Source organism: Sphingopyxis sp. (genome assembly GCF_050725655.1).
GTDB lineage: Bacteria > Pseudomonadota > Alphaproteobacteria > Sphingomonadales > Sphingomonadaceae > Sphingopyxis.
Genome location: NZ_JBOHHT010000053.1, coordinates 1 through 112,768 on the forward strand (window position 1 = coordinate 1; position 112,768 = coordinate 112,768).

Here is a 112,768-nt window from a genome sequence, read left to right on the forward strand (position 1 = left end):
GTTGATGAAGGCGTGGGCGTTCTTCGGATGCGGCGCGCCCTTCGGGATGCACAGATTGTCCGAATTGAGCTGGCTGCCTTCCTTGGGCACGACGAAGTCGATGTCGGCATCCTCGACCATCGCCTGCGCGATGTCGCCATTATATTCGAGCACGACATCGACATCGCCCTTGAGCAGCAAATCCTGCCCGTCATCCTCGTGGAATTTCTTCACATTGGGCTTTTGCTTGATCATCATCTTTTCGATCGTCGCAATGTCTGCGGGGGTGAGCGCATTGACCGATTTGCCCAGATATTTGCCATAGAGGCGGAACATGTCGCCGGCCTCCGACAGCCAGGCGATGCGGCCCGCATATTCGGGGCTGTCGAACAGCACTTTCCAGCTGTCGGGCGTCGCCGACACTTTCGACTTACGATAGCCGATGCCGAGCGCGAGCCATGTGTAAGGCATCGAAAATTTGCGCTGCAGGTCATATTCGACGTTGATGTAGGCGGGGTCGATATTCTTCTTGTTCGGGAGCAGCGCATGGTCGAGCGGCAGCAGCATGCCGGCCTTGGTCATCCGCTCGACAAAGTCGTTCGACGGTACGATCACGTCGTAACCGGGATTGCCGGCCTTGAACTTGGCGAAAAGCACGTCGTTGCTGTCGAACAGGTCCATCGTGACGTCGACGCCTGTCGCTTCCTTGAAATTATCGAGCGTATTCTCGCCGATATAGGTGTCCCAGTTGTAGAAGTTGAGCTTGGCTTCCTCGCCGTTCGAGAGCTTCTTGCCGCCCTCCTTGCTGCACGCCGCGAGGCCCCCGAAGCTGATCCCGATCGCCGCGACTCCCATCGCCTGCAGCAGCGAACGGCGCCCTCGGGTTTGCTTGATCAGTTCAATCGGATCCATGTGCAGCCTCCCTGTTTGTGACGCCAAGCTGACTCAATAAAGTCGGCTTGGAAAGAGGTTTTTTTGCGCTGCACCAAGATTCTTTGAAACTTTCATGCGTTGCGCAGATACCAATCATAATCGAGTGTCGGGACGACGCCGAAATAGCGGTCCTGCTCAACGCGCTTAACGACGCTGAACATGTCGACGAAACGGGTCCCCAGATAGTCGCGCATCAGCTTCGACGCGTGGAATCGATCGACCGCGGCGAACCAGTTCGACGGCGGCTTGTCGTCGCCGCTGTTGTCGCGGTCATAGCCGTTGCCGACCACCGCGGAGCCGGGATCGGTCTTGTTCGTCATGCCATGATGCATCCCTGCGAGGACGGCTGCCACGGCGAGATAGGGGTTCGCGTCGGCGCCGCACGCGCGGTGCTCGACATGGCGGCTCGGTGGCGGACCGGCAGGGATGCGAAACGATACGGTGCGATTGTTGACGCCCCAGGTCGGCGCGACGGGGGCATAGCTGTTCGCCTTGAAGCGCCGATAGCTGTTCGCATGCGGCGCAAAGAGCGCGAAGGCGTCGCCGACGCTGCCGATCATCCCGCCGATCGCGTGGCGGAGGGCGGGAGTTCCTTCGGGATCGTCGCTCGCGAAAATGTTGGTGTCGCTGCCGTCGTTGACCGAGACGTGGATGTGCATGCCACTGCCCGCCTGATCGGCAAAGGGCTTGGCCATGAAAGTCGCCTCAAGGCCCTGTTGCTGCGCGATCGCCTTGACGAGGCGCTTGTACATGATCGCATCGTCGCAGGCGCGCAGTGCGTCGGGCTTGTGGCGCAGAGTCAGCTCGAACTGGCCGGGCGCGAATTCGGAGATCGCGCTTTCGAGCGGCAGGCCCTGCACGTCGGTCGCGGCGTAGAGCGCGTCGAAAAAGGGACGGAAGTCGTCGAGTTCGCGCAGGCCATAAACCTCGACATTGCGCGGCGTATCACGGCTGTAGTCGGGGCGCGCGGGGCGCACGCGCCCGTCGCGCGCCCGGCGCGGATCGACGAGATAGAATTCGAGCTCGACCGCGAGCACGGGGGTCAGCCCGTCGGCGGTGAAATGGTCGATCACGCCGCCAAGCACGTGGCGCGGATCGAGGTCGTGCGGTGTGCCGTCGAGCTCGTAGAAATCGACGAGAAACTGTGCGGCATGGTCGCCGCCCCAAGGCGTGCGGACGAGGGTGCCGGGGATCGGCTTCATCGAGCGGTCGGCGTCTCCATCCTCCCAGACGAGGCCCGTTTCGACGGTATCCTGCCCGGTGATGTCGACCACGGTGATCGATCCGGGGAACATGCGCCCGCTTTCGTAAACGGCCATTACCTCATGCTGGCGCAGCCGCTTGCCGCGCGGTACGCCGCCGAAGTCGGTGTAGATCATCTCGATCGAATCGACGTCGGGGTTCGCCTTGAAAAAGGCTTCGGCCTCCGACCGGCCCGCGATCACGCCCGATGATTTCGACATGCAAATAACTCCTCGATCAACCGAGACGGTCGCGCAGCGCATACCAGAGCAACCCCAGCGTAGCGAGGGGGCGCCTGATCCATTTTCCGCCCGGAAAAGGGCGGTTCGGCAGATTTGCGAGCACATCGAAGCGTTCGGCGGTGACCGCCATCGCCTCGGCGATCAGTTCGCCCGCGAGCGTCGTTACCAGCGCACCGTGGCCTGAAAAGCCGTGCGCGTAGAAGATGTTCCCGCGCCGTCCGATATGCGGCAGCCGGTTCATCGTCACCGCGACCGCGCCGCCCCAGCCATAGTCGATCTTCGCGTCGGCGATCTGCGGGAACACCTCCGCCATGAAAGGCCGGACGAAGGCGGCGATGTCGCGCGGCGGGGTCTGCGAATAGCGCTCGCCACCGCCGAAGATCAGGCGCTTGTCGGCCGACAGACGGAAATAGTTGAGCACGAAGCGGCTGTCGGCGACCGCAGCATCGCTCGGCAGCAGATCGTCGGCATTCGACAGCGGCGCGGTCGCGATATTATAGTTCATGATCGGCACCGTGTAGCGGCCGAGGTCGGGTTCGACCTGACCGATCCAGCTGTCGGTCGCATCGATGACATAGTGCGCGGCGATATGCGCGCGGTCGGTCATCACACCGAGGCCATCGGGCGTGTCGGCGATTTCGTAGGCGCGATGATCCTCCCGGATGCAGACGCCCGCGGCCTCGGCGGCGCACGCGAGGCCGATCGCATAGTTCAGCGGGTGGAAATGCCCGCCCTGCGGATCGTGGATGCCCCCGTGATAGAGCGGGCTGGCGATATGGGCGCCCATGTCGCGCTTTGCGACGACGTCGCTCTGATACCCAAAGCGCGTCGCCAGAAACTCGGCCTCGCGTTTCATCGCTTCGAAGTCTTTGGGCGTCCACGCCGCCTCGAGATGCCCGGTCTTCAGGTCGCAATCGATGCCATGTTTTTCGATGCGCGCCTTTACCGGGTTCGCGCGCCAGCACAGGTCGAACAGAGCATCGGCGCGGTCGCGGCCGAACGCTGTTTCCAGTTCGGATGCCGACCAGCGCAGGCCGGGGATTAGCTGTCCACCGTTGCGGCCCGACGCGCCGAAACCGACATGCTCGCGCTCGATCAGGATTACCGAAAAGCCGCGCTCGGCGCAGGCGAGAGCAGCGGAAAGTCCGGTGAAGCCGCCTCCGATAACTGCGACATCGAACGAAAGCTCTTCGCCCATTTCATATGTCGAACGCCACCGATGCGCGGTCGCGGCGTAGTAGCTGTTGGCGAGCGGATCGGTCATGGCCGGCGCGCCGGTCAGACCCGCATCAACAGATGTTCGCGCTCCCAGCTCGACACCACCGACTGGTAGTTGAACAGCTCATAATCCTTCACCGCGAAGAAGATTTCGAAGAAATCGTCGCCGAGCAGGTTGCGGACCTTTTTGCACGAGCTGAACCGGTCGAGCGCCGCCTCGAGCGTGCGCGGCAGGGTGCGCGCGCGGTTATAGGCGCTGCCGGTGATCGGCTTGGCCGGCACCATGCGGTCGATGACGCCGATGTAGCCGCAGATCAGCGAGGCCGCGATCGCGAGATAAGGGTTGCTGTCGGCGCCCGGCAGACGGTTTTCGACGCGGCGGTTGTTCTTGTCCGAGATCGGAACGCGGAAGCCGCACGACCGGTTATCCTCGCCCCACTGGACGTTGATCGGCGCCGCGCTGTCGGGGCGCATGCGGCGAAAACTGTTCACATTGGGTGCCCACAGCGGCGATATTTGCGGCATGTAGCGCACCAGTCCGGCGATATAGCTGCGGAACATCGCGCTATCGCGGCCATTGGCGGTCGAAAACAGATTCTTGCCGGTGACCGCGTCCACCACCGACTGGTGGATATGCATCGCGCTGCCGGGCTGGCCCGCCATCGGGTTCGCCATGAAGGTCGCATAGACATCATGCTGCTTGGCGACGCTGCGCACCGCGCGTTTGAAGAGGAACACTTCGTCGGCGAGCCGCAGCGGGTCGCCGTGCATGAAATTGACCTCGAGCTGCGCGGCGCCCATTTCGTGGATCATCGTGTCGATATCGAGCCCCATCAGCTCGCAATCGTCATAGATATGATCGATGATATCCTCATATTCGTTCATCGCCTCCAGCCCGTAAGGCTGGCTCGCGGTTTCGCTGCGCCCCGACTGGCCGGTCGGCGGGACCAGCGGGAAATCGGGGTCGACATTCTGCGATACGAGATAGAATTCGACCTCGGGCGCGATGATCGGTTTCCAGCCCTTCTCGGCGTAGAGGCCGAGCACCTTTTTCAGGATCGTGCGCGGGGCGATGTCGACCTCACTCCCGTCGCGGTTGAGGACGTCGGCGATGACGAAGGCGGTCGGCGATTTAAATCCCGGCGCGACGCAAATCGTGCTGGGGTCCGCGATCAGGATCTTGTCGGGGTCCTTGTCCCAGATATCGTCGATATCCTCGGGATAATGGCCGTCGATCGTGCAGATGAAGACGCTGCCCGGAATGCGCAGCGACCTGTCCTTCACCGACGAGAGAAACTTCTTGGCCGGCAGCACCTTGCCGCGCTGGACCCCATTGATGTCGGGGACGATACATTCGACTTCGTCGATTTTATGGTCGCTGATCCATTGTTCCAGATTGACTGACATGCGCCCCCGATTGGGCCGAGGAGTCGGCCCGTTGTGGAAAGAACAGCCTATCGCAAGGTTGAGCGAAGCGCCAGAGGGGGCCGTTATTCGGCCATTTTCGGCATGAATTTATGCCCGATTCTTCGATTGCGCGAAAACCGGGGTCGCCCATCCTTGCATCGCGGACTTGACCCGGCGTCCGCCTCTTCGTCAAGAAGGAGCAGATGCGGATCCCGTCCTGCACGACCATGGACATTCTATCCGCCCGGCAAGGAGACGATGGTGATGAGGGGTGAAAACGACCAGCTGGCCTCCTTCTGGATGCCCTTTACCGCCAATCGATCGTACAAGGCGCATCCGCGGCAGCTCGTGTCGGCGAACGGCATGTATTACCAGTCGGGCGACGGGCGGCAGGTTCTCGACGGCACGTCGGGCCTCTGGTGCAGCAATGCGGGGCATTGTCGTCCCGAAATCACCGAAGCGATCGCGAAGGCGGCGGCGACACTCGATTTCGCACCCACGTTTCAGCTCGGCCATCCGCTGCCGTTCGAGCTCGCGCAGCGCTTGGCGGCGCTGATGCCTGACGGTCTCGACCGGATATTCTTTACCAACAGCGGCTCGGAGTCGGTTGATACCGCGCTGAAAATCGCGCTCAACATCCAGCGTGCCAAGGGCCAGGGAACGCGTACGCGGCTGATCGGGCGCGAACGTGGCTATCATGGCACGGGCTTCGGTGGAATCAGCGTCGGCGGCCTTGTGAACAACCGCCGCGCGTTCGGTGGCGGGCTGCCCGGCGTAGACCATATTCGCCACACACACGACATCGAACGCAACGCTTTCACGCGGGGTTTTCCGCAGTATGGCGCCGAACTGGCCGACGACCTTCAGCGTCTCGTCGACCTCCATGGCGCGGACACCATCGCGGCGGTGATCGTCGAACCGATGGCGGGCTCGACCGGGGTGCTCGTCCCGCCGGTCGGCTATCTTCAGTGCCTCCGCGAAATCTGCGACAGGCACGGTATCATCTTGATTTTCGATGAGGTTATCACGGCGTTCGGCCGCGTCGGCGGCGCGACCGCGGCGGGAGAATGGGGCGTCACGCCCGACATCATCACCATGGCGAAGGGCCTGACCAACGCGGCGGTGCCGATGGGCGCCGTTGCGGTGAAGCGCGAACTCCACGATGCGGTGATCGACAGCGTGCCGGGCGGCATCGAGCTGTTCCACGGCTACACCTATTCGGGACATCCGCTCGCAAGCGCCGCAGGTCTTGCGACGCTCGATCTCTATGCGCGCGATGGCCTGTTCGACCGCGCAAATGAACTCGGTAGCTATTGGGACGACGCGGCGCACAGCCTGCAAGGTGCGCGCCATGTCATCGACATTCGCACGGTCGGCCTTGTCGCGGGCATCGAACTCGAGCCGCGTGCGGGCGCGCCGACCGCGCGCGCGATGGAACTGTTCCACGCCTGCTTCGATAATGGCCTGCTCGTGCGCGCTACGGGCGACATCATTGCGCTGTCGCCGCCGTTGATCGTCGAAAAGGCGCAGGTCGACGAAATGTTCGGGAAGATTGGAGAATTGCTGAGCCGCACCGACTGACGGGAAGGCCCGTCAGTCGGCGGCGGCGTTGGCTTCCGCTTTGGCTGCTGCTGCAGCGACCTGCCGCGCGCGCGTGGCTTCGGTCTGGATCAGGCGCTCGGCCATCGTACGCCACGCCTGTTCGGCGCGCAGATTGCGGTCGCGGACCTGCGACAGCGAGCTTTCCGCCGCGTCGGCCGCGCATTTGTCCGCCTGGATCAGGTAGAAATCGCTGGTGTTCGACATGGCGGAAATCCTTGGTGTAGAGGTTGTTGAGGGTCGGAACCGGAAAAGTCAGTCGACCATTTGGGCAATCAGGCGGCGAAGTTCGCGCCGCGTCAGCGTCGGCGATCGCCGGGCTGGCTTGTCGGCCCGCGCATCGATCGCGGAATAGGGCCGAAGGAGGGAAGGAAATGCATTCAGATTAAAGTTCATAATATCCTGTGGTTTTGTTCTGTTTTCGGTTGGTGGACGTCAGCGCCGGTTGCCCTTGCGGGGGCCGCCGCCGGCGGGACCTGCGCCGCGGTCGCGATAGACGATGCGGCCTTTGGTCAGGTCATAGGGCGTCATTTCGACGCGTACGGCGTCGCCCACGACCGACCGGATGCGAAAACGTCGCATCCGGCCTGCCGTGTAAGCGATGATCCGATGATCATTTTCCAGAACGACGCCGAAGCGCCCGTCGGGAAGGATTTCATCGATCTGGCCGTCGAGGGTCAGTAGTTCCTCTTTGGCCAAAAGATCAGGCCGACTGGATGTTGACGGCGGCGACTTTGCCGCGCTGGTCGGTTTCCAGATCATAGGAAACGCGCTGATCCTTGTTCAGCGTCGTCATCCCGGCGCGTTCGAGGGCGGTGATGTGGACGAAATTATCGCCCGAACCGTCTTCGTTCGCGATGAAGCCATAACCTTTTTCGGTGTTGAAGAATTTTACGGTGCCGATCGGCATGGGGTCGTTCCTTTCACGGAAGCGGAGTTACCAACGGCCATATGCCGGTGGCGCCAGGTAGCGTGAGGATGGAAGTGTCCGCCAGTCAGGCAAAAAAATCCGTCGTAAGCGACGATAGCTTGTCGAAGATGGGCCTTGAGCTATGAAAAGTCAAGGATAGGCTCGGATTCGCGCACTGTCATGGTGGCGCGAGCAGAGGAAAAGTCACCGAAACGCGCGTGCCTTTGCCGACTTCGCTGTCGATGTCTAGCTGTCCCTGATGGCGCTCGCTGATGTGCTTGACGATGGCGAGGCCGAGGCCGGTGCCGCCGACCGAGCGGCTGCGCGCTTCGTCGACACGATAGAAACGTTCGGTCAGGCGCGGCAGGTGATCGGGCGCGATTCCGTCGCCCTCGTCGCTGACCGACAGCCGCACGCGGCGGCCTTCGCGCGCTAGTTCGACCGCCACCGGTGTTCCCGCGTGGCCGTATTTCATCGCGTTCGAAATGATATTGTGCGCGAGTTGTCCGAGCTGCGCCTCGTCGCCCAGCACCGGTTGCGCGGCGTCGCCCAGCCGGGCGACGATGTCTTTGGTGCGCGCCTGTTCGCTATCGCGCAGTTGCACAATCGTTGTCCTGACGATGACGGCAAGATCGACAGGCGTCGTCGGGCGGCGAAAGCGGTCGGCCTCGACCCGCGAAATCGACAGAAGGTCGATGACGAGTTGCTGCATCCGCCGCGCTTCGCGATCGATGATCGAAAGGAAGCGATTGCGCGTCGGCGCGTCGGCCTCGCCGTTCATTTCCTGGAGCGTTTCGACATAGCCGAGGATCGCGGCGAGCGGCGTGCGCAGTTCGTGGCTGGCGTTGGCCACAAAGTCGGATCGCATGCGGTCCGCGGCATCGATCGCCGACCGGTCGGACAGGAAGATGATATATTCGCTGCCCGACAGGGCGGCGATGCGCATCGTCCAGCGCTGGCCGGGGCGCGGAAAATCGATCAGATTGACCGTTTCGAGCCGTTCTTGTCCGTCGATCCGCGACAGCCAGTCGGTCGCCGCAGGATGGCGGATCGCGGTGCGGACGTCGGCGCCAACGATATGCCGGCCAAGCAGCCGGATCGCGGCGTCGTTGGCGATGGTGACGATATTGTCGGCGGTGCCGATCAAGGGTTCCTTTTCCTGATCGACCCAATGGGCAAAATCGGGATGCCGGAGCAAGGAGACGGGCAGGGCGGCCGCGGGCTCGGCTCCGGCGCCCCGCGTGTCGGGCAAGGCGACGGGAAGCGCGCCGTAAACGGTGGCGGCGGCGAGGAAGCCCGCGAGCACCATGATGGCGATCGACAGCGGATCGCCCCCGGCCAGCGTGGCGAAAATCGCCGCGATGGCGACCAGCGTCAAAGCGATGACCAGGCTGGAAAGGCGATCGAACATCGCCGCTGCGCCTCGCACGAAGAGGTGATGATGCGCAAGGATGTTTACGGCAATTAACGCCCGGACCGTGAATGTCCCAAAGCGGGAAGGGCAAGGCGGCGACCCGTCTTTTGCTTTTCCTTGGCGCTTCATTGGGTTATGCGCGCGATATGGAAAACAGCGACATTCCCGCCGAAAACTCCGTGGAAACGGAGGAAACCATCCCGTCGCGGCGCAAGATGCTGGCGCTTGGCGCCGTCGGCGTGTCCGCCGCGCTGACGATCCGCCCCGCGTTTGCGCAGACCGCGGTGTCAGTGATGAATTGCCAGATTCCCGTCCCCGGGCCGACGGCCGCCGGCAAATATATCGATACCGCAGGCAAGCTGGTCCCGCCGGGCACCAAGGGCGCATTTCCGGGCTCGGTCCGCCCGTTCACGGGCGAAGAAGTGAAGCGGGCGTTTCGTGGGCAGACGCTGCCCGGCACCACCTACAATCAATCGCAGGCGTATCTTCAATATATCCGGCGCTTGCAGGCGGGGCAGAGCGGCTTTACCTGTTTCGCATCGATCACGATGACGCGCTGATTTTCGCTCCTTTGAGGCGATGTCGGTTCAGCCGCATCGTCAGCCAAAGGAGTTCCCGTGAAACTAGCTTCGCTCAAACAGGGCCGCGACGGACGCTTGGTCGTCGTTTCGGACGACCTTGCCTGGTACGCCGACGCCAGCCAGATCGTCCCGACGATGCAGGCGGCGCTCGACAATTGGGCCTATGCCGCGCCCCGCCTCGCGGCGCTGGCCGAGGATCTCAACCATGACGCGATCCCGAAGGAGCGTTTTCATGAGCATGATGCGGCGTCGCCGTTGCCGCGCGCCTATCAGTGGGCCGACGGCAGCGCGTATGTGAACCATGTCGCGCTGGTGCGGCAGGCGCGGGGTGCCGACATGCCCGACAGCTTCTGGCACGATCCGCTGATGTACCAAGGGGGCAGCGACGCCTTCCTGGGGCCGCGCGATCCGATCCCGCTCGGCGATCCCGCCTGGGGCTGCGATATGGAGGCCGAAGTGGTCGTCGTGACGGGCGACGTGCCCAAGGGTATCGATGCCGCCGCAGCGCGCGAAACGATCCTGCTCGTCGGCCTGACCAACGATGTGTCGCTGCGCGGCCTGATCCCGGCGGAACTCGCCAAAGGCTTCGGCTTTTTCCAGTCGAAACCGTCGAGCGCGATGTCGCCCGTGTTCGTGACGCCCGATGCGCTCGGCGATCGCTGGAAGGACGGCAAGTTGCACGGCACATTGTCCGTCGATCTGAACGACCAGCCGCTGGGGCGTGCCGACGCCGGCGTTGACATGACGTTCGATTTCGGCGCGCTGATCGCCCATGCGGCAAAGACGCGCGACCTGGGCGCCGGCACGATCATCGGGTCGGGCACGGTGTCGAACCGCGATGCCGATGGCGGGCCGGGCAGGCCGATCACCGCCGGCGGTCTTGGCTATAGCTGCCTCGCCGAAGTGCGCACGGTCGAAACGATCCAGCAGGGCGAGCCGAGGACGCCGTTCATGCAAAAGGGCGACACGGTTCGTATCTGGATGGACGACGAGCGGCATCACAGCATCTTCGGCGCGATCGAACAGAGCGTAGGCTGACAGCAAGAGAGGGCGGAATTGCTTCCGCCCTCTCTTGCTTTCGTGCCGGTTTTGCCGGGCTATTTGGCGCCCAGGCTGCCGCCCGACATGGCGTCGCTCAGCGAGCAGGCCGCTGGGCCAAGAATGACGATGAACAGCACCGGCAGAATGAACAGAATGAGCGGCACCGTCATGATCGCGGGCAGGCGCGCGGCTTTTTCCTCCGCGCGCATCATGCGCTCGTTGCGGAATTCGGCGGACAGAACACGGAGCGCGCTGGCGAGCGGGGTGCCGTATTTTTCGGTCTGGATCATGGTCGTGACCACGCCCTTCACCGATTCCAGATTCACACGATAGGCGAAGTTTTCGAACGCCTGACGGCGTTCGGTCAGAAAGCCGAGCTCGATCGACGTCAGCGCGAATTCTTCGCCGAGTTCGGGATAAGCCCGGCCCAATTCCTTAGAGACGCGCGAAAAGGCGGAGTCGACCGTCAAACCGGCTTCAGCGCAGATCACGAGCAGATCGAGCGCGTCGGGCAGACCTTTGCGGATCGCGTCGGTACGCTTCTGCCGCATGTTGTCCACAAAGAGATCGGGCGCCTTATAGCCGAGCAGCAACGCGCCCATCGTGTAGGCCGAGCGCTTGAAGGAGGTCAGGTCGGGCCACATGTCGACCCAATAGATCAGGAAAAGGGCAAGGCCGCCGAACAGGATCGGCAGAACCATGCGGCCGAAAATGACCGCCACGGCCAGATCCTTCGACCGGATGCCGGCCTGCGCCAGCTTTTGCTGAACCTCCTTGATCTGTCCTTCCTGCAGCACCTGAAGCCGGCCGAGGAAGGTCCGCATCCTGTCGGCGGTCTGGTTCTTGCGGACCAGCCGGGCGCGGCGTTTCGCGGTCGACGCCGTGATGCCCGCCTTCAACTGCTCGCGGCGATCGTTCAGCGCCTTGACGCGCTTGGTCATCGGATTGCGAACGGTCAGCGCGCTGTAGATGGCGAGCAGCACGGCGAACACGCCGACCGCCGCCAACAGGGTGCCTACCCATACGACGTCGATGCCGAGTATCTTCGGGCCACTTTGGGCGCCGGTAAAGGCCGAAGAGAGAAGGAGGCTGCTGTTCACTGGTTCCGCCCCTTCAGATTTCGAAGCTGATCATTTTGGCCATGATGCCGGCGCCGATACTCATCCAGACAAGGCCCCCCAGCCCCGCGATGATGAGCCGCTCTTCATAGAAGAAACCTTCCAGATAGCTGGGGTTCACCGACCAGACGACGCCGAACACAAAGAAGGGCAAGGCGCCGACGATATAGGCAGAAGCTTTCGCCTCGGACGACATCGCGCGGATTTTGAGCTTCATTTGCGCGCGCTTGCGCAGAACGTCCGACAGATTGGCAAGCGTTTCCGCCAGGTTGCCGCCCGTTTCGCGCTGGATCTGGATCGTGATGCAAAAGAACTGGAATTCGGGCGTGCCGAGCATGTCGGCAGTTTCCTGCAGCGCGGCTTCCATCGTGTTGCCGATGCGGATGCGTTCGATGACGCCCTTGAATTCCTCGCCGACCGGTCCCGGCAACTCCTGGCTCACGATCTGGAATGTTTCGGTCACCGGAAGGCCCGATTTCAGGCCGCGAACGAGCAGATCGATCGCGTCGGGAAAGCGGGCGTTGAATGCCGTGACACGCCTTTTGATCGTCATGCCGACGACCAGATATGGCAAGCCAAGCCCAAGGAGCAATCCGACCAAGCCGGCCATCAGAAATGGCGCGCGCAGGATGAGCATGCCGCCGGTCGCGACGACGAACACAATCATCGACGCGAACATATATTGCGTAAGTGTCCAGTTCTTGCCGGTCCGGCGGATGCGTTTTTGCAACTCGTCCCGGCGCGGCAGCAAAGCAGTCAGCGACGAGTCCTTGCGGCCCGACTGGATCGTCTTGCGCATCTGCGCCGCCACCACCGCTTCGGTCGAGGCCGCGTGGCGGTCTTTGACCATCGCCAACCGCCGCGTCTTTGCCTTGGCAGCCGACGGCCCGCCAAGCAGGATCACGAGGATGGCAAAGGCCAGGAAGGCCCCCGCGATGATAAGGATGACTGGCAGATTCATGGTCAGCTGATGTCCGCTTCTATCGCTCGAGGTGGTGACGGCCCGTCAGGCGCGCCGTCACGCCGCCTGTTTCACGCCCTTTTTCGTCAGACCGAGCTTGCCGAGCAGCGAGCCGCCCGATTTGCTCTTTGCGGCGACAATCTGCGCTTCCTCGGCTTCGACGTCGGCGCCGTCGAGGATGAGGCGCATCAGGTTGCTCCACACCTGCGCCGACTTGGTGCCCTTGCAGGTTTCCGCATAGGATTTGCCGAGCTTTGCCGATTGGGCAACGAGCTTCGGGTCGAACGGGATGACGACGTCGATCGGTCGTTCGATCGACGATTCGAATTCCTTGCGCGACAGCTCGCCGATGGCGTTCTGGAACTTGTTCGCGACGAGCACGACGCGCGCGCCCGGGATATTCTGTTTGAACCAGGACAGAAGGCGGATCGTGTCGCGCGCCGCGGCGAGCGTAACATCGCTGACGAGCAGGATCGTACCGGCTTCCGACACGAGGTGCGGGAAGGGGATCAACACTTGGCGCGGGATGTCGACGATTGTCATCTCGAAAGCGGAGCGCAGCTCTTCTTCGAGCTGGAAAAAGGCCGACCCGTCGGTCATCACCGGCTGATGGATCGGCGCTTCGGCCGACAGCAGGCTCAGCTTGTCCGACGCGCGTACCATGGCGCGCTCAATGAACAGCCCGTCGATACGGCTGGGGTTGTCGATCGCGTCGATCAGGCCGCGGCCCGGTTCGAGGTCGAGCGTCAGCGCACCCGTGCCGAAATGGACGTCGAGATCGAGCAGTGCCGTCTGACGGCCCGCCTGTTCGCTGATCGCCCAGGCGAGCGAGGTCGCGACCAGCGACGCACCGACACCGCCGCGCACACCGACGACGCCCATCATGTGGTGCGGCTTGTCGTCGTGCATATCGGCATGTTTCGGGGCCGACAGCATGGCTTGCGCCATGGTGAGCGATTCGCGGACCTGTTCGAGCGACAGCGGTTTCAGCAGATAATCCTGGATGCCGCTGGACAGCAGATCGCGGTACAGGCGAACGTCGTTCACCTGGCCGGCGGCGATCACCACCGTACCGGGTTCGCAGACTTCGGCGAGCGCGTTGATATCGTTGATCGGATCGCCCGATTCCGACATGTCGACGAACAGGATGTTCGGGCTGGCGGAGACCGAAAGCGACTGCACCGCATTGCGCAGGCCACCCTTGTTGCATTTTTCGATCGGCCAGCCCATGTCGTTGGCCGCGGCGCGGATCAGCTCCAGCGTATCGTCGTCGCAGACGAAGGCATTGAATGGATCACGCACGCCTGCTGATTTGAAAGGAGCGTTCACTTGCCGCCTCCGCTGGTAGGTGCCTTGGTCAATTCGCCTGCACCGGTTTGGGGTTTGGTACGATAGGTCTGGATCGCGCGCGTCGCCGCCGTCGGATCGCTGCCCGTGTTGCTGGCGCCTTTGATCAGATCGTTCGGATCGGCGACCATCGAGGCGAGATTGCTGTTCGTCGCGCAGCCATAGTTGGACGATGTCGCGTTGGTCGGATTAATCGACGACTTGCTGTCCCAGTTGGGGCAGCCGGGCACCGAGGCCGAAGCGCGCGTGACGATAACGCGCACATGCCCCTCGGGCACCGCGCCCGTTGTCACCGGAACATCGTTGCTGAGCAGCAAACCGCGGCGTTCGACCATCGAACGGACGGTCGCCTGCGCCGAACTCGCACCATAAGGCGACGAGTCCTCGATCGCGACGCGATCGCCGTAACGGACGCCCATCGCGTCGAGCCAGCCTTGCAGGCGGCCTTGTTCGCTGGGGGGCAGTTCGCCGTTCGCCGCCGCGACATCGAATTGATAGATGGCGTTGCGCACGACGGGCTGGTGCACCGATTCCAAGCTGTGGTTGCTATGCGCGGCGCCTGTGCAGCCGGCGAGCGTCGTCGCCAGAGTCAGGACCGTCCAAGTTGCGATTTTCTTCATCACTTTGCTCCTGAAATCCAGCGCGTCATTTGATGCCGAAGCCGGGCGACGCATCGCCCGTGCCCCGCGGACGGTCGGCGTCGCCGACACTGGTGTCGAGCCGCGGTTTGGGACGATCGCCGCCGGTCACGCCATTGCTCGTCTGATTGAGCAACAACCGCTGCAAGTCGTTCGGATCCTGATAGGCATCGGTCGGGAGCTTGATGTCGTTCGCCGACACCGGCTGGACCAGATAGGGCGTCACGACGATAACCAGTTCGGTTTCACCGCGGCGGAAGCTGTCCGATTTGAACAACATGCCGAGCACGGGCACATCGCCGAGACCCGGAATCTTGTCGATCGCCCCGATCGAACGATTGTTCATTAGACCCGCGATCATGAAGCTTTCGCCCGAACCGAGCTCGACCGTCGTTTCGGCGCGGCGAATCGTCAGCGCCGGAACCTGAAAGCCTTGCATCTCGATCGCGCCTTCGGTCGACAGTTCCGACACTTCGGGGCGAACGCGCAGGCTGATCCGGCCGTTGGACAACACCGTTGGCGTATAGGCCAGGCTGACGCCATATTTCCGATACTCGATTGTCGTACCGGCAAAGTTGCCGGGGATCGGGATCGGGAATTCGCCACCGGCGAGGAAATCAGCGGTTTCGCCCGAGATCGCGGTCAGGTTGGGCTGCGCCAGTGTCGCGACCATGCCCGACCGTTCGCCGATATCGAGCGAAGCGAGCAGGTCGAGGCCGAACAGGCGACCGGCGCCCGCAATGCTCCGCGTACCCGGCGGCGTGGTGATCTGATACGAGGTGCCGAGGAACGGAGAATTGATCGGCTGGCCTGTCACAGGATCGTACGGACGCGGCACCGGGCTACCGGGGAACACCGCGGTCGGCGCAGGGATAGAGGTAATCGTGCCGGGATTCCGGCCGCCGAAGACGCCGGCCAGGAAACCGCCTGTCGTGTCGCGCGTCAGTACGTTGCCGCTGATTTCCTTGACCAGCGAACGGTTCACTTCAGCGATGCGAACCTGCAGATTGACCTGCAGCGGCGTGGCCGTGCGCAGGCGCGACAGCACCTTTGTGTCCTCGCCGACAAATGCCTGCACCAGCCGTTCGGCTTCGGCAGCATCGTCCGGGGACTGGACCGTCCCGGTGAGCAGCACAAAGCCGTTCATCGGGTTGGCCGAGATGCTGGCTTCCGGCATTGCGAGCGACAACATCTGGTCGATCGTCTCGATATTGTTGCCGACGCGGGCGACGGTCGAGAAGACGACACGGCCGCTGGCGTCGGTGGCATAGATGCTGGTTTCGCCCGGCTTCTTGCCAAAGATATAGAGCTGGCGGCCCGAACGCACCTGGACGTCGGCGACCTCGTCATTGGCGACAAAGACGTCGGACATCGAGGCTGGAAGGCTGACCAGGCGGCCGCGGCCCACCGACAGCTCGATGCTGCTGCTGGCATTCTGGACGGCCTGGGCGATGGCGGGCGCCGAAGGTGCCGCTGCCAGCGTGGCTGCCACCAGGCCGATGGCCAAGGTGCGTGCCAGAGCCGCCGCCTTGAATTTGGCTGTGCTGTTCATCTTACTTACCCCCAACCGGAACTTCGGTCATCTTGTCGCCGCGGGTCACGCGCACGACCGGGCCGGTCGGAACGGACACCGAGCGCCCCCCATAAGACGGCGTCGAGCCGCTGTTATTCGCTGCTGCGGCCTGCGGCGCCCGCGGGGCCGTCACGCGGCCGCGCACCGGGATCCAGAAGCGCGATACGTCGCCGCCGGTGGTCGCCGACGAGCGGCTGGCGGTCGGACGCGCGGCGGCTTCGGCCAGCATCTTCTTTTCCGCACTCGCCCCGCCCGTGGCCGGGACATTGACCTCACCCGATGCGATCGCGGCATCGAGTTCACCGGCGCTTTCGGCCAGCGGACGCAGTGCGAGCGACAATTTGCCCATGTCCTGCGCGACGGCGATCTTCTCGGCGATTTCCGGCGTGGTTTCGAGCGTTACCGAGCCGAAGGTGCGAACCGGGGTCTTCCCCGTCTCATCCTCGGCATCGTAGCGCTGATCGGTTGCCAGAATGCGGACGTTGCGAACGATCGTCTCGGCGGTGAACAATTCCTTGTCGGGATAGCTCGAGTTTTCCGTATCGATCGAGATGCGCTGCGCGAGCACTACATCGACGCGGTCGCCCGGAAAGACGAAACCTGCGACGCCCTGTTCCTGGCTGACCTTGACCGTGACGGCACGCATGCCCGGCCCAAGCGCCGCAGCGAGGAAGCCGCGATCGTCGGGATGGACCAGCGCGCCCTGTGTCAGGGGCTGGCCCGCCGTGATCGGATAGCGAACGACGGTCCCGACCAACGTGTTCACGTCGGTCTTGTCCTTCATGAAATAGGCTTTTTCGACCAGTTCCTTTGGCCAGGGCTGGAAACGGAAGCTGTCCGGGCCGACAATCGTGCCCACGGGCAGCTGCCGCGTGGCCACAAGAATCATCGGACCGGTAATGTCCGGTGCCGCGGCTGCACGAGCTTGCGGAGCAGCTGCTCCGCGCATGATCTGGTTGACCCCGAACGCTGCGCCGATGGCAATCACCAGCGCGCCGACGATCAGCATAATCTTTCGCGTATCCATGACGATTTGTCGCCCTCCTGCACCCACCAGAGACGGTCGTGCTTTTCCCTCAGGTCATCGGATAACCTGAAACTGGTTAAGATATTGTTGGTGAAGCGCCCAAAGGCCCGCAGCGGCGATGGCTACCCCATAGGGCACCTCGACCGGCTTGTCCGAAGGGCGCAATTTCATATAGATAAGCATCGCGGCCGACAGGATGCCGCCACCGACGGCCATGACCGTGAGTGTCGGCATGAACAGCGGAGGCGGGATCCAGAGCATCACGGCGCCGATCATTTTGACATCACCCCCGCCCATCGCGCCGATCGCGAACAGGCCGGCAAAGACGAGAAAGACCGCAAAGGCGGCCCCGAACTGCAGCGGCACATCGGGCCAGAGCGCGAGGCCGCTCGCAATCCAGAAGGGGATCGCGAGCAGTGCCATCGCGCCGTTGAGCTCGTTGGAAATGGTGCGCGACCGGACGTCGCTGATCGCCGCGGCAATCATCAGCAGGCCGAGTATAGCCATCAGGCCGAGCGAGATTGTGCCGCTTTCCATCGGCTTTCTCCTACGCAATATGGCTTACCAAAGAGTAACCATGTCGGCGGGGACGCGCGGCTTGCATTCCGCGGGCCAGCCGATATGCGGCGGGCATGACCGACGCGCCGCCTTCCGCCACCGATGTGCTGATTGTCGGCGCCGGGATCGCCGGTGCAAGCCTCGCGGCGGCACTGGCCCCCTGGCGCCGCGTCCTGCTGGCCGAGGCCGAGGATGCCCCTGGCTATCACGCGACGGGCCGGTCAGCCGCCTTCTGGCACGAAAGCTATGGCGGGGTCGGGGTGCAACCCCTGACCCACGCATCGCTGGAGGCGTTGAACAGCCCGCCGCCCGAATTCTCGGATCATGGCTTCCTGTCGCCGCGTGGGGCATTGACGCTGGGCCAACGGTCCGAGGCCGCGGCGGTCGACGCCTTCGCGGCCGAATTCACGGCGCAGGGTGTCGATGTCGCAAGAATGTCGGGCGAGGCGGTTTCGCGCATGGTTCCGGGCCTTCGCCCCGAATGGAGCGAAGCCGCCTATGAAGCGGCGTGCCGCGACATCGATGTCGGCGGCCTGCATGCGGCCTATCTTCGCGCCGCAAAGCGCGCCGGCGCAACATTGGTCACGCGTGCGCCGCTGCGGCGCGCGCGCCGTGTCGGCGACGGCTGGGATGTGGAACTGGGCGGCGGGCGGGTCCGCGCCGCGTTGATCGTCAATGCCGCCGGGGCATGGGCGGACGAGGTCGCGGCCGCGTGCGGGATCGCGCCAGTCGGCATCCAGCCCTATCGCCGCACGGTGATGCAGGTCCGGCTGGGTGTTCCAGTTCCCGCCGACCTGCCGCTCGTTATCCACGTCGGCGGCGAATTCTATTTCAAGGGGCAAAGCGAGGGGCGTGTCTGGCTGACCCCGCATGACGAGACGCCGACCGCGCCCCACGACGCCGCACCGGAGGAACTCGACGTTGCGCTCGCGATCGACCGGATGCAGTCGGTGGTCGACTGGCCCGTCGTTGCGGTTGAGCGCAAATGGGCGGGGCTGCGCAGCTTCGCGCCCGATCGCATCCCGGTTTTTGGCGCCGATCGGCATGATAGCGCCTTCATCTGGTGCGCGGGGCAGGGCGGATTCGGCATCCAGACATCGCCGGCGATCGCCGCCTTGCTCGCGGCCGAGCTTGGCGCCCCACCGCCCCGCGGCGCCATCGGCCGCGTCGATCCGACGCCCTTCGCACCATCGCGCTTCGTCTGAACTATCTGGCGGCTTGCACGGCGAAACAACTGGATTAACATAGGTTTGGCTGTGCCACCCCCGGTACAGCCCGACCTGTGGAGGATGGCATGGCCCATTATTTCGAGATCAAGAAGAACAAGGCCGGCGAATTTGTCGCCTATTTCAAATATAATAGCGAACCCATCTTCTGGACCGAGGGCTATAGCAGTAAGGCTTCCGCGAAAAATGCGATCGAATCGATCCTGAAGAACGGACCCACCGCAGAAGTACGCGAAACGGAATAGTTTTAGCGCGCGGGTGCCCTGCGCGCCCGCGCGACTTCGAGGGCGGCGTCGCTCGCCAGCTGGTCGGCCAGTTCATTGTCGCCGTGGCCCGCATGGCCCTTGACCCAGATCCATTCGACCTTGTGCCGCGCGTTTTCCTTGACGAGGCGCTGCCACAGGTCGGCATTGGCAACCGGCTTTTTTGCCGCAGTTTTCCAGCCGTTCTTTTGCCAGCCGAAAATCCATTTGGTGATGCCGTCGCGGACATAGACGCTGTCGGTTGACAGCTCGACGTTGCAACTGCGCTTGAGCGCGGCGAGCGCCTCGATCGCGGCCATCAGCTCCATGCGGTTGTTCGTCGTGTCGGGCTCGCCGCCCGACAGCTTTTTCACGACGTCGCCCCAGCGCAGCACGGCGCCCCAGCCACCGGGGCCGGGGTTGCCCTTGCACGCGCCGTCGGTGGCGACGATCACGGTCTTGCCGGTGTTTTCGTTCATCCGACGGCGAACAGGCTGGCGGCGTCGGAGGCGCTATAGCGCTGCAAGCGGGCAAGGAACGGCGAAGGGTCCTTGCGCGTGACGAGCGCGTCGGCGGGCGTGTGCACCCAGTCGTGCGCGCGCGTCAAAAGAAAGCGCAGCGCCGCGCCGCGCGCCAGCAGCGGCAACGCGGCGACTTCTGAGTCCGACAATGTGATCTCGCGTGCATAGCCGCGCATCAGAGCTGCGGCGCGCGCAGGGTCGCAATGTTTCCCGTCGGACGAAAAAGCCCAGGACGCGTGTGTGATGACGAGATCGTAAGCGCGAAAATCGCTCGCGGCGAAATAGAAGTCGATCAGGCCGGTAACCCGGTCGCCGAGCATCAGCACATTGTCCGGAAACAGGTCGGCGTGGATGACATGCGCGGGCAGGTCGCTCGGCCAATGGGCGTCAAGATACGCCAGTTCGTCATCGACGATCGACTGAAGCCCCGGCAAAACCACATCGAGGTTGCCGGTCGCTTCGGCAACGCCGTGCCAGTGATCATGACCCATGCTGTTCGCTCGCGCGCCTGCATAGCCTTCGAGGGCGCGGTGCATCGCGCCGAGCGCGGCGCCCGCCGCTTCGCATTGGGCCGGGGTCGGCTGGGTCAGCGAAATGCCGGGCAGGAACTGGATGACGCACGCCGCGCGGCCCGAGACCTGCTGGATGGCAACGCCGCTTCGATCGCGGATCATCGCCGGGACCGGGCAGTTCTGACTGGCGAGATGGTTCAGCAGGTCGACAAAGAAGGGCAGATCGCCCTCGCTGACTCGCTTTTCATAGAGCGTCAGGATGAAGCGTCCGCCCGTCGTTTCGAGCAGGAAGTTGCTGTTCTCGACGCCCTCGGCAATGCCCTTGCACGACACGACGGTGCCAATGTCGTAACGGGCGACGAGTGCGGCAAGGTCGTCGGGCTCGACGTGCGTATAGACTGCCATCAGGCTGCTTCGAGCCCGCGCGGCAGTTTGAAGACCATATTCTCTTCGGCGGTGACGACGACATCCTCAACGATGGGACGAACCGCGGCGACGGCGTCGATCACCTCGCGGACCAGCGTTTCCGGCGCGCTCGCGCCCGCCGTGATGCCCAGCGTGCGGATGTCCTCCAGCCACGCCGGATCGACGTCGGTTCCACGCTGGACAAGATGCGCAGGGGTGCCCAGCCGTTCGGCGACCTCGACAAGGCGCAGGCTGTTCGAGCTGTTGGGGGCGCCGATCACGATCATGCGATCGCATTCGCCCGCGATCGCTTTCACCGCGTCCTGGCGGTTCGACGTGGCATAGCAAATATCCTCGCCGCGCGGGCCCGTGATGGCGGGAAAACGATGCTGCAGCGCCGCGATGATGTCGCGCGTATCGTCGACCGACAGTGTCGTCTGTGTCAGGAATGACAGCATATCGGGATCGGGCGGCGACAGTGCTGCGACGTCGTCTACCGATTCGACCAGTGTCATCGCGCCCTCGGGCAATTGACCCAGCGTCCCGATGACCTCGGGATGGCCGGCATGGCCGACAAAAACGATATGACGTCCCGTCTCGTGCGCGCGCTCGGCCTGGCGATGCACTTTCGACACCAGCGGGCAGGTCGCGTCGATATAGTCGAGCCCGCGCATTTCGGCTTTCGCCGGCACCGCCTTGGGCACACCGTGCGCGCTGAACACTACGGGCACGCCATCGGGAACCTGGTCGAGCGATTCGACGAAAATCGCGCCCATGGCCTTCAGAGAGTCGACGACATAGCGGTTGTGGACGATTTCATGCCGGACATAGACCGGCGCGCCATATTTCTGCAGCGCCAGTTCGACGATACGGATCGCGCGATCGACTCCGGCACAGAAACCACGCGGTGCCGCGATCAAAACCTTGAGTTCTGCCGCTTCGCTGCCTTCAGCTTGCGTCGTCGGATGGGGAGCGTTCATGATGCGCGCGCTCTAGCGCAGCAAGCCATACGGGGTAAAGCCGCTTCGTCCCCGGTCCCATTGTTCTTCTCTTTGTTGCGCCGCGTTCATCGCACCGATAAGAAGCGGCGCGCATGAAGCGGGATCAACTGTCCCGACGCCTGTCAAAGCGCCTGTTTGGAAAGCCCGTTTATCATGATGTCCATTTCGTTTCCGTCCCGTAAGTTCCTGACCGTGCTGTGTAGCACAGCGGCCATGGCGACGGTGGCGGGCTGCGCGAAGGACAATGAAATCGACCTCGCCGGCGGCGTCGGCATCACCTCGACACGCAGCGCATGTCCCGCGGTCGCGGTGCCGCTGCATACCGGCGACATCACGCTGTTCGACCCCGCGACGAGCCGCGATGCGCGCGCCGTCGATGTCGTCGCGGCGATCACCAATGTGACGCCGCAGTGCAACGACGCCGCGGAAAAGGTTTACCAGCTCGCGAGCTTCGACGTGGTCGCGACGCGCCGCGACGCCGGGCCCGCGCGCACCGTGACCTTGCCCTATTACGCCACCGTGCTGCAGGGCGGGACCGCGGTTGTCGCGAAGCGGCTGGGCAATGTCGCCGTGACCTTTGCCGAGGGGCAGGTGCGCGGCACCGGTCGTGCGCAGGCTTCGGCCTATGTCGATCGCGCCGCGGCGACGCTCCCCGCCGACATTCAGGAGCGCATCACGCGCAAGCGCAAGGCGGGCGATCAGGACGCCGCGGTCGATCCGCTGAGCCTTCCCGAAGTGCGCGCCGCGGTCCAGCGCTCGAGCTTCGAGCTGCTCGTCGGCTTCCAGCTGACGCAGGAACAACTCGAATATAACGTCCGACGATAGGACCGCGGCGGCGCTGCGGCGCCGTTCGCATCTTCACGCCCCGCGCGCCGATCGGCGCCGCGGGGCTTTTCGCGCCCGCCAAGCTGCGATAGGGCGCGCAAGACTTTCCTGATCGAAGATAGGCCAGCCCCGTGACCCTGTTCAGCCGCTTTTCCGACCATATCGGCGCCGCGCTCGATGCGCTTGCCGCCCGCGATGCCCTGCCGGGCGGCCTCGACCGCGGCGCGATCAGCGTCGAGCCGCCGCGCGATCCCGCGCATGGCGACGTCGCGACCAACGCCGCGATGGTGCTGGCGAAGCCCGCGGACATGAACCCGCGCGCACTCGCCGATCTGCTCGTGGCAGAACTTGGTGGGCTCGACGAAGTGACCGAGGCGAGCGTCGCTGGCCCGGGCTTCATCAACCTGCGCCTCGTCGATGACAGCTGGCGCGACGAGCTCGCACAGATCTTCAGCGAGGGCGGCGACTATGGCCGTTCGAGGATGGGGCAGGGGCGGCGCGTCAACGTCGAATATGTCTCGGCGAACCCGACCGGCCCGATGCACGTCGGCCATTGCCGCGGCGCGGTCGTCGGCGATGCGCTCGCGGCGCTGCTCGAATTTGCGGGACACGAGGTGATCCGCGAATATTATGTCAACGACGCCGGCGCGCAGGTCGATGTGCTCGCCCGCTCGGTGCATATGCGGTATCGCGAAGCGCTCGGCGAGGACATCGGCGCGATCCCCGAGGGGCTGTATCCCGGCGACTATTTGATGCCCGTCGCCGATAAGCTCGCCGTCGAATATGGCGACCGCTTCGTCAGCGCCCCCGAAAGCGCGTGGCTCGGCCTGTTCCGCGCCGAAGCGGTCAGCGCGATGATGGACATGATCCGTGCCGACCTTGCCAAGCTCGGCATCCACCACGACCTCTTCTCGTCGGAAGCCGAATTGCAGGCCGAGGGCAAACCCGCCGCCGCCGAAAAATGGCTGCGCGACCATGATCTCGTCTACGACGGCCAGCTCGAGGCGCCCAAGGGCGAGACCCCCGAGGATTGGGAGCCCGTCGAATTGCCGCTGTTCCGCTCGACGCAGTTCGGTGACGATCAGGACCGCCCGATCAAGAAATCGGACGGCAGTTGGACCTATTTCGGTGCTGATCTCGCCTATCATTTCCAGAAGAGCCAGAATGTCGACGAACTGATCGACATCTGGGGTGCCGACCATGCCGGGACGGTCAAGCGGATCAAGGCCGCGGTTGCGGCGCTGACCGGCGGCAAGACGCGTTTCGACGTCAAACTGGTACAGATGGTTCGGCTGCTCAAGAATGGCGAGCCGTTCAAAATGTCGAAGCGCGCGGGCAATTTCGTGACGCTCGCCGATGTCGTCGACGAGGTCGGCAAGGATGCGGTGCGCTTCACGATGCTCACGCGCAAGGCCGACGCGCAAATGGATTTCGACTTCGCCAAGGTCGTCGAGGCGTCGCGCGACAACCCCGTCTGGTATCTGCAATATGCCAATGCCCGTATCGCGCGGCTGCGCAAAAAGGCCGCCGATGCGGGGATCGTGCTGCCTGCGCCCGCTCCCGCGCGCCTCAATGCGCATGAGCTGGGGCTGGTAAAACTGCTCGCGCAATTCCCGCGTATCGTCGAAGCCGCCGCCTCGGCGCGCGAACCGCACCGGATCGCCTTTTACCTCGCCGACGTCGCCGCGGCGTTCCACGCCTGGTACAATCTCGGCAACGACGACCCTGGCTTGCGCATCGTTCTCGACAATGACCCCGAATTGACCGCGACGCGCCTTTATTTGGCCGACGGAATCGGGCAGGTTATCCGTAACGGGCTGTCCCTGATGGGGGTTGAGGCGATCGAGGAGATGGTTTGATGGCCGGCGACAAGAATGCAGAGCAGGGGGATGCAGGTCTAGGTCTCGAGGACGAGGATCGTCTGCCCTGGCTCGAAGCGGCCGACGGGTTCGAGGAAGATGGCGAGGTTTCGCCGGCACGCCTGCTCGTGATGGTGCTTGGTGGGCTCTTGCTGATCGGGGTGGTTCTCGGCGGTCTGTGGTGGGTTCAGAATGGCGGCACGCGCAGCGACGGCGAACTAATCGCGGCGCAGGAGGGCGACTATAAGGTCGCGCCCAAGAATGACGGCGCCAAGGCGTTCGAGGGGGAGGGCGATGCCAGCTTCTCTGCCAGCGAAGGCGCCGAACCGGCGGGCAAGGTCGATCCGACGCGTATGCCCGAAGAGCCCGCGGTGACGCCCGAGGAACGCGAAGCCGCGGTAAAAAAGGCTGCAGCGGACAAGGCCGCTGCATCAAAAGCCGCTGCCACCAAGACGGCGCCGGCGGACAAGGTGAAGCCCGCTGCGGCTCCGGTGAAGACCGCCGACGCTCCCAAGGTCGCTCCGGCATCGGGGTCGGCGATGATCCAGCTCGGCGCGTTCAGCAGCGACGCCGCCGCGGCGAAGGCATGGACGAACCTGTCGAAGCGCTTCGCCTATCTCGCCGAACTCAACAAATCGGTTTCGCCCGCGAAAATTGGCGACGGCACCGTCTATCGGCTGCGCGTCTCGGCAGGGACAGCCGCCAATGCCAAGGATTTGTGCGGAAAATTGCGCGTTGCCGGTGAAAATTGCGTCGTCGTTCGCTGATTCGGCCCGCTTGGCCGCAGACTCCGTTGGTGCAATCGTGCTGCTATGGCATGGTCTTGCCGTGGTTGCCGCCTGAGGGGGCGGCGATCGATGGAGTTTGATGCACGATGATACCGGCAATTTTCGGCCTGTCGGGCCTGACCCTCACCGACGACGAGCGCGCCTTCTTTCGCGACAGCGATCCCGCGGGCTATATCCTGTTCGGGCGCAACATCGAAAATCGTGAGCAGTTGCGGCGGCTGACCGATGAGCTGCGCGATCTCGACGGGCGCGCCAATCTGCCGATCCTGATTGATCAGGAGGGCGGGCGCGTGGCGCGCATGCGATCGCCCGAATGGCCGCTTTTCCCGAGCGGGGCGGCGTTCGATGCGCTCTATGATCGCGCGCCGGCCAGCGCGATCGAGGCGGCGCGGCTGAACGCGATGGCGCTTGCGGCCATGCTGTCCGAGGTTGGCATCACCGTCGACTGCCTGCCGCTGCTCGACGTGCGCCAGCCGGGTGCTAGCGATGTGATCGGCGACCGCGCGCTCGGCAGCGAGCCGATGCGCGTTGCCGCGCTCGGCCGCGCGATCCTGGGCGGATTGCAGGCCGGCGGCGTTGTCGGCATCGTCAAACATATCCCGGGTCACGGCCGTGCGCTGCTCGATACGCACGAAGCATTGCCGACCGTCGCCGCCCCCGACCGCGATCTTCAGACCGATCTCGCGCCCTTTGCGGCGCTGCGCGATGCGGCGATGGCGATGACCTGCCATGTCATCTTCGAAGCGTGGGACCCTGACCGGCCCGCGACGCTGTCGCCGATCGTCATCGACAGCGTCATCCGCCAGCGGATCGGCTTTCACGGCCTGCTGATGACCGACGATCTCGACATGAAGGCGTTGTCGGGCGACGTGCCTTCGCGCGCCGCCGATGCAATTGCCGCGGGTTGCGACATCGCACTCAATTGCTGGGCGAAGATGGACGATATGGTCGGCATCGCCAACGCGCTCGACTCGATCAGCACCGTGTCGCGCGCGCGGCTCGAAGGCGCAATGGACCGGATTTCGGGTGACAACGACGCGCGGGCGTTCGCGACCCTGGTCGATCAGCGCGACGCGCTGCTGGCGATGGCCTGACCGCCGATGGAGGAACTGCCGCTCGATTTCGAAATCGCCCCGGCAGCGCCCGAGCGCGACGATGCCTTGCAGCTTTCACTCGAAAGCTGGGAAGGCCCGCTCGACCTTTTGCTCACCCTCGCTCGCAGCCAGAAGGTCGATCTCAAGCAGATTTCGATTTTGGGGCTGGTCGAGCAATATCTGACCTTCATCGCCGGCGCGCGCGAACTGAAGCTCGAGGTCGCGGCCGATTATCTCGTGATGGCGGCATGGCTAGCCTATCTCAAATCGGCGCTGCTGCTTCCGAAGGATCCGCTCGAGGATCCGTCGCCCGACGAACTCGCGCTGCGCCTGCAATTGCGTTTGCAGCGGCTGGCGGCGATGCGCGAGGCCGCAGCGCGTCTGCTCGCGCGCGACCGCGTCGGCCGCGACGTCTTTCTGCGCGCGAAACCCCAGGGGCTGCGTGACATCAAGGTGCGGCGCTGGGACGCCAGCCTTTATGATCTCCTGTCGGCCTATGGGCAGGTTAAGCTGCGCTCCGAACCCGTCGTGCATATGGTGTCGCGGCGCCCGGTGATCACGCTCGACGCGGCGCTCCATCATCTGCAGCGGATGCTCGGCGTAAAGCTCGACTGGGCCGAACTGGCGGATTTCCTGCCGCCGGACTATGACGGACCGCTGCGCCGCTCGGCGATTGCGTCGAGTTTTGTCGCCGCGCTCGAACTGGCGCGGCAGGGCCGCGTCGACCTGAAACAGGATGGCGCGTTCGAACCTCTCTATCTGAAGGCATCCGGGGCATGATCGACGATCTCGAACGCGCGATAGAGGCGATGCTGTTCGCGAGCGACGCGCCGCTCGACGCGCGGCAGGTCGCGGGGCGGCTGGGCGACGAGATGACGCCGGGGGAGGTTCGCGCGATCATCCAGACGATTGCGGCACGCCATGCGGGAGGCGGAATCGAACTCGTCGAGCGCGGCGGGCATTGGCATTTCCAGACGCCTGCCGATCTCGCGCACCTGCTCCGCCGCGAACGCGACGATCCGCGCAAGCTGTCGCGCGCGGCGGCCGAAGTGCTCGCCATCGTCGCCTATCATGAGCCCGTCAGCCGCGCCGAAATCGAAGCGATCCGCGGCGTCCAGGCATCGAAGGGCACGCTCGACGTGCTGATGGAGGCCGAATGGATCGCACCTGCAGGGCGGCGTGAGGTTCCGGGGCGGCCGCTGATTTACAAGACGACCGACGCGTTCCTGCAACATTTCGGCCTCACGAGCCGCAAGGACCTGCCGGGAATCGAGGATTTGCGTGCGGCAGGACTGCTCGACCCGGTCGATCTCGCTTTCGAGGAAGCGATGGGCGAACTGGACCTAGTAAAAGACGGCGAGGAAGCTTAGATAGCGGCCTCAAGGAGAATTTGAGATGGGTAGCTTCAGCATCTGGCACTGGCTCGTGGTCGGGATTCTCGTCCTGCTGCTGTTCGGCAAGGGCCGTTTTTCGGACATGATGGGCGATGTCGCCAAGGGTATCAAAAGCTTCAAGAAGGGCATGTCGGAAGACGACGCGCCGACGACGCCCGCACCCAAGCATATCGAGGGCCAGCGCGCGCCCGATGCCACCCCGATGTCGACCCCGACCGCCGAGCACGACAAGCTCTGATCGCCGTCCGATTGCGGGGGAAGTTTTAGGTCATGTTTGACGTCGCGCCGACCGAGTTGCTGCTCGTCGTGGTGGTGGCCTTGGTGGTTATCGGCCCCAAGGATCTGCCCAAGGCGATGCGCTTTGTCGGCAAATGGATGGCGAAGGCGCGCGGCATGGCGCGCCATTTCCGCTCCGGGCTCGACACGATGATGCGCGAAGCCGAACTTGAAGAACTCGAAAAGCAGTGGCGCGAGCAGAATGACGCGATCATGCGCGAATTTCCGCGCATCGACGATGTGAACGCATCGCCCGCAACGCCTTCGGCGAATGCAGCGACGACCGAACCGACGAAGACCGAGCCCGTGACAGAGGCTGAGATCGACGAGGCCGCGGCGGCCAACCCGCCCGAAACGCACGCGATACCGCCGAAGGACGGCCCGCTGCCGTGACCGAAGAAACCACGACTGACGAGGACGGCTCAGGCGGCAAGATGCCGTTGCTCGATCATCTGATCGAACTGCGGTCGCGCCTGCTGAAATCGCTATTGGCAATTGGCGTCGCTTTTGGCGTATGCCTTTACTACGCCAAGCCGATCTTCGGGATTCTGGTCCAGCCGCTCGTTCGCGCCGGACAAGGGAAGCTGATCTATACGCAGCTGTTCGAGGCGTTTTTCGTCGAGATCAAGGTCGCCTTGTTCGCGGCCATGATGATCGCTTTTCCGGTGATCGCGAACCAGTTGTGGAAATTCGTCGCGCCTGGCCTGTTCAAGCAGGAAAAGCGCGCTCTACTGCCCTTCCTGCTCGCGACCCCGATCCTTTTCGCAACCGGTGCCAGCTTCGCCTATTTCATCACAATCCCGATCGCTCTCAAGTTTCTGCTCGGATACCAGGGCGACGTCGGCGGGATTACGCAGGAAGCGCTGCCGACTGTCGGCAATTACCTCAGCTTCACGATGCAGTTCATCATGGCGTTCGGCATCGCTTTCTTGCTGCCGATCCTACTGATGCTGATCGAGCGGTCGGGGCTGGTGACGCGTGAGCAGCTGGTTTCGGCGCGGCGCTATATGATCGTCGCGGCCTTTGCGATCGCTGCGGTGTTCACGCCGCCCGACATCCTGAGCCAACTGCTGCTCGCGGTGCCGTTGGTGTTCCTGTACGAAATGTCGCTGCTCGCGATCTGGTTCACCCAGCGCCGACGCAAAACAGGCGCCGAAGAGGCGCCTGTCGAGCCTCTCGAAGAGGCTTAGGGTAAGTTAGTCTCAGTCCCGATTAGTCGATGGCATCGCTGCCAGCTTGACCGACAGATTCGATGTCGCGACCGGCACCCTTTACCGTATTGCAGCCAGCGACCAGAAAGCTTGCCATCAGGGCGAGAAGGATTGCGCGGTAACTCGTCATATTTCTACCTCTCAGGATTTGTTGCAAAATGGCCCGGCACGCTTCGAGGGGGGGGGAGGGAATGCGGGCCGGGCCAATGTTGCTGAGCAGCGCTGCGGGGGGGCGATGACCGCTGCTCAAATGGGAAACGACCAAAGCGGCGGATAAGTTCCGAAAAAAAATTGCGGCAATGAATTTTTTTTTAGAGCTTTTTGAATCGATTGGATTTCAGGGACTTGCCCTCAAAGTGTGGTCAGCCCGCTGAGCACCGCGAGGCCCAGGAAGGCTAAAAATCCCATGGAATCGGTCGTCATCGTGACGAAAATGGAACTCGCGACCGCAGGGTCCTGATCGAGCCGGTCGAGCAGCAAGGGGATCGCCACCCCGGCGACGCCCGCGACAAATATGTTCACAACCATCGCCGCGGCGATCACCGCGCCAAGCTGCGGATTGCCGAACCACAAGGCGGTGGCGGTTCCCGCGATCAGCGCGATCGTTCCGCCGTTGAGGATCGCGATCTTCATTTCGCGCAAGATCGCGCGCCAGCTGTTCGAATCGGTGAGCTGGTTCATCGCGAGTGCGCGTACGGTTACCGCCAGCGTCTGCGTGCCTGCATTGCCGCCGACGCCCGCGACGATGGGCATCAATGCCGCCAGCGCGACCATATGTTCGATCGCACCGCCGAAAAATCCGACGATCGAAGAGGCCAATAGCGCGGTGCCAAGATTGGCGATCAGCCAGCGAACGCGCGCGCTGTACGTTTCACGGATCGGTTCGTTGATGTCGCCGTCGCCGGCGCCCGACAGGCGCAATATATCCTCGCCCGCCTCTTCCTGGATGATGTGGACGACGTCATCGACCGTGATCATGCCAACGAGCCGTCCGCCCCTATCGACGACGGCGGCGGAGATCAGCGCATATTTCTGGAAGCGCAGCGCGACCTCTTCCTGATCCATATCGATCGGGATCAACGTCTGTTCGCGCTTCATCACATCGCTGATCGCAATGTCGCGCGGCGTGCGCAAAATCCAGCTGAGCTGGCACGTGCCGACCGGGCGGTGCATCGGGTCAACGACGTAAATTTCCCAGAAGTCGCTGGTGAGGTCGGTATCTTCGCGCAGCCGATCGATGACGTCACCGACGGTCACATGCTCCGGCACCGCGACCAGATCGCGCTGCATCAGGCGACCGGCGGATTCCTCGGGGAAGGAGAGCGCATCCTCGATCGCGGCGCGATCTTCGGGTTCCATCGCCTGAAGGACGGCCTGCTGTTCGTCCTCCTCCATATCCTCGATGATCGCGACGGCGTCGTCGGTATCGAGTTCGGAGGCGAGCTCGGCCACTTGCTCCGGCGCGAGAAGGTCGATCAGTTCCTCACGAACATAATCGTTCATCTCCGCGAGCACGTCGGCGGAGAGCATTTTTCCGAGGACCGCGGCAAGCATCGGCCGCTCGTCGGCGCGCGCGAGCTCGAACAGGTCGGCGATATCGGCGGGGTGGAGGCGGCCGATCCGCTCGCGCGCCGCTTCGCCTTCGCCGGCTTCGGCAAGGTCGATGACGTCGCGAACGAATTCGGGTTTCAGCCGGTCGTCTTTGTCCAGCTCGGTTTCGGCTTCGCGGGTGACGGGCACCCGATCGCGATCGTCGGCGATCACCACGTCTTCCGGCGGCAGGGAATCTTCGCGTTTGTCCATCGCGCGGTCCTCCCTGGTCTCTTGCGGCGTCCGAGCCCTTCCCCTAGTGCTGCCGCCCGCCGATGGCAACGGCGCGAGCGCCTTTTCGCGATTTAATGCGTGGCTTTGGGCGCCGCCCCGGCTATGGGACCGCCAACATAGACCACAGGAGCTCTACCATGTCCGACACTCTCACCCTTTCGCTGTCGACCGGCGATGTTGTCATCCGCCTCCGTCCCGACCTTGCTCCGCAGCATGTCGAGCGCATCACCGCCCTTGCGAACGAAGGCTTCTACGATGACGTCGTGTTCCACCGCGTGATCCCCGGCTTCATGGCGCAGGGCGGCGACCCGACGGGCACCGGGATGGGCGGCAGCGAGCTTCCCGACCTGCCGCAGGAATTCAGCAGCGAGCCGCATGTTCGCGGCGTCTGCTCGATGGCGCGGTCGCAGAACCCGAACAGCGCCAACAGCCAGTTCTTCATCTGCTTCGACGACGCGGGCTTCCTCGACAAGCAGTACACCGTCTGGGGCGAAGTGATCGAAGGCATGGAAAATGTTGACGCGCTGCCCAAGGGCGAGCCGCCGCGCGAACCCGGCAAGATCGTCAAGGCGACAGTCAGCTGATCCGGAAAATCCCCGCTTCGGCGGGGATTTTTTTGCCTAGTCGCCGATAAAGTCGTTGAGCCGCCCGCAAGCGGCGATCCAGTCTTCCTTGAATTCCTGCACGACCTGCCCGGCGCCCATCGCCTCGTTCATCAGGCCGACGCCCTGGCCGACCCAATAGGTTGCAAGGGCCTTCGCGCCTTCGTGGCCGCCTTCGGACAATTTATCGACCTTGCGCAGCGCGGGTTCGCTGACCAGTGACTGGAGCGGCATCGGCAGCGGTTTCGGCGCGCCTTCTGCCTCCCATGCGTCGGTCCATGGCGAGCGGAGCTGGCGCGACGGTTTGCCGGTGCGGCTTTTCGAGCGCACCGTGTCGCGCGATGACGCCGCGAGCATCTTTTCCTTCACGACCGGATTGGTTTCGGCCTCGGCGGTGGTGAGCCACACCGAACCGGTCCAGGCGCCGTGTGCGCCCATCGCCATCGCCGCTGCCATCTGGCGCCCGGTGACGATGCCGCCTGCGGCGAGGATCGGCGTGTTGGCGCCGACGGATTCGACCGCCGCAGCGACTTCGGGCACGAGCACCATCGTTGCGACTTCGCCGCAATGCCCGCCAGCTTCACCGCCCGCGACGACCAAGATGTCTACGCCCGCCCGCACCTGCACGAGCGCATGGTCGCGGGTGCCGACGAGTGCGGCGACGGGGACGTTATGACGCTTACCGAGTTCGAGCATCAGCGGCGGGGGGACGCCGAGTGCGTTCGCGATCAGCTTGATCGGATGGCGAAACGCGACCTCGAGCAGCTTTGCGGCGCCGTCCTCGTGCATATTGTCGCCGAAGCTCTGGCGCGTTTCCATCGCAGCTTCGAGGCCGGCGGCGTCGACATCAAACTTGCCAAGCAGGTCTGCGGCGAACTTCAAGTGCGACGCCGGAACTTTCGCGGCGCCGGACGAGGGCGCTTCGCCCTTGCCGATAAAGCTGTTGGGAACGATCAGGTCGACGCCATAAGGGCGCCCGCCAATATGCGCGTCGATCCACGCGAGTTCTTCCTCGAGCCGCTCGGGCGGCAGCGCGGCCGCGCCAAAGACGCCCATGCCTCCGGCCTTCGACACGGCAACGACGACGTCGCGGCAATGCGAAAAGGCCAGGAGCGGGAATTCGATGCCGAGCATCGCGCAGATGGGGGATTGCATGGGGACCTCTCCGTTTGTCTATTTGCACCCATGTCAGCCCCAGTTGACGTAAACGTCAAGTTGATTTGCTGGGCAGGCCGATTATCGCAGGTTCATGACCCAATTTTCCCTGTCCGATTTCGACCTCGATGCCTTTGTTCGTGCCACGCTGGCCGAGGATTTGGGGGCGGGAGGTGATATCACCTCGATGGCGACGATTCCCGCCGACGCGCGTTTCGGCGGGGTGATGGACAGCCGCGACGCGATCACCGTCACCGGATTGCCGATCGCCGAGCGATTCTTTCGCGCACTCGAACCGGACATGGAGATCGAGATACTGGTCGAGGAGGGCGCGCAGGTCGCATCGGGAAGCGACCTGATGCGGTTCTCGGGGAACGCACGCGCGATGCTGACCGCCGAGCGATCGGCGCTGAACACGGTGCAGCACCTGTCGGGCATTGCGACGATGACGCGCCAATATGTCGACGCGCTCGCGGGAACCGGCGCGACGTTGCTCGATACGCGCAAGACGATCCCCGGCCTGCGCGTGCTGGAGAAATATGCGACGCGTATGGGCGGGGCGACCAACCACCGCATGGGTCTGTGGGACGCGGCGATGATCAAGGACAATCATGTCGCGGTCGCAGGATCGGTCGAGGAAGCGGTACGCCGCGCGGTCGCTGCCGGAATCGCCAGCATCATCGTCGAGGTCGACCGCGTCGCGCAGGTCGAACCCGCGCTGGGTGCCGGGGCGACGCACCTGCTCCTCGACAATATGGGCCTCGACGATCTGCGCGCGTCGGTCGCGATCGTCGGCGGCAAAGTGCCGACCGAAGCGTCGGGCGGGGTGCGGCTCGATACGATCCGCGCAATCGGCGAGACGGGCGTGACCTTTGTGTCGGTCGGGCGGCTGACCCAGTCGGCGCCGGCAGCGGACATCGGGCTCGATTTTGCGCTGGCCTAGTCTCGCCGTTTTCGGCCTGTTGTTCGCGCCAACGGTTGCACAGGCGCAGGCTTTGGCGTGCAGCATAACCGACCGGATTCCGGTTCCGCGCCTTGAACAGCCGAAGCGCGGCGAACCCGCGCGCAATCCGGCGATCACCGGCTATCTGCTGAGCATGAGCTGGTCGCCGCAGCATTGCGCCGATGTGCGCAATCCAAAGGACGCGCGTGACCGCTTCCAATGTTCGGGCGAAAACGGCCGCTTCGGCTGGGTGCTCCACGGATTGTGGCCCGAGACGGACAGTCCCGGTTATCCGCAATGGTGCCGCCCGGCGAAAATCGTGCCGCAGCCGGTGCTGAAAAAGCATATGTGCATGACCCCGTCGGCGCAGCTGCTCCAGCACGAATGGGCGAAGCACGGCACCTGCATGAGCCCGAACCCCGCGGCCTATTTTCGCTCGGCCGAAATCCTTTTCCGCGCCGTCCGTTTCCCCGACATGAAGGCGCTCGCCGCCAAGCCGCAAACCGCAGCCAGCGTTCGCCGCGCCTTTTCCGCGGTCAATCCGGGGGTGGCCGCGCCGATGATCGCCGTGTCGGTTGACCGGCAGGGATGGCTCGACGAGGTGCGGCTTTGCCTGGGGCCGCGCATGAAGCCCGCAAGGTGCAAGCCGTTCCAGACGGGAGCGAAAGACGTCCGTCAAATCCGCGTCCGACCGATGTCCGCGCGTTAAGGCGAATCCGTCAAAGCGTATCAGTGCGGGACGGTAGCGCGTTAACTCTCTTTTAACCTTATCGACTCGTTAACATGGTCCTAGCTTCGGGTGCATGGACTCGAACGATCATATCGATATTCGCGACCGCGTTCGCGAGCATGGCACGCGGCAGATGGTTATCGCGCGGCTCAGCGCGCCGGCGGACTGGCAGGGTGAACTCAGAACCGCGCTTGCGGCTCATCGCGAGCCCGTAACAATCTTTTCGAACAATGACTTCCGCCTGTTTTTTCAGAGCTTCGCGATCTTCTTTACCGCGACGATGATGTTCCTGCTCTGATCGCTGAGCGCGTTCAATCGCAGGCGCGGTGCAGCTTCTGCGCGAGCCAGGCCGACACGAGGCACATCGCGGCGCTCATCAGCAACTGGTCGACGACGCCGACGCCGGCGAAGCCCAGGCCCATCGCGAGCAGCGATCCCGCGACCATCGCGCCCGAATTGACGATATTGTTCGCGGCGACGGTGCGCGCGGTCTGGTCCTTGGGCACGGTGGTCGTGAGGAAGGCGTAGAGCGGCACGACGAACATGCCGCCGCTGATCGCGATGCCGAGCAGGCTGGCGAGCAGGGGGTAGACGTCGGCATGGTTCAAAAATCCGCTGATACCGTACATCGCGCCCGACGGATCATGCTCCCAGTTGCGGCACACCCAGTAAAATGCGACGACGAACACGCCCATGACGATGACGCTGACGGGGCTGTAGCGCGCCGAAACCTGTCCCTTGAGCAACCGGTTGACCGCGACCGACCCGATCGCGATACCGATCGAGAAGATCGCGAGGAAAAGGCTGGCGACGCTCTTGTCGGCGTGCAGGATATTCTTGACCAGCGGCGGGAACTGGATGAACAGCACGGCACCGATCGTCCAGAAAAAGCTGATCGACAGGATCGCGAGATAGAGGCGCGGGATGTGCATCGTGCCGCGGACGAGCGTTATCGAGGAGCGGACGATATGCCAGTCGATGCCGGTTTCTTCATGCTCGGGGGGCGCCGGCGGCACCTTTCGACCAGTCCAATAGCCGATCGCGGCGACGAGGACGACGCCGAGTGCGGCCCATTCGACGTCGATGACCCCGGCAAGGATCGTGCCCGCGAGGATCGCGATATACGTCCCGGCCTCGACGAGCCCCGTGCCCGCAAGCACTTCGTCGCTTTTCAGATGCTGCGGCAGGATTGCATATTTGATCGGGCCGAAGAAGGTCGAGTGGATGCCCATCGCGAACAGCGCGAGCATCATCAGCGGGATTGCGATCAGGTGCACGGCGAAACCCAGCCACGCGAGCACAAGTCCGGCGCCGCCGACGACCATGATCAATATCTCGCAGAATTTGACGATGCGGATGATCCGCGCCTTGTCGCGCGTGTCGGCGAGTTGCCCGGCGAGCGCCGAGAGCAGGAAAAAGGGCAGGATGAACAGGCCGGTTGCGACCGCGCTGAACAATGTTTCGGACGCTTCGTCGTTGAACACGCCATAAACGACGAACAGCACCATCGCGTTCTTGAACAGATTGTCGTTGAAGGCGCCGAGGAGCTGCGTGACAAAGAGCGGAAGGAACCTGCGTTGTTTCAGCAGCGCAAAGGAACCGGTCATTGAAAATCCATTTTTACAGCCCGACATGTCAACACCGGCTGCCGCCACAGGCAATTCGGTTGTCGCCGGGGGGGCTTATCGGTTAGGGCATTCGGGGTCAAAGCCCATTTGAAGGGTGTGGGTCGCTTTATGGCGCGATCGAGGTTCGAAGCGATTTTGTTCAGGGCCAGGAGACGAGGCGCAGGCATATGAGTATATTCCAAGCCTTGTTGACGCAGCCATGGACAAAATCGGTCGAATCCCGAAGGGACGCCGAAATGGCTTCGATACCGCCTCCGCGCGGCCTTGCAGATGGAACCACCATCCGCGGCGGCCACGCGAAGTCGATATCTTCGCCATTTCGTCGCCTCGACCGCGCCATAAAGCGACCCACACCCTAACACGGACACGCCGACAGCGATCATGCTCAGCCTTCCTAACATCCTGACATTGTCACGTATCCTGGCGGTGCCGATCCTGCTGTTCCTGCTGTGGCCCGGGGTGGTCGAAGGGTCGCACCAGCCGAAGCCGATCGACTATGCGCTCGCCTTTGGCCTGTATTGCCTGATGGGCATTACCGATTATTTTGACGGTTATGTTGCACGCTCGCGCGGGATCGTGTCGCGGCTGGGGGCTTTTCTCGACCCGATCGCCGACAAGATCATGATCGCGGCGGTGATCCTGCTGCTGGTCTTCACCCGCGACATCGCCGGTTATCATGTCATCGCCGCGCTGATGATCCTGCTCCGCGAAATCATCGTATCGGGACTGCGCGAATTCCTCGCGACGCTGCAGGTATCGATGCCAGTGACCCAGCTCGCCAAATGGAAGACGACGTTCCAGCTCGTCGCCTTCGGCGCGCTGATCCTGGCGGGGGCGCTGCCTGAAATGCCGTGGATCAAGACCGTCGGGCTTGCCTCGTTGTGGGGCGCCGCGGCGCTTACGCTGGTTACCGGCTGGGATTATCTGCGCGTCGGCCTGAAGCATATGGATTGAGACAGATCCGATGGCGCTGAACATCGCCTATTTCGCCTGGGTCCGCGAACGGATGGGGATCGCCGATGAGACGGTCGACCTCCCCGCGAGCGTAACCAATGTCAGCAGCCTGATCGCATGGCTTGCAGCGCGCGATGCGCGTGGACAAGTCGCTTTTGCCGAACCGCAGCGTATCCGCGCCGCTATCGACGGTGTGATGATGGGCTCCGATGCGCCGCTTGCCGGGGCGCACGAGGTCGCGCTGTTTCCGCCGGTGACGGGCGGATGATCCGCGTTGGAGTCCAACCGGGGGCGATCGACATCGCCGCCGAACTCGACCTGCACGATGCGGGCGGGCATGGCGCGAGCGCCAGTTTCATCGGACGGGTGCGTGGTGACGGCGATTTGACCGAGTTGTTCCTCGATCATCACCCCGCGATGACCGCGGCAGGGCTGGCCGATCTGGCGCATGCTGCGGCCGATCGCTGGCAACTTTCGGCGCTGACCCTGATCCACCGTGTCGGCGCGATGATGCCGGGCGAGACGATCGTGTTTGTCCTGACCAGCAGCGCCCACCGTGCCGAGGCGCTGGCGGCGTGCGAGTTTTTGATCGACCGGCTGAAAACCGACGTCATGCTGTGGAAGCGCGAGACCTTTGCCGACGGGCGCGTTCAATGGGTCGAGCCACGCGAAGGCGATGGCGCGCGCGCGGATCGCTGGAGCGGCTAATCGGCCTGATGCTTGCGGAAGATGTCGGCGAGCATCCGGAATTCGTCGGCGCGCGGGCTGCCCTTGCGCCACACCAGCGCGATCGTGCGCCAGTCATGGTCCGAATCGAGCGGGCGCGTGTCGATGTCGGTATGGTCGAGGATCCCGGCCTCGATCGCCATTTGCGGCAGCATCGTGATGCCCAGGCCATTGTCGACCATCTGGACCAGCGTGTGCAGCGACGTCCCCATCATCCGCGCACCGGCGCGCAGTTCGGGCCGGTTGCACGCGGCGAGGACATGATCCTTCAGGCAATGGCCGTCCTCGAGCATCAGCATCTGCGACGGGTCGAGCTGGTCGGCGCTGACCATCGCGGGGAGGTTTTCGGACTGGTCGCCCGGGAAGGCGACGAACAGCGCGTCGTCGAACAGATTCTCGGCTTCGACATCGCCGCACGCGTAGGGGAGCGCGAGGAGGACGCAGTCGACGGTGCCGTGGTGCAGCGATTCGCATGCCTGCGCGCTCGGTTCCTCGCGCAAGAAGAGCTTGAGCGACGGGCGTTCCTTGCGAAGCCGCGGCAAAAGCCCGGGGAGGAGGAAGGGTGCGATCGTCGGAATGACGCTCATCCGCAGTTCGCCGACCAGCGGCGCGGCGGCGGCGGCCATATCGGCCAGTTCCTCGGCCTCGCGCAGCACGCGGTGCGCCTTTTCGACGATCGCGTTGCCGAGTCCGGTGAAGCGAACGACGCGGCGGGTGCGTTCGACGAGCGTCTGGCCGAGCAGGGTTTCGAGTTCGCGAATCCCCGCCGACAACGTCGACTGAGTGACGTTGCAGGCGTCGGCGGCGCGGCCGAAATGGCCGTGTTCGTGCAGCGCGACAAGATATTGCATCTGTTTCAGTGTGGGGAGGTAATTGTGCATTGATCGGATATAGCAATTATTGGGAAGGTTTTGAACAAGTTTGCCGATTAAAATTCGTGGCCATAATGGCGGCGTCTGTTGTCGTTTTCTGCGCCGCCGTGTTAGCTATGGCCGATAAACCGGCGCGGAGGGGCGGATGGCAGTTTCCCGTTTTCTGATTGGCGGCATGGCAAGCGCGCTGTTGCTGACCGGCGGGCTTTTCATGTGGAAGGGTTATACGCAGATCGCAGAGGAAGAGGTGCTGCCCGATCCGCCGCCCGCCTTGCCGGCGATTCCTGTCGCGGCAGCGGGGGCACCCAAGCGCGGGTCCGCGCCGCCGGCGCTGCCCGCGGCCAAAGAGGCGTCGCGCGAAGAGCGGCGTTTCAATCGCTTCGACCGCGACCGCAACGACCGGATCAGCCGCGTCGAGCTGATGTCGTCGCGCACCGCGGCATTCCGCAAGCTCGACAAGGACGGCAATAATCTGCTGACCTTCGAGGAATGGGCGGCGGCGACGGGGCAGCGCTTTGCGGGCGCCGACGGCGACAAGTCGGGCGATCTGACGCGCGCGGAATTTTCGACGACAGCGCCGAAGCAGGCGGCGAAACCGAAGTGCAGCTGCTAGGCAGTGACCCCGTCGGCGCGCTTCATCCACTCGGCCAGCGACGCCCCCGCCCGCTGCGTGTATCCCAGCTTGCGATCCTTCTTGCGCACATCCTCGGCCAGCGGCGGAAAGAGGCCGAAATTGACGTTCATTGGCTGATAGCTCGCGGCATCGGCACCGCCGGTGATGTGGCCGAGTAGCGCGCCGAGCGCGGTTTCGGGCGGCGGCGGCGCGAGGTCGCGTCCGGCGAGTTCGGCGGCTGCAAAGCGCGCGGCTATCAGGCCGATCGCCGCGCTTTCGACATAGCCTTCGCACCCGGTGATCTGCCCCGCGAAGCGGATGTGTGGCGCCGATTTGAGGCGGAGTTGTTGGTCGAGCAGTTCCGGCGAGCGAATGAAAATGTTGCGGTGGAGACCGCCGAGGCGCGCAAACTCTGCCTTTTCGAGCCCGGGGATGGTGCGGAACAATTCGACCTGCGCGGCGTGCTTCAGCTTGGTCTGGAAACCGACCATGTTCCACAGCGTGCCAAGCGCATTGTCCTGACGCAGCTGGACAACGGCATAGGGCCAGCGCCCCGTGCGCGGATTGTCGAGGCCGACACCTTTCATGGGACCGAAGCGCAGCGTTTCGGGGCCGCGTTCGGCCATTACCTCGATCGGCATGCAGCCCTCAAAATAGGGCGTGTCCTTTTCCCAGTCCTTGAAGTCGGTCTTGTCGCCATCGACCAAGCCCTGAACGAAGGCGTGATACTGGTCCTTGTCCATCGGGCAGTTGATATAATCCTTGCCGTCGCCGATCGGCCCGACCTTGTCCCAGCGGCTGGCCATCCACGCGACGTCCATGTCGACGCTGTCGCGGTAGACGATGGGGGCGATCGCATCGAAAAAGGCGAGGGCGTCCTTGCCGGTCGCGGCGCCGATGCTCGAGGCGAGGCTGGCGGCGGTGAGCGGGCCGGTCGCGACAATGGTCAGCCCTTCGGTCGGCAGCGTATCGATGCGTTCGCGGACGATGGTGATGTTCGGATGCTGCGACAGCGCCTGCGTCACGCCGCCCGAGAACAGGTCGCGATCGACCGCGAGAGCCGACCCCGCAGGCACCTTGTACACATCGGCCTCGCGCATGATGATCGAGCCGAGGGTGCGCATCTCGCGGTGGAGGAGTCCGACGGCATTGCTGTCGCCATCGTCGCTGCGAAAGCTGTTCGAGCAGACCATCTCGGCGAGCGCGTCGCCCTGATGCGCGGGGGTCATGTCGCCGCCGCCGCGCATTTCGGAGAGGCGCACGCGTAATCCCGTCTCGGCAAGCTGCCACGCGGCTTCGGATCCGGCGAGGCCGCCGCCGATGATGTGAATATCGTATGTCATTTACCGTATCCGTTGACTTGCCCTGCGTGCGCCGCGCACTAGGCCGGTTGAAGACAAGATGCAAAGGGGTGGTGATGAGCGGGGAACGGAGCTGGGATCGGGCGCGCTGGTTGTGGCTGTTGGCACTGGTCGGCGGGATCAGCTTTTTCGTGGCGGTGTATTTGCGGCTGGACGGTCCCGTAATCTGGGCGTGGAAGACGGTCGGCGTCGGCTTGCTGGCGGTTTGGGCGGCGGCGAATGCACGCGAGAAGAACGGCTGGTTGATCGCAGCCGTCCTCGGTTTCGGCGCGCTCGGCGATTATCTGCTCGATGCAAAAGGGCTTATCGTGGGCGCGGCGGCGTTCGCGGTGGGACATCTGATCGCCATCATCCTGTATCTGACCAACCGGCGGGCGCAGATGGCTCCATCGCAGCGCCTGCTGGGCTGGCTGACTATGCCCGCCACGCTGGTGATCGTCTGGGGCATGCTGAGCCCCGCTGCGGGCTGGTGGCACGCCGCGGTCTACTCGCTGTTCGTCGCCGCGATGGCGGCGGCCGCGTGGATGAGCCGCTTTCCGCGCTATCGTACCGGGATCGGCGCGATGATGTTCCTTGCGAGCGATCTCTTCATCTTTGCGGGCGAGGGCGCTGTGCTGTCCAAGGACGTCACGATGTGGCTTGTCTGGCCGCTCTATTTCGCGGGACAGGCGCTGATCGCGTGGGGTGTCGTAAGCACCGTTGCGAGCGAAGCGGCGAAAAACTGAAAGCCGCGGAAATCCGCCTGACTTTATTCGCGTTTCATGCGTTGGCCGGATTCTGAACCGTTCAACCCGATTTCGATCCAGCCCGCTTAAGGCGACAAAAGACTCGCATGTAAGCCGCGAGATTGTCTCCTTTGTCGCTTTAAAAGCCGCACTGCGCGGGGTCGCGGATTGCGCGATGCGGTGCAAGCGGAGTGATATCCGAACGGTCATCGGGCAGTATGAAGCATGTCGTCATTTTGTAGGACAGCATATTGTCGCGGCCCCACCGTCGGGGCTGCGTGCGGGTACATACGATGGCTTCGGGAGGGTCTTCAGACGCCGTCCCACGCCGCAATCGTCGTGCGGTGGAGCAGGCGATCGTGGCCGTCGTAGCCGCCGGTCGCGCGATGAAGTACCGAGCGATTGTCCCACATGATCAGCATGTCGGGTTCCCATATGTGGCTGTAACGAAACTGCTCGCGCCCCTGCCACTGGATCAGTTCGTAGAGAAGGGGCAGGCCCTCGACATCGTCGAGCCCGTCGAAGCCGATGATGTAGCCCGCGCAGCCGAATAGCCCCAGGCGACCCGTCTCGGGATGTGCGCGGACGAACGGGTGAAGCTGTGTGTCGAGCGCTTCGTCGCCCGAACGGATGTCCATGCTGCGATCCCTGTCGTTCGCGCCGTACATACCCGATGGGGCGTAGCCGGCGCGGGCGCTGTGGATCGCCTGCAGCCCCTCGATGCGCGCGCAAAGGTCGGCGGGCATCGCGTCCAGCGCGGCGTGCTGGTTCGAAAACTCGGTGTTGCCGCCGACCGGCGGGATGGAGATGCCGAACAGGCAAGTGCCCGCCGGCGGCCGCGCCTGAAAACTCCAGTCGCTGTGCCAGTTTTCGGCGAAAAGCGGCGCGGTCTCGTCGGCCTTGCGCTTCACTGCGATAATATGCTCGTGACCCGGGATCGGGCGGATGAACGGGTCGTCGCCGAACCCGCCGAAATAGCCGGTAAAACGCTCGAGATCGCCCTCGCGCATCTTCTGTTCAGGAAAGGCCAGGACATGATGATCGAGCCATGCCGAGCGGATTTCGGCAATGGTTTCGGGGGTGAGCGGCTGCGTCAGGTCGACGCCGGTCACGCGCGCGCCGCACGCCTGACCGCTGAGGGTGATGATGAGCGTCATCGCCAGATGGTGCGCCGATCGGGGGGCGTGGTCAATCGGGCGCGGCGATCCAGCGGTCGATCTGCGCTTCGAGCACCGGCAGCGGGACCGAACCCCGGCCAAGGATGATCTCGTGAAACATGCGCTGGTCGTATCGTGCGCCCAGGGCCGCCCGCGCCCGGTCGCGTAGTGCGAGGATGCGTTGCATTCCGACCTTGTACGAGGTCGCCTGCCCCGGAGTGACGAAATAGCGGCGGATTTCGGAGCGGATCTTGGCGATCGGCTGCGGCGAATTGGCGGTGTAGAAGGCAAGCGCCTCGTCCTCGCTCCATCCCTTGGCGTGGATGCCGGTATCGACGACCAAGCGTATGGCGCGCCAGATCTCGCGCCCCAGCCGGCCGAAATCGCTGTAGGGATCGGTGTAGAAACCCATCTCTTTCGAGAGCCGCTCGACATAGAGCGCCCAGCCCTCGCCGTAGGCGCCATAGAAATAATTCTTCCGGAACTCGGGCGTGCCGGTCATCTCCTGCGCGAGCGCGATCTGCATATGATGGCCAGGCAGGCCCTCGTGATAGACGGTGCCCTCGATTTCATAGGTCGGCGTCGCGCGTGTGTCGGCGAGATGGACATAGAAGATGCCCGGCCGCGACCCGTCGAGCGCCGCCGACGAGTAGTGCGCCGCACCGCCTGGCTCTTCGCGAAACGTCTCGACGCGCTTGACGATCAGGTCGGCCTTGGGCAGCCGCCCGAATTGTTCGGGCAGCCGCGCGCGCATGCCGGCAAGATAATCCTCGGCCTTCTTGAGATAGATCGCGCGACCGACATCGTCGTTCGCGACGTAGAAGCGGTCGTCGCTGCGCAGGAAGACGAAGAAATCCTCAAGCTTTCCTTCAAAGCCGATCTTCGTCTTCAGCGCCGCCATCTCGGCGCGGATGCGCGCGACTTCGGACAGGCCGAGCGCGTGGATTTCGTCGGCGGTCATGTCGGTCGTCGTCTGCAGCCGCAGCATCGCATTATAATAGGCCGCGCCATCGGGCAGCGCCCCCGCGCCGCGCGGTTCGGCCGATGCCCTGGCGCGGTCGGCGGTGAGCCAGGCGCGAAGCCGGTCGTAGGCGGGCTTCATCGATCCGGTCATCGCGGCTGCGGCTTGCGCGGTGTAGCGATCGGCAGCGGCGGCGTCGATTTTTCCGGCGGTTACCAGGCCCGTCACCTTTGTCTTGGCATCCGCGAACAGCGCATTGTCCGCGCCACCGTCGAACGGCGCCCCGGCGATGAGGCGCCCGACGAGTTCGATCGACTGGTCATAGGCGAAGCCGGGCATGCGTACGCCCTTCGCCGCCGATGCTTTTGCGCGATCAAGATAGATGTCGAGCGTCGGGCCGAGCGCGGTGACCCGCGCGATATATGCATCCATGTCATCCGGCGTATCGACACGGTGCTGGTTGATCAGGAAGTTCGGCAGTCCGGTGTGCGGACCGTTGCGGTCGAAGATATAATTATGCCCGCGCCATTTCGTCGACGCCTCGGCGCGATCGAGTTCGAGCACCCACATGTCATAGGAGACCCGCGCGTCATCGCCGAGGCTCGCGCGATCGAATTGGCGCTTCATCGCAGCAACATTGTCCCGGCGCCACTTGAGCCGTGCCGCCGCCGCCGCATCGCTGGGGTCGGTAAACCGGTCCTGCTGTTCCTTGCGGCCGAGTTGCGTCAGCTGTTCGGGATCGAGCGCGATCTCGGCCTCGAAGGCCGCGTCGAGAAAGGCGGTGAGCGCCGCATCGCCCGAGCCGCCCTTGGCCGTCGCGCGCGCCGCCGGTGCCGCAACAAGGCTCGTCGCCAGAGCCAATGAGAATTCCCGTCGTGATAGCTGCATCGGACCCTTTTTATCTTTTCTCTGTTTTTTCAGAATCATCGGTAACGCGATTGGCGTGCTGCGGCCAAGGCCAAATTTGGCCGGTAACGGCCGGGCTATTTTTGAGCGACCGCGTAGCGCGGACGATCGATGTAGACGCCGCCATATTTTTTCATCATCCTGATCCGGCGCCGCAACTTTTGCACATGCCGGCGAACATGGACGTGTTCCCATGTCCAAGCTGGAGAACCACAGATGAAAACCCTGATGAAGATTGCGATGTCGTTTGGCCTTGGCCTGTCGATTGCGGCGATTCCGGCGCAGGGTATCGCTGCCCTCCAGCAGGGGGCGAAAGCACCCGACTTCACCCTGAACGCCGCGCAGGGCGGCAAACCTTTCGTCCTGTCGCTGAAGCAGACGCTGAAGAAAGGGCCGGTTGTGCTCTATTTCTTTCCCGCCGCCTTTACCCCGGGCTGCACGATGGAAGCCCATCTGTTTGCCGAATCGAGCGACGACTTCAACCGGCTGGGCGCGCGCGTCGTCGGCGTCACTGCCGGCAACATCGAACGCGTCGCGGAATTTTCCAAATCGGAATGCCGCGACAAATTTGCCGTCGCAGCCGATCCGGGGGCAACGGTCGCGGCAAAGTACGATACCGTCCTTCAGCGCCCGAACCAGCCGGCGATCTCCAACCGGACGTCGTTCGTTATCGCGCCGAACGGGACCATCCTGCTGAGCTACACCGACAGCAAGCCACAGGCCCATGTCGAAAAGACGATGGCGGCGGTTCGCGCGTGGAAAGCCCGGCAGCGCTGATCCGCCATTCAGTGCCTCGTCTGCCCGATTGAAGCCGGCACGCGCATCGACTACAGGGGCCGCCGCGAAAATCCTCGCGACCGGTGCCCCGCGCAGCACCTGCGCGGGGCACCAATGGAGGCCCGATGTCGAAAACAGTCTTTCTGAATGATCTGCAGGTCGGCCAGCTATGGCATAGCGGCCCGATCGAGATGACCGAGGCAGATATCATTCGCTTTGCGGGCGAATATGATCCGCAGCCGATGCACATCGACACCGCAGCCGCGGCGAGCGGTCGTTTTGGCGGCATCATTGCCAGCGGTTGGCACGTCGCCGCGGTCGTGATGCGCGATTTTGTCGAAACCGCGCCGTTCGGAGATACCCCGCTTCTGGGTCTTAAAATCGATGATTTGCAATGGCGTCTGGCTGTGCGGCCGGGCGACGTGCTTCGCATCACGCGCGAGATCGTCGACATCGCGCGCTCCAAAAGCAAGCCGGATCGCGGCGTGCTCACCATGCGAATGACCGTCACCAATCAGGATGACGCAGTCGTGATGTCGTTCATCAACCTGATGCAAATGCCGGCTCGGCCCAACCTCGATAGATAATTTCCCGGCTTGGCTGGAAGCAGATCGTCTACTTCGGCGCACCGCTGTAGCCCGCGGCTTTTCGAAGCTCGGCTGCGTCCATGACATAGCCATCGCTAACAACCGTCACGACACGGCGGAGCGCGCCGAGGTCTGTCGAAGGGTCGCCGTCGACCAGTACCATATCGGCTTCCTTGCCCACCGCGATCGAGCCCGTGCGCTTGTCGGCGCCGACGACGCGGGCGGGGACAATGGTCGCGCTCTGGAGTGCTTCGGCGGGGCTGAACCCGGCCTGCCGGTAGATTTCGAGTTCGCGGACGAGTTCGATCCCCCAGCCGTCGGTGCCGGCGACTATGGGCACGCCCGCCTTGTGCAGCCGGCCGACGAGCTCGACCATTTTCGCATAGCTCTTGCGATAATCGTCGCGCGTCAGCCCTTCAACCAGCGGATAGCCGCCGGCGGTGAACACCGAGCGTTCGAGGACGGGGGAGATGATGCCCATATAGGGTGCGTAGGCGGGTTGCGGTTTCCCGCCGTCCTGCGTGAGCATGCCTTCGAAGATCACGATCGTCGGATCAACCAGGGTTTTCTTGGCCGCAAGGTCGGCCACAAAACGCGACATCACGGGGCCGTCGAGGTCGACATCCCTGAAATAGCGCGCCGGCCCCTCCACGCGTTGCCGCGTGTTGGCCTTGTCGATCACCTCGCGTGGCATCGATTCCATCACCACGAAATTGAGGTGGGTGAGTTCGTCATAGCCCGCGGCGACGGCTTCGCTCGGCTTCATCGTCGCGGGGACATGACCGTGAACATGCAGGCCGAGGCGGTGCGCTTCGGCGGCGGTGGGCGCGATCCAGGCCGGATTCATCGAGGTGTAGAATTTGACGCCCCACAGGCCGGCTGCCTTGACGCGTCGCACGGCGGCGATGGCCTCTTCGGCGCTGCTGACCACTTCGGCGCCCTGTGCCGCCAGCGGATCTTTCTTGTCGATGATGACCGAGATGAACGGTTCGCCCATCAGCAAGCTGCCGTCGGCGCGGCGCTTGGTCGCTTCGACCGCGCGGTCGAAGGTCGTCCCGGGACTGCGGAAGCTGGTGATCCCGTTGGCAATGTTCGAGAGCACGTCCCAATCGTCGCCGATGTGCAGGTGGCTGTCCCAGATACCCGGCACCAGCGTCTTGCCGCGCCCGTCGATGACCTGTGTGCCCGAAGGCGCTTTCAATGATCCGGCGGCGCCGATAGCGGCAATCTTGCCGCCTTGGGCGAGCACCGCGCGGGCAGGAAGGAACACGCCCTTGTCGGCGTCGAACAACTGGACATTGTCGAACAGCACCGGGGCTTTCGCGGCGGGCGAAAGGAAGCGTTTGGCGATCCCGGCAACCGCTTTGGCCGTAGCAGTTTCCTGCGCGTTGCGCAGCTGTTTCAGCGCCCCCTCATACCCCGCCGGGATCACTGAGATGTAACTGATGTCGGCGAAATAGTGCTTGTTCTCATCGAGCCAGACGGGGAGCGGCGAGGGCAGGATCCCGCTGACGAAGGCGAGCTGGACCTTCTTGGGGCCGTCGGGCCCCTGGATCGTCTGTGACGGGCCGAAGGTCATCCGACCCTTGCCGCTCGGCAGGAAATCCAGCCCGGCGTCGCCCGCCGCGGCGAGCGCGTCCATCAACGGGGCGTTCGCGATGCCGACGCCGCCGGCAGGGATGTACCAGCCACCGGCGGGCGCCTCGCCCGAGTCGTTCGCCGTTTTCCAGGTTGCGCGGCCATTCGCGACGCGAAACTCTTCGGCGGCGTCGCCCGAGGTCGTGACGCCGCGAACGGCCAGCGCCTCGATCGTACCGCCGGGCCCGAAGGTCGTGACCTGATCCATCTCGGTTATCCAACCGCGCAGCTCCTGCGACCAGCGATAGGCGGTGCGGCCGTCGGGAAGCTGCCACCGCCACTGGCTGCCGTGCTGGCCGGCTTCGGACACGACCACATATTGCATCGCGTCGGCGGGCGGCTTCAACAACTCTTCCTTGGGGACAGGTTTCGATTGCGCGACCGGTACGGCCGTTTCATGCGCGTAAACCGGACCGGATGCAGCCGAGGCCAGCAGGGCGGCAATCAAAACGAGGCGCATCTTCTATCTCCCCCATGAGCGGACGGTGCAAAGCCAGACACTGGTAGGAGTATTTCGGTGCGCGAAGCAAGATGCGACCAACGCGGACAGCAATTCGACTAAAATGGTCGTTGCTCGCGTGTTAGCCGTTGCTCCCAACGGCGATGATTATTGGTCGCGCTTCTGCAAACCCACCACCGCGTGCATCGGCAGCTCCGCATAAATGTGCGGAAACAGCGCGCCGCCTCGTGCTTCTTCCCAGCGGATCGCATCGCCGAGGCAGATCAGGTCTACCTCGGCGATCATCAGGCCGGTCTGACCTGCGAAATATTTGGCGATCGTCGTCTCGAGCTGTTCGGCGGTCGACAGGTGGATATAGCCATCGGCAATATCCACCGGTGCGCCGCGGAACACGCGTTCGCGCTCGAAATCGGCCCACTGCTGCTGGGTAAGCACCTTGAAGGCCGTCGAGGTTGTCATTCGGGCGCCGCCTCGGTCGAGGTCTCGGCCTCGGGGGCCGCTGCTTCGCCTTCAGCGCCTTCGACCTCTTCCTCGTCGCTTTCCTCGATCAGCGCCGCCGAGACGACATGCTCGTCCTTCGCGACGTCGAACAGGCGGACGCCCGCCGAACCGCGCCCGATGACGCGCATCGAATCGAGCCCCATGCGGATCAGCTTCGCTTGGTCGGTCACCAGCATCAGCTGATGCACCTTGGTGGCAGGGAAGCTGGCGACGACAAGGCCGTTGCGCGCGATATTGTCGATATTGGTGATGCCCTGGCCGCCGCGGCCCGTGCGGCGATATTCATAGGCGGATGACAATTTGCCATAACCGTTGGCGCAAACGGTGAGGATGAATTGTTCGCGCGCGGCGAGTTCGGCCATCCGGTCGCCATCGAGCGTCGGTTCGTTTTCATTGTCCTTCCACGGCGCTGCGCGCAGATAGGCTTCGCGCTCTTCGCTATCGGTGCCGACGCGGTGGAGGATCGACAGCGAAATCACCTCGTCGCTCGGCGCAAGGCGCATGCCGCGCACGCCGGTCGAATTGCGGCTCTGGAATTCGCGGACGTCGTCGCCGGCAAAGCGGATGGCCTTGCCCTGGCGCGTCGCGAGCAGGACATCGTCGCTTTCGTCGAGCAAGGCGACGCCGATCAGCCGGTCGTCCTCGTCCTCGCCTTCGAACTTCATCGCGATCTTGCCGTTCGAGGGCACGTTGGTGAAAGCGTCCATGCTGTTACGACGCACGCTGCCCTTTGCGGTTGCGAACATGACGTGCAGCTTGCCCCATTCGGCCTCGTCCTCGGGCAGCGGCAGCACGGTCGAGATCGTCTCGTCCTTGTCGAGCGGCAGCAGGTTGATCATCGGGCGTCCGCGCGTCGCGGGGCCGCCCTCGGGCAGGCGCCATACCTTCATGCGGTAGACCTTGCCCAAGGTCGAGAAGAACAGCACCGGGGTGTGCGTCGAGGTGACGAACAATTCGGTGACGACATCCTCGTCCTTCGTCGCCATGCCGGCGCGGCCCTTGCCGCCGCGGCGCTGGGCGCGGAAGGTGTCGAGCGGGGTGCGCTTGATATAGCCATCGAGGGTGACGGTGACGACCATCTCCTCGCGTTCGATCAGATCCTCGTCGTCGATGCCGTCGGCGGCGGGAGCGAGCTGCGTCCGGCGCGGCTTGGCGAACTCGTCGCGGACCGCGATCAGCTCTTCGCGCATCACGACATAGAGTTTTTCGCGGTCGGCGAGGATTTCAAGCAATCCCTCAATCTCGCTCGCCAATTCCTTGAGTTCGTTTCCGATATCGTCGCGGCCCAGCGCGGTCAGGCGATGCAGGCGAAGATCGAGTATCGCCTTCACCTGGACTTCGGAGAGGCGATAGGTCGAACTGTCGTCGACCTCGCCCTCGATCGCTTCGACGAGGCGGATATAGGGCGCGATGTCGCCGATCGGCCATTCGCGCGTCAACAGCGCATCGCGCGCAGCCGCCGGGCTGGACGAGCCGCGGATGATGCGGACGACTTCGTCGAGATTGCTGACCGCGACGACGAGCCCGAGCAAGATATGCGCGCGGTCGCGTGCTTTCGCGAGCTCGAACTTGCAGCGGCGGGTGATGACTTCCTCGCGGAAGGCGATGAACGCCTCGAGGATCGTCTTCAGCCCCATCATTTCGGGGCGTCCGCCGCGGATCGCGAGCATGTTGGCGGGGAAGCTCGACTGCGCCGGGGTGTGGCGCCACAGCTGGTTGAGCACGACCTCGGCGGTCGCGTCGCGCTTCAACTCGATGACGACGCGCACGCCCTCGCGGTTCGATTCGTCGCGGATGTCGGCGACACCCTCGATCCGTTTGTCGCGCGCGGCTTCGGCGATCTTTTCGACGAGGCCCGACTTGCCGACCTGGAACGGGATGGCGGTGAGGACGATCGACTGGCGGTCGCCCCGGCCTTCTTCGACGATATGCCGCGCGCGCATCATGATCGAGCCGCGACCCGTGGCATAAGCAAGGCGTGCGCCGCCCTGACCAAGGATCAATGGCCCGGTCGGGAAGTCGGGGCCGGGGATGATCTCCATCAATTCGTCGAGGGTGATTCCAGGATTGTCGATCGTCGCGAGCGTCGCGTTGATCACTTCGCCGAGGTTATGCGGCGGAATATTGGTCGCCATGCCGACCGCGATCCCGCCCGCGCCATTAACGAGCAGGTTGGGATAGCGCGCGGGAAGGACGGTCGGTTCGGATTCCGAGCCGTCATAGTTCGGCTGGAAATCGACGGTGTCCTTGTCGAGATCGCCGAGCAGCGTGTTCGCGACCCTGGCGAGGCGCGATTCGGTGTAACGCATCGCCGCCGGCGGATCGGGGTCCATCGACCCGAAATTGCCCTGACCGTCGACGAGCGGGACGCTCATCGACCAGTCCTGCGTCATGCGGGCGAGCGCGTCGTAGATCGAGCTGTCGCCATGCGGGTGATATTTACCCATGACATCGCCGACGATACGCGCCGATTTGCGATAGGGGCGCCCCGCGACATAGCCGCTTTCATACGCCGAATAGAGGATGCGGCGATGCACCGGCTTCAACCCGTCGCGGACGTCGGGGAGCGCGCGGCTGACGATCACGCTCATCGCATAATCGAGATAGGAGGTCTTCATTTCGTCGACGATATTGATCGGCGAAATGCCGTCCTCGGACGGCGGCGTAGGCGTATTTTCTTCGGTCAAGACCCGGCCTTTTTTCGTTCTTTCGGGAGGTGAATTTTGCCTAGCCGATGACGGGCCGAAAGGCCAGCGATTCGGTCATTTTCCCGCCATTTTTTTACGCGCAGAAATGGCGCGTAAAGCGTGGTAAAATGGCGTGAAGGCGTGACGTCATCGGGCTCCATCGCGGGGCTTGCCAATCGCTTCGTCGTCCCTAAAGCTGCGCGCCGATGACCGCTGCTGAGAAACCCCGGCGCCGATGGCCCTGATTGCGCTGGTCGGCGCTTCCGAAACGCTGCCCGACGGGTCGCTCCGCGCGCTCGTCACCGTGGCGGGCGAGACGCTGATCGAGCGGCAGGCAGCGCGTCTTTCCGACGTCGGCGTGACGCATATCGCGGTTGCGGTCGGTGCGGTCCCGGCCGAATTGCTGGCAACGTGCGACCGCATCCGCCGCCGCGGGCTGAAGGTGACGGCGGTACGGGCCGCGGCCGACCTGATGGGGCTGGTCGAGGCCGACGACCGCATCATGCTGGTCGCCGACGGCCTCCGCGCGGGCGGGACGCATTATGCGGCGATCGCCCGGCCCGGATCGCCGGCGATCCTCGTGACCGGCGATACGCCGCTGACGCAAGGGTTCGAGCGTATCGACGCGACCCGGCGTTGGGGCGGGCTTGCGTGCATTTCGGAACCGATGGTTGCCGAACTCGCCGCGATGCCCGGCGAGTGGGACATGATGCTGACGCTGCTCAGGCTCGCGGTGCAATCGGGCGCGCGGCGGCTCTATTGCGAGCCCGCCCTGTTCGAACAGGGCGAGATCGCGATCGTCGCCGATCGCCCGACCGCGGCGCTGATCGAACAGTCGAGCCTGCAACAAGTCGAATATGGCGGCATGGGGCTCGGCCGTTCGTCGATCATGATGCCGCTGATCCGGCTTGCCGGCCCCTTGCTCGTCAAATCGCCCGCCACCGCGCGCTATCTGCCCTATGTCACCGCGCTGCTTTGGATCGTCGTCGCCGTGCTAGCAGCGAGCGGGCTTGCCGCCGCGGGGGCGTTGGTGGCGATTTTCGGCGGGCTGGGCCTTGCTGCGATGCGGTTCCTGTCGGCCTTTCGCGCCGAAAGCGCAGCGCAGGACCGGGTTCGCGATGTGATCCGTACCTTTGCTTGGGTGTTGCTCGCGATCTTCCCCTGGCTGCTGTCGCTCACCGGCGCGGCGCATCGCATGCCGCTGGTCGCCGAAGCGGCGCTTGCGCCATGCCTCGCCGGGGCGATCCTGCTCGCGCGCTGGCTGTACGAGGATTCGGGCGACCGCCGGCGATTCCATTGGTTGCTTCCCGACGCCGATCAGGCGTGGATCATGCTCGCGCCCGCGTTGCTATTTGGGTTCGCGCCGCTGATGTTTGCGATCCTGCCGTTGCTCGCGCTGTTCCAGATATTACTCTGGCTGCGGCTCGCACGGCGCCCGGACGCAAGGTAAAACCAAGCCCTTGAAGGTTTAAGCCCTATTAACGCCATTCTGATATTGGCGAATGCGCATGAGTGAATCGGTCTTCTCTCCCAGCATCGACCCGCCGTCGCCGACGCTGTCGGCGCGCCTGCGCGAGTTGGCGAGCTATCTGGCGGCGCCCGCTGCCGGGCGGCTCACAGAGGAACAGCGCGCGCTGTCGCTGGGCGTTGCACGCCGGCTGGTCGTTGATGTCGCGGCTCGGCTCGATCCCCGTATCGATCCGGGCCTCCTGTGGAACGAGTGGCTAAGCGGCGGATTGCCGTGTGCCGCGCGGCTCGCGGGCATTTGTTTCGCCCGCGCCGAGGAGCATCGCTGGCGCGAGCAATCGGGCCAGCGAACCAGCCCGCCGCCGGTCCTGTCCGAGCCCGAAACGGTACAAGCCGATGCGCCCGCGGAAAGCGAACCGCTGTCCGATATCGATCGCGCCTATCTTGCGCTGCAGATCGCCGACCGCCGCCGCTTCGACGCACTGGGCAATCCTGCGCTCGCGGTCGCCGATCTCGACGGCGAAACTTTCCGTGCCCTGCTGCTCGATATCGCCGCGTGGCGGCTAGCCGAGGTGAGCGGGGACAAGCGACGTGCCGCCGAACTGGGGGATGCGGTGCGCGTCGCGATCGAACGGCAGGCCGACGAAACCGGCATGGCGCAGGCCGGACAGACCTATTATGAGATTTTGGGGGCTGCGATGCCCGGTGCGGCGGTCGCGGCGATCGCCCGCCACAATTGGCCGACGCTGATCGCTCTCGCCGCGTCGGCGAACCGCCGCGCCTATGACGACATGGCGATTACGCTTCTGACGGCCGAAACCGCCGCACTGCCTTTGCTGCTCGCTCCGCTGCGTCTCGATCATGCGGCGCTGGCGCCGCTTGAGGTCTCGCTGGTGATGCTGCCCGCGCGTGCGGTGGCCGATGTGAGCAGCGATGAGTGAGCGCATCATCCGGGGCCGGGTCGACCGGACGGGGGCGCTGGTCCGCGCCGATGCACCATTGTTGCGCCTGCAACAGCGTGCGGGCGCGGGGCTCGATAAGCCGCTCGCGCTGCCGCATCTCGCACGGCTCGTTGCGTTGGCGCAGCAGCTTCACCGCGATATCAGCCGGCCGCTATATGCCGCCGACGATCATAGCGACATCCACGCGCTCGTCCGCATCACGCCCGATGCCGACGGAGCAAGTCTCGAGATCAGCGACTGGCGTACACGCCCGGTGACGCAGCCGCAGATGCCCGTGATTGCCGACGGCGCCGCCGTACCGCAAAGCTGGACGTGGGAATGCGACCAGCAGTTGCGCCTGGTCGCGCTGCACGCCGCGCCCGATGCGCCCGCCATTCCCGACGGCTGGGAAGGCCGCTCGCTGTCGGAACTTTTCGAACTCCAGCCCGACGAAGAGGGGCGCTTTCCAGTCTTGCGTGCTTTGGCGCGCCAGTCGCGCTTTGAAAGCCAGCGCGTGCGGGCAGCGGGTATCGCGATGACGTTGTCGGGCGAAGCCTTGTTCGACGCAATGGGGCGTTTCACGGGTTTCCGTGGGCTCGCGGTCGTCGCCGATGAGCAAGTGCCCGCCGAGCCAAAGGGGGGCGGAACGTTCGTCGATCCGGCGTTCGGATCGTTACCGCTGTCCGATCCGCAATTCGGCCGCCGTATCGATGGCGCGCTGCGCGGTCCGCTGAGCCGGATCATCGCGACGGCGGAAACGATTTCGGGGCAGTTCGACGGCCCGATCCGCGCCGATTATGCGCGCTACGCCGGAGATATTGCGCATGCCGGGCGGCACCTGCTTGGCCTCGTCGACGATCTTGCCGATCTTCAGAATATCGAACGGCCCGGGTTCAAGGCCGCGCGCGACGAAATCGATCTTGGGGATCTCGCGCGCCGCGCGGTCGGCCTGCTCGGCATGAAGGCCGAGGAAAAAGGCATCCGCATCGATGCGCCGCGCACCGACGACCGGGCGCCGGCCACCGGCGAGTTCCGCCGCGTTTTGCAGGTGCTGCTCAACCTGCTCGGCAATGCGATCCGCTATTCGCCCGATAATTCGCAGATATGGATCCGCGTCGATCGTGAGGACGACCGCGCGATGGTTACCGTCGCCGACCAGGGGCAGGGCATCGACGCCGAACAGCAGGCGGTAGTGTTCGAGAAGTTCGAGCGGCTCGGTCGCACCGACAGCGGCGGTTCGGGTCTCGGCCTGTATATCGCCCGCCGCCTTGCGCGTGCGATGGACGGCGAATTGACCGTCGACAGCGCACCGGGGCAGGGCGCGCGCTTTACGCTGAGCCTGCCCGCGCGCGACGCCTGAATCGAAACGGCGGCACAGTCGCCTGCGCCGCCGTTCGAAATTTCCGATTTTGAGCGCTTAGCGCTTGTCGACCGAAACGAACGGACGATGCGTCGGGCCGGTGTAGAGCTGGCGCGGACGGCCGATCTTCTGCGCGGGGTCCGAGATCATTTCGTTCCACTGCGCGACCCAGCCGACGGTGCGGGCGAGGGCGAAGAGTGCGGTGAACATCGTCGTCGGGAAACCGATCGCCGACAGGATCACGCCCGAATAGAAATCGACGTTCGGGAACAGCTTCTTCTCGACGAAATAGGGATCGTTGAGCGCCATTTCCTCGAGCTGCAGCGCGACTTCGAAGACGGGGTCGTTGACCTTCAGTGCTGCAAACACTTCGCGGACCGTCTTCTGCATTACGGTCGCGCGCGGGTCGTAGTTTTTATAGACGCGGTGGCCGAAGCCCATCAGGCGGAACGGATCGTCCTTGTCCTTTGCACGGGCGATATATTCGGGAATGCGTTCGGGGCGGCCGATTTCGCGCAGCATGTTGAGCGCGGCTTCGTTCGCGCCGCCGTGCGCGGGACCCCACAGGCAGGCAATGCCCGCCGCGATGCACGCGAAGGGATTGGCGCCCGACGAACCCGCGAGACGAACGGTCGAGGTTGATGCATTCTGCTCGTGATCGGCGTGGAGGATGAAGATGCGGTCGAGCGCGCGTTCGACGACCGGGTTCACCTCATAGGGCTCCGCGGGCACGCCGAAGGTCATGCGCAGGAAATTGCCGGTGTAGCTCAGCGAATTGTCGGGATAGACGAAGGGCTGGCCGACCGAATATTTATACGCCATCGCGGCGATCGTCGGCATTTTGGCGATCAGGCGGTGGCTGGCGATCATCCGCTGGTGCGGATCGTGAATCTCGGTCGAGTCATGATAAAAAGCGCTCAATGCGCCGACGACGCCGCACATGACCGCCATCGGATGCGCGTCGCGGCGGAAGCCACGATAGAAGGTCGCGAGCTGTTCGTGCAGCATTGTGTGGCGCGTGATCGTATTGTCGAAATCGGCCAGTTCCTGCGCATTCGGCAGTTCGCCGTTGAGCAGCAGGTAGCAGGTTTCCATGAAGCTCGAATGTTCGGCAAGGTCGCCGATCGCGTAGCCGCGGTGGAGCAAGACACCCTCGTCGCCATCGATATAGGTGATCTGCGATTCGCAGCTCGCGGTCGATGTGAAACCCGGATCATAGGTGAAGGCGCCGGTCTGGGCGTAGAATTTGCGGATATCGACGACGTCGGGGCCGACGGTGCCCGACAGGACAGGGCTGTCGACGGTCGTGTCGCCCAGCGTGATTTTCGCAGTGTCGGTCATATTTTGTTCCCTGTACTGACGGCGGGGAGAGAGAGTGGCTACGCCCCTGCCGGATAATGTTGCGCTGCGTCAAGTCGGGCCAGACTGACATCTCGTCCAAGCAACAGCAGCACGTCGAAAATTCCCGGGGAAATGGTTCGGCCGGTTAGTGCAGCGCGTAGGGGTTGCGCCAATTTACCGAGCCCCAGTTCGGCGGCTTCGGCTTCGGCGCGCACGGCCGCATCCAGCTCTTCTATTGTCCAGTCGTTCAGCCCGCGCAGCCGTTCTGTCACCGCGGCAAGCAGACCTTCGGGCGAACCCTTTAGCACCTCGGCCGCCTTTTCGTCCACCGGCAACGGGTCCGGCTGGAACAGGAAAATCGCGCCATCGGCGATTTCGTCGAGGGTCTTGGCGCGCGGTTTCAGCGAGTCCATTGCGCGCGTCAGCAGATCGCGATCGAGGCCGTCGAGCGGACGGCCGACAAGCTTTTCAACCCGCGGCGCGACCAGGCCGGCGAGCCGGGCATCGTCGGCCTCGCGAAGATAATGGCCGTTCAGATTCTCGAGCTTTTTGAAATCGAAGCGCGACGGCGAACGGCCGACATGCGCGAGGTCGAACCACTCGGTCGCCTGCGCGCGGCCGATAATTTCGTCGTCGCCATGGCCCCAGCCGAGCCGGAGAAGATAGTTGTTCACCGCTTCGGGCAGATAACCCATTTCGTCGCGGTACGCGTCGACCCCGAGCGCGCCGTGGCGCTTCGACAGCTTCGCGCCGTCGGCACCGTGGATGAGGGGAACATGCGCATAAATGGGCTCGCGCCAGTTCCCCCCCGTTTCTTTCAGGGACCGGATCAGCGCGAGTTGGCGGAACGCGTTGTTGAGATGGTCGTCGCCGCGGATAACGTGCGTCACACCCATATCATTATCATCGACAACGACGCTGAGCATATAGGTCGGCGTGCCGTCGCTGCGCAGCAGGACAAAATCGTCGAGCTCGGCGTTCTGGACGGTCACGTCGCCCTGAACCTTGTCGGCGATGGTTGCCGCGCCATCCTGCGGCGCGCGCAGACGAATGACGTGCGGCACCGACGGATCGCCGTCGTCGCGGTCGCGCCAAGGGCTGCGGACACGGAAGGGCAGGCGTTTTTCCTGCGCCTCGGCGCGCATCGCGGCGAGTTCGTCCTGCGTCAGGTAGCAGCGATAGGCTTCGCCTTTCGCGAGCAGTTCCGCCGCAACCTCGGCATGGCGCGGCGCGCGCGCGAACTGGAACACCGTCTCGCCGTCCCAATCGAGGTCGAGCCACTGCATCCCGTCGATGATCGCGTCGATCGCTGCGTTGGTCGAACGCGCACGGTCGGTGTCTTCGATGCGCAGCAGGAATTTCCCGCCGTGATGCCGCGCGAACAGCCAATTGAACAATGCGGTGCGCGCGCCGCCAATGTGCAGGAAACCGGTCGGCGAGGGGGCAAAACGCGTCACCACACTGGCGCCGGTTGCCTCGGAGGTCGCTTCTGCCACTTTGGTTTGGTTTTCGGTTGCCACTATGGCCTCTTTCACTCAATTTGCCGCTATTCTGGGCGGGGATCGGGGGAGCCCCTAGCATGGCGACAAGGCAGCTTCAAACGCCCATTGCCGCACGCTGGACAAGTCTCTGGCGCGGCGCGGGCGACGCGCTGGAAGCGCGGCTGGAGGCCGAGCGCGAGCGGATCGGGCTTTGGCTGCCGGTCGCGCTCGGCGCCGGCATCGCCACCTGGTTCGCGTTGCCCGCGAAGGCGCACTGGATCGGGTTGCTGCTCTTGCTCGCGGGCGGCCTGTGCGGGGGCCTGCTGATCGGCTGGCAAAAAAGCCGTCTCGGGCGGCTTGTTGTCGTGGGGTGTGGCGTGATGGCGGCGGGCGTACTGCTCATCTGGGCGCGTGCCGTCTGGGTCGCGGCGCCGGTGCTGGCGGGACCGGTTGTGACCGAATTTTCCGCGATCGTCGAACGCGCCGAGCCGCTGCCGGCCAAGGGGCAAGTTCGCATTCTCGCTCTGCCGCAGAACCGTACCGACCTGCCACCGCGCGTGCGGTTGACCCTGCGCAGCGAGCAGGCGGCGAACCTCACCGACGGCGAAATAATCGGGGTCAGGGCGCGGCTGATGCCGCCACCGACGGCGAGCCTGCCGGGTGGATATGATTTTGCGCAGCGCGCCTGGTTCGACCGCATTGGTGCGGTCGGGACAGTGCTGGGCGATGTTTCGCGGGTTCCGGCGAAAGGCGCCGTAACCCTGCCGCTGCGGGCGCGCCTTAACGCGCATATCCATGACCAAATCGACGGATCGCCAGGAGGCATTGCTGCGGCGCTCGTAACGGGTGATCGCGGCGCGATCAGCGAAGCGGACGAAGAGGCGATGCGCCGCAGCGGACTGGCGCATCTGCTGTCGATCAGCGGGTTGCATGTGACCGCCGTTGTCGGTTTCGCGATGTTTCTGACGTTGCGATTGTTCGCGTTGAGCCGAAGGTTGGCACTGGCCGGCTATGTCCTGCCGCTTGCTGCTGCTGCGGGGGCGCTCGCCGGCGGAGGATATACGTGGCTCGCAGGGGCCGAGGTGCCGACGTTGCGCTCGTTTATCGCCGCGCTGCTCATCCTTGTCGCCTTCCTGATGGGGCGCGAGGCGCTGACGCTGCGGCTTGTTGCCGCGGGCGCGTTGATCGTATTGATCTGGCGGCCCGAATCGCTTGCCGGTCCGAGCTTCCAACTAAGCTTCGCGGCGGTCACCGCCATAATTGCGCTGCACGAAAGCCGTCCGATGCGATCTTTTCTGATGCGCCGCGACGAGCCTTGGCCGGTTCGTTTTGGCAGGGCCGTTGCGGGATTGCTCCTTACTGGCCTTGTCGTCGAAATCGCACTAGCGCCGATCGCGCTGTTCCATTTCCACAAGGCGGGGCTGTACGGCGCACTCGCCAACGTGATCGCAATCCCGCTGACGACCTTTGTCATCATGCCCGCCGAGGCGCTCGCCTTGCTGTTCGACAGCGTCGGGCTCGGCGCGCCCTTCTGGTGGATCACCGAACAAGCCCTGCTTGCACTGATCGGGTTGGCGCACGGCGTCGCCGACGCCCCGGGTGCGGTCGCCATGATGCCAAGTTTTCCGCGCTGGGGCTTTGCCCTGGCGATATTCGGCGGGCTCTGGCTGCTGCTTTGGAAGACGCGGTGGCGCCGCGCGGGCGCGGTCCCGCTGGCGATCGGCATGGCGGCGCTGCTGGTCCAGCCGCGCCCCGACCTGCTTGTCACCAGCGACGGCCGCCACATCGCCGCTGCATTGCCCGACGGCAGTTACGCGCTGCTCCGCGACAGGGCGGGTGATTATGTGCGCGACAGCATGGCCGAAGCCGCCGGGGTCGACGCTCCGCTCACCGCCCTCACCGATCTCGATCATGTCGAATGCAATCGCGATTTCTGTCGTTGGAGCCAAGGCGAGGGTTCCGCGCGGCGTATCATCCTTGCTTCGCGTGGGCGCGACCGGATCGAGGGTGCCGAGATGGCGGCGTCCTGCGCCGCCGCCGACGTCGTGATCAGCGACCGCTGGTTACCGCACGAATGCGTGGGGCGTTGGATGACGATTGATCGCGACAGCCTAGCGACAAGCGGGGGACTGGCACTCTATCTGAGCAAAAAGCCCGAAGCCGTCGCCACGCTTCGCGCGGGCGACGGGCATCCGTGGCGTCTGCCGCAGCAGCTTAGTGGTAACGACGAAGCAATCCCGACAGGCGGCCCTGCACGATGACGCGGTCGGCAGGGTAGCGCTGCGGTTCATAGGCAGCGTTCGCCGGGTCGAGGCGGATCATCTGTCCTTCGCGGCGGAAATATTTGAGCGTTGCATCCTGCCCGTCGACCAGCGCGACGACGATGTCGCCTTCGCGCGCGGTGCTGGCTTTCTGGATCAGCGCATAATCGCCGTCGAAAATGCCCGCCTCGACCATCGAGTCGCCCGAGACTTCGAGCGCATAATGTTCGCCCGAGCCGAGCAGCGCGGCGGGCACCGCCAGATTATTATGTTCCTCGAACGCCTCGATCGGGACGCCAGCGGCGATCTTGCCATGCAGCGGCACCTCGACGATGTCGTTGGCGGCGATCGGTCGCATCGCGGGAGCCGGCTTGCGCAGCGGGACGATATTGTCACGATCATTGCGCACAGGCTTGGCAGCCTCAGGCACCTTGAGCACCTCCAGCGCGCGTGCGCGGTTGGGCAGGCGGCGAAGAAAACCTCTTTCTTCCAAGGCACTTATCAGACGGTGTATGCCCGATTTCGACTTCAGGCCCAGCGCCTCCTTCATCTCCTCGAACGATGGCGAGATGCCGCTCGTGTCGAGACGTTCCTGGATGAAGTGGAGCAGCTCATGCTGCTTTGCGGTCAACATCGATCGTTCTCCATGATGCCAATTCCGGACATAGGGAGAACGATAGTGGAACAAAGCGGAACTTGTCAAGCGATGACGATATAGTCCGCCATGTCGCCTGCCGCACGGGCGGGCGCGCCAATGTCGCGGATCAACAAAGCGTTGGCCGATGCGAGCGGCAGCGTGAGTCCGCTTTCCTGCCCGAAGAGGGGAGTCAGCCGCCCTCCTTCGAGTCGTGCGCGCAGATAATCGCGGCGCGTGCCGCCCTCGGCGAGCGGAGCAGCAAGTGGTGCTCGATGCACCTGCGGTAGCGGATCGTGCGCGCCAGCAAGGTGGCGGACGAGCGGGAGCAGGAACAGCGTCGCGGTGACGAAGGCCGACGAGGGATTGCCGGGCAGGCCGAGCAGAACCGCATCGCCGATCGTCCCCCCGATCAGCGGCTTGCCCGGACGCATCGCGATTTTCCAGAAATCGAGCTGGCCGCCGACGTCTTCGAGCGCGCCGCGAACATGGTCGTGATCGCCGACCGAGGCGCCGCCCACGGTGACGATGACGTCGTGACGTCGCGCCAATTCCTTGAGAACATTGCCAAGCATTGCGCGATCGTCGCGGATATGGTGCGGCAAGATCGCCTCGGCAACCTCGCCGACGAGCATTGCGGCGAGCATCGCGCCATTGCTGTCGGGAATCTGGCCGGGGGCGAGCGAGTGTCCCGGCTGGACGAGCTCGTCGCCGGTGGTGAGGATCGCGACGCGCGGTCGGCGGCCGACGGCAAGCTGGCCCGCACCGCTCATCGCCGCCGCGGCGATGGCACCGGGCGTCAGGCGCGTGCCCGCCCGCAGCAGGCAATCTCCCGCGGCGAAATCAGCGGCGCGCGCGCGGATATGTCGGCCGCGCGGACCATGGCCATCGCCCGTCAGGGTCAGTCGCGCGCCGTCGCGTGCGACATCTTCCTGAACGATCACCGTATCGGCGCCGGCAGGAAGCATCGCGCCGGTGAAAATGCGCATGGCCTCGCCGGCTTCCACCATGCGGTCAGGCGCGGTCCCGGCGGCAGCTTCGCCGATGACGGACCATGGCCCGGGCAGATCGTCAAAACGGATCGCATAGCCGTCCATCGCCGACAAGGGGGCGGCAGGCTGGTCGCGCAAAGCGACGACATCGCTCGAAAGATAGCGCCCAAGCGATTCTAGAAAGGCGATATTTTCACTCGCTAGCGGCGCGCGCAGCGCGAGCAACCGGGCCTGCGCTTCCTCGACGGGAAGCAGCCCGCTCATTCGGCGCGCCAGTCGCCCGAGCGCCCGCCGCTCTTTTCGAGCAGGCGGATGTCGCCGATTATCATCGCGCGATCGAGCGCCTTTGCCATGTCGTAGAGCGTGAGCAGCGCGACCGACACCGCGGTGAGCGCCTCCATCTCGACCCCGGTTGGGCCGGTCGTCTGTGCGATTGCGGTGACCGATATGCCGCTTTCCTCCCACGCGAAATCGACGCCGACCTTGGTCAGCGCGAGCGGGTGGCAGAGCGGGATGAGGTCGGCGGTGCGTTTGGCAGCCATGATCCCGGCGATGCGTGCGGTCGACAGCACGTCGCCCTTGGGCGCATTGCCGCCGCGGATCGCTTCAAGCGCTCCGGCGGACATGGTGATGCGGCCACCCGCGACCGCGCGGCGCTGGGTGGCGGGCTTGGCGCCGACATCGACCATCGACGCAGCCCCGCTTTCGTCGAGGTGCGTCGGGCGCGTCACGCCGTGGCGCCCGTTAGAAGCGCGCGCGTTGCCGCCGTGACGTCAACCTGGCGCATCAGGCTTTCGCCCACGAGGAACGCTTCGACGCCGCTTTGCGCCAGCCTTTCGCAATCGGCGTGGCTCGCAATGCCGCTTTCGCCGACGAGCAACGTGCCTGGCGGGACGAGCTTTGCAAGGTGTTCGGTGACGCCGAGATCGGTCTCGAAGCTCCTGAGGTCGCGGTTGTTGACCCCGATCAGGCGCGACTTGAGTTTGGTGAGCGCGCGGTCAAGTTCAGCCTCGTCATGAACTTCGACGAGCACATCCATGCCGCGTTCAAATGCCGCCGCTTCGATCTCGCACATCACGCCGTCATCGAGCGCGGCGACGATGATCAGGATCGCGTCGGCACCGATTGCGCGCGCTTCGGCGACCTGCCAGGGATCGACCATGAAATCCTTGCGGAGCGCGGGGAGGGAGCAGGCAGCGCGCGCTGCGATCAGATAATCCTCATGCCCCTGAAAATAGGGCGCGTCGGTCAAGACAGACAGACAGGCTGCCCCGCCGGCCGCATAAGCGCGGGCATGGTCGGCGGGATCGAAATCTTCTCTTATCAATCCCTTGGACGGCGATGCTTTCTTGATCTCGGCGATCAACCCGAAACCGCCGGCGTCGATCTTCGCCTGAAGCGCCGCCGCGAAGCCGCGCACTGGGCCGGCGTCGATCGCGTCGAGTTCGGACAGCGAGCGCAGCGCACGGCGCTCGGTCACTTCGCCGGCCTTGGTGGCCAGGATTTGCGTGAGCTTGTTCATTTATACGCGATCCAGCAATTGAGCAGCGCGGTGGCAAGGCCCTTGTCGATCGCCTCGGCGGCTTCCTCAACACCCTCGACCAGCGTTTCGGCCGCGCCGGCGACGACGAGCGCTTCGGCGGCGTTATAGAGGACGGCGTCGCGATAGGCGCCCGGTTCACCCTGAAGCAGACCGCGCAGCGCTGCGGCGTTGTAGCTCGCATCGCCGCCGCGGATTTCGGCGAGCGAGCGTGTCGGAAGGCCGGCATCGGCGGCGACGCTGCGCTGCATCCGAACGCCTTCGGGCGTTACCACCGCAACCTCGTTGCCGCCGGCGAGCGACAGTTCGTCGAGGCCCTCGTCGCCCGATATGACGCGCGAATGTTCGGTGCCGAGCCGGTGCAGCGCCTCGGCGTAGACGGGGACGTAGGCGGGGCGGGCGATGCCGACGAGTTGGCGCGTGACGCGGGCGGGGTTGGCGAGCGGGCCCATCAGGTTGAAGATCGTCCGGCGCCCGATCGCCTTGCGGATCGGCATGATGCGCTTCATCGCCGGATGACGCGTCCCGGCGAAGAGAAAGCAGATGCCGAGATCGGCGAGTTGTTCCTCGGCTTGCCTGTCGGCGCGCTCCATGTCGAGGCCGAGTGCCTCCAGCGTGTCGGCCGCGCCAGATCTCGAGGAAGCTGCACGATTTCCGTGCTTTGCGACAGGAACCTCGCACGCCGCGACGACGATCGACACGGCGGTCGACACGTTGAGTGTATGATGGCCGTCGCCGCCGGTGCCGCAGACGTCGATCGCACCGGCAGGCGCATCAATCGGGATCAACCGGTCGCGCATTGCCTGCGCCGCGGCAGCGATTTCGACCATCGTTTCGCCGCGGTCGGAGAGCGCAGTCAGGAATTGGACGATATTTTCGTCGCTGGCACCACCATCGAGCATCGTGGCGAAGGCATCGGCCGCCTCGTCATGCTCGAGCAGCCCGGCGGGATCGGGAAACGGACCGAAACGGCTCATGCGGCTTTCCGTTCGCCGACCGGCAACCCCGCAATTTTCAGGAAATTGGCCAGCATTGCGTGACCGTGCTCGGTCGCGATGCTTTCGGGGTGGAACTGAACGCCGTGGATCGGCAGCTCGACGTGGCGGAAGCCCATGACCGCGCCATCGTCGCTCGTCGCGTTGATGACCAGGCTTTCGGGAATGTCGACGACCTCGAGGCTGTGATAGCGCGTCGCCTGAAAGGGCGAGGGCAGGCCGGCGTAGAGCCCGCTGCTGTCGTGGCAGACGGGCGAGGTCTTGCCGTGCATCAGATGGCCGCGCTGGACGGTGCCGCCAAAATGCTGGCCGATCGCCTGATGGCCGAGGCATACGCCGAGCAGAGGGCGCTTGGCTTCGGCGCAGGCGGCGACGAGATCGAGGCTGATCCCGGCTTCGTTCGGCGTGCACGGGCCGGGCGAGATCAGGATCGCATCGGCGCCGGTGGAGAGCGCGTCAACCGCGGTCAGCGCGTCGTTGCGCTCGACACGCACGTCGACCCCCAACTCGATCAGATAATGAACGAGGTTGAAGGTGAAGCTGTCATAATTGTCGATGACGAGGATCATGCGGTGGGCCGTAACGATTTTGGGGGAGTGGGGGAAGGGATAGAAGCTTTTCGGCGTTCAACTCTTCCTTCGCGGGTCGATCACTCCGCCATCAGCTTGGCGAGGTCGTCCTTCCAGAACGTCGCCCAGGTGTGCGTGCTATGGCCCTTGGTTTCGGGGGTCGCTGCGATCAGAATGAACTTCGTCGTCGGCAGGCGCGCCGCAGCTTTCTCGGTGATCCCATACGCGGGCGGATTGATGAAATCGTCGGCCGAATTGATCCACAGCATGGGCACCCTGATCTTTTCGAGATTCGGCCACGGGTTATAGGTTCGCGAGCTATCAAGCTGATAAATCACGTCATTGGCGTCGTTGCGGCCATTGGTGCGGGCGAAAGCTTCGTCCTTGTACTTCTCCGCGGCTTCGCGCGTCGGATATTGTACCTGCAGCGCATAGGGATTGGCGCCGGCGATCATGCTGAGCGACGCTGCGGTGCGCAGGCCCGATGCGGGCGGCTCCTTGTAGTTGCCGCCGTTCCACAGCGGATCGGCCTTGATCGCGTCGATCGACAGCGTGCGCCACATACGGTTCTGACCCGCGATCTCGACCGGAAGGCAGGCGAAGGGCGCGAGTTTCTCGGCGAAATCGGGGTATGTTTCACCCCAGACGAAGGCGTGCATGCAGCCCATCGAGGTGCCGAGGATCAGCTTCAATTTCTTCACGCCGAGCTTTTCGGTCAGCATCCGGTACTGCGCACCGACCATGTCGTCATAATCATATTTGGGGAAGGCCATCCGCATGCCGTCGCTCGGCTTCGACGAGCCGCCGTGACCGATATTGTCGGGCAGGATGATGTAATATTTCTTCGTATCGAGCAGCTGGCCGGGGCCGAACAATTCGTTCGCGAACTGCGGCTGGAAGAATTGCTTTCCGGTGCCGCCGGTGCCGTGGAGGATCATCACCGCGTTGGTGACATTGCCCTTCTTGTCGCGCTGCGGTGTGCCGAGCGTCGTGTAGTGGATCTTGAGCTCGGGCAGCTTTTCGCCGTTGGCGAAGGCGAAGTCCTTGAGGATCGCATCGCCTTCGACGGCACCCTCGACGGTCTGGGCGTGAGCGGGAACGGTGAGCAGCAGGGCGAGCGGGGCAAGATATTTACGCATGGCCGGACGCTAGCGTCCGTTCCGTACCCGTCAAGCTATTGACCGTACCCCGGCGTGCCCGCCAGTCGCACGGCCTCGCGCGCCGCGGCGAAGAGCGCGCCAGCCTTGGCCTCGCATTCGCGCTGTTCATAGGCGGGGTTGCTGTCGGCGACGATGCCGGCGCCCGCCTGGACGTGCATTTCGCCATCTTTCACGATCGCGGTGCGCAGCACGATGCAGCTGTCCATATTGCCGTCGGGGGCGAAATAGCCGACGCCGCCGGCGTAAGGCCCGCGCGCATCGGCCTCCAATTCGGCGATGATCTGGCACGCACGGACCTTGGGGGCGCCGCTGACGGTGCCCGCAGGAAAGCCCGCGAAAAGGGCGTCGATAGCGTCCTTGTCGGGCGCGATGCGGCCGATGACGTTCGAGACGATGTGCATGACATGGCTATAGAATTCGACGGTGTAGCTGTCGGTGACGGCGACCGATCCGCCGATCGCGGCGCGGCCGACATCGTTGCGGCCGAGGTCGAGCAGCATCAGATGCTCGGCGCGTTCCTTGGGATCGGCGAGCAGGCTTTCGCGGTTCTCGGCATCCTCCGCGCTGGTGCGACCGCGCGGGCGGGTGCCGGCAATCGGACGAATGGTGATTTCGCCATCCCTGACCCGAACCAGTATCTCGGGCGACGAGCCGATCAGCGCGAAGCCGGGCAGGTCGAGAAAATAAAGGAAGGGCGAGGGGTTAATGCGGCGGAGCGCGCGGTAAAGGTCGAAGGGCGGCAGGTCGAAGGGCGTCGAAAAGCGTTGCGACAGTACGACCTGAAAGATGTCACCCGCGGCGATATAGTCCTTCGCGGTAGCGACCATCTGCGCAAAATGCGCGGGTGTGGTCGCGGGGTTCGCGGCGATGTCGGTCGGCAGCGCGTCGGTCGAGGCGCGGTCGGCGTGGGCGCTGACGCTCGACAGGCGCGCGGCGATGGTGTCGAGCCGGTCCTGCGCGCCCTCGATCATCCGGTCGATCGGCGCGTCGGCGTCGGGCCAGATCGGCGCGATCAGGAAAAGTTCGTCGGCGAGGCGGTCGAATACGAGGATCGTCGTCGGGCGCACGAAGACCATGTCGGGCAGCCCCAACCCCGCACCCGGCGCGCGCGGGATGCGCTCGACGAGGCCGATCGTTTCATAGGCGAAGAAGCCGACGAGCGTCGCCAGCGCCTTGGGCAGTCCCTCGGGCACGTCGAAGCGGCATTCGGCGACGAGGTCGCGCAGCGCCTGCAACGCCGGGGTGGCGAGGGGTTGGAACGCATCTCGGTCGCGGCGCCAGTCGCGGTTGATCCGCGCGGCGTCGCCGGTGACCTCGAACATCAGGTCGGGGTCGAGGCCGAGCAGGCTGTAACGCCCGCGCGTCTCACCGCTTTCGACCGATTCGAGTACCCAGTCGCCGCGCCCGGCCTCGATCAGCTTGAGCGCCGCCGAAACGGGCGTTTCGATGTCGGCGATCAGCCGCTGCCAGACGACCGCGCCGCGCCCCTGCGCCAGCGCTTCGAGCGCTGCGGCTCTGCCTTCGAGGCTCACCCTTATTCGGAGACCGGCGCGGTGCCGGTCAGCTCGGCGCGCAGCTGATTGACGAGATCCTTGTTGATCGTCACGCCGACGCGGCGCTTCGCTTCGGCGGCGAGCTGTTCGATCAGTTCGTTGCCAAAGGCGGGCGCAAGCGGCTGAGCGATCGCGGCGACGCGCGCCGGTTCGATCGCCTTGGGATCGGGACGCTGGACCTCGCTGAGCGCAATCACCATCCATCCACGATTGCCCGGGATTTCGAGCGTCTTCACGCTGTTCTTTGCCATCGAGAAGAGCAGGGCGAGTTCGGGCGGCACGGGTTTGCCGCCCGCGCCGAGTTCGGCACGGCGGCCACCGATCGTCTGGACATTGCCGATATTGGGGCCGGCAGCCGCGACGGCTTCGTTCAGGCTTTTGCCGCCTTCGACCGCCTTGACGATCGCGCGGGCTTTGCCACGGGCGACCTTCTGCCCCTCGGCAAAACGCCATTCGCTGAGCAAATCGCCGCGAATCTGCGCGAAGGGCGGCGGCGCGGCGGCGGTGATCGATTTCACCGCATAAACCGCGAATTTCTCATTCTCGACGAGCGTCGCGATATGCCCTTCGCCTTCGCCGGCGGCCTGGAAAGCCTGCGCGACAAGTGGCGCCAGCTCGGGCGCGGGGGTGAAAGCGGGCTGGGCGGGGGCGCGGCCGCTGGGCAGGATCGCGGGCGTTTCGACAAGCTGAAGCTTCCGGTCCGCGGCGACTTCCTCGACCGACGCGCCGCCGTTCACGGCATCCTGGATCGCGTTATAATAATCGACGATCGCCTCGTTCGCCTTGTTCTTGGCAAGTTCCGTGCGGATCACGGCGCTGGCGTCGGCGAGGCTGCGCGCGGGCTTCGCGGTCACATCCTCGACGCGCGCGACAGTCCAGCCGAGGCCGGTCTGCGTCGGGCCGATCAGATCGCCGCGCTTGGCGGCGAAGGCAGCCTTGGCGGCCGCGGCGCTGCTCGTCGCGGCAAAGGCCGACTGGGTCAGGTCGCCAGTGGTCGAAGCCGAGAGGCCCGCTGCCTGCGCCGCAGCGGCGAGCGGCGTTCCGCCGCGAACCTTGGTGGCGAGAGCCGTCGCCGCCGCTTGATCGGGAACAATCACCTGCGCAAAGCGGCGCGTTTCGCTCGCCGTATATTGCGCGGCATTGTCCTTATAGACCTTGGCGATTTCGGCGTCGGTGACCGCGGGAACCGGCACCGCGCCACGATCGAACAGCGCGTACTGGATTACGCGGCGTTCGGGGACGGTGAACTTGGCGGCATTTTGCGACAGGAACGTCTTCAGCGCGGCATCGCCAGGGTCGGCGGTCGGCGCGAAGGGGCTTGCCGGAATGAAGGTCGCCTGTCCGCGGCGCTGTTCCATCAGCAGTGCGGCATAGGGCTGAGCCATACCCGGCGCGATCCGAGGCATCAGGGCGATCGGTGCAGCGAGCTGTTCAATCAGCAGCTGCTGGCGCAGGTCGCGGCGAAGCTGGGTTTCGGTGAGGCCGTTCTGACGCAGGAAATTCTCGAAGACCTTCTGGTCGAACTTGCCCGATACGCCGGCAAAGGCCGGCAGATCGGCGATGCGTCCATCGATCAGCCGCTTGCTGACGCTGAAGCCCATGCCCGTCGCGAACTGGTCGAATGCGAGTCCCTCGACAAGCTGGTCGAGCACCTGGTCGAGCCCGCCCGATTCGACGAACGCGGCCATCGTCAGCCCGGGCTGCCGCTGGCGCGCCTGATCATAGGCCTGGCGCGCCCGGTCGCGCAGTTCGCCGACACCGATCTGTTCGCTGCCGACCTTGGCGACATTGGCGCCGCCAAGCCCGCCAAAGCTCGAATTGCCCGTCACATCGCCGAGTGCGAAGGCGAGGCCGACGAGGACGACGAAGCCGAGGGCAAGGAATTTGCCGATCGTTGAGGAAAACATGGCGCGGATAGCGGTAATCATGGAACGGACATTCTTTCCGGCAGGGCGCGGTCAAGCGCGATTGCGCGTTGCTTTAGGCGGGAGGCGGTGCCGCATCAAGGCTGGAAAGGGGCTTTTCGTGACCAGCGACGCGGCTTGCCTATCGCGCCCGTGCGCCGCTAGGGCGGGGCAAGGTTCGAACAGAGGGAGACGCAAGCAAATGACGCGGCGCAAATATGTGGTCGGCAACTGGAAGATGAACGGGCTTTCGGCGACTATTGCCGAGGCGCAGGCAATCTTCGCCGCGGCGGACGATCATGCCGCCGTCGATGTCGCGATCTGCCCGCCCTTCACGCTGATTGGCGCCGTCGCCGTCGCCGCGCCGGGCAAGGCTGTCGGCGGACAGGATTGCCATAGCGCCGCTTCGGGCGCCTTTACCGGGTCGGTCGCAGCGGAGATGCTTGTCGACATAGGCGCGAGCGTCGTGATCGTCGGGCACAGCGAGCGGCGCGAAGGCTTTGCCGAGAGCGACGCCGATGCGCGCGCGAAGGCCGAAGCGGGCCTCGCCGCCGGACTGTCGGTTATCCTCTGCGTCGGCGAACCGCGCGAAATACGCGAATCGGGTGGCGCGATCGATTATGTGCTCGCGCAGATCGCCGGATCGGTCCCCGACGGCTTCGATCCGCTCCGGCTGGCCATCGCCTATGAACCGATCTGGGCGATCGGGACCGGCCTGGTGCCCACCGTCGCCGATGTGGCGGCGATGCACGGTGCAATCCGTGGCGCGCTCGCCGCACGTTTCGGCGGCGCAGCGGAAGATATGCGCATATTATATGGCGGGTCGGTCAATGGCGAGAACGCCGCCGAACTGCTGGGGGCGGGCGACGTCGATGGCGCGCTGGTCGGCGGTGCGAGCCTGACGGCTGCCAAGTTCGTACCGATCATCGCGGCGGGCGCGGCGCTCGGCTGATACTTGGCGGCTGATGGGTGGCGGCTGATCCTATGGGTTGAAGCGAAGCCGCTTCGTCTCTATGTGCGCCGCGGGCGCGGTCCGTTTGAGACCGCGCAAGTTCGGGAAAATATGATGTCCAGTCTCTTCACCTTCATCCTCGTCCTGCAGGCGCTCGTCGCCGCGGTGATGATCGGCGTCATTCTGATGCAGAAGTCGGAAGGTGGCGGTCTTGGCGTCGGCGGCAGTCCTGCGGGCCTGCTTTCGGCGCGCGGCGCGGCGGATTTCATGACCCGTGCGACGACGATCCTCGCGACGGCCTTCGTCGCGCTGTCGATCGTCCTTGCGGCCATGGCCTCGGTCGGCCGCAGCGGTTCGACGATCGACACCTCGCTGTCGAAAACGGCGCAGCCGCAGACGAGCGGCTCTTCGGCGCTGACCGGCGCGGCACCGCCCGCGCAGGGTGCACCTGCTGGTGCGACGCCCGCGGTGGCGAGCGACGACCCGCTGGCCGCTGCTGCAGCCGCGGCAAGCCAGGAAGCCGCTCCGGCACCGGCGCAGGCACCGCCCGCCAAGAAATAACCGGCGGCTTCGGCCTCCGACCATAACCCGCCCGGCGGAAATATTTTCCGCCGGGTGCGATTCGACGGCTTGCGCCGTCCCCCTCCCGTTGAGTAAGTCTTTCCTCCCATGGCGCGGTTCATTTTTATCACCGGCGGCGTGGTCTCCTCGCTTGGCAAAGGTTTGATGGCGGCTAGCCTCGCGGCTTTGTTGCAAGCGCGTGGCTATCGCGTCCGTATCCGGAAGTTCGATCCCTATCTGAATGTCGATCCGGGCACGATGTCGCCCTATCAGCACGGCGAGGTCTATGTGACCGACGACGGCGCGGAAACCGACCTCGACCTCGGCCATTACGAACGCTTTACCGGCGTTGCGGCGCGGCAGAGCGACAATGTCACCTCGGGCCGCGTCTATCGCGATATCATCACCAAGGAACGCCGCGGCGACTATCTGGGCGCGACGGTGCAGGTCATCCCGCACGTCACCGACGAGATCAAGGCGTTCGCGCGTGCCGAGACCGACGATCTCGATTTCGTACTCTGCGAAATCGGCGGCACGGTCGGCGATATCGAATCGCTGCCCTTCATCGAGGCGATCCGCCAGCTCAAGAACGAAGTCGGGCGCGAAAACGCGATCTCGGTTCACGTCACGCTGGTGCCGTACATCGCGGCCGCGGGCGAACTCAAGACCAAGCCGACGCAGCATAGCGTGCGCGAACTCGCCTCGCTCGGCGTCCAGCCCGACATTCTGCTCTGCCGCTGCGAAAAGCCGCTGCCCGAGAGCGAACGCGCGAAAATCGCGCAATTTTGCAACGTCCGCAAGGAAGCGGTCATCCCGGCGCTCGATGCCGACAGCATTTATTCGGTGCCGGTCCAATATCATGGCGAAGGGCTGGACAGCGAAGTGCTGCACGCGTTCGGGATCAAGGATGCGCCCGCGCCGGACCTGTCGCGCTGGTACGACATCATGGACCGCAAGCAGCATCCCGAGGGCGAAGTCACGATCGGCGTCGTCGGCAAATATGTCTCGCTGCCCGACGCCTACAAGTCGCTGAACGAGGCGCTGGTCCACGGCGGCATGGCGCACCGGGTCAAGGTCAATATCCGCTGGCTCGACGCCGAAATGTTCGAGCGCGACGAGGATCTGGCCGCCAATCTCGAACCGATGCACGGCATTCTTGTCCCCGGCGGCTTCGGCGAGCGCGGCTCCGAAGGCAAGATTTCGAGCGTGCGCTTCGCGCGTGAACGCAATGTGCCCTTCTTCGGCATCTGCCTCGGCATGCAGATGGCGTGCATCGAGGGTGCGCGGAACACGAGCGGCATCGCAGATGCGTCGAGCACCGAATTCGGCCCGACCGACGAGCCCGTCGTTGGCATGATCACCGAATGGATGAGCGCCGAAGGTCTGCAGAAGCGCGGCGCCGACACCGATCTGGGCGGCACGATGCGGCTGGGCGCCTATGAGGCGAAACTGTCGCCGAACAGCCATGTCGCGAGCGTCTATGGCGCCAACGACATCAGCGAACGCCACCGCCACCGCTACGAGGTCAACAACGCTTATCGCGAGCAGCTCGAAAAGGGCGGTCTCGTCTTTTCGGGCATGTCGCCCGACGGCATGTTGCCGGAAATCGTTGAGCGCCCGGACCATCCGTGGTTTATCGGGGTGCAGTTCCATCCGGAACTGAAATCGAAGCCGTTCGACCCGCATCCCTTGTTTGCGGGCTTCATCGAAGCGGCGGTGAAACAGAGCCGGTTGGTTTAGAGCGGGCCGAAAAAAGGGATTTAGGGGCATGGATCACGCAAGACTTGCCGAGTTGCAGGGCCCCGACAGCATCTTTTCCGGCCTTTCCATCGAGGATTGGGACGAAATTGCGCGCCGCGCGGTGCAGGTCAATTTCGTCAAGGGCAAGGAATTGCTCGTCCAGGGCGACCCGGGCGACATGATGCTGATCCTGACCGAAGGCACCGCGCGCGTGTCGATGCTGACCTCGGGCGGGCGCGAGATCGTGCTCGCCTATGCCGAACCCGGCGCAATACTGGGCGAGATCGCACTACTCGATGGTGGCGAACGCACCGCGTCCGTCACCGCGACGAGCGCCGGGAGCGCGCTCCAACTCGGCCGCAATGCGCTCAAGGACTTTGCCGCAAGCCATCCCGAATTCGCATGGTCGCTGATGCAGCAGCTCGCGCGGCGGCTGCGCACCGCCGACCAGACGATCGAGAGTGATCGCGCCTATGCGTCGGGTCCGCGGCTTGCGCGCTATCTCAAGCGGCTGATTCGCAAGGATGTCGAGGCGTCGCACCGCGTCGAGCTGAGCCAGACCGAGCTTGGAAATTTTGCGGGGATGAGCCGCGAGCATATCAACCGCCAGCTCAAGAGCTGGGAGGAATCAGGCGTGATTTCGCTGGAGCAGGGGCGGGTGCGGGTGCTCGATACCGATATGCTGGAGGATATTAGCGAGAGCGAGGGGTAGGGTGGCTAACGACCGAGCAGTTGCCGTAAATCCTCCCTGTGCCGCAGGCATGGGGAGGTGGCAGCGCGAAGCGCTGACGGAGGGGCTTTAGCGCTAACGTCGCGGCCCCTCCACCATCGCCTGCGGCGACGGTCTCCCTCCCCATCGCTGCGCGACAGGGAGGATCGGAATGAAAGCTCACCACCCCAAAGTGTCATGGTTGGGCGGCACCGGAATCACAACGCCCGGGCCTCGTTGCCGAAACCCGGGCGCCTGTGACGAACACTCGCCATCCCCCTTTGTTGCAAGCCCGGCGAAAGGCCTGCACTCCCTGGAGCCGGGCCTTTGGGCCGCGTTGAACCAGAAGCAGTGTGGGTAGGTCCGCAGGGGGGGTTTGTCACGCTTCGACGGGCAGTTGGGCCTGCTTTTGCCCGGCGCTGTGGCCTATCGGCAACACATTCTGCAAATCATTTGCCGTTTGACGCCATGTCGGCGGCCATTGCCAGAGGTGCCGGCGCTGCTTAAAGCGGCGCTATGCGTGTCATTCCTCATGCGCCGCAAAGGCACATCGCTCCATGATTCTGCGTCCTTACGAACGCACCATCTTCAAACGCTATATGCTCCCGCAGCGCGGCGAAGGGTTCATCTTCGTCGCGGCGGCGTTCAGTTTTCTGGCGGTAACGCTCGGCGTCGCGGCGCTGGTGATCGTGATGAGCGTGATGAATGGCGTACGCAGTGACCTGTTCGACAAGATCGTCGGGCTCAACGGCCATGCGGTGGTGCAGGGCTTCGGGGGCCGGCTCGACGACTGGCAGGACGTGCTGAAGCAGGCGAAGGCGACGCCGGGCGTCGTTTCGGCGACGCCGCTGATCGAGCAGCCGTTGCTCGGGACGTTCAGCGGGCGCGTCGAAGGGATTCTGGTGCGCGGCATGCTGGTGCCCGACATCCGCAAGAACGAGACGCTGAACGGCAAGGTGCTGCAGGGCAGCCTCGACACGCTGACCGCCGGATCGGGTAATATCGCGATCGGCAGCGAACTGGCGCGCAACCTCGGCGCAACCGTCGGGTCGAACCTGACGATCATCAATCCGCAAGGGCGACCGACTCCGTTCGGCACCGTGCCCCGCGAAATCAGCTATCGCATTTCGGCTATTTTTGAGATCGGCGTCTATGATTTTGACAAAGCCTATGTCGTGATGCCGATGGAAGATGCGCAGTTGCTCCTGCTGACTGGCGACCAGGTCGGGATGATCGAGATCAAGACCACCGACCCCGACAAGGTCGGCGAGATATTGCAACCACTCGCCGAAAAGGTTGCGGCGCAGGCGGTCGTGTCGGACTGGCGATCGATGAACGCCAGCCTGTTCGAAGCGCTGTCGATCGAGCGGGTGGCGATGTTCGTGATCCTGTCGCTGATCGTGCTGGTGGCCGCATTCAACATTGTCTCGTCGCTGATCATGCTGGTGCGTGCGAAGACACGCGACATGGCGATATTGCGCACGATGGGGGCGCCGCGCGATGCGGTGCTGCGCATATTCATGACGATCGGTGTGTCGATCGGCGTCGCGGGGACGCTCGTCGGCATGGGCTTCGGTTTCGGGCTGCTCTATTTCCGCGCCGGCGTGCTGCGCGGGGTCGAGTTCCTGACCGGCCAGCCCTTGTGGGATCCGTCGATCCGCTTCCTTACCGAATTGCCGTCGAAACCCGACCCGTTCGAGATCACCGGGATCGCGGTAATGGCGATCGTCTTCAGCTTCCTCGCGACGCTCTATCCGGCGTTCAAGGCGGCGAACACCGATCCGGTGCAGGTGCTGCGTTATGAGTGACATGGTCCTCGAGCTTCATGCGCTGAAGCGCAGCTTCACGCAGGGCGATGTCACCATCGACGTATTGCGCGGGGTCGATGCGCATCTGAAGCGCGGCGAAATCGTCGCGCTGCTCGGGCCTTCGGGGTCGGGCAAGTCGACGATGCTGCAGGCCGTGGGGTTGCTCGAAGGCGGGTTCGACGGGACGATCAGCATCGACGGCCACGACGTCACGCGATATGACCAGGGCGAGCGGACGAAGACGCGGCGCGAGAAGATCGGCTTTGTCTATCAATTCCACCACCTGCTCCCCGATTTCAACGCGATCGAGAATGTGATCCTGCCGCAGCTGATCCGCGGGGCGGGGCAGGCCGAGGCCGAGGAACGCGCCGCGGACCTGCTCGGGCGACTGGGATTGGCCGAGCGTTTGCATCACAAGCCGAGCAAGCTGTCGGGCGGCGAGCAGCAGCGCGTCGCGGTGGCGCGCGCGCTGGCGAACAGGCCCTTGCTGGTGCTCGCCGACGAGCCAACGGGCAATCTCGACGAGGCGACCGCCGACAGGGTGTTCGACCAGTTCGTCAAGCTGGTGCGCGACCATGGATCGGCGGCGCTGGTGGCGACGCATAACGAGCGGCTCGCGGCGCGGATGGACCGCGTGCTGCGCTTGCACGACGGGCGGATCGAGCCGTAGGCTCGCGCACCAGACAGGGGACGGAATATGGCATTATACGATCTTTCGGCGAAGCTGCCCGGCGGCGGCGCGCAGTCGTTGGACGATTATCGCGGCAAGGTGCTGCTGATCGTCAACACCGCGTCGAAATGCGGCTTCACCCCGCAATATGAGGGGCTGGAGGAGCTGTACCGCGATTACAAGGATCGCGGGCTCGAAATCCTCGCCTTCCCGTGCAACCAGTTCGGCGCGCAGGAACCGGGCGATGCCGCGGAAATAGCGAACTTCTGTTCGCTGACCTATGATGTCAGTTTTCCTTTGATGGCGAAGATCGATGTGAACGGCGACGATGCCGACCCGATCTTCAAGCATCTGAAGAAGGAAAAGACCGGCCTGCTCGGCAGCGGGATCAAGTGGAATTTCACCAAATTCCTTGTCGATCGCAATGGTAAGACCGTGTCGCGCCACGCGCCAACGACCAAGCCCGAACAGCTTCGGAAAGAGATTGAGGACCTGTTGGGTTAGCCCAAAAACGTTCGTCATTGCGAGCGGAGCGAAGCAATCTAGAGCGGTTCTGCGCCTACTCTGGATTGCCGCGTCGCTTCGCTCCTCGCAATGACGATTTTTGGTAAATGGAATGGTGGTCGAATCGCAACTGTCACTGTAGCGTCGTCCGATGGCCTTCAGCCCCTTTGTCCCCCTGCGCGTCTTTTCCAGCTATACGATGCTCGAAGGGGCGATCGAACCCAAAGCGATCGCCAAAGCCGCGCGCGAGCGCGGGTTTCCGGCGATCGCGGTCGCCGATCGCAACGGGCTTTACGGCGTCATGGCATTCGGCGAGGCATGCAAGGCGGCAGGCGTGCAGCCGATCGTCGGCACGCTGCTGAGCGTCGCGCGCCCGGGACAGCGGCTCGCGAATGGCGCGCCAATGATCGACTGGCTCGCGCTCTATGCGCAGGACAATGCCGGATATGACAATCTGTGTGCGCTCGTGTCGGCGGCACACCTCGGCCGCCCGGTCGAGCAGGATCCGCATGTCACCCTGTCCGACCTTGCGGGCAAGACCGATGGGCTGATCTGTCTGACCGGCGGCGGCGAGGGTGCGCTCGCGCGCTTGCTCGCTGGCGAGCAGCTGACCGCCGCAAATGATTATGTCGAGCAGCTGGAAGCGCTGTTCGCGGGGCGGCTCTATATCGAGCTGGCGCGGCGAAACGATGCCATCGAAATGGCGGCCGAGAAGGCGCTGATCGAGATGGCCTATGCGCGGGCGCTGCCGCTGGTCGCGACCAATCCCGCATCCTTCGTCGAACCGCAATTCCACCCCGCGCACGACGCGATGCTGTGTATCGCGCAGTCGGCCTATGTCGAAAGCGAAGACCGGCGCGTCAGCAGCCCGGAGGCGTGGTTGAAGCCTGCCGAGGCGATGGAAGATGCATTTTCGGACCTGCCCGAGTCGATGCGCAATACGCTCGTCATCGCGCAGCGATGCGCGTTCATGGCGCCGAAGCGCAATCCGATCCTGCCGAGCCTCGCCGGCGATCGTGAGGGCGAGGCGGCGCAGCTGGCCCAGGACGCGCGCGACGGGCTCGACCTGCGGCTCGCGCACTATCCCGACCTGACCGACGAAGAGCGTCAGACCTATGTCGAACGGCTCGAATTCGAGGTCGGCGTTATCATCCAGATGGGCTTTCCCGGCTACTTCCTGATCGTTGCCGACTTTATCAAATGGGCGAAGACGCACGATATTCCGGTGGGCCCCGGTCGTGGTTCGGGCGCGGGCAGCGTCGTTGCGTGGGCGCTGACGATCACCGATCTCGATCCGCTCAAGCTCGGCCTGCTGTTCGAACGCTTCCTCAACCCCGAGCGTGTGTCGATGCCCGACTTCGACATCGACTTCTGCGAAACGCGGCGCGGCGAGGTGATCCGCTATGTGCAGGAGAAATACGGCCGCGATACGGTGGCGCAGATCATCACCTTCGGTAAGCTGAAGGCGCGCGCGGTTCTGAAGGATACCGGGCGCGTGCTCCAGATGAGCTATGGCCAGGTCGACCGGCTCGCGAAGCTGGTGCCCAACCATCCGACCGATCCCTGGACGCTCGAACGCGCATTGAACGGCGTTTCCGAGCTGATGACCGAGTATAAGCAGGACGACGGCGTGCGCCGCCTGTTCGACATGGCGCGCCAGCTCGAAGGCTTGCCGCGGCACAGTTCGACCCACGCCGCGGGCGTGGTGATCGGCGACCGCCCGCTCGACCAGCTCGTCCCGCTCTATCGCGACCCGCGTTCGGACATGCCGGTGACGCAGTTCGACATGAAATATGTCGAGAGCGCGGGCTTGGTGAAATTCGACTTCCTCGGATTGAAGACGCTGTCGGTGCTGAAGGAGGCGAAGCGCCTGCTCGCACTGCGCGGGATCGATGTCGATCTCGACGCGCTGCCGTGGGAAGACTCGGATGCGACGCCCAAGGTCTATGAACTGCTCCAGCGCGGCGAGACGGTCGGGGTGTTCCAGCTGGAATCCGAAGGCATGCGGCGGACGCTGTCGGCAGTGAAGCCGACCAATTTCGGCGACATCATCGCGCTCGTCGCACTCTATCGTCCAGGGCCGATGGACAATATCCCGCTGTTCGGCGCGCGCAAGAACGGCCGCGAGGCGATCGCCTATCCGCACCCGTTGCTCGAAGGCATTCTTGCCGAAACCTATGGCATCTTCGTCTATCAGGAACAGGTGATGCAGGCGGCGCAGATCCTCGCCGGCTACAGCCTCGGCGGCGCCGACCTGCTGCGCCGCGCCATGGGCAAGAAGGTCCAGGCCGAAATGGACGCGCAACGCGACACTTTCGTCAAGGGCTGCGGCGAGCATAACCAGATCGCCCCCAAGGCCGCGAACGAGCTGTTCGACTTGATCGACAAGTTCGCGGGCTATGGCTTCAACAAGAGCCACGCCGCCGCCTATGCGCTGCTGTCGTACCAGACGGCGTGGCTGAAGGCGCATTATCCGCACGAATTCTTTGCCGCGTCGATGTCGTTCGACAGCCACCAGACCGACAAATTGTCGATCTTCATCGACGATATGCGCCGCCTGGGCATCGAGGTCGCCCCGCCGTCGATCAACGAGAGCGAGGCCGATTTCTCGGTTGGGCAGAGCGGCGACGAACTGGCGGTGCGGTTCGCGCTCGGCGCTCTCAAAGGCGTCGGCGAACGCGCGATGGAGGCGCTCGTGGCCGAACGCCGCGATCGCGGCGATTTTGCTTCGCTCGACGATTTCGCGGGCCGTATCGACCCCAAGCTGCTCAACCGGCGCCAGATCGAGGCGCTAGCTGGGGCCGGCGCATTCGACGGCGTCGAGCCCAACCGTCCGCGTGCGTTTGCCGGGGCCGAAAGCCTGCTCGCCTGCGCCAATGCGTCGGCGCATGAACGGTCGACCGGGCAGGGCGGACTGTTCGGCGGCGATGTCGACATCGCGCCCGCTCTGCAACTGCCGGCGGCCGAACCCTGGACGCTCGCCGAGCGGATGACGCGCGAAAAGGAAGCGTTCGGTTTCTATTTCTCGGCGCATCCGGTCGAGCAATATGAGGCGATCGTGGCTGCACGCGGTGCACGCAGCTATGGCGATATTTGCGCCAACGTCGAAATGACGCCTGGCACGCGCATTCCGATGACAATGGCGGGGATGGTCGAAAGCGCGCGGCCGCGCGTATCGCAGCGCGGCAATCGTTTCCTCAACCTGACGCTTTCCGACCGCAGCGGGCAATTCCAGTCGAGCTGTTTCGACGAGCAGGCGAGCAAGATATTGGAGGCGCTCGCGGCCGATGGCGGCTGCGCGATCCTGTCGGTCGAGCTCGACCTGCTCGAGGGCGAAGAAACGCCGCGCGTCACGGTGCGCGGCGCGCAGCCGCTGGCCGAAATGGCGGCGACCGCGGCACTGGAACTGACATGCCGCGTCGCGCTGCCCGATGCGATCGCGGAGATGGCGCGCCTGCTCGAACGGCGCGACGATGCACGCGGGCGCGTGTTCGCCCTGACCGAAGACCCCGACACCGGCGACGAACTTCGCATCAACCTCGGCCGCGGTTTCGCGCTGGGCCCCGATGTGGTTTCGCGGTTCGAAACGGTCGCGGGGATCAGCGACGTGACGCTGTCGCTGTTCACCCCCAAGGACTTTCGGGCGCGCTGATCGTTGACGCTTGCGTAAAATGCATTCCTCGCCTTATTCCTAGGGCAAAGAAAAGAGAGGAATGCCCGATGTCCGGAATGCAGAGCCAGCCGCTGCTGGTCACCAGCCTGATCGACCATGCCGCGCGCGAACATGCGGATCGCGAGATCGTCTCGCGCTGGGCCGATGGTAGCCAGACCCGCACGACATGGGGCGAGGTTGGCCATGACGCGCGCCGCTTCGCCGCAGCGATGACGAAGCTGGGGATGCAAAAGGGTGACCGCATCGCGACGCTGGCGATGAACCACGGCCATCATCTGGTCAGCTGGTACGGCAGCGCGGGGATGGGCGGGGTGCTCCACACGGTGAACCCGCGGCTGTTCGACGAGCAGCTCATCTATATCATCAACCATGCCGACGACCGCGTGCTGTTGTTCGATGCGATGTTCCTGCCGATCATCGAGCGGCTGCGCCCGCAATTGCCGACGGTCGAGCATTTCATCCTGTTCGATGCCCCGGCGCGCGACGGCTATCTCTCCTATCGCGACCTGATCGACGCCGAGGATGGCAGCTTTGAATGGGTGGTGCTCGACGAGCGCGATCCCGTCGGGCTTTGCTATACCAGCGGGACCACCGGCAATCCCAAGGGCGTGCTTTACGAGCATCGCTCGAACGTCATTCATGCGATCACCGAGATCCAGCCCGACGTGTTCGGCCTGTCGAACCGCAGCGTGATCCTGCCGATCGTGCCAATGTTCCATGCCAACAGCTGGGGCGTGCCCTTCGCCGCCGCTACGGTCGGGGCCAAGCTGGTATTCTCGGCGACCAACGACGCGCAGATCCTCTGCGACCTGATGCACGACGAGGGCGTGACCCACAGCGCCGGTGTGCCGACGGTGTGGATCGCGATGTTCGCGCATATGGATGCGACCGGCATCGGCTATGGCAAACTCGAGCGCGTGATCATCGGTGGCTCGGCGGCGCCGCGCGCGATGATCGAACGGTTCATGCGGGCGGGAATCGTCGTCGGTCATGCGTGGGGGATGACCGAAACCAGCCCGATCGGGACGATGGGCAAGCGGCCGTGGAACTGGGACGAGCTGAGCTTCGACGAACAGGTCGACATCGTTTGCCGTCAAGGCTGCCCGCCGTTCGGGGTCGAGCTGCGCATCGTCGATGAGGCGGACCATGTCCTGCCGCGCGACGGGGTAACCAGCGGGCGGCTGCAATGCCGCGGGCCGTGGATCATCCAGCGCTATTTCAAGGCCGATACCGATGCCGCCGATGCCGAGGGCTGGTTCGACACCGGCGACGTCGCGGTGCTGCACCCCGACGGGGTCATGCAGATCACCGACCGTGCCAAGGATGTGATCAAGTCGGGCGGCGAGTGGATCAGCTCGATCGAGCTGGAAAATGCCGCGGTCGGCGCGCCGGGGGTGCAGGAGGCGGCGGCGGTCGGGGTCTATCACCCGAAATGGGACGAGCGGCCGATCCTGTTGATCGTGAAAAAGCCGGGGTCCGAGGTGAGCGAGGCGGCGATCGTCGATTATCTGAAGGACAAGGTCGCAAAATGGTGGTTGCCCGACGAAGTGGTGTTCGTCGAGGAACTTCCCCACACGGCGACGGGCAAGATTTTGAAGCGCCAGATTCGCGACGATTACAAAGATTACAAGCTGAAGTCGCTGGCGGCGGCGTGAGTGTTTAGAAGAGAGCTGGCAAGACCGTCGCCCCCGCGGAGGCGGGGGCCGCTGTCGGCGTTGCTCAGGCGTTGATGCCCTCGAACAAATCCGTCCATTCGGGGTTGGCTTCCGAAACCAGTCGTAGTTTCCAAACGCGATTCCATTTTTTCAAAGCTTTCTCGCGGATTATCGCTTCGTCGATGCGATCAAAGGGTTCGGCATAAACCAAGCGCACCAAACCCCATTTCCTGCAAAATTCAGAGCCGGTTCCGGATCGGTGCGCGAATATTCGAGCTGGCAGGTTATCCGTGACACCGATGTAGAGAATTCCCATCGGCTTATTGGTCATAATGTAGACATAGGCGCTTCTCATTGATCTCGGCCCCAAGTTGCCAGCGGCCCCCGCCTTCGCGGGGGCGACGTTTATTCCGCTAGAACAGCTCCATCTGCCCATCCCGTTCGGGCGGCTTGAACAAATCCGACCTTATCGGCGGAAAGCTCCGGTCCATGTTATGTTCGCGCGCGGCGCGTTTGACGCGGGTGCGGATGAGCTGCGCCCAGACACCATGCCCCTTCATCCGGGTGAAGAAATTGGGGTCATTGTCCCGCCCGCCGCGGATGTCCTGCACCATATGCATGACCTTGTCGGCGCGGTCGGGGTAGTGGGCGGCGAGCCAGGCGCGGAACAAGGGCGCGACCTCATGGGGCAAGCGCATCAATATGTAGGACGCACGGATCGCGTCGGCTTCGGCGGCGGCGGCCATGATCGCCTCGATCTCGTGATCGGTAATCGCGGGGATGATCGGCGAGATATTGACTTGCGTCGGTACGCCGGCGTCGATCAGCTTGCGGATCGCGGCGAGGCGGCGGCGCGGATGCGGCGCGCGCGGTTCGAGGGTGCGCGCGATGGCGGGGTCAAGCGTCGTTACCGACACGGCGACACCAACCAGATTATCGCGCGCCATATCGGCGAGCAGGTCGATGTCGCGGAGCACGCGGTCGGACTTGGTGGTGATAATCAGCGGATGGCGCGTTTCGGCGAGCACCTCGACGATCGACCGCGTGATACCCCATTCACGCTCGATGGGTTGATAGCCGTCGGTGTTGGTGCCGATCGCCAGCGGCGCCGCCGTATAGCCGCGCTTCGCGAGTTCGCCGCGCAGCAGTTGTGCGGCGTCGGGTTTGGCGAAGAGCTTGCTTTCGAAATCGAGCCCGGGGGACAGGTCGTGGAACGCGTGGGTCGGGCGCGCGAAGCAATAAATGCAGCCATGCTCACACCCGCGATAGGGATTGATCGAACGGTCGAAGCTGATGTCGGGCGACTTGTTGCGCGAAATGATCGTCTTGGGATGTTCGACCGTGACCGTCGTGCGCAGCCGCGGCGCCTCGCCGTCGATCTCCTCCGCCGCGTCGAGCCAGTCGCCGTCGAGGACGCGCTCGGCCGATCCGGTGCGCGTCGGGCGCAGGTTGGTCGGCGCGCCGCGGCCCGAAATCGGGGGGAGGGGTTTGGGCGATTCCATTGGTGCATCTTATCGCGCCAATGAGAACAAATAAAGAACATACCTTCATTCGTCATCCCTGCGAAAGCGGGAACCCAGTTCCGCCCTTCGAAGCGCGCGGGGTGTCGCTCTGGGTCCCCGCTTTCGCGGGGATGACGAAATTTGAGGATGCGCTATTCGGTGAGCCGCGGCATCAGTTCGACGAAGTTGCAGGGCTTGTGGCGGCTGTCGAGCTGGGTCGACAAAATGCCTTCCCACGCGTCGGTGACCGCGCCGGTCGAGCCGGGCAGCGCGAAGATATAGGTGCCGCGCGCGACGACGGCGCAGGCGCGCGACTGGATCGTCGAGGTGCCGATCGTCTGATAACTGAGCCAGCGGAACAGCTCGCCGAACCCCGGAATGTCCTTGCCGTCGAGCCGGTGCAGCGCCTCGGGCGTCACGTCGCGGCCCGTCAGGCCGGTGCCGCCAGTGGTGATCACGACATCGACTTCGGGGTCGTCGATCCAGTTGTGGAGGCGCGAGACGATCAGCGCGGTTTCGTCCTTGATGATCGCGCGGGCGGCGAGGATATGGCCCGCCGTCGTCAGCAATTCTTCGAGCTTGTCGCCCGAGCGGTCCTCCGCCGCGCTGCGGCTGTCCGAAATCGTCAGCAGCGCGATACGGACGGGCTTGAAGACGAGGCTCTCGTCAATCGGCATTCGCGAGGCCGCTGGTGTAAGTCAGGCGCGTGCGGTCCTTGCCATCGGGGAAGCGCGGCCATTTGCCCTGCGCGAGCGCGGCGCGACTGACCGACGGCTTGCCCTGCTGGGCTTCGTACATCCAGTAATTGCGCAGCACGATGCCGACATAGCCGCGCGTTTCCCAATAGGGGATCGATTCCATATAGAGCAAAGGATCGCCATTATCGCGGATCTCGGACTGCCAGCGCGCGACGGGCGCGGGACCGGCGTTATAGGCGGCGATCACCTTGGGCAATTGTCCGCCGGTCGAGGGATCCTTGCTCAGATATTGCAGATAGCTCTGCCCCATGTCCATGTTGACCGCCGGGATGCGCAGATCGCCCGTCCCGAGATCGCCGCGCCAGCGTGCGACGTCGCGTGCGGTGCCGGGGCGCACCTGCATCAGCCCGAACGCGCCTGCCGGGCTGACGACGGTGCGCTGGAAACGCGATTCCTGGAGCGTGTGGGCAAAGACCAGTGCCGGATCGACCTTCCACCCGCCATTGGGTTCCCATTTGGGTTGTGGATAGCGCGCCTGGGCAGCGGGTTTGCGGCCCTGCGGCGTGTTGTGGGCAAGATAGAGCTGCGTTTCGGGGAGGCTGAGCACGCCAGCGATCGCGAGCAACTGCTCATGCTGTCGTGCGTCGCCGATCAGCGCCTGATGGCGCAGCGCGGCGTCGGCATATTTATCTTCGCCAATCTCGGACAGCGCCATCGCGGCGCGGACGTTGGGCAGGTCTTCGAGCGCGCGCCAGGCACTGCGATCGGCGCGGACATTCTCGCGCTGGCGGTTCGGTTCGACGCCGAGCGTTTCGGCTGCGAGGAGGCCGTAGAAGGTTTCCTCATTGGCGGCGGCAGCGCGCAGGCGCTGCTGCACCGATGCGGGGTCGCCCGCGGCGATCGCGGCGCGTGCGGACCAGTAATAAGCGGCGGCGCGCTGTTCGCTGTCGGGCGCTTCCTTGGCGACGCGGTCGAAAGCGGTCAGTGCGGTACGATAATCGCGCGTGCGCCACGCCGCGAGGCCCTTGACCCACGCGCCTTGCGTCGACCAAGCGCCCTGACCACTGCTGCATTCGCCGGCGAGGCGCAGCGCGTTGGCGTCGTCATTTTCGATATAATAGGACCAGGCGACCTTTTGCCGCCATTCGTTGCGTGCTTCGGGGGTGAGCTGGTCGCCGGCGGCGTTGAGCAGGGCTTCGGCGCCCGCCGGATCGTCATTCTTGATGCGTTCGGGAATCGAGTGCGCCAGCGCTGCGGCAGCGGGGTCGCCGCTGACGGCGTCGGCGCCGAGGCGGCGCGGCGCGGTGCCGGCCCAGGTAAGGCGCGACTGAAGAGGCAGCGTCGGCACGTCGGTCGCGCCGCGCCGGGTCGCGAGACGGCCGAGCTGTTCGGCCTGCGGCAGGAAAGGCGAGCGGGAGAGGATCGGCATGATGTCGCCGATTTCGGCGCGCGGGCTATTCGCGGCGGTCAGCAGTTCGGCGCGCAGGAAATCGTTGAGCGGGCCGTTATCCGCGCCATCGAGCAAGTACTTGGCTTCGGCCCAGCGCTGGCCACGGATCGCGGTCAGGACCTGTGTGTAAAGCTGTTTCTGTTTCGACGACAAGATGTCGGGCACCGTCTGCGGCGCCGACACAAGATCGCGGTTGACGGCATCGGCGGCGAACGCCGGCGAGGCAGCGAGGGCAGTTGCGAGAACCGCACATGAAATGAATGTCTTGGTCATATTCTGCATCCGTCAACGTCCCCGGTTGAACAGTTTCAGGCTATCCCAGGCCGCCGCCTTCTGGGCGGGTCGGGCCAGCAGCATCGCGGGATGCGCCACAGCCACGGCCTCCATCTTGCCGCCATCTTGGTTAATATCGAGTAACTTTCCGCGCACATCGGGCAGCGCCGCCGCTGCGGCCATGCGGACGATGTCGCTGCCGATCAACAGCAGACGTCCGGGTTTGGCCAGCCGGAGATGATGCCAGAGCAGCCGGTCAAGCTCGGCCGCCTCGTCGCCGTCGCAGCGTCCGCCGGCGGGGCGCGTCACCGCGAGGCTGGCGACATAGCAATCGCCCTGCGCCATGCCGATCGCCTGCAACATCGCATCGAGGAGCTTGCCCGCCGCGCCCGCGAAGAGCGTGCCGTCGCGCTGGTCGTCGATTTCGGGCCAAGCGGTGAGCAGCATCAGCGGCGCGCTGGCGTCGCCGACCGGAAGCACGCGGCGCGCGTCCCACTGGCTGCCCGGCACATCGTCGCTTGCCGCGAGCCATTGCTGGAATTCGCCCCAATCGTCGGGAAAGACGGTCGGCCCCTTCGCTTCGACGGCTTCCGGCGTCTCCTGACGCTGGAGCGCGGCGGGAAGCGGAGCCAGTTCGGGTTCGGCGTTGATGACGCGTTTCGGCTTGGCCGTCGCAGCGTCATTCGCGGGCGGCGTGACGAGCCAGCCTGCGGGCTGCTCGCCGACGAGCGCGTCGACACCCGCCAGCGACCACCAGTCGCAAGTGCTTTGTGCCAGCAACGCTGAATATGACCCACCCATCGATTTACACCAAACAGGTGGTTGACGGACCCGTCAATTGGCGGGCATCGCATTTCGTGACAGAATGAGCGCGGGACACGATGAATGATCCCGCGCGGGGACGGCAGAAAGGTATTTGCGGTGAGCGAACGGGAATCGATGCCCTATGATGTGGTCATTGTCGGCGCGGGGCCGGCGGGGCTATCGGCGGCGATCCGCCTCAAACAATTGGCAAATGACGCGGGCAGCGAATTGTCGGTGTGCATCCTTGAAAAAGGATCCGAGGTCGGCGCGCATATTCTTTCGGGCGCGGTGATCGATCCCAAGGGGCTCGACGAACTGCTGCCCGAATGGCGGACGCAAGGCTGCCCGCTCGCCGAGGTGCCGGTCAACGACAACCAGCACTGGATCCTGACCAAGACCAAGAAGATCGGCCTGCCGCACATCATCACGCCGCCCTTCATGCATAATGTCGGGACATACACCGGCAGCCTCGGCAATCTTTGCCGCTGGCTCGCCGAGCAGGCCGAAGGACTGGGCGTCGAAATCTTCCCGGGATTCCCGGCAGCCGAGATACTCTATAACGAGGATGGCTCGGTCAAAGGTGTCGCAACCGGCGATATGGGCGTTGCGCGCGACGGCAGCCACAAGGGCGATTATGCCCCCGGCCTCGAGCTCCATGCGAAATACACCTTCTTTGCCGAAGGCGTGCGCGGCCATCTGACCAAGATGCTCAAGCCGCAGTTCGCGCTCGACGCCGATTGCGAGCCGCAGGTCTATGGCCTTGGCGTCAAGGAATTGTGGGACATCAAGCCCGGGAACCATGCCGCGGGCCGCGTGATCCACACGCAGGGCTGGCCGCTCGACCAGAACGCCAATGGCGGCGGCTTCCTCTATCATCAGGCGAACGGGCAGGTCGCGCTCGGTTTCGTGACCTGGCTCAACTATCGCAACCCGCACATCTCCCCGTTCCAGGAGATGCAGAAGTGGAAGACGCATCCCGCGATCGCTGCGATCCTGAAAGGCGGCAAGCGCGTCTCCTATGGCGCGCGCGCGATCAGCGATGGTGGGCTGCAGTCGGTGCCCAAGCTTGCTTTCCCGGGCGGGGCGCTGATCGGAGACACCGCGGGTTTCCTCAACGTCCCGCGCATCAAGGGCACGCATACGGCGATGAAGTCGGGCATGATGGCAGCCGAAGCGGCGTTTGCCGCGGTGACTGCGGGCCGCAGCAGCGACACGCTCGACGCCTATCAGGCCGCCTTCGACGACAGCTGGGTCAAGAAGGAACTCAGCGTCGTGCGCAACGTGCTGCCGCTCGTCGAGAAATATGGCGACATGGCGGGGACGATCCTGTCGGGCATCACGATGTGGCTCGAAACGCTGAAGATCAAAGTGCCCTTCACGATGAAGCATCATCCGGACAATGAGAGCCTGTACCGGGCTGACATCATGCCGAAACCTGATTATCCGAAACCCGACGGCGTGCTGACCTTCGACCGCCTTTCCTCGGTATTCGTATCGAACACCAACCATGAGGAAGACCAGCCGGTCCATTTGCAGCTCAAGGACCCGTCGATCCCGGTCGCCTATAACCTGCCGCTCTATGACGAGCCGGCGCAGCGTTATTGCCCTGCGGGGGTTTATGAGATCGTCGGCGAGGCCGAGGGCGATCCGAAATTCGTGATCAACGCGCAGAATTGCGTCCACTGCAAGACGTGCGACATCAAGGACCCGACCCAGAATATCAATTGGGTCACCCCCGAAGGCGGCGGAGGCCCCAATTACCCGAACATGTAAGCCCGCACGCTTCTTTCTGACCGCCGCCGCGATTGCGGTGGCGGTTCCGGCGCATGCCGTCGACGACAATGGCGCCGCGCTCAACGCGCTCGTCCGGGCGCGGCTGGCGGAAGAAGGCGGCGAGCCCGCTGCCGCGCTGTCGGCGCTGACCGCGGTTTCGGGCGTCGCGCCCGACCTGCCGGGCCTGCGCGGACGCATGCTCGAACAGGCGATCGAGGCGGGCGACCTGGAAGCGGCACGCGCCGCTGCGCTGCGCTTGTGGACCGCGGGCGACCGCCGTTTCGACGCGCAACTCGTGCTGATGGTCGATGCGATGCGCCGGTCCGACTGGAAGGCCGCGCGCGACTATGCGGCGGGCCGCATCGACAAGGCCGGGGCCGACACGATCGCGCGGCTGATCCTGCCCACGGTGAACGCCTGGATCGATGTCGGTGCACGCGAAAAGCAACCCGAGCGGCATCTGCTTGCCGTTAATAGCCGCCAGCGGCCCGAACCGGCGCTGACGCTGCAGGTCGCGCTCGTCCAGATCGCGACGAAACGCACCGGCGAGGCGGCGACGCTGACCGACGGCGTCACGCTGACCGACCGGACAAGCCAACTCGTCGGCCTTCGGCTTGCGGCGACGCTCGACAGGGCGGGCTCGCGCGACGTGGCGCAGCGGCTGCGCGGGCGGATCGCGATCGCGACGGGGCAGCGCGAGGATCCGATGTTGTTGCTGCCCGACCAACCCGTTTCGACGCCGCAAGCGGGTGTGGCGCAATGGCTTGGCCTGCTCGCCGACGGACTGGCGCGGACGCCGGGGGGCAGCGCAAAGCTGCCCTTGCTGTTCGCGCGCGCCGCCTATTGGCTCAACGATGAGGATCTGGCGGTGCGGACGACGCTCGTCGAGGCGCTCGATCGCAATGGGCAGCGGGGCGATGCGATGGCGCTGCTCGAAACCGGGCGCGCGCCGCTCCCGCCGGTTCTCGCGATGCGGCGCGCCGAGTTGATGGCCGATGCCGGCGACCTGCCCGGTGCGGCCAAGCTGGCCGAGGCCGCCGCGACGAACAATGGGGCGCGCAGCATGCTCGCCCGTCTGGCCGACATCGCGCGGCGATCGGGCGATCCGGCTGCGACCGCACGCGCCTATGAGCGCCTCGAAGCGTCATTGGGGAACAGCGCGGGCGACAATATGCTCCGTGGCACGCTGCTGATCGCACGCGCCGAACTGCTGCTGCAGGCGGGGCAGTGGGATGCCGCGGCGCCGCTGATGGAACGAGCCGTCGCGCTGCGGCCCGACGATGCTTCGATCCTCAATTTCGCCGGCTATTCGGCGCTCGAACGGCGCAAGGATGTCAAACAGTCGCTCGCGCGGATCGAGGCGGCGTGGGCGCAGGAACCGCAGAATGCGAGCATCGCCGATTCGCTCGGCTGGGCCTATTTCCTGACCGGGCGTACCGACGATGCGGTGAAGCTGCTCGAAAAGGCGCAACTCGGCGAACCCGGAAATGCCGTGATCGTCGAGCATTTGGGCGACGCCTATTGGAAGGCGGGGCAGAAGTTTCAGGCGCGCTACAATTGGCGCGCCGCCGCGCTGCTCGCCGAGGCCGAGATGGCGACGCGGCTGGAGGCGAAGCTGCGCGACGGGCTGACCCCCGCCAACACCGCACCGTGACTGCGTTTCGCGAGACGGGCTGGGCCAAGATCAACCTCGCGCTCCACGTCCGGGCGCGCCGGGCCGATGGCTATCATGAGATCGAGACTTTGTTCGCCTTCGTTGACGGTGGCGACGCGGTCACGGCCGAATTCGGCGATACCGACAATCTGGCGATCGACGGTGAATTCGCCGAAGGACTGAGCGCGGGCGGCGACAATCTGGTGATGCAAGTGCTCATGTTGCTGCGCGGCCGCTATGGCGCCGATCGGGTGCCGCCGCTTGCCGTGACGCTGACCAAGCGGCTGCCGGTGGCGGCGGGGATTGGCGGCGGGTCGGCCGATGCCGCCGCGATGGCGCGGCTGATCCGGACGCATTTTCTGCCCGAGTTGGGCGACGCTACACTCGCGCGGCTCGTTGGCTCGCTCGGTGCCGATATTGCCGCCTGTGTTGCGAGCACGACCTGTCTCGGCGTCGGCGTGGGAGAAGAGTTGAGCGCGGTGCCCGAACTGCGGTTTGGCGGAACGCCGGTGCTGCTCGTCAATCCGCGCCAGCCGGTCGCGACGGGGCCGGTTTTCGCGGCATGGGACGGGATCGATCGCGGGCCGCTGTTCACCGGCTCCGATCTGCGCGCGCAATTGCTGGGCGCGCGCAACGATCTGCAGCGTCCGGCGATCGCGCAATGCCCGGCGATTGCCGACATTTTGCTCGAACTCGGCGGACTGCGCCCGTGGCTCGCGCGCATGTCGGGGTCGGGCGCGACCTGTTTTGCTCTGTTCGATGCAGCGGCTGAGCGCGATGCCGCAGCCGCCCTGTTGGCAGAGCGGCATCCTGGCTGGTGGTTGATGGCGGGGACATTGCGATGAGCGAAGCATGGCGTCAGATCGGCGAAGCGCGCGCGGGCGGCACCTTGCTGATCGCCGATCATGCCTCGGCCTATGTGCCGGGCGACGTCGACCTTGGCATCGACCTCGCGCTGCTGACCAACCATATCGCGATCGATATCGGCGTGGCCGAGGTGGCGGCGCTGCTCGTCGAGAGCGGCGCGGTCGATGCTGCGATCCTCGGCGGGGTGTCGCGGCTCGTTGTCGACTGCAACCGCGAAGATGATGCGCCGGGGGCGCTGCCGATCGCGAGCGACGGGCATGCGGTTCCGGGCAATGCGCTGGGCGACGCGGGGCGCGAGGCGCGGCTGGCGCGTTTCTTCCGGCCCTATCACGCGCATATCGCTGCAACGATCGCAGCGCAGCGCCCGGCGATGATCCTGTCGTTGCACAGCTTCACACCGTCGCTGGAGAGTCATCCCGATCAGGCGCGGCCATGGCATGTCGGGGTGCTCTATAACGAGGACGACCGGCTGGCGGGCGCCGCGATCGCAGCGTTGGAAGCCGAAGGGATGACCGTGGGCGACCAGCAGCCCTATTCGGGCAAGCTGCTCAATGCGACGATGAACCGTCATGCCGAGGGCAACGGGATTCCTTATGTCGGGATCGAAATGCGGCAGGATCTGGTCGGCGATGCGGCGGGGCAGGCGTTGTTCGCCGAGAGATTGGGACGAATGTGCAAGAACGTGGCGTTGAACATCACGCCCTAGGCGTGTAGAGGCGCATCTCTTCGCTATTTTATGAAATAATATTTCTAGGAATCTGAAAAATGCCTTCTTATCGTTCGCGCACCACCACCCATGGCCGCAATCAGGCCGGCGCGCGCGGGCTGTGGCGGGCGACGGGGATGAAGGACGGCGACTTCGGCAAGCCGATCATCGCGGTGGTCAACAGCTTCACCCAGTTTGTGCCCGGCCATGTCCACCTCAAGGACCTCGGCCAGATGGTCGCGCGCGAGATCGAGGCGTCGGGCGGCGTCGCCAAGGAATTCAATACGATCGCGGTCGATGACGGCATCGCGATGGGGCATGACGGCATGCTCTATTCGCTGCCGTCGCGCGACCTGATCGCGGATTCGGTCGAATATATGGTCAACGCGCATTGCGCCGACGCGATGGTGTGCATTTCGAACTGCGACAAGATCACGCCGGGCATGCTGATGGCGGCGCTGCGCATCAACATCCCCGTCGTGTTCGTGTCGGGCGGACCGATGGAGGCGGGCAAGGTCATACTCAAGGGCAAGGAGGTCGCGCTCGATCTGGTCGATGCAATGGTCGCCGCCGCCGACGAGAAATATACCGACGAAGAAGTCGACGAGATCGAGCGCGCAGCGTGCCCGACGTGCGGGTCATGCTCGGGCATGTTCACCGCCAACTCAATGAATTGCCTGACCGAGGCGCTGGGACTCTCGCTGCCGGGCAATGGCTCGACGCTCGCGACGCACGCCGACCGCAAGGAGCTGTTCCTGCGCGCGGGACGCATCGTCGTCGAGATGTGCAAGCGCCATTATGAGCAGGACGACGACAGCGTGCTGCCGCGCAATATTGCGACGTTCGAAGCGTTCGAAAATGCCATGAGCCTCGACATCGCGATGGGCGGATCGACCAATACCGTGCTCCACCTGCTCGCTGCGGCGTTCGAGGCCGGGGTCGATTTCACGATGGACGACATCGACCGGCTGTCGCGCCGCGTTCCGTGCCTGTCGAAAGTCGCGCCCGCCAAGGCCGACGTCCATATGGAGGATGTCCACCGCGCCGGCGGCATCATGGCGATCCTCGGCCAGCTCGAGCGCGCGGGGCTGCTCCACGCGCATCTGCCGACGGTGCACAGCGCGACGCTGGGCGATGCACTCAACAAATGGGACATCTCGCGCACCAACGATCCCGCGGTGCAGAAATTCTTCATGGCGGCGCCGGGCGGCGTGCCGACGCAAGTGGCGTTCAGCCAGGACCGGCGCTGGGACGATCTCGATCTCGACCGCGAAGCCGGCGTGATCCGGTCGGCCGAATATGCCTTCAGCCAGGACGGCGGGCTGGCGGTGCTGTCGGGCAATATCGCGCTCGATGGCTGCATCGTGAAGACCGCGGGCGTCGACGAGAGCATCCTGAAATTTACCGGGCCCGCCAAGGTTTATGAAAGCCAGGACGCATCGGTCGCCGCCATATTGACCGGGCAGGTCGAGGCGGGCGACGTCGTCGTGATCCGCTATGAGGGACCGAAGGGTGGGCCGGGGATGCAGGAAATGCTCTATCCGACGAGCTACCTCAAATCGAAGGGTCTCGGCGCCGCGTGCGCGCTGGTCACCGACGGTCGTTTTTCGGGGGGCACGTCGGGGCTATCGATCGGTCATGCGTCGCCCGAAGCGGCCGAAGGCGGCACGATCGGACTGGTCGAGAATGGCGACCTGATCGAGATCGACATCCCGAAGCGCACCATCAACCTGATGGTCGCCGACAGCGTCCTCGCCGAGCGCCGTGCCGCGATGGAAGCGAAGGGCGACGCAGCCTGGCAACCAGCCAAACCGCGCCCGCGCAAGGTTTCGGTAGCACTTCAAGCCTATGCCGCGATGACGACCAGCGCGGCGCGCGGCGCGGTGCGCGACCTGTCGCAGCTGAAGGGCAAGGGATGAGAAGACTCGGGGGGGCATTGCTGGCGCTGGTTGCGCTCGCGGGCTGCAATCGCACATCCGACAACAGCGACATTGCCGAGGCCGAGGCGCGCGGATCGCGCGAAGCCGCCGAGAACGGGCGCATCGAATGCGCGCTCGAGGGCGCGAAGCTGTTCGACCGCACCTGCACTGTCGAGGAGATGAGCGGCGAGGGCGGGGCGATTCTCGTCGTCGGGCGCAGCAACGTCGGCTATCGCCGCCTGCAGATCACGACCGACGGGCGCGGCGTGGTGTCGGCCGACGGCGCTGAGGCCGCGAAAGTGAGCATCGTCGGCGATAACGTCATCGAGGTCGCGATCGGCAACGACCGTTATCGCCTGCCTGCCAATACAGGCGGCGCGAAGTAGCGGAAATCATGCTAGGGAAACGGCGATGCCCGTTCCTGCTGACGCCCCTATCCTGACCAGCAAGGCGATGCGCGAAGCCGAGGCCGCTTGCGCGATCCAGGGGACATCGCTTTCCGAATTGATGGACCTCGCGGGCGCCGCCGTCGCCGATACAGCGTGGCGAATGGCGGCGGGCGCGCCGATCCTGATCCTGTGCGGTCCCGGCAACAATGGCGGCGACGGTTATGTCGCCGCGCGCGTGCTCGCGGAGCGTGGGGCAGCAGTGCGCGTCGCCGCGCTGGTCGAGCCCGCAACCAATCTGGCAAAGGCTGCGCGGGCAGGGTGGAGCGGGCCGGTCGAGCCGCTGAATGGCCGCCTTGCCCCTGCGCCCTTGATCGTCGATGCGCTGTTCGGTGTCGGATTGTCGCGGCCGATCCCGGACGGCCTTGCCACGATCCTCCGGCATTTTTCCGACCGGCGCATATTGGCGGTCGACCTCCCGAGCGGGGTGGAGAGCGATGGTGCCGAAGATTGGACGCCGCCGCTCGCCGCCGATGTGACGTTGGCGCTGGGCGCGTTGAAGCCCGCGCATGTACTGCTTCCGACCGCGCCGAGTTGCGGGCGCGTCCGGCTCGCGCCCATCGGCATATCGGCGAGCAAGGCGATGCGCACCCTGCCCACGCTGCGGCCGCGCAAGCCCGACGTCACGGCGCACAAATTCACGCGCGGCATGGTGCTGGTTTTCGCCGGGCCGATGCGCGGCGCTGCCGGACTGACCGCCGCGGCGGCGTTGCGCGCGGGCGCAGGATATGTCGTGCTCGACGGCAGCGAGGGGGCGCCCTTCTCGGCGATCATTGCCGAGAGCGACGCGAAATTCGGCGAGCGGCTCGACGATCCACGCGTCGGTGCGGTGGTGATCGGACCGGGATTCCCGGCGGGCGACGAGTTGCTGTTCGATGTCGAGGCGGCGCTCGATTCGGGCAAACCGCTCGTGCTCGACGCGGCCGCCATCGATGCCGCGCTGCCGCGCCTGTCGGAAATGCCGCGCAAGGCAATCCTTACCCCGCATGAGGGCGAGTTCGCGCGCGCTTTCCCCCAGCTTTACGGCAGCAAGATCGACCGCGCCAAAGCGGCAGCGGCGCGGACGCAGGCGGTGGTGATCTACAAGGGCGCCGACACCATCATCGCCGCGCCCGATGGCCGTGTTGCCGCCGCCTGGCCGGGAAGCCCCTGGCTCGCGACGGCGGGGACGGGCGATGTGCTTGCGGGGGCGTGCGGCGCGATGCTCGCGCGCGGCGGGGATGCCTTTGATGCTGCGGTCGCGGCGGTGGGCTGGCATATCGCGCAGGCCGCGCGTATAGGCCCCGGCCTTGTCGCCGACGATCTGGTAGGAAATACCCCTGTATGACTGAAGCTGCGCTGATCGAGCGCATTGCCGCGCGCGGCGATGGCGTGACGGGCGACGGCCGCCATGTGGCGGGCGGCGTGCCAGGCGACCGCGTGCGCGACGACGGCATCATCATTCCGGGTCCGAACCGTACCGATCCGGCGTGCCGGCATTTCGGCAAATGCGGCGGCTGCCAGTTGCAGCATGTGGCGGAGCCCGCGCTCGCGGACTTCGTACGCGACCGCGTGGTCGGCGGGCTCGAGGGACAGGAGGTGATGGGCATTCAGGTCCTGCCCGCCATGCTCTCCCCTGCGCAAAGCCGCCGCCGCGCCGTCCTGACCGCGCTTCGTACCGGCAAGCAGGTCGCGATCGGTTTCAACGCCGCGCAGAGCAACCAGATCGTCGACATGCGGATGTGCCCGCTGCTGCTTCCCGAACTCTTCGCGCTGATCGCGCCGGTGCGCGAATTGCTGGTGATGATCGCGCAGCCGCGGCGCCCGGTGAAGGTCAAGCTGCAGATGCTCGATCAGGGCGTCGAACTGATCCTCGAGGGCGTGAAGGCCGAGGGGCTCGATGCCGCAATGGCGCTCCAGGATTTTGCCGGCGCGCATAAATTGGCGCGGTTCGCGATCGACCAGGGCGACGGCCTTGAAATCCTCTGGCAGCCCGAGCCGCCGACGATGCGCTTTGGCGACGTGACGGTGGAAGTCCCGCCCTTTGCCTTTCTGCAGCCTACGAGAGCAGGGCAGGCCGCACTGATCGAAGCGGTGACCGAAGCGATCGGTGATGCCGGCGCGGTCGCCGATCTGTTCGCGGGCGTTGGAACCTTTGCGCTGTCGGTTCAGGCTGGACGCAAAGTCTATGCCGCCGAAGGCGCGCGCGAGGCGATTGCGGCGCTGACGGGAGCGGCAAACCGCGCCCGCGCGCTTGTCGCGACCGAGCATCGCGATCTCTTTCGCCGACCGCTGGTGCCCGCCGAGCTCAATCGCTTCGGCGCGATCATCCTCGATCCGCCGCGGGCAGGGGCAGAGGAGCAGGTGAAACAGCTGGCGGCGTCAGCGGCCCCCGTAATCGCCTATGTCAGCTGCAATCCCGCCAGCTTCGCGCGCGATGCAAAGATGCTGATCGAAGGCGGTTACACGCTCGATTGGGTGCAGCCCGTCGGCCAGTTCCGCTGGTCGACCCATGTGGAACTCGCGAGCCGGTTTTCGAAATAATTACCCTCCCCGACAGGGAGGGGTTTTGCTCAATGCAGCACAAAGCCGATGAAGGCGTGCAGGGACAACGCGATCAGCGCGAGGCTGGCGAGGGCGAAGATGCCAAAACGCCACATCACGCGATTGACCGTCGCCTGGATCAGGCTGTGGAGGATGCGCAGCCCGACATAGGCCCAGGCGATCTGCGCGTTGAGCCCGCCGCCCATACCGCCGATCGCCAGCGCGAGCGCGACGGCGTAGAAGATCGTCGGCTGCTCCATCAGATGATTATAGTTGTGCGCCTTCCACTGCACTTCGGGCGGCAGCACATCGTCGAGGCCCTTGCCGGTGCCGCCGACCATCTTGGCGGCGTCGATCTTGGCGCGGCTCATGGCGGGGATGCGCGTCGCGTACATCCACACCCACATGACCATCGACCAGAGCGCGAGCGTCGCGACCGGTCCCAGGATTGCATTATTTTCCATCGTCCCTCTCCCCTCAACCCAAAGTGGCGACCACCGCCAGCAATGCCAGTGCGAAGAGGCACAGCGTCGCGACCGTGAAAATGACAAAACGCACCGGCACGCGGTTCACCGTCGATTGCCAGAAACTGTGGACGATCCGCAGCACAACATAGGCCCACGCCAGCCCGCGCGTGAGGTCGGTACTGCCGCCCGACAGGTGCAGGAAGATGATGACGGCGTAAAAGAGCGTCGGCTGCTCGCACAGATGCGTATAATTATGCGATTTCCAGTTGGTGAGCGGCGGCAGCACGCCTTCCAGATCGACCCCGCGGCCACCCGGCGGCGCGGCCTTCAGATCGATGCCGACCTTGGAAAATGCCTGGAAGCGCGTCACCCCCGCCCAGGTGAGCATGATGAGCGTCCACAGCGCGAGCACCGCGCCGGGCGCGGGCAGATTTTCAGGCATTTGGCTCCCCCATCCGTTTGGCCGCGATGCTAGAGCGCGGCGCCGACATTGCAACCGGCGAAGTTCAACGATCCAGTTCGGCCCGGATCGCCTTCCCGTCGCCGTCGACGCGCGGGGCGAATCCCAGATCGCGCGGCGGCATCGCACCATATCGAACCGGCGGCTGCATTTCGTGGAAGGCGCCCACGTCGGGATGCGTACGGTGGCGGAAAAATCCCGTCGCGACGAAATGGGGATCCTCCTTGATGTCCTGAAGGTCGCGCGCGGCCATCGCCGGAATGTCATTGGCGGCGAAGAGCGCCAGCCACTCGGCGCTGGTCTTCGCCGGGGTCTTGCGCGCGATTTCGCTATAGATGATCGGCATATGCTGCCCTTTCGCTTTCGCGGCCGCATATTCGGGCGTTTCGAGCAGATCGGCGCTCCCGAGCAGCGCCATCAGCCGTGCGGTCGATTCGGGCGTATAAGGGACGATCGCGAGATGTCCGTCGCTCGTCGGGAAAGGCTGGCGCGTCGGGTCGAGCTGGCGCGGATAACCCGCGGGCCCGATCGGCGGGTCGAGCGCCGCGTCGCGGAGATGCTCGGTAAGCATGAACGATGCGAAACATTCGAACATCGGCACCTCGACGTCCTGCCCCTCTCCGGTGCGCAGCTTGTGGACCAGCGCGGCGAGAATTGCCTGCGCGCCGAACTGGCCGGCGATCTTGTCGGCGATGAGCGAGGGGAAATAGCGCGGACTGGGGTTCCCGTCGACGCGCGGGAGAAGGCTGGTCGTCGCCGTCGCGGCCTGGATGACGTCGTCATACGCCTGAAGGTCTGCGTAAGGGCCGTCCTGCCCGAAGCCGGTGCCATGGACATAGATGATATCGGGTTTGAGCGCCTTGCAGCCTTCATAGTCGAAGCCGAGCCGCGCGATCGCCTGCCCACGGACATTGTGGAAGAACACATCGGCGGTCGCGATCAGGTCGCGCAGCGTTGCGGCATCCTCGGGCTTTTTGAGGTCGAGCGCGATCGATCGCTTCCCCCGGTTCACCGTCAGGTGGATCGACCCCATCGTCGGATCGGGAACCCCGCTGCCAAGATAGCGCGAAATGTCGCCGGTCCCCGGCGTTTCGACCTTGATGACCTCGGCGCCAAGGTCAGCAAGCATCTGCGTCGCATAGGGGCCGAAGATGACCGTGGTGAGATCGACGATCCGGATCCCTGACAACATATGCATACATCCTCTCTCTGCTCCGCGGGGCAGGATAGAATGATTGCAAAGTAAAACGGAAGGGGGCTTCGGCGATTTTCGTTATGCGGCAGCCGGTGCCGCTTCGCCGCTGCCATTTCCTGCGGCATAGGCGGCCGAAATCTTACGATAAGAGCGCGAACGCAAGGCGATAATCGTGAGGATCAAGCCCAGCAGGCCGGCGATGGTGAAGACGATCGCGATCCCGCGCTCGGGGCCGCGCCCGTACCAGTCCCCGATCGCCTGCGCGCCCGCGCCGTCGGTCATGAAGGGCACGAACACGAACTGCGTCAGCGGTGCGATCAGGAAAGCGGTGAGCGGCGAGGCGGCGAGTTCGACCGACTGGGCGAAGCCGAAAACGCGGCCCTGCCGCTCGAACGGTACGACCTTTTGCAACGTCGTCTGCTCGGCCGCCTCGGCATAGGGGCCGAAGAACATCCAGATGAAGCAGCCGATCGTCAGCAGAATGATCGACGACTGGACGGTGAAGACCGCCGCCACCGTCCAGGTGATGAGGTTGACGAGAAGCAAGGTCCGCACCGGGTTGGCGCCGAGACCCGTCCGCGCGATGAGCGCGCCGCTGATGATAAAGGCGCTCGAGGTAACCGCCCACAGCAGGCCCCATTGCTCGACCTTCATCAGCGACAGGCCGTAAGCGTCCATCAGCGCCATGAAGACGCCGCCGAGGAGGTTGTTGAAGGCGGAAAAGAGGATGAGCGCGAACAGCCCGGGGATGCCGAGGACGATACGGAAGGTTCCGGCGAGGTCGATGCGGCGCGGTTCGGCATGCTCCCCCGTTTCGCGCGGCTCGTCGATGCGGACGAAGAGCAGGTCGAGCGCGGCAAGCAGCGAAAGGGAGATCGCAAAGACGAGCGTCGCGACCATCCCGCCCCATGCGACGAGGAAGCCGCTGATCGCCGAGGTCGTGAGGAAGCCGATCCCGCTCACCATGCCGACGAGCCCGTTCGCCTTGTCGCGCCGGTCCTCGGGCACCAGCAACGTCACCAGCGTCGGTAGCGCGATCATACGGATGTTGCCGACGATAACGGCGAACATCGAGACAAGGATGAAGAGCCACAGCGCGACGCTCTGTACCTCGGCGCCGCGAATGGCGGGGTCGAGCATATAGCCGGCGAGGGCGAGCGCGTAGAGGATCAGCGACGCGATGCTCGACACCATCATCATGTTGCGCTTGCCATGATGGTCGACGAGGCTGCCGAACCAGATACCGAGCCCGCTGGTGAGCACCAGATAGATGCCCGCGATCATCCCGGTCGCGAACACCGACCGGGTTTCGAGGAAGGTCCAGAAGGTCAGCGCGAACCACACCGTGAAATTGGTGATGTTGGCGATCAGATTATTGGCGAGGAGATGATGGAAGGGCTGCATGGGCGCGGCAATCTAGCAGCGCCTTTCGATCTGGCCATTCCTAATATTGTGGAAGCGGCCGCCGCCTAGATCGTGTCGAGCACCGCCGCGAGCGCGCGCAATCTTTCTTGGTTGCGGCGGTAGAATGTCCATTGCTTGATGCGTTTCGCCGTCACCAGTTCGCTGCCCTGCAGGACCCGCATATGTTCGCTGAGCGTCGAGGCGTTGATGCCGAGTTTCTCCGCGATCAATTGCCCGCAGACGCCGTCGTCGACCAGATCGCCGTCCCGCCGCGGCCGAAAATGTGCCCGGGGGTCTTTCAGCCAGGTGAGGATCAGAAGGCGGCGCTCGTTTCCCAGCGCGCGGAACAGTTCGGCATCCGTCATATTGCCAATTTGCCAATCAACGAACTATGTGTCAACCATCACGGCGAATCCAACGGAGCCCGCGCCATGCCCCTTCTGCCCTTTTCGACCGTCGATGTGTTTACCGAAACCCGGTTCGGCGGAAATCCGCTTGCCGTTGTGGTGGGCGGTGAGGGCCTGTCCGATGCGGTGATGCAAGCCGTGGCGGCGGAGTTCAACCTGAGCGAGACGGTCTTTGTCCTTCCGCCGGCGGATCCCGCACACACGGCGCGCGTGCGCATCTTCAATCGCACCGAGGAAATGGCATTTGCCGGCCATCCCATGGTCGGGACGGCGTTTGTCCTTGCCACCGCCGATGCCGATCTCGGCACCGCGACGTTCGAAATTCCCGCCGGGATCGTGCATATCGAGGTGGAGCGGAACGCGGCGGGCGTTCCTGTCGGAGCCAGCGTCGCGGCTCCGCAGCCGCTCAGCCTTGGCGAAACCGTCCCGCCGGAAGTCGTCGCTAGAATGCTGCGGCTTGCGCCGGGCGATATCCTCGTGACGGCGCATCCCCCGATCCTGGCATCGGTAGGAAACGCCTATGTCATCGCCGAACTGGACGAGACGGCGCTGGCGCGATGCGATCCCGATCTGGCGGCTTTTCGCGAAACGCTGGCGGAATACCCGCAGTTCGGCACCCGCCTGTCGGTGCATGTCTATTGCAGGCAGGGCAGGACGCTTCGCGCGCGCATGTTCGCGCCGCTCGCCGGAACGTGGGAAGACCCCGCGACCGGGAGCGCGAACGCGCCGCTTGCCGGCCTGCTCCTGTCGCTTGACCCCGCGGCCGAGGAAGCCCGGTTTGAAATTCATCAGGGCATCGAAATGGGACGGCCGAGCCTGCTCGACGTTACCGCCCGCCGGACACCCGACGGTATCCGGGCGACGCTGCGCGGAACCTGCGTCCCGGTGATGAAGGGTGAAATTGACTGTGGGTGAGCTGCCGGAACTACAGGCGTTGGCTACAAGAGGGGCCGGCGCTCGCCAGCCCCTCGATATTCAGAACAGCTTGGTCACCGTCGCGCTGCGGCGTTCCTGTTCGACTTCGCCGGTGTAGAGGCTGACCATCGGTTCGTCGCTGACGACATGGGTTTCGTCGGCGCCGAAGCCGTTGAACTTGGTCCGCATTGCGCAGCCATAGGCGCCGAGCATGCCGATCTCGATAAAATCGCCGGCCTTGATGTCGGCGGGCAGGAAGAAGGGTCCTGCCATATGGTCGAGGTCGTCGCAGGTCGGGCCATAGAAGCTGAACGGCACCATCTCGGCTTCGCTCTCCACATCACGCTGCAGCGTGACGGGGAAGCGCCAGCCGACATGCGCGGCGTCGAACAGCGCGCCGTACGCGCCGTCGTTGATGTACAGCTCGTCGCCGCGGCGCTTTTCGACGCGCACGATCAACGAGCTATATTCGGCCGACAGCGCGCGGCCGGGCTCGCACCACAATTCGGCCGAATAGCTGATCGGCAGGCTTTCGAAGCTGCGGTGGATCGTCTCGAAATAGGCGTCGAGCGGCGGGGGCTCCATGCCCGGGTAGGACGACGGAAAACCGCCGCCGACATCGATGATGTCGACCGTGACCGACGCCGCGACGATCGCGGCGCGGACGCGTTCCATCGCCTGCGCATAAGCGTGCGGGGTCATTGCCTGACTGCCGACATGGAAGCAGATGCCGAGCGCATCGGCGGCCTGACGGGTCGCCATCAGCAGTTCGACGACCTCGTCGGCCTCGGCACCGAATTTTGCGGCAAGGCTGAGCTTCGAATGGTCGGACGAAACGCGCAGCCGCACGAGCAGGTTCAGATCCTGCGCGCCCTCGGTCGCCCGCACGATCTTCTCGAGCTCTTCCATCGTATCGAGCGAGAACGTGCGCACGCCATATTTCCAATAGGCGTCGGAAATTGCTTCCTCGGCCTTCACCGGATGCATGAAGCAGAGCGTGGCTTCGGGAATGGTGCGCGCGACGAGGCGGACCTCGGCGATCGAGGCGACGTCAAAATGCGTGACACCCGAATCCCACAGCACGCGCAGCAGGTCGGGCGACGGATTCGCCTTGACCGCATACATGGTCGTGCCGGGAAATCGCTCGATGAAGAAACGCGCTGCACGCCGCGCGGCGTGCGGGCGGACAAGCGTAACAGGTTCGATCGGCGAAAGTGCCTGAATCAGCCCGTGGGCGCTATGATGCTGGTGCAACTCAAGGGACCCCCAAAAATTAAACGGTAAACGACAAGGCTGCCTTGCGGTTATTGGAAGTCCCCCTGGGGCAGCGGAGCGCGATATATGCAGGGGGGTCCCCCCTGTAAAGACCCTATCGCGCAATTTTGTAATAGAGCGGTAACACGAAGGGCGAACCGGGGCGGACGTGCGCCAAACCGCTCGAATGCGAGACAAGCCCGCCCGGCGGCGCTAGGGATGAACGTTATCGAACCCGGAAAGGATCTGCTCGCCATGGTGTCTCGCGCCGACGTCAATTATAATTTCACCGACGCGGAACTGGACGAACTGCGCGCGTTCGGCACGGTCGAATCGCACAAGGCGGGCGATCTGATTGTCGAAGAAGGCGCGATGGCGCCCGATTGCATCGTCACCCTGTCGGGGCACACGGACATCTTTGCGTCGACCGACGAAGGGCGCAAGCGCGTCGGCTGGATGGAGCATGGGCAGTTCGCAGGCGACCTGTCGGTGCTGACCGGGCAACGGCATTTGTCGCGCGTCGAGATGGGCGCCGAGGGTGAGATCCTTCGCATCGTGCACGCTGATTTCCAGCGCCTGATTGCAGGCAATTCGCATTATTCGGACATTTTCATCCGTGTACTGTCGGCGCGGCGCGAGTTCAGCAATCATCGCGGGTTCGCAGTGACGATCGTGATCGGCGCGGCGATGGATCGCAGCGTCTATGCGCTGCGCGACCTGTTGATGAGGCATGGCGTTGCGCACCGCTGGTTCGACCCCGCCGACGGGCCGGTCCCGGGGCATCTGATGGCCGAACGCGGGCTGACCGAAGAACAGCTGCCCGCGGTCATCCTTGGCGCGGCCGACGTGCTGATCCAGCCGACCCCCGAGCAACTCGCGGCGGGACTCGGGCTCGACCTGCTTCCTGACGGCGCCACCGCCGACGTTATCGTCGTCGGCAGCGGCCCGGGCGGGCTGGCGGCGGCGGTCTATGCCGCGTCGGAGGGGCTGACGGTGATCGCGCTCGACGCCCTCGCGCCCGGCGGGCAGGCGGGCACATCATCGAAGATCGAGAATTATCTGGGCTTTCCCACCGGCATTTCGGGGAACGAACTGGCGCGCCGCGCGACGGTGCAGGCGCAGAAATTCGGAGCACGTCTGGTCGCGCCCGTGCGCGCGTCGGCGATCGTGCGCGACGGCGACGCCTATTGCCTGCATCTTGCCGACGGCCGCAAGCTGCGCAGCCGCGCGGTGGTGGTCGCCAGCGGGGCGCAATATCAGCGCCTGCCGATCGAGGGCATCGAAAGCTATGAAGGGCGCGGCATCTATTATGGCGCGACGCCGATGGAGGCGCAGCTGTGCGGCAATGCCGAGGTGACTGTCGTCGGATCGGGCAATTCAGCGGGGCAGGGCGCGATCTACCTCGCGGGCGTCGCGAAGAAGGTCTATGTCATTTTCCGCCGCAAAAGCCTGCGCGAGACGATGTCCGAATATCTGGTCAAGCGGCTCGAAGAACACCCAAATATCGAGATCATTGGGTCGACCGACGTCGTCGGGTTGCACGGCGAGGATCATCTGGCCGGGTTGACTTATCGTTGCCGCGAGACCGGCGACGAGGGTCATTGCGATTGCGGCTTCCTCTTCCTGTTCCTCGGTGCCAGCCCGAACACGCGCTGGCTGCCGAAAGAGATGGTGTGCGACGATCGCGGGTTCGTGAAGACAGGTGCCGACATCGCGCCGCTCGAACTGGTCAAGGCGGGCTGGTCGCTCGACCGGATGCCGAGCCGTCTCGAAACGAGCTGGCCGCGAATCTATGCCGTCGGCGACGTGCGCAAGGGATCGGTGAAGCGCGTCGCATCATCGGTCGGCGAGGGGTCGGTGGTGGTCAGCCATATTCACCAGGCGCTGGCGGAGATCGACGCGACCGCTACTTGAACGCCACTATTGGCTGTCAGGTTTTCGGCTGTTGCTGCGTGGCGCAATGAATGCCGCCGCCCGATTCTCCGATCGCGTCGATTTCGATCATCTCGACCGTCCGTCCGGGATAGAGCGATTGGAGCAATTCGCGTGCGTGGCCATCCGCCGCCTTGTCGCCGAACTGGGCGGCGATGACGGCGCCGTTGCAGACGTAATAATTGACATAGCTGGCAACAAAATCGGGTTCGAGCGAACGGATGTCCACCGGGTCGGGCAGGCGGATTATGTCGAGCTTTTGTCCCCGTGCGTCGGTTGATTGCTGCAAAATCTTCAGCGTCTCGTGCCCGGATACCGACCATGGGTCGTCGGGATCGATCTCGTCGCCGAGCTGGATCAGCACCTTGCCGGGCTCCACGAAGCGGGCGAGCGCATCGATATGATAATCGGTGATGTCCTTGCCCGCGATGCCCGGCGCCCAGATCATTTTGTCGCCGCCCAATGCCCGCAGCAGCTTTTCGCCAACCTCATTCTGGCTCATCCGGTTGCGGTTCGGGTTCACCCAACAGCTCGCATGTGCCAGCAAAGTCCCGGCCCCGTCATGTTCGACGCCGCCCTGTTCCCCGACGAGGCCGGTTTCGATCAGCGGCATCCCGAGCCGGCTGGCCACGCGTTCCGCAATGCGCGCGTCATTGCCATGCGGCTGCTTGTTGCCCCAGCCATTGAACCGGATATGCGCTACGGCGAGCTTGCCCGCGGCGTCGCGCACAAAAGTCGGTCCCGAATCGCGGCACCACAGATCGTCGGTGGGAATATCCCAAAGCTCGACATCGCCGGACAGCAAAGCGCGCGCACTTGCGGTATGGGCGGCCGCAACGAGCATCGCGACCGGCTCGTAGCGCACGATCATATTGGCGATCCGCGCGATGGCGCGTTGCACGCGTTTCAGCGACGCCTTGTCGTAAATATCGAGATTGACGGGCCACTGCATGATGGTCCGTTCATGCGGGGCCGATTCCAGCGGCATTTCATAGGCGGCCGCGCCATTGTTGGACATGCTGCTACTCTTCTCGCTGCAGCCCCATAGCGAGGTTGTCAGCGCCACGCCTGTACTGGCACGCAGGAAATATCGTCGGTCCAATCGCGCGATTCCTTTGTCGCCTCTCCGTCGCGCGGCAGCCTAGCCCAGCCGCGTCTTGAAGTCCTCATAGCCGAATTCGCGGATCAGTTCGAGCTCGTCGCTGTCGCTGTCCCACAGCCAGATCGAGGGCAGCGGAACGCCGTTGAAGGTGTTCGTCTTTACCATCGAATAATGCGCCTGGTCGAGGAAGGCGAAGCGCTGGCCGATGCGCGCGCCGCCGGGCAGGCGGTAGTCGCCGATGACGTCGCCGGCGAGGCACGACGGGCCGCCGAGCCGTACTGGCATGCCGTCATTGCCCTCATCGAGCATCGCGGGGCGATACGGCGCCTCGATCACGTCGGGCATGTGGCAGGTCGCCGAAATATCGGTGATGCCGATCGGCATGCCATTGTCGAACAGGTCGAGCACCTCGCCGACAAGGATGCCGGCGTCGAGCGCGATCGCCTCGCCGGGTTCGATCATCACGTCGCAGTCGGTCGAGGCGCGCACCTGTTTCAGGAAAGCGATCAGATCGTCGACCTGATAGTCGGCGCGGGTTACATGGTGGCCGCCACCGAAGTTGATCCATTTGAGCTGGTTGAAGAAGGGCCGCAGCATCGGCTGCACCGATTCCCATGTGCGTGCCAGCGGCGGGAAATCCTGTTCGCACAGGCTGTGCATATGGATGCCGTCGATGCCCTCCATATGCTCGGGGAGCAGCTGGGTCACCGGAAAGCCGAGGCGGCTGCACGGCGCGGCGGGGTCGTATTTCGGGGTCTCGCCCTCGCTGTGCATCGGGTTGATGCGCAGGCCAATGTCGAATCTCTCGCCCCTGGCGCGCAATGCGTTGAGCAGCGGGCGGAAACGCGCGATCTGGCCGGGCGAATTGAAGATGAGATGGTCCGAAAGCGCCGCGATCTCGGGAAGGTCGGCTTCCTTGTAGCCCGCGCAATAGGTCGCGACTTCGCCGCCATATTCGCCGCGGCCGAGCCTCGCTTCATAAAGACCCGAAGCGCAGACGCCGTCGAGATATTCGGTGACCATCGGCCCCAGCGACCACATCGAAAACGCCTTGAGCGCCGCGAGCACGCGTGCGCCCGACGCTTCGCCGATATGGCGCAGCACCGACAGGTTGGCGCGCACCTTCGCGGCATCGACGACAAAGGAGGGCGAGGGGATGCGGGTCAGGTCGAAGCGGGCAAAGGCTCCGGGATCGCCGGCACGGGTTTCCATGTCGCTGTAAAATCCTGTCAGACCGCTATCGGTCCCTTGAAGATGAAAAACGCCCCCGCCGCAATCAGACCGAAGCCGACGAGATGATTCAAGGTCAGCTTCTCATCGAGCCAGAAGACCGCGAACCCGGCGAATATGACCAGTGTGATCACTTCCTGCAAGGTCTTGAGTTCGGCGGCGCTGTAAACACCGTAGCCGATGCGGTTGGCCGGCACGACAAGGCAATATTCGAAAAAGGCGATTCCCCATGCGATCAGCACCGCGAGCCAGATCGGCCGCGATACGGCGCCAAGCTGTCCGTACCAGGCAAAGGTCATGAAGATGTTCGAGACGAACAGGAGGCCGATCGGCGCGAGATAAGCGGTCATTTTGGATCTTTCGTCAGCGGCAGCACGTCGCGGAGCAACGCCGCGAAGAAATGCCCCGGCTCCTCGACCATCGGCATATGCGCCGAATGTTCGAGCCAGACGAGCTTCTTCGAGGGTGCTTCAACCTGTGCGAACCAATGGGCTGCTACAGGCGAAGGCACAGTATAATCATGCCGTCCGAGCAGGAAGACGAGCGGCACATCCATCGTCTTGATCTTCATGAAGCTGACGCCGGCGAGGCGCGGCCATAGCGTCGTGACCGAAAATTTGCTGCCTTTGCCCCATGCCTTGCGGTCGGCCTCGCTATATTCGGGCGAAAGGCGCGGGGTCTGGAAATAGAGGTGGAGGTCGGGTTTGTTGTACATCAGCGAGCCGTACGGGATCGCATATTTGCGCCAGCCGTCAGCCTTGGCGATGGTGAAGTCGCCTTGCGGATAGGGTGCGAGCGCGTCGATCGCGGCGACGGCTTCGTTATTGCCCGCCGCGAGCGCCTTGGCGCGGGTCCATGCCATGCCGGCCTTTTCGCCTTCGCGAAAATCGATGCCCTGACCGACGCCGACATAGGCGTAGAGCAGCTCGGGGCGCTTCACCGCGACCGACAGGCCGACGACCGAGCCCCAACTATGCCCCATCAGCACGACCTTGCGCTTGCCATATTTTTTCCGAAGCAGGTCGATCAGTTCGATCGCATCGTCGCGGTAGCGCTCGACCGTCATCGTCGGCGCGAGCGTCGCGGGATCGTTCAGCGGATAGCTGCGCCCCGCGCCGCGCTGGTCGTACTGGACGACGGTGAAGACATCTTCCCACGGACGCTGGAACGCCCAGGCGAAGGGCATTTCAACGGCGCCGGGGCCGCCGTGGACGAAGATCAGGATCGGATTGACCTTGTCCGAACCGCGGACGTTGACGACCTGCCGTGCGCCGCCGAGCGTGACCTCGAAGGTTTCCTGCACCCCGTTCGGCGTGACGATCTTGCCGATGTCGACGACGATCGCGCGTGCCGGGGCATAGGCGTCGTCGGTTTGGGCTGCGGCAGGGGTGGTGAAGGCCGCGAGCAGAGCGGCGGCTAGGAGGGCGATTCTCATGCCTGCTGCTTAACGCGCCCGACGACAAAATACAGGGGCGCGCGGCGTTGACGATCCTCCCCACTTGTGGGGAGGTGGCAGCGCGAAGCGCTGACGGAGGGGGCTCGCGTCGTCACGCGGCGTCGCGTCAGACCGCCAACCCCCTCCACCGCCTTCGGCGGTCCCCCCCCCCCCCACAAGTGGGGAGGATTTATCGGTGCCGATCAGAAATCGAGCGGCGCGTCGAGTTCCTTCACCTGCCACGGCAGGCCATGTTTGTTGAGCATGTCCATGAAGGGATCGGGGTCCATCTGTTCCATGTTGAACACGCCCCCCTCACCATTTGGGCCCGACCAAGTGCCGGTGACCATCATCGCGGCGCCGATCATCGCGGGAACGCCGGTGGTGTAGCTCACCGCCTGATTGCCCGTTTCGGCATAGGCGTCCTCATGGTCGCAGATATTGTAGAGATAGAGCGTCTTTTCCGTCCCGTCCTTGGCCAGGCCGGTCGCGATGACGCCGATGTTGGTCTTGCCCTTGGTCGTCTCACCGAGGCTCGACGGTTCGGGGAGAACGGCTTTGAGGAACTGGAGCGGGACGATCTCGCGGCCTTCGTAGATCACCGGGTCGATGCGCGTCATGCCGACATTCTGCAGCACGGTGAGGTGCGTGATATACACCTCGCCAAAGGTCATCCAGAAACGGATGCGCTGTATCTCGGGCAGGTGGGTCTTCAGGCTTTCGATTTCCTCATGATACATGAGGTACATCGTCTTCGGGCCGACGGCCTCGAAATCGAATTGCTGCTTCACGGACATCGGCGGGGTTTCGACCCAGTCGCCATTTTCCCAATGGCGCGCGACCGCGGTCACTTCGCGGATGTTGATTTCGGGATTGAAGTTGGTCGCGAAATGCTGGCCGTGATCGCCGCCGTTGCAGTCGAGAATATCGAGCGTATCGATGCGGTCGAAATGATGTTTCCTGAGCCAGGTGGTGAAGACGCTCGTCACCCCAGGGTCGAAACCCGAGCCGAGCAGCGCCATCAGCCCCGCATCTTTGAAACGGTCCTGATACGCCCATTGCCAATGATATTCGAACTTCGCCTCGTCGCGCGGCTCATAGTTGGCGGTGTCCATGTAATGCGCGCCGGTCGACAGACACGCCTCCATGATCGTGAGGTCCTGATACGGCAAAGCGAGGTTCACGACATGCGTCGCGCCGATCGAGCGGATCAGGGCGGCGGTCGCGTCGATATGATCGGCGTCGACTTCGGCGGTCTTGATCGTGACGCCGGTGCGCGCCTTCACCGAATCGGCCACCGCGTCGCATTTGAACTTGCGGCGGCTGGCCAGCGTGATGTCGGGGAAGATGTCCGCATTCATCGCCATCTTGTGCGCCGCGACCGAACCGACCCCGCCTGCACCGATCACCAGAACCTTGCTCATCGAAAAATCTCCTGCGCCGAGCTATGCGGCTTGTCTTGTATGCCCGGCCCTATAGGACGAAGCCATGACACAGCAAAGCCCCGATCCCCTCCTCAATCCCCACCGCGCCCCGACGCTGGCGGGTGTCGAACGCGCCGCGGCGAAAGTCGCTGCATTGCTGCCGCAAACACCGCTGCTGCCGCTCGAAGTCGACGGCAAGACCATCTGGTGCAAGGCCGAATGCCTGCAACCCGTCGGGGCGTTCAAGATTCGCGGCGCCTGGCACCGGCTGACCGACCTGACGCCCGAACAGGCGGCAGCGGGCGTCGTCGGCGTGTCGAGCGGCAACCATGCGCAGGGCGTCGCCTGGGCGGCGAAGCGGCTCGCGATCAAGGCGACGATCGTGATGCCGAGCAATGCGCCGGCGATGAAGCTCGCCGCGACGCGCCAACTGGGCGCCGAGGTCGTGCTTTATGACCGCGTGACCGAATCGCGCGACGCGGTCGCGGCGAAATTGCTTGAACAGCGCGGCGGAACGCTCGTCCATGCCTATGGCGACCCGTGGATCATCGAGGGGCAGGGCAGCGCCGGGACCGAAGCGAAAGCGCAGATGGCCGCGCGCGGGATTGCCGGTCCCGACAAGGTCGTTGCCTGCTGCGGCGGCGGCGGCCTGTCGGCGGGGCTCGCGCTAGCGCTGCCCGATGCCGAGATCGTCGCGGTCGAGCCCGAGGGCTGGGACGATGTGACCCGCAGCCTTGCTGCGGGAGAAATCCTGTCGGTCGAGGATATGGCCTATCCGACCGAGTGCGACGCGCTCCAGACGCCCGAAACCTGGCCGATCAACTTTGCGGTGTTGCAGGCGCGCGGGGTGCGCGGTGTCGTCGTGACGCGGAGCGAAGTGCGCCACGCGATGCGCACGGTGTTCGAGAAACTGCACCTCGTCGTCGAGCCCGGCGGCGCTGCGGCGCTCGCCGCTGTGCTGGCGGGCAAGGTGCCGCTGACCGACGCGACGCTCGTCACGCTGTCGGGCGGCAATGTCGACCCGCTGAAATTTGCGGAAATCATCACTGAATCGGCTGGCGGAAACTTATCCGCGCCCGAGCGTTTGGACGGGGAAGGAGAAGCATGATGCAGAAAAGTGCAATTTTGGCGAGCGCCGCGGCGCTGGTGCTGTTGGCCGGCTGCGAAAAGGCCGAGGCGCCCGCGCCTGCGCCGACCGATGCGACGACGACCGAGGTTCCGGTCGAAACCATGCCGCCCGAAGGCGCAGAAGCCACCGATCCCGCGACCGCGCCGCATCGCTTCGCGAGCTGGGCGGGTAAATGGACCGGGGTCGAGGGCATGTACGCCACGATCACCACCGCCGAGCCGGGCAAATACAAGCTCGAAATGCAGTCGGACCTCGACACCAAGGGGACTTATGACGGCGAGGACAGCGAGCATGGCATCAAGTTCAAGCGCGGCACCGAGGAGCTGAGCCTGCGCCGCGGCAACGGCGACGAAACCGGCCTCAAATATCTCGCCGGCAAGAAAGAATGCCTGATCGTCAAGGACGGCGAGGGTTACTGCCGCGATTGACCTCGATCCGGCGGCATATCTTTTTGATGTGTCGCCGGATTGTCATCGAACCGGCACGGAAATCGCATGAAAGCGTGCCATGCGCGGCCCCGGATCAACATTGTCCGAGGAACCCATTCGCATGGCCAGCCAACCCAATCGCAAGATCGCCGCCGCCGTCGTTCGTGAAGACGGCGAACAGAAACAACGCCTGCTCGACCGCGCTTTTGCGCTGGCGTTCAAGGGCCTCGTCTATGCCCAGATATGGGAAGACCCCGTCGTCGACATGGAGGCGTTGGCGATCCAGCCCGGCAACCGGATCGCGACGATCGCGAGCGGTGGCTGCAACGTCTTTTCCTATCTGACCGCCGACCCGGCGGAGATCGTCGCGGTCGACCTCAACACCGCGCATGTCGCACTGAACAATCTGAAGCGCGTGGCGATCCAGCGGCTGCCCGATCACGCCAGCCTTCGCCGCTTTTTCGCCGACGCCGACAGCAGCGGCAATATCGCCGATTATCGCGCCTTTGTCCGCCCGCACCTCGACGAGGTGAGTCGGCGCTATTGGGAGGGTCGCGATCTCGTTGGACGTCGCCGGATCAACGGCTTTGCGCACGGGCTTTACAAGCGCGGACTGCTCGGCAGCTTTATCGGGCTTGCCCATCTGGTCGCACGGATGCACCGCATCGATCCGCGCCAGTTCCTCGAAGCGAAGACGATCGAGGAGCAGCGCATGATTTTCGAGACGAAATTCGCGCCCTTCTTCGACCGCAAGTTCATCCGCTGGGTCACCGACCAGCGATCGTCGCTGTTCGGGCTCGGCATTCCGCCGGCCCAATATGACGCGCTGGCGGACGGGAAGCCGATGGCCGATGTCCTGCGCGGGCGCCTCGAAAAACTGACCTGCGATTTCCCGCTCGAGGACAATTACTTCGCGTGGCAGGCATTCGGGCGCGGCTATGGAAAAGGTGCGTCGGCGTCGTTGCCGCCCTATTTGCAGGCGGATCATTATCGGGCCGTCAGGGCGCGTGCCGAGCGGGTGACGATGCTCCACGCAAACATGACCGACATGCTGGCTGCCGCCGATGCCACAAGCTTCGACCGCTACATCTTCCTCGACGCGCAAGACTGGATGAGCGACGCGCAATTGACCGCGCTGTGGAGCGAGGTCACGCGCACCGCGCGGCCCGGCGCACGCGTGCTCTTCCGCACCGCCGCCGAACCGACGCTGCTGCCCGGGCGCCTTCCCGACGACCTGCTGCGGCGGTGGGATTATCGCGCCGATGAATCGCTCGACTATACGCGGCGCGACCGCTCGGCCATTTATGGCGGGGTCCATCTCTATATCCTGAAAGGCTGATCGATGGCAGCGGGGGAGGGGCACGCTGCACACATGGACAGCGTCTATCGCGGTCAGCGTCATATCTATGACCTGACACGCAAATATTATCTGCTGGGGCGCGACCGGTTGATCGACGAACTGACGCCCCCGGTGGGCGGGCATGTGCTGGAAATCGGCTGCGGCACCGGACGCAACCTGATTGCGGCGGCGCGTTGCTGGCCCGGTGCGAAATTCCACGGCGTCGATATTTCGGAAGAGATGCTGAAGACCGCCCGCGCCGCGATCGCGCACGCGGGACTGACCAGAAGAGTGAGCGTTGCGTGCGCCGACGCGACGGGCTTCGACCCGAATGCGCTGTTTCGCACCGCCAGTTTCGACCGCATCTTTCAAAGCTATACGCTGTCGATGATCCCCGACTGGCAAGGCGCGATCCGCGAAGCGATGCGCCATCTGTCGACCTATGGATCGCTACACATCGTCGATTTCGGCCAGCAGGAGGATATGCCCGACTGGTTCCGCGCCGCGCTGTTCGCGTGGCTCGCGCGCTTTCATGTCGAACCGCGCGCGCTGTTGATCGAAGCCGCGCGTGAAGCCGCGAACGACGCTGGCGCCCGGCTCGCGGTGACGCGGC

General features: G+C 64.5%; 108 protein-coding genes (1 of these 108 cut by a window edge). 52 read left to right on the forward strand and 56 right to left on the reverse strand.

The window, feature by feature from the left end:
• The 4 genes from ACREBX_RS06800 to ACREBX_RS06815 all read right to left on the reverse strand — a co-directional run.
• The coding region (locus tag ACREBX_RS06800) for an ABC transporter substrate-binding protein (RefSeq protein WP_431560997.1) at positions 1–891 on the reverse strand (891 nt) is incomplete at its 3' end.
• 92 nt (positions 892–983) lie between these two features.
• Entirely contained in the window at positions 984–2,375 is a 1,392-nt protein-coding gene (locus tag ACREBX_RS06805; protein WP_431560998.1) for a glutamine synthetase family protein, read from the reverse strand.
• A 16-nt stretch (positions 2,376–2,391) separates the two neighbouring features.
• On the reverse strand, positions 2,392–3,660 hold the full coding sequence (locus ACREBX_RS06810; RefSeq protein ID WP_431560999.1) for an NAD(P)/FAD-dependent oxidoreductase: 1,269 nt from the start codon (positions 3,658–3,660) through the stop codon (positions 2,392–2,394).
• 14 nt (positions 3,661–3,674) lie between these two features.
• On the reverse strand, positions 3,675–5,021 hold the full coding sequence (locus tag ACREBX_RS06815) for a glutamine synthetase family protein (protein ID WP_431561000.1): 1,347 nt from the start codon (positions 5,019–5,021) through the stop codon (positions 3,675–3,677).
• A gap of 264 nt (positions 5,022–5,285) precedes the next feature.
• On the opposite strand from ACREBX_RS06815, the gene ACREBX_RS06820 reads away from it, so the two are divergent.
• Positions 5,286–6,602 carry an aspartate aminotransferase family protein gene (locus tag ACREBX_RS06820; RefSeq protein ID WP_431561001.1) on the forward strand — a complete coding sequence of 439 codons (1,317 nt, stop codon included), beginning with the start codon at positions 5,286–5,288 and terminating at the stop codon, positions 6,600–6,602.
• A gap of 12 nt (positions 6,603–6,614) precedes the next feature.
• On the opposite strand, the gene ACREBX_RS06825 is transcribed toward ACREBX_RS06820, so the two are convergent.
• From ACREBX_RS06825 to ACREBX_RS06840, 4 genes are all read right to left on the reverse strand, one after another.
• Complete coding sequence (locus ACREBX_RS06825; RefSeq protein ID WP_431561002.1) at positions 6,615–6,827, reverse strand: hypothetical protein; 213 nt, start codon at positions 6,825–6,827, stop codon at positions 6,615–6,617.
• Between the two features lie 228 nt (positions 6,828–7,055).
• On the reverse strand, positions 7,056–7,319 hold the full coding sequence (infA, locus tag ACREBX_RS06830; RefSeq protein ID WP_056374851.1) for a translation initiation factor IF-1: 264 nt from the start codon (positions 7,317–7,319) through the stop codon (positions 7,056–7,058).
• 4 nt (positions 7,320–7,323) lie between these two features.
• A complete protein-coding gene (locus tag ACREBX_RS06835) occupies positions 7,324–7,530 on the reverse strand; it encodes a cold-shock protein (protein WP_058538446.1) in 207 nt (68 codons plus the stop codon).
• Between the two features lie 178 nt (positions 7,531–7,708).
• Complete coding sequence (locus ACREBX_RS06840) at positions 7,709–8,941, reverse strand: sensor histidine kinase (RefSeq protein WP_431561003.1); 1,233 nt, start codon at positions 8,939–8,941, stop codon at positions 7,709–7,711.
• A 149-nt stretch (positions 8,942–9,090) separates the two neighbouring features.
• Between ACREBX_RS06840 and ACREBX_RS06845 the strand changes: the two genes are divergently transcribed.
• Both ACREBX_RS06845 and ACREBX_RS06850 read left to right on the forward strand, forming a co-directional pair.
• Positions 9,091–9,504, forward strand: a complete 414-nt coding sequence (locus ACREBX_RS06845) for a hypothetical protein (protein WP_431561158.1) — start codon at positions 9,091–9,093, stop codon at positions 9,502–9,504.
• 57 nt (positions 9,505–9,561) lie between these two features.
• Entirely contained in the window at positions 9,562–10,563 is a 1,002-nt protein-coding gene (locus tag ACREBX_RS06850; protein WP_431561004.1) for a fumarylacetoacetate hydrolase family protein, read from the forward strand.
• A 59-nt stretch (positions 10,564–10,622) separates the two neighbouring features.
• On the opposite strand, the gene ACREBX_RS06855 is transcribed toward ACREBX_RS06850, so the two are convergent.
• The 7 genes from ACREBX_RS06855 to ACREBX_RS06885 are packed head-to-tail and all read right to left on the reverse strand — an operon-like array spanning position 10,623 to position 17,767.
• Positions 10,623–11,666, reverse strand: coding sequence for a type II secretion system F family protein (locus tag ACREBX_RS06855; protein ID WP_431561005.1), 1,044 nt, complete (start codon positions 11,664–11,666; stop codon positions 10,623–10,625).
• Between the two features lie 13 nt (positions 11,667–11,679).
• Positions 11,680–12,645 carry a type II secretion system F family protein gene (locus ACREBX_RS06860; protein WP_431561006.1) on the reverse strand — a complete coding sequence of 322 codons (966 nt, stop codon included), beginning with the start codon at positions 12,643–12,645 and terminating at the stop codon, positions 11,680–11,682.
• A 57-nt stretch (positions 12,646–12,702) separates the two neighbouring features.
• Positions 12,703–13,974 (reverse strand): pilus assembly protein CpaE, encoded by a 1,272-nt coding sequence (locus ACREBX_RS06865; protein ID WP_431561007.1) that lies wholly within the window; start codon positions 13,972–13,974, stop codon positions 12,703–12,705.
• Positions 13,971–14,612, reverse strand: coding sequence for a CpaD family pilus assembly protein (locus ACREBX_RS06870; RefSeq protein ID WP_431561008.1), 642 nt, complete (start codon positions 14,610–14,612; stop codon positions 13,971–13,973). Before ACREBX_RS06870 ends, ACREBX_RS06865 begins: the two co-directional genes overlap by 4 nt.
• Positions 14,613–14,637: 25 nt before the next feature.
• On the reverse strand, positions 14,638–16,182 hold the full coding sequence (locus tag ACREBX_RS06875; protein WP_431561009.1) for a type II and III secretion system protein family protein: 1,545 nt from the start codon (positions 16,180–16,182) through the stop codon (positions 14,638–14,640).
• Between the two features lies 1 nt (position 16,183).
• A complete protein-coding gene (cpaB, locus tag ACREBX_RS06880; RefSeq protein ID WP_431561010.1) occupies positions 16,184–17,230 on the reverse strand; it encodes a Flp pilus assembly protein CpaB in 1,047 nt (348 codons plus the stop codon).
• A 54-nt stretch (positions 17,231–17,284) separates the two neighbouring features.
• Positions 17,285–17,767: an A24 family peptidase gene (locus tag ACREBX_RS06885; protein WP_431561011.1), complete on the reverse strand. Its 483-nt coding sequence runs from the start codon at positions 17,765–17,767 to the stop codon at positions 17,285–17,287.
• 95 nt (positions 17,768–17,862) lie between these two features.
• On the opposite strand from ACREBX_RS06885, the gene ACREBX_RS06890 reads away from it, so the two are divergent.
• The gene (locus ACREBX_RS06890) at positions 17,863–18,993 is read left to right on the forward strand and encodes an NAD(P)/FAD-dependent oxidoreductase (protein WP_431561012.1); all 1,131 of its coding nucleotides are present in this window, start codon (positions 17,863–17,865) and stop codon (positions 18,991–18,993) included.
• Between the two features lie 89 nt (positions 18,994–19,082).
• The gene (locus ACREBX_RS06895) at positions 19,083–19,259 is read left to right on the forward strand and encodes a YegP family protein (RefSeq protein ID WP_083435781.1); all 177 of its coding nucleotides are present in this window, start codon (positions 19,083–19,085) and stop codon (positions 19,257–19,259) included.
• A gap of 2 nt (positions 19,260–19,261) precedes the next feature.
• On the opposite strand, the gene rnhA is transcribed toward ACREBX_RS06895, so the two are convergent.
• The 3 genes from rnhA to ispH are packed head-to-tail and all read right to left on the reverse strand — an operon-like array spanning position 19,262 to position 21,674.
• Entirely contained in the window at positions 19,262–19,735 is a 474-nt protein-coding gene (gene rnhA, locus ACREBX_RS06900; RefSeq protein WP_310253752.1) for a ribonuclease HI, read from the reverse strand.
• Entirely contained in the window at positions 19,732–20,694 is a 963-nt protein-coding gene (gene thrB, locus ACREBX_RS06905) for a homoserine kinase (protein WP_431561013.1), read from the reverse strand. The genes rnhA and thrB overlap by 4 nt, the downstream gene beginning before the upstream one ends.
• Positions 20,694–21,674, reverse strand: coding sequence for a 4-hydroxy-3-methylbut-2-enyl diphosphate reductase (gene ispH / locus ACREBX_RS06910; RefSeq protein ID WP_431561014.1), 981 nt, complete (start codon positions 21,672–21,674; stop codon positions 20,694–20,696). The genes thrB and ispH overlap by 1 nt, the downstream gene beginning before the upstream one ends.
• Positions 21,675–21,908: 234 nt before the next feature.
• On the opposite strand from ispH, the gene ACREBX_RS06915 reads away from it, so the two are divergent.
• From ACREBX_RS06915 to tatC, 9 genes are all read left to right on the forward strand, one after another.
• Complete coding sequence (locus tag ACREBX_RS06915; protein WP_431561015.1) at positions 21,909–22,520, forward strand: hypothetical protein; 612 nt, start codon at positions 21,909–21,911, stop codon at positions 22,518–22,520.
• Positions 22,521–22,651: 131 nt separating this feature from the next.
• Entirely contained in the window at positions 22,652–24,379 is a 1,728-nt protein-coding gene (argS, locus tag ACREBX_RS06920; protein ID WP_431561016.1) for an arginine--tRNA ligase, read from the forward strand.
• On the forward strand, positions 24,379–25,146 hold the full coding sequence (locus tag ACREBX_RS06925) for an SPOR domain-containing protein (RefSeq protein ID WP_431561017.1): 768 nt from the start codon (positions 24,379–24,381) through the stop codon (positions 25,144–25,146). Before argS ends, ACREBX_RS06925 begins: the two co-directional genes overlap by 1 nt.
• Before the next feature lie 107 nt (positions 25,147–25,253).
• Positions 25,254–26,261: a beta-N-acetylhexosaminidase gene (gene nagZ, locus ACREBX_RS06930; protein ID WP_431561018.1), complete on the forward strand. Its 1,008-nt coding sequence runs from the start codon at positions 25,254–25,256 to the stop codon at positions 26,259–26,261.
• Positions 26,262–26,267: 6 nt separating this feature from the next.
• Positions 26,268–27,041, forward strand: coding sequence for a segregation and condensation protein A (locus ACREBX_RS06935; protein WP_431561019.1), 774 nt, complete (start codon positions 26,268–26,270; stop codon positions 27,039–27,041).
• Positions 27,038–27,631, forward strand: coding sequence for an SMC-Scp complex subunit ScpB (gene scpB, locus ACREBX_RS06940; RefSeq protein ID WP_431561020.1), 594 nt, complete (start codon positions 27,038–27,040; stop codon positions 27,629–27,631). The genes ACREBX_RS06935 and scpB overlap by 4 nt, the downstream gene beginning before the upstream one ends.
• Positions 27,632–27,656: 25 nt before the next feature.
• A complete protein-coding gene (locus ACREBX_RS06945) occupies positions 27,657–27,893 on the forward strand; it encodes a twin-arginine translocase TatA/TatE family subunit (protein ID WP_137888393.1) in 237 nt (78 codons plus the stop codon).
• Between the two features lie 32 nt (positions 27,894–27,925).
• Positions 27,926–28,324 (forward strand): Sec-independent protein translocase protein TatB, encoded by a 399-nt coding sequence (gene tatB / locus ACREBX_RS06950; protein ID WP_431561021.1) that lies wholly within the window; start codon positions 27,926–27,928, stop codon positions 28,322–28,324.
• Between the two features lie 41 nt (positions 28,325–28,365).
• On the forward strand, positions 28,366–29,121 hold the full coding sequence (gene tatC / locus ACREBX_RS06955) for a twin-arginine translocase subunit TatC (protein ID WP_431561159.1): 756 nt from the start codon (positions 28,366–28,368) through the stop codon (positions 29,119–29,121).
• Positions 29,122–29,143: 22 nt separating this feature from the next.
• Here tatC and ACREBX_RS06960 read toward each other — a convergent pair whose 3' ends face one another.
• On the reverse strand, positions 29,144–29,272 hold the full coding sequence (locus ACREBX_RS06960; RefSeq protein ID WP_037515306.1) for an entericidin A/B family lipoprotein: 129 nt from the start codon (positions 29,270–29,272) through the stop codon (positions 29,144–29,146).
• Between the two features lie 221 nt (positions 29,273–29,493).
• Positions 29,494–30,945: a magnesium transporter gene (mgtE, locus tag ACREBX_RS06965; protein WP_431561022.1), complete on the reverse strand. Its 1,452-nt coding sequence runs from the start codon at positions 30,943–30,945 to the stop codon at positions 29,494–29,496.
• 158 nt (positions 30,946–31,103) lie between these two features.
• Here mgtE and ACREBX_RS06970 point away from each other — a divergent pair, with 158 nt between their 5' ends.
• Positions 31,104–31,550: a peptidylprolyl isomerase gene (locus tag ACREBX_RS06970; protein WP_431561023.1), complete on the forward strand. Its 447-nt coding sequence runs from the start codon at positions 31,104–31,106 to the stop codon at positions 31,548–31,550.
• 36 nt (positions 31,551–31,586) lie between these two features.
• Here ACREBX_RS06970 and ACREBX_RS06975 read toward each other — a convergent pair whose 3' ends face one another.
• The gene (locus ACREBX_RS06975; RefSeq protein WP_431561024.1) at positions 31,587–32,723 is read right to left on the reverse strand and encodes an NAD(P)H-dependent flavin oxidoreductase; all 1,137 of its coding nucleotides are present in this window, start codon (positions 32,721–32,723) and stop codon (positions 31,587–31,589) included.
• A 94-nt stretch (positions 32,724–32,817) separates the two neighbouring features.
• Here ACREBX_RS06975 and nadC point away from each other — a divergent pair, with 94 nt between their 5' ends.
• From nadC to ACREBX_RS06990, 3 genes are all read left to right on the forward strand, one after another.
• The gene (gene nadC, locus ACREBX_RS06980; protein WP_431561025.1) at positions 32,818–33,666 is read left to right on the forward strand and encodes a carboxylating nicotinate-nucleotide diphosphorylase; all 849 of its coding nucleotides are present in this window, start codon (positions 32,818–32,820) and stop codon (positions 33,664–33,666) included.
• Positions 33,653–34,375 (forward strand): ribonuclease T2 family protein, encoded by a 723-nt coding sequence (locus tag ACREBX_RS06985; RefSeq protein WP_431561026.1) that lies wholly within the window; start codon positions 33,653–33,655, stop codon positions 34,373–34,375. Before nadC ends, ACREBX_RS06985 begins: the two co-directional genes overlap by 14 nt.
• Positions 34,376–34,469: 94 nt before the next feature.
• Positions 34,470–34,694 (forward strand): hypothetical protein, encoded by a 225-nt coding sequence (locus ACREBX_RS06990; RefSeq protein WP_431561027.1) that lies wholly within the window; start codon positions 34,470–34,472, stop codon positions 34,692–34,694.
• 13 nt (positions 34,695–34,707) lie between these two features.
• On the opposite strand, the gene ACREBX_RS06995 is transcribed toward ACREBX_RS06990, so the two are convergent.
• Positions 34,708–36,003, reverse strand: a complete 1,296-nt coding sequence (locus ACREBX_RS06995) for an MFS transporter (protein ID WP_431561028.1) — start codon at positions 36,001–36,003, stop codon at positions 34,708–34,710.
• Positions 36,004–36,405: 402 nt separating this feature from the next.
• Here ACREBX_RS06995 and pgsA point away from each other — a divergent pair, with 402 nt between their 5' ends.
• From pgsA to ACREBX_RS07010, 3 genes are read left to right on the forward strand one after another with little or no spacing between them, the layout of a single operon-like run.
• Positions 36,406–36,978 carry a CDP-diacylglycerol--glycerol-3-phosphate 3-phosphatidyltransferase gene (gene pgsA / locus ACREBX_RS07000; protein ID WP_431561029.1) on the forward strand — a complete coding sequence of 191 codons (573 nt, stop codon included), beginning with the start codon at positions 36,406–36,408 and terminating at the stop codon, positions 36,976–36,978.
• A 10-nt stretch (positions 36,979–36,988) separates the two neighbouring features.
• Positions 36,989–37,246 carry a molybdopterin converting factor subunit 1 gene (moaD, locus tag ACREBX_RS07005; protein ID WP_431561030.1) on the forward strand — a complete coding sequence of 86 codons (258 nt, stop codon included), beginning with the start codon at positions 36,989–36,991 and terminating at the stop codon, positions 37,244–37,246.
• Positions 37,243–37,686, forward strand: a complete 444-nt coding sequence (locus tag ACREBX_RS07010) for a molybdenum cofactor biosynthesis protein MoaE (protein ID WP_431561031.1) — start codon at positions 37,243–37,245, stop codon at positions 37,684–37,686. The genes moaD and ACREBX_RS07010 overlap by 4 nt, the downstream gene beginning before the upstream one ends.
• Here the strand turns inward: ACREBX_RS07010 and ACREBX_RS07015 are convergent.
• Positions 37,683–38,585 (reverse strand): hydrogen peroxide-inducible genes activator, encoded by a 903-nt coding sequence (locus tag ACREBX_RS07015; RefSeq protein ID WP_431561032.1) that lies wholly within the window; start codon positions 38,583–38,585, stop codon positions 37,683–37,685. The genes ACREBX_RS07010 and ACREBX_RS07015 overlap by 4 nt on opposite strands.
• A gap of 136 nt (positions 38,586–38,721) precedes the next feature.
• Between ACREBX_RS07015 and ACREBX_RS07020 the strand changes: the two genes are divergently transcribed.
• On the forward strand, positions 38,722–39,189 hold the full coding sequence (locus tag ACREBX_RS07020) for an EF-hand domain-containing protein (RefSeq protein ID WP_431561033.1): 468 nt from the start codon (positions 38,722–38,724) through the stop codon (positions 39,187–39,189).
• Here ACREBX_RS07020 and trmFO read toward each other — a convergent pair.
• Positions 39,186–40,532 carry a methylenetetrahydrofolate--tRNA-(uracil(54)-C(5))-methyltransferase (FADH(2)-oxidizing) TrmFO gene (gene trmFO, locus ACREBX_RS07025; protein WP_431561034.1) on the reverse strand — a complete coding sequence of 449 codons (1,347 nt, stop codon included), beginning with the start codon at positions 40,530–40,532 and terminating at the stop codon, positions 39,186–39,188. The two genes, ACREBX_RS07020 and trmFO, sit on opposite strands and share 4 nt — an antisense overlap.
• A 74-nt stretch (positions 40,533–40,606) precedes the next feature.
• Here trmFO and ACREBX_RS07030 point away from each other — a divergent pair, with 74 nt between their 5' ends.
• Positions 40,607–41,275 (forward strand): lysoplasmalogenase family protein, encoded by a 669-nt coding sequence (locus ACREBX_RS07030; protein WP_431561035.1) that lies wholly within the window; start codon positions 40,607–40,609, stop codon positions 41,273–41,275.
• 311 nt (positions 41,276–41,586) lie between these two features.
• Here the strand turns inward: ACREBX_RS07030 and ACREBX_RS07035 are convergent, their stop codons facing one another.
• Both ACREBX_RS07035 and ACREBX_RS07040 read right to left on the reverse strand, forming a co-directional pair.
• Positions 41,587–42,432, reverse strand: coding sequence for a TauD/TfdA dioxygenase family protein (locus ACREBX_RS07035; protein ID WP_431561036.1), 846 nt, complete (start codon positions 42,430–42,432; stop codon positions 41,587–41,589).
• A gap of 31 nt (positions 42,433–42,463) precedes the next feature.
• On the reverse strand, positions 42,464–44,254 hold the full coding sequence (locus ACREBX_RS07040; RefSeq protein WP_431561037.1) for a DUF885 domain-containing protein: 1,791 nt from the start codon (positions 44,252–44,254) through the stop codon (positions 42,464–42,466).
• Between the two features lie 261 nt (positions 44,255–44,515).
• Between ACREBX_RS07040 and ACREBX_RS07045 the strand changes: the two genes are divergently transcribed.
• The gene (locus ACREBX_RS07045) at positions 44,516–45,076 is read left to right on the forward strand and encodes a peroxiredoxin (protein ID WP_431561038.1); all 561 of its coding nucleotides are present in this window, start codon (positions 44,516–44,518) and stop codon (positions 45,074–45,076) included.
• A gap of 125 nt (positions 45,077–45,201) precedes the next feature.
• A complete protein-coding gene (locus ACREBX_RS07050) occupies positions 45,202–45,663 on the forward strand; it encodes a MaoC family dehydratase (RefSeq protein WP_431561039.1) in 462 nt (153 codons plus the stop codon).
• A 28-nt stretch (positions 45,664–45,691) separates the two neighbouring features.
• On the opposite strand, the gene ACREBX_RS07055 is transcribed toward ACREBX_RS07050, so the two are convergent.
• The 3 genes from ACREBX_RS07055 to gyrA all read right to left on the reverse strand — a co-directional run bounded on the left by ACREBX_RS07055 (position 45,692) and on the right by gyrA (position 50,880).
• On the reverse strand, positions 45,692–47,761 hold the full coding sequence (locus tag ACREBX_RS07055) for an amidohydrolase family protein (RefSeq protein ID WP_431561040.1): 2,070 nt from the start codon (positions 47,759–47,761) through the stop codon (positions 45,692–45,694).
• Positions 47,762–47,908: 147 nt separating this feature from the next.
• Positions 47,909–48,220, reverse strand: a complete 312-nt coding sequence (locus ACREBX_RS07060) for a DUF952 domain-containing protein (protein WP_431561041.1) — start codon at positions 48,218–48,220, stop codon at positions 47,909–47,911.
• Positions 48,217–50,880 (reverse strand): DNA gyrase subunit A, encoded by a 2,664-nt coding sequence (gene gyrA, locus ACREBX_RS07065; protein WP_431561160.1) that lies wholly within the window; start codon positions 50,878–50,880, stop codon positions 48,217–48,219. Before gyrA ends, ACREBX_RS07060 begins: the two co-directional genes overlap by 4 nt.
• Before the next feature lie 304 nt (positions 50,881–51,184).
• Between gyrA and ACREBX_RS07070 the strand changes: the two genes are divergently transcribed.
• The 3 genes from ACREBX_RS07070 to ACREBX_RS07080 are packed head-to-tail and all read left to right on the forward strand — an operon-like array spanning position 51,185 to position 54,717.
• Complete coding sequence (locus ACREBX_RS07070) at positions 51,185–52,399, forward strand: hypothetical protein (protein ID WP_431561042.1); 1,215 nt, start codon at positions 51,185–51,187, stop codon at positions 52,397–52,399.
• Between the two features lie 58 nt (positions 52,400–52,457).
• Complete coding sequence (locus ACREBX_RS07075; protein WP_431561043.1) at positions 52,458–53,357, forward strand: hypothetical protein; 900 nt, start codon at positions 52,458–52,460, stop codon at positions 53,355–53,357.
• Positions 53,350–54,717: a sensor histidine kinase gene (locus ACREBX_RS07080; protein ID WP_431561044.1), complete on the forward strand. Its 1,368-nt coding sequence runs from the start codon at positions 53,350–53,352 to the stop codon at positions 54,715–54,717. The genes ACREBX_RS07075 and ACREBX_RS07080 overlap by 8 nt, the downstream gene beginning before the upstream one ends.
• 57 nt (positions 54,718–54,774) lie before the next feature.
• On the opposite strand, the gene ACREBX_RS07085 is transcribed toward ACREBX_RS07080, so the two are convergent.
• Positions 54,775–56,058, reverse strand: a complete 1,284-nt coding sequence (locus ACREBX_RS07085; protein ID WP_431561045.1) for a citrate synthase — start codon at positions 56,056–56,058, stop codon at positions 54,775–54,777.
• Between the two features lie 38 nt (positions 56,059–56,096).
• Entirely contained in the window at positions 56,097–57,578 is a 1,482-nt protein-coding gene (gene gltX / locus ACREBX_RS07090) for a glutamate--tRNA ligase (protein WP_431561046.1), read from the reverse strand.
• Between the two features lie 59 nt (positions 57,579–57,637).
• On the opposite strand from gltX, the gene ACREBX_RS07095 reads away from it, so the two are divergent.
• Positions 57,638–59,800: a ComEC/Rec2 family competence protein gene (locus ACREBX_RS07095; protein WP_431561047.1), complete on the forward strand. Its 2,163-nt coding sequence runs from the start codon at positions 57,638–57,640 to the stop codon at positions 59,798–59,800.
• Here the strand turns inward: ACREBX_RS07095 and lexA are convergent.
• The 9 genes from lexA to ACREBX_RS07140 all read right to left on the reverse strand — a co-directional run bounded on the left by lexA (position 59,754) and on the right by ACREBX_RS07140 (position 69,171).
• Positions 59,754–60,434: a transcriptional repressor LexA gene (gene lexA, locus ACREBX_RS07100; protein ID WP_431561048.1), complete on the reverse strand. Its 681-nt coding sequence runs from the start codon at positions 60,432–60,434 to the stop codon at positions 59,754–59,756. The two genes, ACREBX_RS07095 and lexA, sit on opposite strands and share 47 nt — an antisense overlap.
• A gap of 65 nt (positions 60,435–60,499) precedes the next feature.
• Positions 60,500–61,690 carry a molybdopterin molybdotransferase MoeA gene (locus ACREBX_RS07105; protein ID WP_431561049.1) on the reverse strand — a complete coding sequence of 397 codons (1,191 nt, stop codon included), beginning with the start codon at positions 61,688–61,690 and terminating at the stop codon, positions 60,500–60,502.
• Positions 61,687–62,157: a cyclic pyranopterin monophosphate synthase MoaC gene (moaC, locus tag ACREBX_RS07110; protein ID WP_431561050.1), complete on the reverse strand. Its 471-nt coding sequence runs from the start codon at positions 62,155–62,157 to the stop codon at positions 61,687–61,689. Before moaC ends, ACREBX_RS07105 begins: the two co-directional genes overlap by 4 nt.
• Positions 62,154–62,948 carry an indole-3-glycerol phosphate synthase TrpC gene (trpC, locus tag ACREBX_RS07115; RefSeq protein ID WP_431561051.1) on the reverse strand — a complete coding sequence of 265 codons (795 nt, stop codon included), beginning with the start codon at positions 62,946–62,948 and terminating at the stop codon, positions 62,154–62,156. Before trpC ends, moaC begins: the two co-directional genes overlap by 4 nt.
• On the reverse strand, positions 62,945–63,943 hold the full coding sequence (gene trpD, locus ACREBX_RS07120) for an anthranilate phosphoribosyltransferase (RefSeq protein ID WP_431561052.1): 999 nt from the start codon (positions 63,941–63,943) through the stop codon (positions 62,945–62,947). The genes trpC and trpD overlap by 4 nt, the downstream gene beginning before the upstream one ends.
• Positions 63,940–64,530: an anthranilate synthase component II gene (locus ACREBX_RS07125; RefSeq protein ID WP_431561053.1), complete on the reverse strand. Its 591-nt coding sequence runs from the start codon at positions 64,528–64,530 to the stop codon at positions 63,940–63,942. Before ACREBX_RS07125 ends, trpD begins: the two co-directional genes overlap by 4 nt.
• Positions 64,531–64,610: 80 nt before the next feature.
• Complete coding sequence (locus tag ACREBX_RS07130) at positions 64,611–65,669, reverse strand: alpha/beta fold hydrolase (RefSeq protein WP_431561054.1); 1,059 nt, start codon at positions 65,667–65,669, stop codon at positions 64,611–64,613.
• 35 nt (positions 65,670–65,704) lie between these two features.
• A complete protein-coding gene (locus tag ACREBX_RS07135) occupies positions 65,705–67,222 on the reverse strand; it encodes an anthranilate synthase component I family protein (protein WP_431561055.1) in 1,518 nt (505 codons plus the stop codon).
• A gap of 2 nt (positions 67,223–67,224) precedes the next feature.
• Positions 67,225–69,171 (reverse strand): SurA N-terminal domain-containing protein, encoded by a 1,947-nt coding sequence (locus tag ACREBX_RS07140; RefSeq protein ID WP_431561056.1) that lies wholly within the window; start codon positions 69,169–69,171, stop codon positions 67,225–67,227.
• Positions 69,172–69,349: 178 nt separating this feature from the next.
• Between ACREBX_RS07140 and tpiA the strand changes: the two genes are divergently transcribed.
• The 9 genes from tpiA (at position 69,350) to ACREBX_RS07185 (ending at position 81,419) form a co-directional block, all read left to right on the forward strand.
• Entirely contained in the window at positions 69,350–70,099 is a 750-nt protein-coding gene (tpiA, locus tag ACREBX_RS07145; RefSeq protein ID WP_431561057.1) for a triose-phosphate isomerase, read from the forward strand.
• A 111-nt stretch (positions 70,100–70,210) separates the two neighbouring features.
• The gene (gene secG, locus ACREBX_RS07150; RefSeq protein ID WP_431561058.1) at positions 70,211–70,660 is read left to right on the forward strand and encodes a preprotein translocase subunit SecG; all 450 of its coding nucleotides are present in this window, start codon (positions 70,211–70,213) and stop codon (positions 70,658–70,660) included.
• A 108-nt stretch (positions 70,661–70,768) separates the two neighbouring features.
• Positions 70,769–72,400, forward strand: a complete 1,632-nt coding sequence (locus ACREBX_RS07155) for a CTP synthase (RefSeq protein WP_431561059.1) — start codon at positions 70,769–70,771, stop codon at positions 72,398–72,400.
• 28 nt (positions 72,401–72,428) lie between these two features.
• Positions 72,429–73,112, forward strand: coding sequence for a Crp/Fnr family transcriptional regulator (locus tag ACREBX_RS07160; RefSeq protein ID WP_431561060.1), 684 nt, complete (start codon positions 72,429–72,431; stop codon positions 73,110–73,112).
• A gap of 554 nt (positions 73,113–73,666) precedes the next feature.
• On the forward strand, positions 73,667–74,917 hold the full coding sequence (locus tag ACREBX_RS07165; RefSeq protein ID WP_431561061.1) for a lipoprotein-releasing ABC transporter permease subunit: 1,251 nt from the start codon (positions 73,667–73,669) through the stop codon (positions 74,915–74,917).
• Positions 74,910–75,587 (forward strand): ABC transporter ATP-binding protein, encoded by a 678-nt coding sequence (locus ACREBX_RS07170; RefSeq protein WP_431561062.1) that lies wholly within the window; start codon positions 74,910–74,912, stop codon positions 75,585–75,587. Before ACREBX_RS07165 ends, ACREBX_RS07170 begins: the two co-directional genes overlap by 8 nt.
• A gap of 27 nt (positions 75,588–75,614) precedes the next feature.
• Positions 75,615–76,091 (forward strand): glutathione peroxidase, encoded by a 477-nt coding sequence (locus ACREBX_RS07175; RefSeq protein WP_431561063.1) that lies wholly within the window; start codon positions 75,615–75,617, stop codon positions 76,089–76,091.
• Positions 76,092–76,242: 151 nt separating this feature from the next.
• Positions 76,243–79,743 carry a DNA polymerase III subunit alpha gene (gene dnaE / locus ACREBX_RS07180; RefSeq protein ID WP_431561064.1) on the forward strand — a complete coding sequence of 1,167 codons (3,501 nt, stop codon included), beginning with the start codon at positions 76,243–76,245 and terminating at the stop codon, positions 79,741–79,743.
• A 77-nt stretch (positions 79,744–79,820) separates the two neighbouring features.
• Complete coding sequence (locus ACREBX_RS07185; protein WP_431561161.1) at positions 79,821–81,419, forward strand: long-chain fatty acid--CoA ligase; 1,599 nt, start codon at positions 79,821–79,823, stop codon at positions 81,417–81,419.
• A 64-nt stretch (positions 81,420–81,483) separates the two neighbouring features.
• Here the strand turns inward: ACREBX_RS07185 and ACREBX_RS07190 are convergent, their stop codons facing one another.
• The 5 genes from ACREBX_RS07190 to ACREBX_RS07210 all read right to left on the reverse strand — a co-directional run bounded on the left by ACREBX_RS07190 (position 81,484) and on the right by ACREBX_RS07210 (position 86,122).
• On the reverse strand, positions 81,484–81,774 hold the full coding sequence (locus tag ACREBX_RS07190) for a GIY-YIG nuclease family protein (protein WP_431561065.1): 291 nt from the start codon (positions 81,772–81,774) through the stop codon (positions 81,484–81,486).
• Between the two features lie 58 nt (positions 81,775–81,832).
• Positions 81,833–82,921 carry a PA0069 family radical SAM protein gene (locus ACREBX_RS07195; RefSeq protein ID WP_431561066.1) on the reverse strand — a complete coding sequence of 363 codons (1,089 nt, stop codon included), beginning with the start codon at positions 82,919–82,921 and terminating at the stop codon, positions 81,833–81,835.
• A 152-nt stretch (positions 82,922–83,073) separates the two neighbouring features.
• Positions 83,074–83,598 (reverse strand): molybdenum cofactor biosynthesis protein B, encoded by a 525-nt coding sequence (gene moaB, locus ACREBX_RS07200; protein ID WP_431561067.1) that lies wholly within the window; start codon positions 83,596–83,598, stop codon positions 83,074–83,076.
• Entirely contained in the window at positions 83,588–85,342 is a 1,755-nt protein-coding gene (locus ACREBX_RS07205) for a transglycosylase SLT domain-containing protein (protein ID WP_431561068.1), read from the reverse strand. Before ACREBX_RS07205 ends, moaB begins: the two co-directional genes overlap by 11 nt.
• A gap of 12 nt (positions 85,343–85,354) precedes the next feature.
• On the reverse strand, positions 85,355–86,122 hold the full coding sequence (locus ACREBX_RS07210) for a uracil-DNA glycosylase family protein (RefSeq protein WP_431561069.1): 768 nt from the start codon (positions 86,120–86,122) through the stop codon (positions 85,355–85,357).
• 141 nt (positions 86,123–86,263) lie between these two features.
• On the opposite strand from ACREBX_RS07210, the gene ACREBX_RS07215 reads away from it, so the two are divergent.
• Genes ACREBX_RS07215 through ACREBX_RS07250 form a run of 8 tightly spaced genes read left to right on the forward strand, consistent with a single transcriptional unit; the run spans position 86,264 to position 96,034 of the window.
• Positions 86,264–87,919 carry a 4Fe-4S dicluster domain-containing protein gene (locus tag ACREBX_RS07215; protein WP_431561070.1) on the forward strand — a complete coding sequence of 552 codons (1,656 nt, stop codon included), beginning with the start codon at positions 86,264–86,266 and terminating at the stop codon, positions 87,917–87,919.
• A 37-nt stretch (positions 87,920–87,956) separates the two neighbouring features.
• On the forward strand, positions 87,957–89,573 hold the full coding sequence (locus ACREBX_RS07220; protein ID WP_431561071.1) for a tetratricopeptide repeat protein: 1,617 nt from the start codon (positions 87,957–87,959) through the stop codon (positions 89,571–89,573).
• Positions 89,570–90,418, forward strand: coding sequence for a 4-(cytidine 5'-diphospho)-2-C-methyl-D-erythritol kinase (locus tag ACREBX_RS07225; RefSeq protein WP_431561072.1), 849 nt, complete (start codon positions 89,570–89,572; stop codon positions 90,416–90,418). The genes ACREBX_RS07220 and ACREBX_RS07225 overlap by 4 nt, the downstream gene beginning before the upstream one ends.
• Positions 90,415–91,146 carry an N-formylglutamate amidohydrolase gene (locus tag ACREBX_RS07230; protein WP_431561073.1) on the forward strand — a complete coding sequence of 244 codons (732 nt, stop codon included), beginning with the start codon at positions 90,415–90,417 and terminating at the stop codon, positions 91,144–91,146. The genes ACREBX_RS07225 and ACREBX_RS07230 overlap by 4 nt, the downstream gene beginning before the upstream one ends.
• Before the next feature lie 59 nt (positions 91,147–91,205).
• Positions 91,206–93,065 carry a dihydroxy-acid dehydratase gene (gene ilvD / locus ACREBX_RS07235; protein ID WP_431561074.1) on the forward strand — a complete coding sequence of 620 codons (1,860 nt, stop codon included), beginning with the start codon at positions 91,206–91,208 and terminating at the stop codon, positions 93,063–93,065.
• Positions 93,062–93,451 carry a hypothetical protein gene (locus ACREBX_RS07240; RefSeq protein ID WP_431561075.1) on the forward strand — a complete coding sequence of 130 codons (390 nt, stop codon included), beginning with the start codon at positions 93,062–93,064 and terminating at the stop codon, positions 93,449–93,451. The genes ilvD and ACREBX_RS07240 overlap by 4 nt, the downstream gene beginning before the upstream one ends.
• A gap of 25 nt (positions 93,452–93,476) precedes the next feature.
• Positions 93,477–94,838 (forward strand): NAD(P)H-hydrate dehydratase, encoded by a 1,362-nt coding sequence (locus ACREBX_RS07245; RefSeq protein ID WP_431561076.1) that lies wholly within the window; start codon positions 93,477–93,479, stop codon positions 94,836–94,838.
• On the forward strand, positions 94,835–96,034 hold the full coding sequence (locus ACREBX_RS07250; RefSeq protein WP_431561077.1) for a class I SAM-dependent RNA methyltransferase: 1,200 nt from the start codon (positions 94,835–94,837) through the stop codon (positions 96,032–96,034). Before ACREBX_RS07245 ends, ACREBX_RS07250 begins: the two co-directional genes overlap by 4 nt.
• Positions 96,035–96,063: 29 nt before the next feature.
• On the opposite strand, the gene ACREBX_RS07255 is transcribed toward ACREBX_RS07250, so the two are convergent.
• From ACREBX_RS07255 to ACREBX_RS07275, 5 genes are all read right to left on the reverse strand, one after another.
• The gene (locus tag ACREBX_RS07255; protein WP_431561078.1) at positions 96,064–96,498 is read right to left on the reverse strand and encodes an MAPEG family protein; all 435 of its coding nucleotides are present in this window, start codon (positions 96,496–96,498) and stop codon (positions 96,064–96,066) included.
• Positions 96,499–96,511: 13 nt separating this feature from the next.
• Positions 96,512–96,943, reverse strand: coding sequence for an MAPEG family protein (locus tag ACREBX_RS07260; protein ID WP_431561079.1), 432 nt, complete (start codon positions 96,941–96,943; stop codon positions 96,512–96,514).
• Positions 96,944–97,007: 64 nt separating this feature from the next.
• Complete coding sequence (locus ACREBX_RS07265; protein WP_431561080.1) at positions 97,008–98,153, reverse strand: CaiB/BaiF CoA transferase family protein; 1,146 nt, start codon at positions 98,151–98,153, stop codon at positions 97,008–97,010.
• Positions 98,154–98,234: 81 nt separating this feature from the next.
• Positions 98,235–99,560 carry an MFS transporter gene (locus ACREBX_RS07270; RefSeq protein WP_431561081.1) on the reverse strand — a complete coding sequence of 442 codons (1,326 nt, stop codon included), beginning with the start codon at positions 99,558–99,560 and terminating at the stop codon, positions 98,235–98,237.
• 65 nt (positions 99,561–99,625) lie between these two features.
• Positions 99,626–99,925 carry an ArsR/SmtB family transcription factor gene (locus tag ACREBX_RS07275; RefSeq protein WP_431561082.1) on the reverse strand — a complete coding sequence of 100 codons (300 nt, stop codon included), beginning with the start codon at positions 99,923–99,925 and terminating at the stop codon, positions 99,626–99,628.
• A 66-nt stretch (positions 99,926–99,991) separates the two neighbouring features.
• Here ACREBX_RS07275 and ACREBX_RS07280 point away from each other — a divergent pair, with 66 nt between their 5' ends.
• Positions 99,992–100,882 (forward strand): PhzF family phenazine biosynthesis protein, encoded by an 891-nt coding sequence (locus tag ACREBX_RS07280; RefSeq protein WP_431561083.1) that lies wholly within the window; start codon positions 99,992–99,994, stop codon positions 100,880–100,882.
• A 60-nt stretch (positions 100,883–100,942) separates the two neighbouring features.
• Here ACREBX_RS07280 and ACREBX_RS07285 read toward each other — a convergent pair whose 3' ends face one another.
• Positions 100,943–102,136, reverse strand: a complete 1,194-nt coding sequence (locus tag ACREBX_RS07285) for a type III PLP-dependent enzyme (protein ID WP_431561084.1) — start codon at positions 102,134–102,136, stop codon at positions 100,943–100,945.
• 255 nt (positions 102,137–102,391) lie between these two features.
• On the opposite strand from ACREBX_RS07285, the gene ACREBX_RS07290 reads away from it, so the two are divergent.
• Complete coding sequence (locus tag ACREBX_RS07290) at positions 102,392–104,050, forward strand: FAD-dependent oxidoreductase (RefSeq protein WP_431561085.1); 1,659 nt, start codon at positions 102,392–102,394, stop codon at positions 104,048–104,050.
• Between the two features lie 16 nt (positions 104,051–104,066).
• On the opposite strand, the gene ACREBX_RS07295 is transcribed toward ACREBX_RS07290, so the two are convergent.
• The 5 genes from ACREBX_RS07295 to ACREBX_RS07315 form a co-directional block, all read right to left on the reverse strand.
• Positions 104,067–105,086: an agmatine deiminase family protein gene (locus ACREBX_RS07295; RefSeq protein ID WP_431561086.1), complete on the reverse strand. Its 1,020-nt coding sequence runs from the start codon at positions 105,084–105,086 to the stop codon at positions 104,067–104,069.
• Positions 105,087–105,209: 123 nt separating this feature from the next.
• Positions 105,210–106,382: a carboxynorspermidine decarboxylase gene (locus ACREBX_RS07300; protein ID WP_431561087.1), complete on the reverse strand. Its 1,173-nt coding sequence runs from the start codon at positions 106,380–106,382 to the stop codon at positions 105,210–105,212.
• 17 nt (positions 106,383–106,399) lie between these two features.
• On the reverse strand, positions 106,400–106,750 hold the full coding sequence (locus tag ACREBX_RS07305) for a DMT family protein (RefSeq protein WP_431561088.1): 351 nt from the start codon (positions 106,748–106,750) through the stop codon (positions 106,400–106,402).
• Positions 106,747–107,835, reverse strand: a complete 1,089-nt coding sequence (locus ACREBX_RS07310; protein ID WP_431561089.1) for an alpha/beta fold hydrolase — start codon at positions 107,833–107,835, stop codon at positions 106,747–106,749. The genes ACREBX_RS07305 and ACREBX_RS07310 overlap by 4 nt, the downstream gene beginning before the upstream one ends.
• A gap of 203 nt (positions 107,836–108,038) precedes the next feature.
• Positions 108,039–109,259, reverse strand: a complete 1,221-nt coding sequence (locus ACREBX_RS07315; RefSeq protein WP_431561090.1) for a saccharopine dehydrogenase family protein — start codon at positions 109,257–109,259, stop codon at positions 108,039–108,041.
• A gap of 64 nt (positions 109,260–109,323) precedes the next feature.
• Here ACREBX_RS07315 and ACREBX_RS07320 point away from each other — a divergent pair, with 64 nt between their 5' ends.
• From ACREBX_RS07320 to ACREBX_RS07335, 4 genes are all read left to right on the forward strand, one after another.
• Entirely contained in the window at positions 109,324–110,367 is a 1,044-nt protein-coding gene (locus ACREBX_RS07320; protein ID WP_431561091.1) for a threonine ammonia-lyase, read from the forward strand.
• Positions 110,364–110,816: a hypothetical protein gene (locus tag ACREBX_RS07325; RefSeq protein ID WP_431561092.1), complete on the forward strand. Its 453-nt coding sequence runs from the start codon at positions 110,364–110,366 to the stop codon at positions 110,814–110,816. Before ACREBX_RS07320 ends, ACREBX_RS07325 begins: the two co-directional genes overlap by 4 nt.
• 121 nt (positions 110,817–110,937) lie before the next feature.
• On the forward strand, positions 110,938–112,155 hold the full coding sequence (locus ACREBX_RS07330) for a DUF3419 family protein (protein WP_431561093.1): 1,218 nt from the start codon (positions 110,938–110,940) through the stop codon (positions 112,153–112,155).
• A gap of 3 nt (positions 112,156–112,158) precedes the next feature.
• Positions 112,159–112,768: the 5' portion of a class I SAM-dependent methyltransferase gene (locus ACREBX_RS07335; protein ID WP_431561094.1), read on the forward strand. It continues 50 nt past the right edge of the window; 610 of the gene's 660 nt are visible here — the first part of the coding sequence; it begins with the start codon at positions 112,159–112,161; its stop codon lies off the right edge, out of view.

Bases quoted from the DNA above. Each gene is read 5' to 3' on its own strand.
- ACREBX_RS06805 (WP_431560998.1), bottom strand. From the start codon at position 2,375: ATGTCGAAATCATCGGGCGTGATCGCGGGCCGGTCGGAGGCCGAAGCC.
- ACREBX_RS06810 (WP_431560999.1), bottom strand. From the start codon at position 3,660: ATGACCGATCCGCTCGCCAACAGCTACTACGCCGCGACCGCGCATCGG.
- ACREBX_RS06815 (WP_431561000.1), bottom strand. From the start codon at position 5,021: ATGTCAGTCAATCTGGAACAATGGATCAGCGACCATAAAATCGACGAA.
- ACREBX_RS06820 (WP_431561001.1), top strand. From the start codon at position 5,286: ATGAGGGGTGAAAACGACCAGCTGGCCTCCTTCTGGATGCCCTTTACC.
- ACREBX_RS06825 (WP_431561002.1), bottom strand. From the start codon at position 6,827: ATGTCGAACACCAGCGATTTCTACCTGATCCAGGCGGACAAATGCGCG.
- ACREBX_RS06835 (WP_058538446.1), bottom strand. From the start codon at position 7,530: ATGCCGATCGGCACCGTAAAATTCTTCAACACCGAAAAAGGTTATGGC.
- ACREBX_RS06840 (WP_431561003.1), bottom strand. From the start codon at position 8,941: ATGTTCGATCGCCTTTCCAGCCTGGTCATCGCTTTGACGCTGGTCGCC.
- ACREBX_RS06845 (WP_431561158.1), top strand. From the start codon at position 9,091: ATGGAAAACAGCGACATTCCCGCCGAAAACTCCGTGGAAACGGAGGAA.
- ACREBX_RS06860 (WP_431561006.1), bottom strand. From the start codon at position 12,645: ATGAATCTGCCAGTCATCCTTATCATCGCGGGGGCCTTCCTGGCCTTT.
- ACREBX_RS06870 (WP_431561008.1), bottom strand. From the start codon at position 14,612: ATGAAGAAAATCGCAACTTGGACGGTCCTGACTCTGGCGACGACGCTC.
- ACREBX_RS06875 (WP_431561009.1), bottom strand. From the start codon at position 16,182: ATGAACAGCACAGCCAAATTCAAGGCGGCGGCTCTGGCACGCACCTTG.
- cpaB (WP_431561010.1), bottom strand. From the start codon at position 17,230: ATGGATACGCGAAAGATTATGCTGATCGTCGGCGCGCTGGTGATTGCC.
- ACREBX_RS06885 (WP_431561011.1), bottom strand. From the start codon at position 17,767: ATGGAAAGCGGCACAATCTCGCTCGGCCTGATGGCTATACTCGGCCTG.
- ACREBX_RS06890 (WP_431561012.1), top strand. From the start codon at position 17,863: ATGACCGACGCGCCGCCTTCCGCCACCGATGTGCTGATTGTCGGCGCC.
- ACREBX_RS06895 (WP_083435781.1), top strand. From the start codon at position 19,083: ATGGCCCATTATTTCGAGATCAAGAAGAACAAGGCCGGCGAATTTGTC.
- rnhA (WP_310253752.1), bottom strand. From the start codon at position 19,735: ATGAACGAAAACACCGGCAAGACCGTGATCGTCGCCACCGACGGCGCG.
- thrB (WP_431561013.1), bottom strand. From the start codon at position 20,694: ATGGCAGTCTATACGCACGTCGAGCCCGACGACCTTGCCGCACTCGTC.
- ispH (WP_431561014.1), bottom strand. From the start codon at position 21,674: ATGAACGCTCCCCATCCGACGACGCAAGCTGAAGGCAGCGAAGCGGCA.
- ACREBX_RS06915 (WP_431561015.1), top strand. From the start codon at position 21,909: ATGGCGACGGTGGCGGGCTGCGCGAAGGACAATGAAATCGACCTCGCC.
- ACREBX_RS06925 (WP_431561017.1), top strand. From the start codon at position 24,379: ATGGCCGGCGACAAGAATGCAGAGCAGGGGGATGCAGGTCTAGGTCTC.
- nagZ (WP_431561018.1), top strand. From the start codon at position 25,254: ATGATACCGGCAATTTTCGGCCTGTCGGGCCTGACCCTCACCGACGAC.
- ACREBX_RS06935 (WP_431561019.1), top strand. From the start codon at position 26,268: ATGGAGGAACTGCCGCTCGATTTCGAAATCGCCCCGGCAGCGCCCGAG.
- scpB (WP_431561020.1), top strand. From the start codon at position 27,038: ATGATCGACGATCTCGAACGCGCGATAGAGGCGATGCTGTTCGCGAGC.
- ACREBX_RS06945 (WP_137888393.1), top strand. From the start codon at position 27,657: ATGGGTAGCTTCAGCATCTGGCACTGGCTCGTGGTCGGGATTCTCGTC.
- tatB (WP_431561021.1), top strand. From the start codon at position 27,926: ATGTTTGACGTCGCGCCGACCGAGTTGCTGCTCGTCGTGGTGGTGGCC.
- tatC (WP_431561159.1), top strand. From the start codon at position 28,366: ATGCCGTTGCTCGATCATCTGATCGAACTGCGGTCGCGCCTGCTGAAA.
- ACREBX_RS06960 (WP_037515306.1), bottom strand. From the start codon at position 29,272: ATGACGAGTTACCGCGCAATCCTTCTCGCCCTGATGGCAAGCTTTCTG.
- mgtE (WP_431561022.1), bottom strand. From the start codon at position 30,945: ATGGACAAACGCGAAGATTCCCTGCCGCCGGAAGACGTGGTGATCGCC.
- ACREBX_RS06970 (WP_431561023.1), top strand. From the start codon at position 31,104: ATGTCCGACACTCTCACCCTTTCGCTGTCGACCGGCGATGTTGTCATC.
- ACREBX_RS06975 (WP_431561024.1), bottom strand. From the start codon at position 32,723: ATGCAATCCCCCATCTGCGCGATGCTCGGCATCGAATTCCCGCTCCTG.
- nadC (WP_431561025.1), top strand. From the start codon at position 32,818: ATGACCCAATTTTCCCTGTCCGATTTCGACCTCGATGCCTTTGTTCGT.
- ACREBX_RS06990 (WP_431561027.1), top strand. From the start codon at position 34,470: ATGGACTCGAACGATCATATCGATATTCGCGACCGCGTTCGCGAGCAT.
- ACREBX_RS06995 (WP_431561028.1), bottom strand. From the start codon at position 36,003: ATGACCGGTTCCTTTGCGCTGCTGAAACAACGCAGGTTCCTTCCGCTC.
- pgsA (WP_431561029.1), top strand. From the start codon at position 36,406: ATGCTCAGCCTTCCTAACATCCTGACATTGTCACGTATCCTGGCGGTG.
- moaD (WP_431561030.1), top strand. From the start codon at position 36,989: ATGGCGCTGAACATCGCCTATTTCGCCTGGGTCCGCGAACGGATGGGG.
- ACREBX_RS07010 (WP_431561031.1), top strand. From the start codon at position 37,243: ATGATCCGCGTTGGAGTCCAACCGGGGGCGATCGACATCGCCGCCGAA.
- ACREBX_RS07015 (WP_431561032.1), bottom strand. From the start codon at position 38,585: ATGCACAATTACCTCCCCACACTGAAACAGATGCAATATCTTGTCGCG.
- ACREBX_RS07020 (WP_431561033.1), top strand. From the start codon at position 38,722: ATGGCAGTTTCCCGTTTTCTGATTGGCGGCATGGCAAGCGCGCTGTTG.
- trmFO (WP_431561034.1), bottom strand. From the start codon at position 40,532: ATGACATACGATATTCACATCATCGGCGGCGGCCTCGCCGGATCCGAA.
- ACREBX_RS07030 (WP_431561035.1), top strand. From the start codon at position 40,607: ATGAGCGGGGAACGGAGCTGGGATCGGGCGCGCTGGTTGTGGCTGTTG.
- ACREBX_RS07035 (WP_431561036.1), bottom strand. From the start codon at position 42,432: ATGACGCTCATCATCACCCTCAGCGGTCAGGCGTGCGGCGCGCGCGTG.
- ACREBX_RS07045 (WP_431561038.1), top strand. From the start codon at position 44,516: ATGAAAACCCTGATGAAGATTGCGATGTCGTTTGGCCTTGGCCTGTCG.
- ACREBX_RS07050 (WP_431561039.1), top strand. From the start codon at position 45,202: ATGTCGAAAACAGTCTTTCTGAATGATCTGCAGGTCGGCCAGCTATGG.
- ACREBX_RS07055 (WP_431561040.1), bottom strand. From the start codon at position 47,761: ATGCGCCTCGTTTTGATTGCCGCCCTGCTGGCCTCGGCTGCATCCGGT.
- ACREBX_RS07060 (WP_431561041.1), bottom strand. From the start codon at position 48,220: ATGACAACCTCGACGGCCTTCAAGGTGCTTACCCAGCAGCAGTGGGCC.
- gyrA (WP_431561160.1), bottom strand. From the start codon at position 50,880: ATGAAGACCTCCTATCTCGATTATGCGATGAGCGTGATCGTCAGCCGC.
- ACREBX_RS07070 (WP_431561042.1), top strand. From the start codon at position 51,185: ATGGCCCTGATTGCGCTGGTCGGCGCTTCCGAAACGCTGCCCGACGGG.
- ACREBX_RS07075 (WP_431561043.1), top strand. From the start codon at position 52,458: ATGAGTGAATCGGTCTTCTCTCCCAGCATCGACCCGCCGTCGCCGACG.
- ACREBX_RS07080 (WP_431561044.1), top strand. From the start codon at position 53,350: ATGAGTGAGCGCATCATCCGGGGCCGGGTCGACCGGACGGGGGCGCTG.
- ACREBX_RS07085 (WP_431561045.1), bottom strand. From the start codon at position 56,058: ATGACCGACACTGCGAAAATCACGCTGGGCGACACGACCGTCGACAGC.
- ACREBX_RS07095 (WP_431561047.1), top strand. From the start codon at position 57,638: ATGGCGACAAGGCAGCTTCAAACGCCCATTGCCGCACGCTGGACAAGT.
- lexA (WP_431561048.1), bottom strand. From the start codon at position 60,434: ATGTTGACCGCAAAGCAGCATGAGCTGCTCCACTTCATCCAGGAACGT.
- ACREBX_RS07105 (WP_431561049.1), bottom strand. From the start codon at position 61,690: ATGAGCGGGCTGCTTCCCGTCGAGGAAGCGCAGGCCCGGTTGCTCGCG.
- trpC (WP_431561051.1), bottom strand. From the start codon at position 62,948: ATGAACAAGCTCACGCAAATCCTGGCCACCAAGGCCGGCGAAGTGACC.
- trpD (WP_431561052.1), bottom strand. From the start codon at position 63,943: ATGAGCCGTTTCGGTCCGTTTCCCGATCCCGCCGGGCTGCTCGAGCAT.
- ACREBX_RS07125 (WP_431561053.1), bottom strand. From the start codon at position 64,530: ATGATCCTCGTCATCGACAATTATGACAGCTTCACCTTCAACCTCGTT.
- ACREBX_RS07130 (WP_431561054.1), bottom strand. From the start codon at position 65,669: ATGCGTAAATATCTTGCCCCGCTCGCCCTGCTGCTCACCGTTCCCGCT.
- ACREBX_RS07140 (WP_431561056.1), bottom strand. From the start codon at position 69,171: ATGATTACCGCTATCCGCGCCATGTTTTCCTCAACGATCGGCAAATTC.
- tpiA (WP_431561057.1), top strand. From the start codon at position 69,350: ATGACGCGGCGCAAATATGTGGTCGGCAACTGGAAGATGAACGGGCTT.
- secG (WP_431561058.1), top strand. From the start codon at position 70,211: ATGATGTCCAGTCTCTTCACCTTCATCCTCGTCCTGCAGGCGCTCGTC.
- ACREBX_RS07155 (WP_431561059.1), top strand. From the start codon at position 70,769: ATGGCGCGGTTCATTTTTATCACCGGCGGCGTGGTCTCCTCGCTTGGC.
- ACREBX_RS07160 (WP_431561060.1), top strand. From the start codon at position 72,429: ATGGATCACGCAAGACTTGCCGAGTTGCAGGGCCCCGACAGCATCTTT.
- ACREBX_RS07165 (WP_431561061.1), top strand. From the start codon at position 73,667: ATGATTCTGCGTCCTTACGAACGCACCATCTTCAAACGCTATATGCTC.
- ACREBX_RS07170 (WP_431561062.1), top strand. From the start codon at position 74,910: ATGAGTGACATGGTCCTCGAGCTTCATGCGCTGAAGCGCAGCTTCACG.
- ACREBX_RS07175 (WP_431561063.1), top strand. From the start codon at position 75,615: ATGGCATTATACGATCTTTCGGCGAAGCTGCCCGGCGGCGGCGCGCAG.
- dnaE (WP_431561064.1), top strand. From the start codon at position 76,243: ATGGCCTTCAGCCCCTTTGTCCCCCTGCGCGTCTTTTCCAGCTATACG.
- ACREBX_RS07185 (WP_431561161.1), top strand. From the start codon at position 79,821: ATGCAGAGCCAGCCGCTGCTGGTCACCAGCCTGATCGACCATGCCGCG.
- ACREBX_RS07190 (WP_431561065.1), bottom strand. From the start codon at position 81,774: ATGAGAAGCGCCTATGTCTACATTATGACCAATAAGCCGATGGGAATT.
- ACREBX_RS07195 (WP_431561066.1), bottom strand. From the start codon at position 82,921: ATGGAATCGCCCAAACCCCTCCCCCCGATTTCGGGCCGCGGCGCGCCG.
- moaB (WP_431561067.1), bottom strand. From the start codon at position 83,598: ATGCCGATTGACGAGAGCCTCGTCTTCAAGCCCGTCCGTATCGCGCTG.
- ACREBX_RS07205 (WP_431561068.1), bottom strand. From the start codon at position 85,342: ATGACCAAGACATTCATTTCATGTGCGGTTCTCGCAACTGCCCTCGCT.
- ACREBX_RS07230 (WP_431561073.1), top strand. From the start codon at position 90,415: ATGAGCGAAGCATGGCGTCAGATCGGCGAAGCGCGCGCGGGCGGCACC.
- ilvD (WP_431561074.1), top strand. From the start codon at position 91,206: ATGCCTTCTTATCGTTCGCGCACCACCACCCATGGCCGCAATCAGGCC.
- ACREBX_RS07240 (WP_431561075.1), top strand. From the start codon at position 93,062: ATGAGAAGACTCGGGGGGGCATTGCTGGCGCTGGTTGCGCTCGCGGGC.
- ACREBX_RS07245 (WP_431561076.1), top strand. From the start codon at position 93,477: ATGCCCGTTCCTGCTGACGCCCCTATCCTGACCAGCAAGGCGATGCGC.
- ACREBX_RS07250 (WP_431561077.1), top strand. From the start codon at position 94,835: ATGACTGAAGCTGCGCTGATCGAGCGCATTGCCGCGCGCGGCGATGGC.
- ACREBX_RS07255 (WP_431561078.1), bottom strand. From the start codon at position 96,498: ATGGAAAATAATGCAATCCTGGGACCGGTCGCGACGCTCGCGCTCTGG.
- ACREBX_RS07260 (WP_431561079.1), bottom strand. From the start codon at position 96,943: ATGCCTGAAAATCTGCCCGCGCCCGGCGCGGTGCTCGCGCTGTGGACG.
- ACREBX_RS07265 (WP_431561080.1), bottom strand. From the start codon at position 98,153: ATGTTGTCAGGGATCCGGATCGTCGATCTCACCACGGTCATCTTCGGC.
- ACREBX_RS07270 (WP_431561081.1), bottom strand. From the start codon at position 99,560: ATGCAGCCCTTCCATCATCTCCTCGCCAATAATCTGATCGCCAACATC.
- ACREBX_RS07275 (WP_431561082.1), bottom strand. From the start codon at position 99,925: ATGACGGATGCCGAACTGTTCCGCGCGCTGGGAAACGAGCGCCGCCTT.
- ACREBX_RS07280 (WP_431561083.1), top strand. From the start codon at position 99,992: ATGCCCCTTCTGCCCTTTTCGACCGTCGATGTGTTTACCGAAACCCGG.
- ACREBX_RS07290 (WP_431561085.1), top strand. From the start codon at position 102,392: ATGGTGTCTCGCGCCGACGTCAATTATAATTTCACCGACGCGGAACTG.
- ACREBX_RS07295 (WP_431561086.1), bottom strand. From the start codon at position 105,086: ATGTCCAACAATGGCGCGGCCGCCTATGAAATGCCGCTGGAATCGGCC.
- ACREBX_RS07300 (WP_431561087.1), bottom strand. From the start codon at position 106,382: ATGGAAACCCGTGCCGGCGATCCCGGAGCCTTTGCCCGCTTCGACCTG.
- ACREBX_RS07305 (WP_431561088.1), bottom strand. From the start codon at position 106,750: ATGACCGCTTATCTCGCGCCGATCGGCCTCCTGTTCGTCTCGAACATC.
- ACREBX_RS07310 (WP_431561089.1), bottom strand. From the start codon at position 107,835: ATGAGAATCGCCCTCCTAGCCGCCGCTCTGCTCGCGGCCTTCACCACC.
- ACREBX_RS07315 (WP_431561090.1), bottom strand. From the start codon at position 109,259: ATGAGCAAGGTTCTGGTGATCGGTGCAGGCGGGGTCGGTTCGGTCGCG.
- ACREBX_RS07320 (WP_431561091.1), top strand. From the start codon at position 109,324: ATGACACAGCAAAGCCCCGATCCCCTCCTCAATCCCCACCGCGCCCCG.
- ACREBX_RS07325 (WP_431561092.1), top strand. From the start codon at position 110,364: ATGATGCAGAAAAGTGCAATTTTGGCGAGCGCCGCGGCGCTGGTGCTG.
- ACREBX_RS07330 (WP_431561093.1), top strand. From the start codon at position 110,938: ATGGCCAGCCAACCCAATCGCAAGATCGCCGCCGCCGTCGTTCGTGAA.